We start from the raw sequence: 111,616 nt of genomic DNA on the forward strand, positions 1-111,616 counted from the left end.
GAGACAGCTCCTCATGTGTTCACGCGGGCCGCCACTCCCGCTGCTCATCGCGAGCCACGATGACGTGGCAGGGTCACTCGAACCGGCGGTGCCACTCTGCGATGGCGTCGAAGGTGTAATAGACGACGCCCTCGAAGAGGATTGCGCTCGGGGCACATCCGCTCTAGCGGAGAAGACGCAAACGCGCTCGACTGATCCCGAGATCGTCTGCGAGCATCCATTCCGTGCGGGCATTCTCCGCGAGGCGCAGACGCTGTGCCGCAGGATCACGGACGACGTAAGCGTCCGAGTGGAGCAAGTGAGGCATGGGACTCCGATCTGAGTGAACGGAAGCCCTACGCGCGAGGAGGATTCAGGATGACAGGCAGAGTGCGGCGAGCTGTTCGGTGCTCCCGGAACCCTATGAACCAGTGACCTCCGACGTCGCCCTGTGGCGCGACGCGCTCATCGAGCTCTCCGCCCTCGAGAACGTCCGACCCGAGCACGGACTGCTGCAACAGATAGACCTTGGGCCCGTTGAACTGGGCGTGACGCTGACAACCGGGCAACAATTGATGGTGCGCGCCACTGCATCACGGCAAGAGATGGCAAGCGCCATCTCGGGGATGCTTGGTGAAACAGTCGTCGCGAACGCCACCCCGGAGTGGGCGCCACCGTTCAAGACGGAGAACCTCTGAAAAGACAGAGCTCGCGGGGACTGCTCACGCTGTCGCCACGGTGGACGCGATCTACACAGCTGTCTCGACCTCTGTAACGCCGGGCCACACTTCGACCAGATCAGCGGGAACCCCGCCGGCATTCTCACCGCACTCAAGAGCAAGGTGCCCATGCCACGTCGTCGGTTCTCGAAGCCGCAATCAGCAGTCGTCGTCGCTCACCGACGGCAGACGCGTGCTAGTCGTGAGAACGCGTCTGCGGCGTGATCCACGTTTCGTGGAGCTCTGCGCCCGCCGCGACTTCGTCGAGGAGCCCGCGGATGAACCCCAGCATCTCCTGCTGAAGTGCGGCCACGGGGATCATCTGGTCGAAGACGACGACCGCCGGGGCGAGCTGGATCGACGCCGTGCGATGCACAGCGGGGTCGCCCGCGATCCGCGCTCCGAGTCCGAATCGAGCGAAAGGCGTTCCCGCGGGTTCAGTACCGTCGAGCCCAGATCCCCACATATGCATGTAGCCACCTTCAGGGAGTGGCTCACCAAGGCTCAACCCGTTCATGTCCAGCCCGATGCTCTCCTGCATCGGTAGCGCGACCACGCGACCTCGGTGCTTGTCGTCGTTGTCAAGGCGGGAGAGGATCTTCAACCAACTCTGGTTCGGCTCCGGTGACTCAACAGCCCACGGCTGCGCGAGTCGCATTCGCTCCAGCGGCCCTTCGGGCACCGTCTCCAACGACTTCACCGTGCTCTTCCACTCCCGCTCGCTCTTCGTGACAGGAAACATCACACGATGCGGTGCACCCGGAGTCGCACCCTCCGAGTGCGCGAGGTCCCAGACGAGCGCGTCCAGCGCAGAGCGAGCGTTGTGCACGGCATCTCCGACGAGGAGACCCCACTCAGCAATCGGTGGGCGGAAGCCGGCAGGAGTGAGGAACTCGAGAGCCGACCTGTCCTCCAAGATCCGAACGTCAGCAGCGAAGTCGCCAGATGTGTTCCACACCTCTACACGCCCCAGCAACTCACTGAACAGCCACCAGCTCCGCGTCAGCTTCAGACGGGACCACTGATTCACCGTCACGCCGTAGTCAACTCTCCGCGGCTCGAAGGTCAAACCGGTAGGCGACCTCATCCCCGTCCCGCTGCTGGCCGGCGATGAACCACTCCTGCCCCTCGGGAGCGGGGTTCTCCGCTGAGTAGGCCGCGAGAACCTGGTCATCAACAGACGACTGAGCCTGCCGCGCCACCCATTCATTGAGGTCGTCGGCGAAGTCAGACATCATCACGCTCAGCAATGGAAGGCATGTCGTCACTGTGACGCACGCCGCTTAGCTGCGTCAAGCAGACAGCGCGCGCGGTCGCCTCGCCCGTTCGGTGCTCATCGACGAAGCGGGCGAACAGCTGAGGGCGGAAACGAAAGAGCCGGTCAGAAACAGGCTCTGACCGGCTCTTTCAATTTACGAACAGATTGGGCTCTAAAAACGAATACAGCCCACTGTGCGCGAGGGGGTGTCTGGTTTCAGGACATCGTGGACGGGTGTCTCGGGACATCGTGAACGCGACGCTGTCGGTGTGGTGATGTCTCAGGACATCGTGAACGGGTGGCGAAGAACGAGATTCTGATCAAGGCCGTCGTCGTTCAAGGGCTGTCCTACGGAGCAGTCGCGGCGAGATACGGGGTCTCGAAATCGCTGGTCCACAAACTGCACCATGGCTGGCTCCGCGAGGGCGATGCCGCGTTCGAAGAACGCTCTCGTCGCCCCCGTTTGTCCCCGACCCGAGTCCCTGACCGCGTGCGTGACCGGATCATCACCCTTCGCGACGCCCTCGTCCGCGACGGGCTGGATGCCGGCGCCGACACCATCACCGCACACCTCGCTGCCGATGGGATCCACGTCTCCCGCACCACCACACCCGCACCGAGATCATCTGCCTCGTCCACAACGACGACGCCACCATCATCACCCTCGACACCGGCGAACTCCTCGCAGAATTCACCCTCAACCCCACCAAGAACTACCAACGCAAAAACGGCTGAACCCCCGAAACCGGGGGTTCAGCCGTTCACGATGTCCTGAGACATCACCCACTGTGTGCGCGAGGGGGGACTTGAACCCCCACGTCCTTACGGACACTGGCACCTGAAGCCAGCGCGTCTACCATTCCGCCACTCGCGCGAGTGTCTCGTTCCGAAGAACTCAACTTCCCGAGGATATCACGCGATTTCACCCCCTGTTGCACACCCCGGAAGGCGGATCGGCGGCGTTCCCCCAGGACACCTGGCTACGATGTCCCTACCGGTCGGCATGCCAGAGGAGCCCAGTGGGACTACTTGACAGCTTTGAGAAGGGTCTCGAGCGCGCAGTGAACAGCGCGTTCGCGAAGACCTTCCGCAGCGGCATTCAGCCCGTGGAGATCGCTTCTGCGCTGCGGCGCGAAGCCGATACGAAGGCGGCTGTCGTGAGCCGCGATCGCATCATCGCGCCCAACAGCTACGTCGTGCGCCTGAGCGCGGACGATGCGGAGCGGATGCGCGGGCTCGGCGGCGCCCTGACCGATGAACTGCTCGCGCTGCTGACCAAGCACGCCACCTCGCAGGGCTACAGCTTCGCCGGGCCGCTCGCGATCAACCTCGAAGCCGACGAGAAGATCGCCACCGGTACCGTGCGCGTGAACTCGGGTTCGGTCGAGGGACGCGTCAGCTGGCAGGCCGTGATCGACGTCGATGGTCGTCGGCACGCGATCACCCGCGCCCGGACGGTCATCGGTCGCGGCTCGGATGCCGACATCACCATCGCGGATGCCGGGTCGAGCCGTAAGCACGTCGAGATCCTGTGGGACGGCGAGCGCGCCATGATGCGCGATCTCGGGTCCACCAACGGCACGAAGGTCAACGGCCAGAAGCTGCGCGAGGCCGCCCTCCCCACCGACACCACCATCACGATCGGACGCACCGACCTGGTGTTCCGCATCGTCCCCGTGGCCGCCCCGTCGCGCCCTGCGCCTCGCGGTGACGACGCCACCCGAGCGTTCGGAGCCCTCGGTTGAGTGAACTGATCCTCCTTCTCCTCCGCATCGGGTTCCTGGTCCTGATGTGGTTCTTCGTGTTCGGGGTCGTGTACTCGCTCCGGGCCGACCTGTTCGGGGTGCGCGTGCGCAAGCTCCCGGCCGAGGCGACTGCGGGAGCCCCCGCCCCCGCACCGACACCAGCGCCCACGTCGAAGCCGGCATCGTCGCGGCCCTCGACCGGTCCCGCCACGGTCGCGACGGCCAAGCGCCTCGTGATCACCTCTGGCCCGAAGGCGGGGCTCGAGCTTCCGCTGAGCGCCGACTCCCTCACGATCGGTCGTTCCAGCGAATCGGCCCTGGTGATCCGCGACGATTACACGTCCAGCCACCACGCCCGGCTCATGCTCCGCGGCGACGCCTGGGCGATCCAGGACCTCGACTCCACCAACGGCACCTACGTCGCGGGCCAGCGCGTGAGCGGATCGCCCGTCGCCCTCTCGCTCGGCACACCCATCAAGGTGGGCGCCACGACCTTCGAGCTGCGAGCCTGACGCCGGCATGGTCTTCGAAGGCTCGAGCGTCGCGATCTCCCACACCGGGAAGGTCCGCTCCAACAACCAGGACTCCGGATACTCCGGGGCGAACCTGTTCGTCGTCGCCGACGGCATGGGCGGCCACGCGGGCGGAGACGTCGCCTCGAGCATCGCGATCCAACGCCTGGAGCCCCTCGACCAGCCGTACGAGTCGACCGAGGACGCCCAGGCCTCGCTGCAGGCCGCTGCGACCACCGCGGCGGGCGACCTGATCCGCGCCGCGAAGGATCGCCCGGAACTGGCCGGCCTCGGCACCACCCTCAGCGCGATCATCATGGTCGACGAGTACGCGGTCATCGGCCACATCGGCGACTCCCGCATCTATCTGTACCGCGACGACGCACTCACGCAGATCACCGCAGACCACACGTTCGTGCAGCGCCTCGTCGACTCGGGCCGCATCACCCCGGAGGAGGCGCGCTACCACCCGCGTCGCTCGGTCCTCATGCGGGTGCTCAGCGACATGGACTCCGATCCCGAGCTCGACATGTTCGTCATGCACACGCAGCCCGGTGACCGCTGGCTGCTCTGCTCCGACGGACTCTCCGGCGTGGTCGACGAACCCCACATCCTCAAGGCGATGCAGCTCGGCCTCGCGCCCGGTCGCACCGCAGACAACCTCCTCAAGCAGGCCCTCGACGGAGGCGCGCCCGACAACGTCACGATCGTGCTGGTCGACGTGGGCGGACAGCATCCGATCCACTCGGGCACGCCCACGATCGTCGGCTCGGCGTCGAACCCCGACGGCGTCTATGTGCCCCCGGTACGCCCTCCGCGCAGCAACTGGCTGCACCCGGTGCGCCAGGCCGCGAACGAGCCCAGCCACTTCGAACCTGCCCCGGAATACCTCGAGGAACTCATCGAAGAAGACCGTCGGCGCGCGAAACGTCGACGTGTCGGATGGATCGCGGCCGCGCTGCTGGTCGTCGCGATGCTCGCCTTCGCTGCGTTCGCGGCCTACAGCTGGACGCAGACGCGCTACTTCATCGGCGCCGACGAAGACAGCGTCGTGATCTTCCAGGGCGTGCAGCAGAACATCGGCCCGATCACCCTGTCGACACCGATCGAAGACACGGACATCCTCCTCGCCGACCTCCCGCCCTACCAGCGCGCCTCGGTCGAGCGCACCATCACCGCCCGCTCCCTGTCCGACGCCATGGCGATCGTCGACCGCCTCCGCACGGGCGCCGAAGCGAACGTCATCCAGCAGACCCCTCTGCCCACACCGATGCCCACACCGAGCGAGACGCCCGCCGGAGGTGAGGGATGAGCACCGACGTCCAGGCGGACACCACCGTCATCAAGGCCCTCAAGCGCCTCCGCATGCCCCAGACGCAACGCAATCGCGAGTTCTGGCTGCTGCTCTTCGCCTGCGCGATCAGCGGCGGCGCCCTGACGCTCGTGCAACTGGGCGCCCTGGGCGTGATCGACCCGATGATCCTCGCGATCGGCGGCGGCCTCGCCGCCCTCGCCTTCGCGCTCCACATCGTGCTGCGCTTCGTGGCCTCGGACGCCGACCCGTTCGTGGTCCCGATCGCCACGCTCCTCACCGGCCTCGGCATCGCGATGATCTACCGGATCGACATCGCGTTCAAGAACACCGGCTGGGACGCCTACTCCACCAAGCAGCTCGCGTGGACGGCGATCTCACTCGCCGGCGCGATCGCGGTCGTGATCCTGCTGCGCAACTACCGGATCCTGTTCCGGTACACGTACATCTTCGGTCTGGCCGGAATCCTCCTCCTGCTGCTGCCGTTCGTCCCGGGGCTGCGGATCGCCGATGCCAACGCGGCCGTGTGGGTCTCGCTCGGCGGCATCTTCGCCTTCCAGCCCGGAGAGCTCGCCAAGATCTGCCTGGCGATCTTCTTCGCCGGGTACCTGGTGCGCACTCGCGAGAGTCTGACCTCGGTCGGCAAGCGAGTCCTCGGGATCACCTGGCCCCGCATGCGCGAGCTCGGCCCGGTCCTGGTGGTCTGGCTCATCTCGCTCGGCATCATCGTCTTCCAGCGTGACCTCGGAACCGGAACCCTGATCTTCGGGATGTTCGTCGCGATGCTCTACGTCGCGACCGGCAAGACGAGCTGGGTGCTCATCGGCCTCGGCCTGGTGGTCGCAGGCGTCGCACTCGCGACGCAGATCCTCAGCTACGTCCAGGGCCGCTTCACCAACTGGCTGTTCCTCTTCGACGCCGGCCGCGTCGACCCGGACGGTGCCGGCTACCAGCCGATGCAGGGCCTGTTCGGGCTCGCGCGCGGTGGACTCATCGGCACCGGATGGGGGCAGGGACGCCCCGAGGTCACTCCGCTCGCCCACAGCGACTACATCATCACCAGCCTGGGTGAAGAGCTCGGCCTGATCGGGCTGTTCGCGATCCTCTGCCTGTACATGGTGTTCGTCAGTCGGGGCATGCGCATCGGCCTCGCCGGCCAGGACGACTTCGGCAAGCTGCTCGCCACCGGGTTGTCGTTCACGATCGCGCTGCAGGTGTTCATCATGGTCGGCGGCGTCACCCGGCTCATCCCGCTGACCGGCCTCACCACGCCGTTCCTCGCCGCGGGCGGATCCTCGCTCGTGGCCAACTGGCTCATCGTCGCGCTGTTGCTGCGCATCTCCGACGGTGTCCGCCGCCAGCCGAGGGTGGTGATCGGATGACCAAGGAACTGCGCCGACTCAGCATCCTGATGCTGTTCATGTTCGTCGCGCTGTTCGCCGCGACGAGTTGGATCCAGGTCGTCGAGGCCGACAGCCTCGCCCAGAACAGCCACAACAAGCGCACCCGGCTCGACAGCTACGAGATCCAGCGGGGCGCGATCATCGTCGACGGCGCCACCATCGCCAACTCGGTGCCCAGCGACGACCAGTACCAGTTCCAGCGGGTCTACACGGATGCGCCGATGTGGGAGCCGGTGACCGGCTACTTCAATGCGGCACTCGATTCACGCACGGGCATCGAGCAGGCGATGAACGCCGACCTCTCCGGCACCGGGGCAAACGCATTCCTCGGTGAGGTCGAGCGCATCCTCTCGGGCCAGCCGCAGCGCGGCTACAGCGTGGAACTGTCGCTGAACACGGCGGCGCAGAAGGCCGCTTTCGACGCACTGGGCGATCTCCAGGGTGCCGTCGTCGCGATCGAGCCGAAGACCGGCCGGATCCTCGCGATGGTCTCGAGCCCGGGGTTCGACACCAACCTGATGGCGACCCATGATGCAGACGCGGCGAACGCCACGTACGAGCAGCTCAAGGCGGACCCGTCGAAGCCGTTGTCGAACCGGGCCATCGCGGGCGACCTCAACCCTCCTGGCTCGACGTTCAAGGTCGTCGTCGCCGCGGCGGCCTACGCCAGCGGGGACTGGACCCCGACCTCGACCCTCCCCAACCCCGTGTCCTACACGCTCCCCGGATCCTCGAACCGGGTGTCCAACGCGTGGGGCGGAAAGTGCGGCCCGGGGGCGACGGTCACGATCGCAGAGGCGATCCGACTCAGCTGCAACATCCCGATGGCGGAACTCGCGGTCGAGCTCGGCGACGACACGATCCGCGAGATGGCGGAGAAGCTCGGGTTCAACAAGTCCTTCGAGACACCGCTGGAGTCGACGCCGTCGAGCTACCCGCGGGCACTCGACGACGCGCAGACCGCCCTGACCGGATTCGGCCAGGGCAAGGTCACCGCGACACCGCTCCAGATGGCGATGGTCTCGGCCGGCCTCGCCAACGATGGTGTCGTGATGAACCCGCGGATGGTGGATGCCGTCATCGGCAACGACCTGTCGGTCATCAGGGCTTTCGAGAACAGCGAGTTCGGCCGCGCGATGGATGCCGACGTGGCGAACGACGTCACCGCGGCGATGGTCGCGAGCGTCGCTACGGGCGCGGCCCAGGGTGCAAGAATAGACGGGATCGACGTGGCCGGTAAGACGGGCACCGCAGAGAACGGAAACAGGCCGCACACGTTGTGGTTCACCGGTTTCGCACCGGCGAACGACCCCGCGGTCGCAGTAGCGGTCGTCGTCGAAGACGGCGGCGGACAGGGACAATCAGGAAGTGGCGACACCATCGCCGCTCCGATTGCGAAGAAGGTCATAGAGGCGGTGCTGGGCAGATGAGGCCGACGCAGGGTGTGTCGTTCGGTGGTCGTTACGAGCTGCAGTCGCGTATCGCGATCGGTGGCATGGGCGAGGTGTGGGAAGCGACGGATCACGTCATCGGACGTACCGTCGCCATCAAGATCCTCAAGGACGAGTACATGGGGGACCCCGGGTTCCTCGAGCGCTTCCGCGCTGAGGCCCGGCATGCCGCCCTCGTCAACCACGAGGGCATCGCGAGCGTCTTCGACTACGGCGAGGAGAACGGCAGCGCCTACCTCGTCATGGAGCTCGTGCCCGGCGAGGCGCTCTCGACCGTGCTCGAACGCGACGGCGCGCTGAGCGCCGACAAGACGCTCGACATCGTCGCCCAGACGGCATCCGCTCTGCAGGCGGCCCACGCGGCCGGCCTCGTGCACCGTGACATCAAGCCGGGAAACCTGCTCATCACGCCCGACGGCCGCGTCAAGATCACCGACTTCGGCATCGCGCGCATCGCCGACCAGGTCCCGCTCACCGCGACGGGCCAGGTCATGGGCACCGTGCAGTACCTGTCGCCCGAGCAGGCGTCGGGTCACCCGGCCTCTCCGGCGACCGACACCTATTCACTGGGCATCGTCGCCTACGAGTGCCTGGCGGGCAAGCGTCCGTTCACGGGTGAGTCGCAGGTGGCGATCGCCATGGCGCAGATCAACGAGCAGCCTCCGCCGCTGCCGCCGACCGTTCCGATCCCGGTGCAGAACCTGGTCATGGCGATGATCGCCAAGAAGCCCAGCGACCGCCCGTCCTCTTCCGCGACGGTGGCGCGTGCCGCCCAGGCGCTGCGTCGCGGTGACCTGAACTCCGCCGCGATCGCCGTCCCGGCCATCGCGACCGGTGGCATCGCCGGAGACGACGACGCCACCCGGATGCTGACGGCTTCCGGCGACGACGGCACCACCCGCATCCTTCCCACGACCGCTCAGCTCCCCACCGAGGAAGCCGCGGAGGAGGAGAAGAAGAAGAAGCGCAGCCCCTGGACCTGGCCGCTGATCGCGCTGATCGCGCTGCTGGTGATCGTCCTCGGCGGCACGGTGTGGGCGATGCTGGCGAATCAGCAGGGCGAGGCGGATCCCACGGGATCGCCGTCGCAGAGCTCCACCCCGCCGAACACGCCGTCGGAGTCTCCGACGCCCGAGGTGACGCGCGTCAACGTGACCGCACTGAACCTCGTCGGCATGGACTGCGCGACCGCGACGTCCACGCTCACCGACGCCGGTTTCGACAGCGAGATCACCTGCCCGGAAGGCGACGCGGCTCCCACCGACGCCGAGGTCGGCAAGGTCTACGACGTCTCCCCCCGGGGGAACGTCGAAACCACGCAGCCGATCACGCTCACGATCTACGCCGGTCGCGCCGCCCTGCCGACCCCGACCGACGCTCCCACCATCACCGGTGACCCGATCGCCGGTAGCACCGTGACGATCGCCTGGGGCACCGGCTTCACCTGCCCCAGCGGCACGACGCTCTCGGGCTACGTGGTCTCCCTGCAGAACGGCACCTTCGTGTCTGGTGGGCCGAACTTCCAGCCCACGCAGCGCAACACCCAGGTGAAGGTCGCGGACGCCGTGGGCCAGCAGCTCATCGTCACGTACCAGGGGTTGTGCTCCGGCGGCGACCAGCGCACGTCGGCCGCATCGCCCCCGCTCTCGGTCCCGATCGTCGCGGCACCCGATCCGGGCGACGGTGATGAGGGCGGCGATTCCGCCGAGTAATCTGTAGTTCAGCGCAGTAGCAGTCGTTTCCAGGGGGGTAGTACGTGTCCACAGAGCCACGAGTCATCGCGGGACGTTACCGCGTCGACGAGCTCATCGGGCATGGCGGTATGGCCAAGGTCTACCGCGGCTACGACCTCACCCTCGGGCGCGAGGTCGCGATCAAGATCCTCGACGCCGAGCTCGCCCGCGACACCACGTTCCGCACACGGTTCCGCCTGGAAGCGCAGGCGGCATCGCGGATGTCCCACCCCTCCATCGTGCGCGTGTACGACGCCGGGGATCCGTCCGCGACCGACTCCTCTTCCGACGAGCCGCCGTACATCGTGATGGAACTCGTCAAGGGCACCCTCCTCAAGGACATCATCTCCGCAGGCCCCGTGCCGGTGGAGGACGCGGTCCGCTACGTCGACGGCATCCTCGAAGCTCTGGACTATTCGCACCGAGCAGGAGTCGTCCACCGCGACATCAAGCCGGGCAACGTGATGGTGACCGACAAGGGTCAGGTCAAGGTGATGGACTTCGGTATCGCCCGAGCCGTCTCCGACTCGTCGTCCACCGTGGCCGAGACCACCCAGATCATCGGGACCGCCGCCTACTTCTCGCCGGAGCAGGCCAAGGGCGAGCCCGTCGACGCGCGTGCCGACCTCTACTCGACCGGCGTCGTCCTGTACGAGTTGCTCACGGGGCGCCAGCCGTTCCGCGGAGAGTCGCCGGTGGCGGTCGCCTACCAGCACGTCAGCGAGACACCGGTCCCGCCGACCGAGGTGAACGAAGACGCCCCCGGCGCCCTCGACCCGATCGTCCTCCGTGCCCTCGCGAAGGATCCGTACCAGCGCTACCCGGATGCCGCGCACTTCCGCGCCGCCCTGGACGCCGCCGTCGCCGGAGACGCACCGACACGCAAGCAGCTCGGCGCGCTTACCAGCGAGCTGTACGGCCCGAGCCCGCGACAGGCACAGGAGACGGCTCGATCCCTGCGCCAGCTCAGCTCCGACACCACGATGACCCGTACCCAGTCCGGCCCTCCGGTGGCGTGGATCTGGGCGGGGGTCGCCCTCCTCGCGGTGCTGCTGGCGTCCGTGCTGTTCTGGGTCGTCACGATCAGCATGCGACCGCCCGAGGTGCCCAGCACTTCGCGCATCATCCCGAACCTCGAGAACGTCTCCGCGGAGCGCGCACAGGATGAGCTGGCGAAACTCGATCTGACCTCGAAGATCGTGATCGAGTCGAGTCCCGAGATCAGCGAAGGCAACGTCATCCGCACCGACCCCGAAGCCGGCGTCTCGGTGGAGGAGGGCACCACCGTGACCCTCCACGTGTCCTCCGGCGTCGAGACGGTCACCGTCCCGAAGATCGAGGGCATGGGATTGGACGACGCCACGAAGGCGTTGACGGCGGCGGGCCTCGAGCTCGGTACCGTGGTCCAGCGCAACGACAAGGCCTTGGCCGAGGGCACCGTCATCTCCGCCAGTGAGAAGGCCGAGACCGAAGTCTCTCCGGGAACAGTGGTGAACCTGGTCGTGGCGAGCGGGAAGGTCACGCTGACCGATGTCGTCGGCTGGACCGTCGACGCCGCCACGACGAACCTCACCGACCTCGGTCTCAACCCGGTGGCGGTGGAAGACGCGGAGTGTCCCGCCACCGACCCGACGACCGTGAATTCGATGTCGGCGGCTCCGGGCGATGTCCCGGTCGGCTCGACCGTCGAACTGCGGTACTGCAGCGGCAGCTGATCGGGTTCCGAGGCGTCCGCGCGCCGACCTCAGCGTGAGAGCGGGTGCAGGCGCTCCGATCGGGCGACGGCGCTCGTCGCACCGCACAGCTCCAGCCAGTTCGCCAGAAGCCGGTAGCCGCCTTCGGTCAGCACGCTCTCGGGGTGGAACTGCACGCCGTACAGCGGCCGCTCGCGGTGAGCGAGCCCCATCACGGTGCCGTCCTCGGTCCATGCGGTGACCGTGACGTCCGGAGGAAGGTCGGCCTCCGCGAGCGTCAACGAGTGATAGCGGCCGGCGGAGAACGGTGAGGGGATGCCGGCGAACAAGGCGGATCCGTCGTGCCTGACGGCCGAAACCATCCCGTGCATGAGCTCCGGCGCCTCGCTGACCGCCGTGCCGAGGGCTTCGCCGATCGTCTGGTGCCCCAGACACACGCCGAGCGTCGGTACTCCGAGCCGAGCGGCGATGCGGACCGCGGCGATCGATGCCCCGGCATCGGCCGGCGCTCCGGGTCCGGGCGAGAGCAGCAGGGCGTCGTGCGCGAGGAGCATCGACTCGAGAGCCTCGGCGTCCAGGGAATCGGACTCGACCATCAGGGTCTCCGCCCCCAGTTCGTGCAGATAGCCGACGAGGGTGTGCACGAAGCTGTCGTGGTTGTCGACCACGAGCACTCGGGTCATTCGACGTCGACCTCGCCGGGGGCGACGATCGGGCTCACCCACGGGAAGACGTACCAGAACAGGCCGTACAGGACGGCGGCGATGACGACGAGCAGGATGAGCACGCGCAGCCACCACGGGCCGGGCAGCAGGCGCCAGAGTGCGGCGTACATCAGTCTTCTCCCTCGTGGATGTCCATGATCACACCGACGGTGCGGCCGGCGGAGGCGGCGGGTCGGTCAGAGCCTGGGGAGGCCCCTCGGCACGAGGCTGGAAGCTCTCGAACACCCCGTAGGCGACGATGCGCTCGGCGAGCGAGTACAGCGGGGAACAAGCGGTGAGCGTGATGTACTGCTCTCCGGTCTGCTGCTCGGGCATCTGCGGCACGTCGGCGAGCACGTCGGTCTGCGTCGGCTTGACGTACTCCAGGGTGCGGAAGCGGTAGGTGTACCAGCCGTCGGGCGTCTCGACGACGATCGCATCGTTCAGCTGCAGCTTGTCGAGCTGATTGAAGGGCTTGCCCCATGTCGTGCGGTGCCCGGCCATCGAGAAGTTGCCGACCTCGCCCGGCATCTTGGAGTCGGTGTAGACGCCGATCCCCTTCTGATCGAGGGTGCGTGCACGGGACGTGCCCCCGTAGATTCCGAAGTTGTAGTCGGCGCCGAATCGCGGGATGTGCATCTGCCCGAACCACTCCGCGTCGGCGGGCGCGGCGGGCACCGGCGGAACGTAGTTCGTGGTGCCGTCCTCCGCCTCGACGACCGGGGGCAGCGCAGGGGCTTCGGCCTGCGCGAGCTCTTTCGAGATCGCCGCGCCCTCTTCGTTCTTCTGCGCACTGATGATGATGTCGCCGATCCACATCTGCCAGGCGACGAACAGCAGGACGATGACTCCTGCGGTCAGCAGCAGCTCGCCGAGCACACTCGCGAACGTCGCGCGAGACCGTGGTCTCGCGCGACGCGGGCGTCGCCCCCCAGGCACGACGGAAGCAGTCATGGCGCGATCATATCCGGGATCGCTGAACGCATGCCGGTGATCGAGCGATGTGGGCTCGGCAGCTCATGGGTGTCCCGGGTACAATGACGGCATGGCACGTGACCGCAAGACCGAAGAACCCGCCGTCGAGCGCGCCGAAGGCGAAGCCGCTCCCAACGCCGTCTGGTTCAAGCCGGTGATGATCGGCTTCATGCTGCTCGGTCTCGCCTGGATCCTGGTCTTCTACATCTCGGGTATGCAGTTCCCGATCCCGGGACTCGACAACTGGAACCTGGCGATCGGTCTCGGCATCGCGCTGATCGGCTTCCTGATGACCACGCGCTGGCGCTGACGCCCCCGACTTTCGACGAAGGCCCCCTCGCATCGCGAGGGGGCCTTCGTCATATCCGGAGCGAAAGGCGACCTCTGCCGCGAGGGGCGGGGTTGTTCCCGGAGCGAGCATCGGGAGGGGCCCGCGAAGCGGGAGGGCACCCGCTCTGCGAGCGAAGGGCGAGCTGTGCCGCAAGGGGCGTGGTTGTTCCCGGAGCGAGCATCGGGAGGGGCCCGCGAAGCGGGAGGGCACCCGCTCTGCGAGCGAAGGGAACAACCCCGCCCCGACCCCACAAGGTCACCGAGAGCGAAAGTTATCCACAGCCCCCTCCACAGCCTGGGGAGAATTACACCGGTGTTATTCACAGGGGTTAACAACCCTGTTAACAACTTCGGATCAGGACAAAAGGATCAGCGGTGGCACGAAAGCCACGACCACGATCAACAGCACGACCAGCGCGGACAGCAGGATGATCTGCAGGGTCCGCTGCTCTCGACGCTTCGTCTTGACGTAGATCAGAGCGACCAGCGCTCCGACGACGGCACCGCCGAGGTGCGCCTGCCAGGAGATTCCCCCGACGAAGAGACCGAACGCGAAGTTGATTCCGAGGATGACGAGGATTCCCGTCACGTTGGCGCCGATGTGGCGACCGATGATCAGCAGCGACGCCAGGAGCCCGAAGATCGCCCCGGATGCTCCGACCGTCCACGAACCGGGCGCGAGGATGGCGACCATCACCGATCCCCCGAGGCCGCTGATCAGATACAGGGCGAGGTAGCGGGTGCGGCCGAGCATGGGCTCGAGGCTCTGCCCCAGCATCCACAGCGCGAGCATGTTGAGTGCCAGGTGGATGAAGCTCCCGTGCACGAGCAGCACGGTGAGAAGACGCCAGGGCTCGAAGGGCACGGCGAAGAGATTCGGGTACAGGAAGGGGGCGAAGAACCCCAGAGCCTGGATGAGCGGGTCTTTGAACCCGGGGATCAGCTGCACCAGCCCGATGAAAGACGTGATGGCGAGCAGCGCGTAGGTGACGACGGGTCGCCCGCCGCGGGTCACGGCCAGGGCACCGCCCCGACCGCCGCGCCAACGACGTTCGGCCTTCTTCTGCGCGGGCGTCCTGTTCTTCCGCTCGGCGTTCATGCACTCCGGGCAGATGACGCCGACGGGTGCCTGGGTCTGGCACTCGGGACAGATGGTGCGCATGCACCGCTGGCAGAGCACGAAGCTCTGCCGATCCGGATGGCGATAGCAGAAGTTGTCGCGATTGCTCGTGAACTCAGGCGTGGTCATCCGGATCGGCCGCAGCTGTCGTCAGGCCGCGACGATGTCGATCGACTGCAGCACGACCGGCTCGACCGGGCGGTCGCCGGGGCCCGTCTGCACGGCGCCGATCGCGTCGACGACAGCCTTGGAGGCGTCATCGGCGACCTCGCCGAAGATCGTGTGCTTGCCCTGCAGCCACGGCGTCGGGTCGGTGGTGATGAAGAACTGCGAGCCGTTGGTGCCCTCGGGCTTGCCGGTGATGGCGTTGCGGCGGAGGCCGGCATTGGCCATCGCGAGGATGTAGGGCTCGTTGAAGTTGAGCTCCATGTTGATCTCGTCGTCGAAGTTGTAGCCGGGGCCTCCGACGCCCTGTCCGAGCGGGTCGCCGCCCTGGATCATGAAGTTCGGGATGATGCGGTGGAAGATGACGTCCTTGTAGAGAGGACCCTCGCCGGGCTTGCCGGTGGCGGGATCGGTCCACTCCTGAGTGCCGTCGGCGAGCCCGACGAAGTTCTTGACCGTCTTGGGGGCGTGGTCGCCGAAGAGGTTGATGACGATGTCACCGTGGTTGGTGTGCAGGGTTGCGACGTGGGAAGCGTGAGCCATGTCCTCATTCTCGCAGAGCTTCCGGTGAGTTCGCCCGGTGTACCGCGGATCCGATGATGGCGCAAGGGTCCGGTGATTCCCGCCCGGCATCCAGGCTCTCGTGGCAAGATGGGGAACCCGTACTCCAATGGACAGGAGAGCATCGTGAGCCTCAGCCGCAAGCGGAAGAAGGAACTGCGTCGTCTTCAGAAAGACGCGAACCAGCTCTGGGAGAACCAGCAGGTGCTCGTCGGCCACGCCGCCGAGGTCGCACGCGAAGCCGGCCGTCAGCTCGGCAGCATCAATCGCGAGCAGGTCGTGCCTGTCATCCAGGACACGTACAACCGTCGTGTCGCACCGGTCGTCGACCGTGGCGTCAAGATGGGTCGGCACGTCGTCGACGACAAGGTCGTCCCGATCGTGGGTGGAGTCGTCGGATCCGCGCTGACCGCCTGGGACGTCGCGAACGCCAAGCGCTACGGCGTCACGCCTCCCGCTCCGCGCGGCGCCTTCGGCAAGAAGCAGAAGTCGGGCCCCGGCCTCGGATCGGTCATCGCGATCGTCCTCGGTGCCGCTGCCGCCATCGGTGTCCTCTACGCCGCCTGGCAGACGCTTCGTGCCGATGACGAGCTCTGGGTCGCGGACGACCCGCTCGCAGCCCCCGACGCGTGAACACTTCGGCTCCCGCCTCCGTCGCCTCCGGTGGCGGAGGCGGTCCGCATGCGCGGGTGCGTGAGGCCGCGCAAGCCCGCGGTCTCGACATCGAGATCCGCGAGCGTCCGGCCGCCGGCAGCCTCTTCGAGGCGGCGGAGCTGCTCGGCATCCCCGCGTCCGGCATCGTGAAGACCCTCGTGGTGAAGCGCTCGGACGACACCTTCCTGTTCGCCCTCGTGCCGGGCGGACGTTCGATCTCGTGGCCGAAGCTGCGTGCGCTGGTCGGGGTCAACAAGCTACGGCTCCCGGAACCAGAACTCGCCCTCGCGGCGACCGGCTACGAACGAGGCACCATCGTGCCGATCGGCAGCACCACCGACTGGCCCGTCTACGCCGACGAGTCCATCGTCGGACAGCGCATCGCGATGGGCGCGGGGACGCACGGATTCAGCCTGTTCGTCGAAGCCGACGACCTCATCGCCGCATACGGGGCGACCGTCGCCGACATCTCCGTGCCCGAGGAGCGCTGACACCACACGCTGACGCTCGGCCTCGGCTCAGAGGAGGCCGGCCATGCGCATCGCGATGTCGACCAGCTTGACGCGCTGCAGCTCGGCGACGGAGGCCAGCGGGAACCACTCCGCCATGTCGGTCGAACCATCGGTCTCGAAGCGGAGCTTGCCGCCGGTGACCGCGCCGCGATAGACGATGCGCAGGGTGTGCAGCGGCTCGGCGGCCTTGTGCACACGCCGGCCGGCCGGGATCACACGGGAGTGGATCCCCAGGAGTTCGCCGACTTTGATGCTGTAGCCCGTCTCCTCACGGAGTTCGCGCCGCACCGCGTCTTCCGGCGACTCCCCGGGCTCGAGCCCGCCACCGGGCATGGTCCACGCCACCCGCCGTCCTTCGGTCCAGCGCGCCAGGAGCAGGCGGCCGTCGTCATCGGTGACGACCGCATACGCCGCGACACGCAGGTCCATGCGTCACACACTATCCGCCGATGAGGGCGGTCGATGACCGCGTGTCAGACGACCCGCACACCCGCCAAGTAGGTGGACGTCACCTGCGTCGCGGCGAGGTCTTCAGCGGAAACCGTGACCGGGTCCCGATCCACGACGATGAAGTCCGCGAGGAGTCCGGGGGCGAGGACGCCCACCTCCCGCTCGCTGAAGAGCTGCCAGGCGGCGTTCGCCGTGTGCGCGAGGAGCGCCTGATCCCTGGTGACCGGTGTGCCGCCGGGCATCCGATACCCGTTGCGGGTGGTGCGGGTCTCGGCGACCGCCATGTTGCGGAAAGGCTCGTTCGGGGTGACCCACCCGTCGTTGTGGAACGTCACGCGATGTCCGGCTGCGAACGCGGCGCCGGCATCCGCCCAGGCACCCCCGTGCTCCGGACCGAAGAGATCATCAACGAGCACTTCGCCCCAGTACGTGATGTGGTCGACGAACAGACTCACCGTGACCCCCAGCGATGCGGCGCGCTCGAACTGCACCGGCGTCATCGCGCCGCAGTGCTCCAGCCGGAATCGGTGATCGGTGAGCCCGTGCCGCGCGATGATCTGCGCGAAGACATCGAGGGTCGCGTCGATCGCCAGGTCGCCGTGCGCATGACACGCCAGCTGCCACCCCGCACCGGCATAGGGCTCGGCGATGGCCGACAGCTCGTCCGAGGTGTAGTTCGCCCGGCCGATGTGGTGCGGCTCGAGTCCGAGCGCACGGGTCGCCGGGGTGTCGAGGTACGGGAAGGAGGTGGCGATGTTGCCGACCCAGGGAGAGCCGTCCGACCACGTCTTCACGCCCGTCTGCCGGAAGAACGGGTCGTCGCCGCCTCGTGCGGAGGGGATCCCGCCCGGACGGGACATCTCGTACCACCGGAGGCGCACCGGCATCTCACCCTTCGCACGCAGGGCGTCGATGAGCGCACCGAGTCCGGGGTTCCACGACAGGTCGGCCACGGTGGTGATGCCCCGCGAAGCCAAATCGCGCAGGTGTGCAGGAAGGATGCGGGGGAGATGCTCCTGTGCCTTCGCGAGAATCGGAGCGACGACCATCTCGACCGCGGCAGCCTCGAGTGCGACACCGGTGAGCTCCCCGTCGGCGTCCCGTCCGAACGAGGCACCGGCGGGGTCTGGGGTGGTCCGGTCGAGGCCTGCGGCGAGCGCGGCAGCGGTGTTGAAGTAGACGGAGTGGCCGGAGTTGTGGATCACGACGAGAGGAACGCCGCCGGCCAGCTCGTCGAGGAAGTGGATGTCGGGATCGGGGAGTCCGCGCTGCAGCAGCGAGTCCCAGCCGTTCGCGAAGACGGCTTCCCCACCGGCCTCCGCGACCGCCGTGCGCAGAGCTGCCAGCACGCCCTCGGCCTGGGGAACGACCACGGGCCGGAGGTCGACGACCAGGTCGGACAGCAGGATCGCCGCGAATCCGGGATGCCCGTGCGGCTCGATCAGCCCGGGCATGACCCAACCGTCCAGCGCGACCACGTCGGCGTCGGGGTGGTCGCGGCGAATCTCTTCCGCCGAGCCGATGGCCACGATGGTGGCGTCGTCGACGGCCATGGCTTCGACCTGGATGTCGGTGCTCGGCGCGAAAGGACGTATGCGGCCGGTGAAGACTGTCGTCATGGCGTCAGTCTGTCAGGCGTCGGCGCCACGGCGGGGATCGATCAGGAATCGAGAAGCACGCCCGCGTCTCTCCTCCGTAGTGTGAAGTCCATACCGGCAGCACACCGAGAGGACCGAAGATGGCCGAGAAAGAGAAGAACTTCAGCGCCGAAGAACGCGAGGCGATGCAGGCCGCCGCGAAGGAGGCCCGCAGCCGGCGTTCCCGCGCGAAGAAGTCACCGGAAGAGCTGCGGGCAGCAGGGGAGGCCGACATCACGGAGGCCATCGAGAAGCTCACCGCCGAGGACCAGGCTCTGGCGAAGAAGCTGCATGCCCTCGTGTCGGAGGTCGCCCCGGAGCTGGTGCCGCGCACGTACTACGGGATGCCGGCGTGGGGTCGTGACGGGAAGGTGCTCTGCTTCTTCCAGCCCGCGAGCAAGTTCAAGGTGCGCTACGGCACCTTCGGCTTCGAACCGATCTCGAACCTCGACGACGGCACGGTCTGGCCGACCGCGTACGCCGTGACCGCACTCACCGACGCCGATCTGGAGTTCCTCGCGGAACGCATCCGCGTCGCGATCAGCTGACCGTCGACCCGGCGGGGACCGCGCAGTAGCGTGGATGTCGTGAGCACACTCCCGTTCCCCGCCTCCGTCTACTCCGCCCGGCTCAGCCGCGCCGCTTCCCTCGCCGCCGACGCGGGGCTCGACGCCATCGTGGTCGGTCCCGGGCCGGATCTGCAATATCTGGTGGGAGTGGAGGGCGACACGATCGAACGGCTGACGGCCCTCGTGATCGGCCCCGGCGCGACGCCGACGGTCGTGGTGCCGCGCATGGAACTCGCAAAGGTGCGCAGCACGGCCGTCGGCGAGCTGGGTCTCGCGGTCGCCGACTGGGTCGATGGAGAAGACCCGTATGCGCTGGTGACTTCGGCGGTGGGCGACGCCGCCCGTGTGGGTGTCTCCGATGCCCTCCCCGCGCTGCACGTCCTCCCGATCGGGGATCGTCTCGGGGTGCGCCTCGAGCTCGCGACTCCGGTGCTGCGCGAAGGGCGGATGATCAAGGACGCCGAGGAGATCGCCGAACTGCGCCGGGCCGGAGAAGCCATCGACGCTGTGCATCAACGGGTGCACGAGTGGCTTCGGGCAGGACGCACCGAGCGCGAAGTGGCAGCCGACATCGCCGAGGCCATCGTCACGGAGGGCCATCGCACGGTCGAGTTCGTGATCGTCGGGTCGGGTCCGAACGGCGCCGACCCGCACCACGAGGTGTCGGATCGGGTGATCGAGGAGGGCGACATCGTCGTGGTCGACATCGGCGGTGCGGTCCCGAGCGGATACAACTCGGACAGCACACGGACCTACGTGGTGGGGACTCCCGCCCCCGCAGCCGCCGAACGGATCGCGGTGCTCGTGCGGGCGCAGCAGGCAGCGGTCGACGCCGTGCGTCCCGGTGCCACCGCGGCCGAGGTGGATGCCGCCGCCCGGAGCGTGCTCACCGACGCGGGTCTGGGGGAGGCGTTCCTGCATCGCACCGGCCACGGCATCGGCGTCTCGGTGCACGAGGAGCCGTACATCGCTCCGGGCAACGACCTGGTCCTCCGCGAAGGCATGGCATTCAGCATCGAGCCCGGCATCTACTTCGCCGGCGAGTGGGGTGCCCGCATCGAGGACATCGTCGTCGTCACGGCGGACGGTGGAGAGCGGCTCAACGTCGCGCCGCACGGTCTCACCGCGGTCGGCCTCCGCTGATCTCACGCGCTGACCGAGCGCGAGCACTTCCCGCGATACGATCGGCGCATGCGTCGCCGCCGCAAGGTTTCTTCCGCCACCGCATCTCCGGCGACCCGAGCACGGTACGCGAAACGCCGCCAGAATCGACTCGCCCGCGTCGACAACGACCTCACCGACGAGCAGTGGTACGACCTCATGGAGGCCTGGGGCGGATGCGCCTACTGCGGCGGTGACGGCGCAGCTCTGCAGCGCGACTGCATCCAGCCCGTGTCGCGCGGCGGTCGCTACACCCTCGAGAACGTGGTCCCGGCGTGCGCGTCCTGCAATGCCAGCAAGCACAATGACGAGGTGACCGGGTGGCTGCGGCGGAAGAAGCTCGATGAGCGGACGTTCCTCGTCCGTCATGCCACCATCCTGCGCGCCTTGCGGCCCTCCCCGGACGGCACCGCCCTCCCCTAGTCACTAGTCTCGATTCATGACGACGATCGCGCCCCTCACCGCCGCGGACCAGCCCGAGTGGCTCGCCCTCTGGCGGGGGTACCTCGCTTTCTATGAGACCGACCTCGACGAGACGATCACCGCTTCCACCTTCGAGCGACTGGTCGACCCTGATGGCGGTATCCAGGGGGCCATCGCCCGCGACGAGACGGGTACGGCCGTGGGCATCGTGCACTGGTTGACGCATGCCGCGACGTGGACGACCACGGACTACTGCTACCTCGAAGACCTGTTCGTGGCACCCGGCGTCCGCGGTGGCGGTGTCGGGCGGGCACTGATCGCGCACGTGCGAGCGTGGGCTGAGCAGCACGGATCCGCGAAGGTCTACTGGCTCACCGCCGAGTCGAACACCACCGCACGTGGCCTCTACGATCGTGTCGCCTTCCGGTCGGGGATGATCCATTACCAGATCGATCTCGCCTGACGCGGGGATGATGGGGGCATGCGCGTCGAAAGAGTGGTCCCTGATCTCACCGTGACCGATCTCCGTTCCGCGGTCGCCGAGCATTCGGCGGTGCTCGGGCTGCGGGTGCTGATGGACCACGGCTGGATCGTGACGCTCGGCGACGAGGAGGGGCACCAGCTCAGCCTGATCACCCGCGACGCCTCGGCACCGGTGAATCCCGATGTCTCCGTCTTCGTCGACGACGTCACGGCGGCCTTCGCCCGCGCGGAAGCGGCGGGCCTGGAGATCGTGCATCCACTCACCGACGAGCCCTGGGGTGTCACGCGTTTCTTCTACCGCGACTCCGATGGTCGCGTCATCAACGTCGGGATGCACACCGATCGCGAGTGACCGCGAAAAGAGAGAAGCCCCCGGTACGCACCGAGGGCTTCATCTTCCGGTGGAGCCTAGGAGATTCGAACTCCTGACATCCTGCTTGCAAAGCAGGCGCTCTACCAACTGAGCTAAGGCCCCGTGAGGGATTTCTTGAGTTGAGGAGTGGGGCTACCAGGACTTGAACCTGGGACCTCTTCATTATCAGTGAAGCGCTCTAACCGCCTGAGCTATAGCCCCGTCAACCTCCAAGACTTTACCGGAGAAAGACGGAATTTCCGAATCGAGGGCGACGACCCGGGAGTGTCCTCGCCCTCGACCCGGTTCAGCGACCCGGGCGGATCGTCGCCGTGCCCGCGGAGAGCGATACCTCGATGGTCCGCCGCGCACTCGACGCCTCCTGCACCTTCGAGTTGAGGGTGCCGGCACTGATGTCCTGGCTCACGGCGTACTCGACATCGGGCAGGGTCAGATCGAGCGATCCGGCACTGACATCGATCGTGGTCTGCGACGGCGGTGTACCGGTCAGCTCGACCGTGAGGTCACCCGCGGACACACCCAGATCGGCCACGGTCACGCCATCGAGGAGGATGTCGGCGCGACCGGCGCTCATCTGCACGTCGAGTTCTGTGGCGGACCCGGTGACGTCGAGCGCGCCGGCGCTCACGGTGGCGTCGAGCACCCCGAAGTCGCCGTCCACGTCGAGGCTGCCGGCATCCAGTGTGAGGTCGGCATCGAGCTCCGCGTCCCGCAAGCTCTCCGGCAGCGTGAGCACGGCGATCTGCTCGTCCCCGAACCAACTGCCGAACCACCACCCGAACACGTTGTCCGGACTCCGGACGATCAGTTCGTCGCCGTCACGTTCGAACGTCCACGCGGGTCCTCGCCCGTTGGTGATCGCCAGCTCCGCCTGATCCACGTCGCCGAACTCGACGCGCATGCTGCTGGCATCCGCATCCAGGTCGATGCCCTCGATGCCTTGTGCGTTCGCGGTCTGCACGGAATCCGGCCGGCTCGCCGAGATGACGGAACCCGCCGCAGCGGCAACCGCTGTGCCGCCGGTTCCGAGAAGGGCGATCCCGCCCACCACCGCTGTCACGACCAGGACGGCCGTGGCTCCGGACGAACGCCCTCCCGTCGGGCTGGGCGGCGGAGGTGTCGGTGCACCCGGCGCCGCCGATGGCGGCGCCGGAGAGGCGGGCGGGGAAGCGGGCGGCGGGGTGAGCGGGGTGTGCTCGCCCGGGAAGCCGTTGTTGTCGGTGGTCATCGTGCCACTCCTGTCTGGCCGGTCGGCGGCGTCGGGCCGCCCGTGTTCTCGATGTGGGCAAGCGCGGCGAGCACGCGGCGATTGCCGGACTCGTCCGGGTCGAAGCCCAGTTTCTGGAAGATGGAGGTGATGTGCTTCTCGACGCTGGCCTCCGAGAGGAACAGCAGACCGGCGATCGCCTGGTTCGACTTCCCCTCGGCGATCAGCGCGAGCACGGTGCGTTCCCGCTCGGTGAGTCGCATCATCTTGTCGTCGCGATTGCGGCGCGTGAGGAGCTGAGCGACGACCTCGGGGTCGAGAACGGTCGCGCCCTCCGAGATGCGCTGCACCGAACCGAGGAACTCCTCGACATCGGCGACCCTGTCCTTGAGCAGGTATCCGAGCGGACCGCCCTGCGCCGCGATCAGATCCGAGGCGTATCGCTCCTCGACGTACTGCGAGAGGACGAGGATTGCGAGGGACGGACGCGAGGCCCGCAGACCGAGCGCGGCGCGGATGCCCTCGTCGGTGAAGGTCGGAGGCAACCGCACGTCGAGGATGCAGAGATCCGGTGCACTATCGGCCACCGTCTGCTCGAGCTCCACCGTGTCGGCGAGAGCGGCGACCACCTCATGCCCTGCGTCCTCCAACAGGCGAACGAGGCCTTCTCTCAGCAGGACCGAATCCTCGCAGATCAGGATGCGCACGGTACGTTCACCTCCAGGCTGGTCGGTCCGCCCTGCGGACTGTCGAGGCGGAAGGTCCCTCCCGCGGCGAGGATGCGGTTGGCGATGCCGTCCAGACCCCCACCGGGCTGTACCTGAGCGCCTCCGATGCCGTTGTCCTCCACGCGGGCCCAGAGGGTGTTGCCCTCACGCACGCGCACAGTCACCCGGGCTTCACTGGCCCGCGAGTGCTTGGCAGCGTTGGTCAGGGACTCCGCGATCGAGAAGTACACGGCGGCCTCGGCCTCGCGACTGCACCGGCCGTCCATCCGGACATCGAGGTGCACGGGAATGTGCGACCTCCCGGCCAGAGCAGAAAGGGCGGCGTCGAGACCACGGTCATCGAGCACCGACGCGTGAATGCCGCGAGCGAGTTGGCGGAGTTCGGTGATCGCCGCCTTGGTCGAGGTGTGAGCCTCGTTGATCAGCTCCTTGGCGGCCTCCGGATCGTTGTCGATCTTCTGCTGGGCGAGTCCAAGCGTCATCCCGACCGAGACCAGACGCGGCTGTACCCCGTCGTGCAGATCGCGCTCGATCCGGGTGCGCTCCACATCGGCGGCGCGCACCGCACCCTCACGCTGGGCGGTCGACGTGCGGACACGCTCGGTGAGCTCGGTCTCCTTGCTGCGGATCACGATCGCGAGGGAGAGGGTTCGGTGCAGCAGTGCCAGCCCGATCATCCCGACGACGCAGGCGGCGAGGCCGAGGACGCCGATCAGCGGAGCCCAGGCCACGGGGATCCCCCCGCCACCGAACGGTCCGATCACGGAGTCCGCGGCCGTGAGCGGGGCGAACGAGATGATGATCGACCACACCAGTCCCCAGAACAGTCGGAGGACGACGAAACCGAGCACGGCGGAGATGGCGAAGTTCGCCACTGCCCGCCACATCCGGCCGTCGATGGCCTGCCGTCCGAGGGACCGCAACCACCCGCCGAATCCGGGACGATCACGCGGCTGTACGCGCAGCGGCGCGATCGGCGTGCGGTAGAGGGCGCCGACACGAGCGACTTCGAACCAGCCGAGTCCGTAAAGGGCGTAGACGAGTCCGACCAAGAGGACGACGCCGATGCCGGCGGCGAAGAGGAGGCCGATGCCGGTGCCGAGAAGGCCGCCGAGCATGCCGAATATGACGCCGCCGAGGACGCCGACGCCTGCCAGATGCAGGATCGTGAGGAAGATGCGCAACGGCGGCTTCACCGCGGTTGCGGGAGCCGGGGTCGCAGTCTGAGTGGTCATGCTTCCAAGGTACGGCGGGGCCGTTGCGCGCGGCACCGAGTCACCCGGACACTCTGTTTCGGGTTTTCCGGAACGCGCGCTCCGGATCTCCTGTGTCCCGAGCCTCCTTCCTGCTTCACTGGAGGCATGACGATGCACGAAGCAGAACCGCACGGCGCCGGTCTCGGCCAGCGACTGAACTGGCTGCGCGCGGGGGTGCTGGGCGCCAACGACGGCATCGTCTCCGTCGCCTCCCTGGTCGTCGGAGTGGCCGGCGCCACGACCGACAACGCCGCGCTCCTCACCGCGGGCATCGCCGGCCTCGTCGGCGGAGCGATCTCCATGGCCCTCGGGGAGTACGTGTCGGTGAGCAGCCAGCGCGACAGTGAGCGCGCACTGATCGCGAAGGAGCGCGAAGAGCTGCGCACGATGCCTGCGGTGGAGCTCGACGAGCTCACCCAGCTCTACCGCGACCGCGGGCTCTCCGACGAGACGGCACGTCAGGTGGCGGTAGAGCTCACCGCGCACGACGCCCTCGCCGCTCACCTGGAGGTCGAGCTCGGCATCGACCAGGACGACCTCGTGAATCCGTGGCATGCGGCGATGTCCTCGGCGATCGCCTTCACTCTCGGTGCACTCCTGCCCTTGCTGGCCATCCTCCTCCCGCCCCCGGAATGGCGGGTGCCGGTGACCTTCGTCGCGGTCCTCCTTGCTCTGGCCGTGACCGGAACCGTCTCAGCCAGGATCGGAGGATCCGCGCCGGTGCGCGCATCGATCCGGCTGGTGCTCGGCGGAGCACTCGCCCTCGCCGCCACATGGCTCATCGGCACACTGCTCGGCACCACCGGCGTCGTGTAGCAACCGCTCGAGGGAACGACGAAGGGCGGATGCCGCAGCATCCGCCCTTCGTGTGTCCGTGTGAGGGATCAGTTCGACATGAACCCGACGAGCAATCCGCCCGTCACCTTCACGGCGAGGTTGTAGATGCCGGCGACCACGGCGCCGAGCACCGTGAAGACGATGAGATTCAGGATGGCGACGACCGCCGCGAAGGCCATGACCTGCGGCAGTCCGACGACCTCGGACAGCACGAAAGCGTTGTCGGTGATGCCGACCAGGAAGCTCTCGGCCGTCGTCATGACGTTCGTCGCCTGGAGCACCAGGAAGATGAGGAAGAACGACACCATCGTGACGACCGCGAGGGCCACGGCTCCGAGGAACGACAGCTTCACCGCCGACCAGAAGTCGACGTAGACCAGACGAAGCCGGACCTGCTTGCCGCCTGTCTTGCGTGTCGACTTCTTCGCCAGCTTGTCGGCCACTGTACTCATGCGTCTGTATCCTCGGGGGTTTCTGTCGTCTCAGGTGCCTGGATCTCGGCATCCTCCGCTTCGGCCTCTTCTTCGGCGAGGCCACGCTCACCGTTACGGGCGATGGCGAGGATGCGATCGGCCTCCGTCGTCCGGGCGAACACCACTCCCATGGTGTCGCGACCCTTGGCGGGGACCTCGGCCACGGCAGAGCGTACCACCTTGCCGCTGGACAGAACCACCAAGACCTCGTCGTCCTCTGCGACGATCAGACCGCCCGCGAGAGTGCCCCGATCGTCGTTCAACTTGGCGACCTTGATGCCTGTCCCGCCGCGTCCCTGGACCCGGTATTCCTCGATCGCGGTGCGCTTCGCGTAGCCGCCGTCGGTGACGACGAAGACGAACTTCCCCGGGGCGGCGACGGAGGCCGAGAGCAGGGAGTCGTCGTCGATCTTGAACTTCATGCCCCGAACACCGGCCGTCGCGCGACCCATCGGACGCAGCGCCTCATCGGTCGCCTCGAAGCGCACCGACATCCCGTGCCGGCTGATGAGGAGGATGTCGTCCTCCGCGTTCACGAGGAGCGCGCTGACCAGCTCGTCCTCCTCGTTCAGACGGATCGCGATGACGCCGCCCTGGCGGTTGGTGTCGTACGTGTCGAGCCGGGTCTTCTTGACGAGGCCCTCCCGTGTGGCGAGCACGAGGTAGTCCGCCACCCCGTAGTCACGGATGTCGAGCACCTGGGCGATGCTCTCATCGGGCTGAAGTGCGAGGAGGTTCGCGACGTGCATGCCCTTGGCGTCGCGTCCGGCCTCCGGCACCTCGTAGGTCTTCGCGCGGTAGACCCGGCCCTTGTCGGTGAAGAACAGCAGCCAGTGGTGCGTGGTCGTCACGAAGAAGTGCTCGACGATGTCGTTCGCCCGCAACTGAGCGCCCTTGACGCCCTTGCCGCCACGGTGCTGGGAGCGGTAGTTGTCACTGCGCGTGCGCTTGATGTAGCCCTCGCGCGTGACGGTCACCACCATCTCTTCTTCGGCGATGAGGTCTTCCATCGACACATCGCCGTCGAAGCCGTGCAGGATGTGCGTGCGACGCTCGTCACCGAAGCGGTCGACGATGCCGGTCAGCTCTTCGCGGATGATCACACGCTGACGACCCTCGTCGGCGAGGATCGCCTTGTAGTCCGCGATCTGGGCCTCGAGCTCGTTCGCCTGATCGATGATCCGCTGACGCTCGAGAGCTGCGAGGCGACGCAGCTGCATCTGCAGGATCGCATCGGCCTGGATCTCGTCGATGTCGAGGAGCTTCTGGAGACCCTCGTTCGCATCCGCCGTGGTCTGCGACCGTCGGATGAGCGCGATGACCTCGTCGAGCGCGTCGAGCGCCTTCAGATATCCGCGCAGGATGTGCATCCGTTTCTCGGCCTCGCGCAGCCGGAACTCTGTGCGTCGCACGATCACATCGATCTGGTGGGAGATCCAGTGCGTGATGAACCCGTCGATCGCGAGCGTGCGCGGCACACCGTCCACGATCGCGAGCATGTTCGCGCCGAAGTTCTCCTGCAGCTGCGTGTGCTTGTACAGGTTGTTGAGCACGACCTTCGCGACGGCGTCGCGCTTGAGCACGACGACCAGACGCTGACCCGTGCGGTCCGAGGACTCGTCACGGATGTCGGCGATGCCGGTGATCTTGCCGTCACGGGCCAGGTCGCCGATCTTGACCGCGACGTTGTCGGGGTTGACCTGATAAGGCAGCTCGGTGATGACGAGGCAGGTACGACCCTGGATCTCCTCGACGTTGACGACCGCGCGCATCGTGATCGAGCCGCGACCGGTCCGATACGCCTCGTGGATGCCCTTCGTCCCGAGGATCTGCGCGCCGGTCGGGAAGTCGGGGCCGGGAACGCGCTGGATCAGACCGTCGAGCAGCTCCTCGCGGGGGATGCCGGGGTTGTCCAGCGCCCACAGCGCCGCATCCGCCACCTCGCGCAGGTTGTGCGGCGGGATGTTCGTGGCCATGCCGACCGCGATACCGACGGAACCGTTGACGAGCAGGTTCGGGAACCGGGCGGGGAGAACCGTCGGCTCCTGCGTCTGACCGTCGTAGTTGTCGGTGAAGTCGACGGTCTCCTCTTCGATGTCGCGCACCATCTCGAGCGCGAGCGGAGCCATCTTCGTCTCGGTGTATCGCGGAGCCGCGGCGCCCATGTTCCCGGGGGAACCGAAGTTGCCCTGCCCGAGAGCGAGCGGGTAGCGGAGGGACCACGGCTGAACCAGTCGCACGAGGGCGTCGTAGATCGCCGAGTCGCCATGCGGGTGGTACTGGCCCATGACCTCGCCGACCACACGCGCGCACTTGGAGAACGACTTGTCCGGGCGGAACCCTCCGTCGTACATGCCGTAGATCACACGGCGGTGCACCGGCTTGAGTCCGTCGCGCACATCGGGGAGGGCGCGCCCCACGATGACGGCCATGGCGTAGTCGAGGTAGCTGCGCTGCATCTCCGACTGCAGGTCGACCTGGTCGATCTTGCCGTGATCGTGTTCCGGTTCGGTGCGTTCTTCGTCAGTCATGAATCAATCTCTCTGTCACACATCTGGTCTGAGCCCGCGGGCATCAGATGTCGAGGAAGCGGACGTCCTTGGCGTTGCGCTGGATGAAGCTGCGTCGGGACTCGACGTCCTCGCCCATCAGCACACTGAAGATCTCGTCGGCCGCGGCCGCGTCCTCGATGGTGATCTGCTGCAGGGTGCGCGTGGTGTGGTCCATCGTCGTCTCCCACAGCTCCTTGGGGTTCATCTCACCGAGACCCTTGTAGCGCTGGATGCCGGCATCCTTCGGGATCCGCTTGCCGTTCTCGAGGCCGTGTGCGAGCAGGGCGTCGCGCTCGGCGTCGCTGAACACATACTCGTGTGCGGAGTTCGACCACTTCAGGCGGTAGAGCGGCGGCATCGCGAGGTAGACGAAGCCGGCCTCGATGAGCCCGCGCATGTAGCGGAACAGCAGGGTGAGCAGCAGAGTCGTGATGTGCTGGCCGTCGACATCGGCATCCGCCATCAGGACGATCTTGTGATAGCGGGCCTTCTCGATGTCGAACTCTTCGCCGATCCCCGTGCCGAAGGCCTGGATCATCGCCTGGACTTCCTTGTTGCCCAGCGCCTTGTCGAGACGTGCACGCTCGACGTTGAGGATCTTCCCCCGGAGCGCCAGGATCGCCTGCGTGTGCGGGTCGCGACCCTGCACCGCGGAACCACCGGCCGAGTCACCCTCGACGAGGAAGATCTCGCTGATGGAGGGATCCTTGCTGGTGCAGTCCTTGAGCTTGTCCGGCATGGCCGCCGACTCGAAAACGCTCTTGCGGCGAGCGGTTTCGCGGGCCTTGCGAGCGGCGAGACGAGCGGTCGCGGCATCGATCGCCTTGCGGACGACGTTCTTGGCCTGGTTCGGGTTGCGCTCGAGCCAGTCGCCGAGCTGATCGCCGACGACCTTCTGCACGAACGCCTTCGCCTCCGTGTTGCCGAGCTTGGTCTTGGTCTGACCTTCGAACTGCGGCTCGCCGAGCTTGATCGAGATGACCGCGGTCAGTCCCTCACGCACGTCGTCACCGGAGAGGTTGTCGTCCTTCTCCTTGAGGAGGTTGTTCGCCCGGGCGTACTTGTTGACCAGTGTGGTCAGAGCTGCCCGGAAGCCCTCCTCGTGCGTCCCGCCTTCGTGGGTGTTGATCGTGTTCGCATAGGTGAAGACGTTCTCGGTGTAGGACGTCGTCCACTGCATCGCGACCTCGAGGGAGATCTTGCGCTCGGTGTCCTCCGATTCGAAGGCGATGATCTCGTCGTTCACGACTTCGGCGTGACGCACCTTGTTGAGGTACTCGACGTAGTCGACGAGTCCGCGCTCGTAGTAGAACACGTCACCGGGCTGCTTGGTGACGGTCGCGCCGTCTTCCTCGACCTCGTACGCAGACGACTCCCGCTCGTCACGCAGCTCGATGCGCAGTCCCTTGTTGAGGAACGCCATCTGCTGGAATCGTGTGCGCAGCGTGTCGTAGTCGAACTCGATCGTCTCGGTGAAGATCGAGGCGTCCGGCCAGAACGTGATGCTGGTTCCGGTCTCCTCGGTCGCCTCGCCCTTCTCGAGCTTCTGCTGCGGGATGCCGCCGTCGGCGAAGCTGTGCCGCCAGACGAAGCCCTTCTGCTTGACCTCGACGTCGAAGCGCGTCGAGAGCGCGTTCACGACCGAGGATCCGACACCGTGCAGACCACCGGAGACGGCGTAGGCGCCCCCTCCGAACTTTCCGCCGGCGTGCAGGATCGTGAGCACGACCTCGACCGTCGACTTGTTCGGGTCGGAAGAGTGCGGGTCCACCGGGATGCCTCGACCGTTGTCGACCACACGCACGCCACCGTCGGCGAGCATCGTCACGAAGATCGTGTCGGCGTATCCGGCGAGGGCCTCATCGACCGAGTTGTCGACGATCTCGTAGACGAGGTGGTGCAGACCGCGCGGTCCCGTGGAACCGATGTACATACCGGGACGCTTGCGGACGGCTTCGAGGCCTTCGAGGATCTGGATCGAGTCGGCGCCGTACTCCCCGGGCTGCTTCGCCTTGGGTGCAATGGTGCCCTGGTCCTCGGGGGTTCCCCCGATGTTCGATTCCGTCTCGTCAGCGGGGGATTCAGGCGTCATCAGAGGGCATTCTCCACATCGATATCACGAACTGCCATTCTAGCGGAGTTTCGTGGGGAAACACCGCTCTACGGCCGTGTGTGGCCCTCTGAGCGTTTCTGACCCCTTGCGTGGTGTCCTACCCGTAGGTATCGCGCGGGCCCCGCCCTGGAACGGCTCTGGGACCCCATTTCCACGAGGGGACGTCCGGTCCGATGAAGCGCAGGTTCTCCACGCCGGCCTCCGGATAGCGGCGACCGATCTCGGTGAGAATCGTCGCGCGCATGAACTGCAGGTTCTTCGCCCATGCCGTCGAGTCGCACTTCACGGTGAGCAATCCTCGCTCCAGGGAGACGGGTTCGGAGTGCTTCGCCGTGTCGGCGCCCGCGAGATCCGCCCACTGACGGACGAGGTCTTCCCTGGCCAGAGTGATCTGCCACCCCGAGTCGCGGCTCAGCTTGTCCAGGACCGCGCCGAGGGTCCCGGGGTCCCGCCCGGGTGTGAACGGCGCGTTGTCGTCATCGGTCGTGATGCGACGCTTGCGCTTCCAGCTCTTCGAGCTCGGCTGCAGACCGCGCAGACGCAGGTAGGTGCCGACCGTCTCGGGGACATCGGCAGCGGGAGTCGGTGCGGCGTCAGTCATCGGCTGCCTCCCGTTCATCGCTGATCGTCCCGGCGCTGATGCGCACCACATGCGCGTGCAGCACCTCAGGGATATCTTCCTCCACCGCCGCGGTCACCACGACCTGTTCGTACCCTGCGGTGAGGGCTGCGAGTCGTCGACGCCGGTCCGCATCGAGCTCGGCGAACACGTCGTCGAGGATCAGGACCGGATCGCCGGCGGGGGATTCGCTGCGCAACAGCTCCGCCGACGCCAGCCGGAGCGCGAGCGCGACCGACCAGGACTCCCCGTGCGAGGCGTACCCCTTCACCGGAAGGTCGCGGACACGGAGCACGAGATCGTCCCGATGCGGTCCGGTGAGTGTGAGGCCGCGGTCGAGTTCGTTGGAACGCTTCGCCGCGAGAGAGGCCCGGAAGAGGTCCGCGATGCGGTTCGGATCGCTGAGCCTGTCGGCGGGGGAGACCTCTTCGGGTCCGCCCTCATCCTCTTCGGGGTCGCCGCCACCGACCGAGAGCGCCCATTCCAACTGCGGACGATGATCTGCACCGGCGATCGCTTCATACGCATCGGCGACGGGTTGTTGGAGATCGACGGCCAACCGCTGTCGAGCCGTGATGATCTCGGACCCCAGTGAGACCAGCTTGTCGTCCCACACATCGAGGGTGCTCAGACCTTCGCCCCGGATGCCGCGGGCACGCGCCGACTTCAGCAGGGCATTGCGCTGCTTGAGCACACGGTCGTAGTCGGCGAGCACGCCCGCCATCCGTGGAGTGCGCTGGATGAGGAGCTGGTCGCTGAACCGGCGGCGGGCGGACGGGTCGCCCCGGACGATCTGCAGGTCCTCCGGCGCGAAGAGGACGACGTGCGCGTAGCGAGGCAGCTCGTTCGGCTTGGACGGAGAGCCGTTGATGCGTGCCTTGTTCGACCCCTGCCTGTTCACCTGCACTTCGGCGAGCACTCGACGCTCGCCGTGCGAGAGCCGCGCCCGGATGACCGCGAACTCCTGCCCGTCACGCACCATGGGTGCATCGGACGACACGCGATGTGAACCGAGAGTGGCCAGGAACACGACCGCTTCCGCCAGGTTCGTCTTTCCCTGCCCGTTTCGTCCGACGAGCACGTTCGGCCCCCGGTGGAGAGTGAGTTCCGCGGTCGCGTAGTTGCGGAAATCGACCAGGCTCAGGTGCTCCACAATCACGGAGTCAGCCTACCTTCGAGGTCTGACAACGAATGCGGGGCGAGGTGCGGGATCAGCGAAGGAGGAGGTTCGGCTGCAGCAGGTACTTGAAGGAGTCGAGGCCCGCCTGGTCGACCGAGGTCTGGCTCGTGATCAGCACGGGGCTGAGCTTGTTGGCGTTGTCGCTCGACGTGAACGTCACGCGGACGAACTCGCTCTTGACCGCTCCGAGAGCCTCGATCAGGTACTGGGGGTTGAGGCCGAGCGTGACCTCGTCGCCGCCGGACAGGATCGCGTCGACCGACTCGGATGCGCGCGCGTGGTCTCCACCGGAGGCATCCATGGTCACGCTGTCGCTCGAGAACGTGAATCGCAGCGGCGCCGCACGATCGAGGACGAGCGAGACACGGCGGACGGCTTCGACGAGGTCGGCCGTGTTGACGACCGCGTAGTGGTCGGTCTGCTCGGGGAAAAGGCGTCGGACCGGGGGGAAGTTGCCCTTGATGAGCAGCGAGGTCACGGTCTTGTTGCCGGCGGTGAAGGCGATGATCTCGCGATCGCCCGCGCCGGAGAAGGCCACCTGGATGTTGCCGGCGTGACCGAAGGTCTTCCCGACCTCGAGCAGGGTGCGTGCCGGCACCAGCGCTGTCGCCTCGACGGACTCGCCGTCCCACGGCACATCGCGGAGCGATACCCGATAGCGGTCCGTGGCGACCAGGCTCAGAGTGTGTCCGGAGACTTCGAGCTGCACACCGGTGAGGACGGGAGTGACGTCGTCGCGTGATGCGGCGAAGCCGACCTGTGCGATCGCCGTGCCGAATTCCTCAGCCGGAACGACACCGGAGGATCCGTTCACCTCGGGGATGGACGGATATTCCTCGACCGGCATGGCGGCGAGTGTGAATCGGGCCGAACCGCAGGTGACGGCGATCCCACCGTCTTCCTCTACGGCGATCTCGATCGGAGCGTTCGGGAGGCGGCTGGCGATGTCGGAGAGAAGACGGCCGTGGACGAGGATCGTGCCGGGGGTCTCGACCGTGGCTTCGATGGTCGTCCGAGCGGAGGCCTCGTAGTCGAAGGCGGAGAGCGTGAGGCTGGATCCGTCCGCTTCGATCAGGACTCCGGCGAGGATCGGTTGCGGATTGCGCTGCGGCAGAAGCTTGACGACGAACGAGACAGCCTCGCTGAAGACATCGCGGTTGACCTGAAACCTCACGGGTGCTCCCTTGTCGTCGAACTGTGACGCGTCGTCGTCGGCCCTGCCGGTGCAGGGCTTCCCATGCTAGCCCCACAGTCCTGCGTATCCCTACGCCGAGGTTTCCTGTCATCCGTTCGTCGGTTCTCCCCACCGTCTGGTGATCGGATCGCGCCTTGAATGACTTAACTCCTTAACGGTGTTAACAGCTGTGGATACTGTGGATAAGTCGGTGGATATCAGGAGCGAGTAGGGAACTACACGCTTGTCAGTTGTGGAAACCCTGAGGAATCCGCGGGATCCCGGTCCTGGGGACAACCGAGGTGTTGTCCGAGTTATCCACAGGTTTGGGTGTTCAGCTCACATTCGTCCCGATGGAATCCACGATCATCCACAAGTTATCCACATGTGCATAGAGGCATCTATCGAGAGATCAGAATCCCTGTCGGGCACACAAAAAAGTGGAGGACCGCATCCATTCGGGTGCGGTCCTCCACTTTTTCGGAGGTGCGGCGTGTCAGCGTCGGCCGAGCTGCGTCGTGATCTCGGTGACCTGGTTGTAGATGGAGCGACGCTCCTTCATGAGCTCACTGATCTTCTTGTAGGCGTACATGACCGTGGTGTGGTCGCGGTTGCCGAACAGCTGACCGATCTTCGGCAGGGACAGGCTCGTTCGCTCCCTGCACAGATACATGGCGATCTGTCGTGACGTGGCGATCTGCTGCGATCGGCTCGAACCGTAGAGATCGTCCACGGTGAGCTTGAAGTACTGCGCCGTGGCCGTGATGATGTCGGTCGGCGAGATGATGTTGTCCTCCGCCGTGTCGATGATGTCGCGGAGCACGGTCTGCGCGAGGGAGATGTCGAGGGCAGAGCGGTTCAGGCTCGCGAACGCGGAGACGCGGATGAGTGCACCCTCGAGCTCGCGGATGTTCGAGGAGACGACGGTCGCGATGTACTCGAGCACCTCGTCGGGGATGTGGAGGGCCTCGCTCTGCGCCTTCTTGCGGAGGATCGCGATGCGGGTTTCGAGGTCCGGTGCCTGCACATCGGTGATGAGGCCCCACTCGAAGCGGCTCCGCATCCGATCCTCGAAGCCCGTCAAGTGCTTCGGCGCGACATCACTGGTGATGACGACCTGCTTGTTGTGATCGTGCAGCGTGTTGAACGTGTGGAAGAACGCTTCCTGGGTCTCGGCGCGACCCTGCAGGAACTGGATGTCGTCGATGAGGAGGATGTCGACGTCGCGGTACCTGGCCTGGAACGCGGCACCGCGGTTGTTCGCGATCGAGTTGATGAAGTCGTTCGTGAACTCCTCGCTCGAGACATAGCGGACCTTGACTCCGGCGTAGAGCGACTGCGCGTAGTCACCGATCGCGTGGAGGAGGTGCGTCTTGCCGAGTCCGGAGTCGCCGTAGATGAACAACGGGTTGTACGCCTTGGCCGGCGCCTCGGCCACGGCGACCGCCGCAGCGTGTGCGAATCGGTTGGACTGGCCGATGACGAAGTTGTCGAAGGTGTACTTCGGGTTCAGCCGGGATTCGTGACGCAGCTGTGTGGGCTGCTCCATCGGAGACTCGACGCGGCTCTGCTCCGTGCGTCCGAAGTCTCCGACGGCGATGGGGGCCGTCTGCTGCTCCGCCAGTTCGTGGTTCACGACGACGCGGTAGGACGTGACCTCTTCGCCGATGTGCGAAAGGGCCTCCATGATCGGGAGTCGGAGACGCTTGTTGATCTGCGCTGCGGTCAGATCGTTGGGGACTTCGAGGTACAGCGTCGCGGACATGACGCCGGCCGGGACGGCGAGGCTGAGGAAGCCCTGCAGCTGGGGGGTGACGCGATCGTCGTCGGCCAGCAGCTCCTGCACCGTGGTCCAGATCGGGACGTCGGGCTGGGCAGGTGATGTCATGACGCTCCGGACGAGGAATCGAGGCGGGGTCGACGTGCCGTGCCCCCTGTGGATAACTTAGGATGCCACGGTAGTCATCCCGGCTGTGAACGGCAACCTGCCCTTGAAAACACGCGCGCGTGTTGTGCCTGCCGGGCGCGCCTCGGTTGTGGATAATGGCTGTGCGGTGCCCGCCGGGCCGCCCTCGCGGAAGCGCGCAGATTTGCTCTGCGCGCCGGTAAGACGTACCCTAAGTCGGTTGACTTATGCCATTTTTGGCAGTTCCCCATGTCTCCGGTCGAAGTGAATCCGGTGGCAGCATTCCCGGAGTGATTCCATGAGCAAGCGCACTTTCCAGCCCAACAACCGTCGTCGCGCCAAGAAGCACGGCTTCCGTGCCCGCATGCGCACGCGTGCCGGCCGCGGCATCCTCGCTGCACGCCGCGCGAAGGGCCGCACCGAGCTCTCTGCGTAGTCCGCTGTGCTCGCCCGCCCGTATCGACTGACCCGCGGGAGCGACTACCGTCTGGTCGTTCGACGTGGATCCCGTTGTGGTGGGGCGCGCGTCATCACCTCGGTGCTGGCGACGGGCGAGAACAGGGCCGCGAGGTTCGGATTCATCATCAGCAAGCAGGTGGGCACCGCTGTGGTGCGCAACACCGTGCGTCGGCGACTCAAAGCCGTGTGCGCGGAGGCGCTCCCGCGCGTCCCTGAGGGCACGGATGTCGTCATCCGTGCCCTTCCTGCGTCCTCCAGCGCGACTTTCGCGGATCTTCGCGCCGACGTCGATCGCTGCCTGAGCAGACTCGCGCCCGCCACGGTGTCGGCATGACCGCGCTACCGGCGTCTTCTGTGGGAACGGCGCGATGGCATGCGCGTGACCTGGTGCGAACCATCCCGGTGATCCCCCGGAACCTCGTGCTGGGGTTCCTCACGGCGTACCGCAAGGTGATCTCCCCGATGTATGGAGATGTCTGTGCGTACTACCCCAGCTGTTCGGCTTACGCTGTAGGTGCGGTGCAGCAGCATGGTGCAGTGAAGGGAGCGGCGCTCTCGGCGTGGCGCATCCTCCGCTGCAATCCCTGGACCAGCGGCGGCGTCGATGACGTCCGGCCGCACGACCACTTCCGTTACGACTTGACCACACACGGTTTCGTCGTCCCTTCCCGAAAGGACTGATCGGTGGGTCTTGACCTTCTGCTCGCCAGCGCGACTCCCAGCCCCGAACCTGCGGCGGGGGGATTCGACCTGCTCGGCACCATCCTCTGGCCGCTGAAGTGGGTCGTCGAGCTGATCCTCGTCGCCTGGCATTGGCTTCTGACCACCGTCGGTCTTCCGTCCGCATCGGGTCTGACCTGGGTACTGTCCATCGTCGGCCTCGTCGTCGTCGTCCGTGCTGCGCTGATCCCGCTCTTCGTGAAGCAGATCAAGAGCCAGCGAAAGATGATGGAAATCGCTCCTGAACTGCGGAAAGTTCAGGAGAAGTACAAGGGCAAGAAGGACCAGCTCTCTCGTGAGGCCATGAGCCGCGAGACGATGGCGCTCTACAAGAAGCACGGCACGACGCCGATGTCGAGCTGTCTGCCCCTTCTCGTGCAGATGCCGATCTTCTTCTCGCTGTACAGCGTGCTGAGCGATGTCAAGAAGCATGCGGAGCAAAGCCTCGGCGGTGTGGGATTGCTCAACCCCGAGCTCACCAAGGAGTTCTACGACGCCAAGCTCTTCGGGGTCGCGTCCCTGCACGAGACCCTCGGCGACGCGGTCGACGCCAACAACACCACGGCGATCATCATCCTGGTCACGCTCGTCGTGCTCATGATCGCCTCGCAGTTTTTCACGCAGTTGCAGATCATCTCGAAGAACCTGTCGCCGGAGGCCAAGACCGGCCAGGCGTACCAGATGCAGAAGATCATGCTCTACGTGCTGCCGCTGGGATTCATCTTCTCCGGTGTGTTCTTCCCGCTCGGCGTGGTCGTGTACTGGTTCATCTCCAACCTCTGGACCATGGGACAGCAGTTCCTCGTCATCCGAGAGATGCCGACTCCCGGCTCGGAAGCCGCCAAGGCCCGTGAGGAGCGACTCGCTCGCAAGGGCAAGGCGATCGATTCCTCCGGCAAGGTCGTCCCGATGGCTGCGTACGAGGCCGAGCAGCAGCGTCTGCTCGAGGAGGCGGAGAAGGCGAAGGCTCAGGCGCCCAAGCGTCAGCAGCCCGTGGGCAAGAAGCGTGCGAAGAAGAAGGGGAACGGTTCATGAGTGAAACCATGACCGAGAGCTCCGAGCCCACCGTGGCTCAGCTCGAGAACGAAGGCGACGTCGCCGCGGACTACCTCGAGGAACTCCTCGACATCGCGGATATCGACGGTGACCTGAACCTCGACGTGCGTCAGGGGCGCGCGTATGTATCGGTGGAGGCGGAGGGCGATGGCCTCGCTCTTCTCTCTGCCCCGGACACGGTGCAGGCGCTTCAGGAGCTCACCCGCCTCGCGGTGCAGAGCAAGACGGGGTCATTCTCCCGCTTGATCCTCGACATCGCCGGCTCGCGTGACACGCGCCGTCGGCAGCTCGAGACACTGGTCGATGCAGCGGCCGCGAAGCTCGATGAAGGCTCCTCGCAGGCTTCGCTGCCGTCGATGTCGAGCTATGAGCGCAAGCTGGTGCACGATATCGCGGCCGAGCGTGGCCTGGTGTCGGAGTCGTACGGTGAGGGCGCTGACCGCCACACGGTCCTTCGTCGTCGTTGATGTTTCACGTGAAACATCGTCCGGGAACTGCAGATGACTGAGATCGAAGGCGAGCCTGCGGTCGCCGCGGAACTCTTCGGGGACCGCATCGATCTCGCTCGAGCGTTCACGGCTTCGCTCGCACGTGAGGGTGAGGAGCGGGGTCTGATCGGACCGCTCGAGCTTCCGCGTCTGTGGACGCGGCACATCCTCAACAGTGTGATCGCTGCTCCGCTCTTCCACGGTTCGGTCGCTGACATCGGATCCGGGGCCGGCCTCCCGGGCATTGTGCTCGCGATCGCGCGTCCTGATGTGAAGTGGACTCTCATCGAACCGATGGAGCGTCGAGTCACGTGGCTCACCGAGCAGGTGGAGGCGCTGGGACTGACCAATGTCGTGGTGCAGCGTGCGCGTGCCGAGGATGTTCATCCTGCCGAGGGTTTCGATGTCGTCACGGCGAGGGCCGTCAGTGCCTTGCGTACGCTCATCCCTCTCACTGCCCCACTCGTGCGCGACGGTGGGGAGCTTGCGTTGCTCAAGGGAATGAACGCCGCGAACGAGATCGACGCTGCCCAGAAGCCGATCAAGAAGTTCCGTCTGTCGGACGTGCGAGTGGAAGTGCTGGGGGAGGGTGTTCTCACCGAGACGACCCGCGTGGTTCGCGCCCGCGTTCGGTAGTTCCTCCTGACATCAAGGCGGGGTGTTTCACGTGAAACACCCCGCCTTTGTCTGCGGTGGAGTTCGCCGGCACGAAGCCTTGGGGCTGCTGGTGTCGGTGGAGGCTCTCTCGGATAGAGCACCGATCGGCGCTTGAGGAATCGGCGTCGACGTGGCGTCGCGGAGGACGATGTGGGTATCGCGTTCAGCTGTCGGTGTGGACCCCGCGAGGCGTTTCACGCAGTGCATCGTCGCCACGCTCCGATCTCGATGCGTTCGAGCCGCTGGGGCGTCACCGTCGGAGTGCTTGCTTTCCAACGATGTTTCACGTGAAACGGAGACGCCCGTCCCTCGGACCGGGGTGCTGTGGTGTCGGCGCCCGTATGGGGGAGGGAATGGGAACGGAACGTGACGTCTCCGTACGGGCGTGGTCTGAACTAGGTAGTCGAAGACTGCGGCGATTCTTGCGAGGAGTCGTCGGTGCTCAGCTCCATAGAGCGGTGCTGGCCGTTGATGTTTCACGTGAAACGGCTCCTGGTAGATCGGCTCCATATTCTCGGTATCGCCGCACGGTAGGAGATCGTGCCGGCGCACATCGCTTCGTTACTCGCCTCGCTGTGGTGGGGGGTGTCTGATCCGAATTGAGCGGTCGGTCGGGGGACTCACCCCGTCATGCACTCATTGGCTTCTGCCGCATGACGACCCAAGTCTTCTTGTAGGTTTCCGTTGTCCCCGTGTGCGGTGTCCCCGGCTGGCGGAACCATGTTTCACGTGAAACGGTGCCTTACGGAGCTGAGTGCGTTTCCTTGCGGCTGGTCGGAAGTAGGGGTATCCCGCCCGCTGCATGTTGGGGCTGCGTTTCCGTGCAGCTCGGGAAGGCGTTTCGGGTATCCGCGTTCGTCGTGTGCGATCCCCGGGTCGCATCGGTGCGCACGCGGTGACGCGTGCACCGAGAATCCTCGTCGCGGGCAGGCCTCCGGCTTCCCGCCGGCGGGCGTCTTCTTCTGCCTTGCTCCGAACAACGTTTCACGTGAAACATCCACTGGTGCGACTGTCCGAATCCTGACGCTGCCGGCGCGCTCGGGCGAGAGGGGGCGAGAAGACGGAGTTCGATCGGACATAGACGGGAACTGGTCGGGTGACGGTCAGTGCGCGAAAAGCGGGTGAAGCTGAGGATCATCGCGGAGATTGCCCTTGGGGAGGGCACTCGTATGGATATGTCGACGCGCGATGTTTCACGTGAAACGACCGTCGTCACGTTCTCCGAAGAGCCGTGACGAGTGCGGGAGAGCCTCGTCGTCATCCAACGTCGCCCCGTGCGATTAGAGTGGAACGCGGCCCCGAAAGGAGTGGATGTTTCACGTGAAACAGTCCGAGAAGACATCGGCGAACGAATCGTTCGGGATGGACACACCGCTCGCGCGGGAACTCGCCGACCTCTCTGCCCGGAGGCGCGCGCTTGAGGCAGCGAAGGTGGAGTTCACGGGGGATACCCGAGTTCTGACCGTCTCCAACCAGAAGGGCGGCGTCGGCAAGACCACGTCGGCAGTGAACATCGCCTCGGCGCTTGCTGGCCTGGGGGCGAAGGTGCTCGTCATCGACCTCGACCCGCAGGGAAACGCCTCCACGGCCCTGGGAGTTCCCCATAGCGCGGACACCCCTAGTGTCTATGACGTCCTGATCGACGAGTTCCCTCTCGCGGAGATCGTGCAGCCGAGCCCGGAAGACCCCAACCTCTTCTGCGCACCCAGCACCATCCACTTGGCGGGCGCGGAGATCGAGTTGGTCGCCCAGGTGGCGAGGGAGCACCGCCTTCGTCGAGCACTGGAGGACTACCTCGTCGAGAACGCGATGGATTTCGTCATCATCGACTGCCCTCCTTCGCTCGGACTGCTCACCATCAATGCGTTCACGGCCGCATCCGAGGTCTTCATCCCGATCCAATGCGAGTACTACGCGCTGGAGGGTCTGAGCCAGCTCCTCGGGAGCATCCAGATGATCCAGAAGCACCTGAACCCGGCTCTTCACCTCTCGACGATCCTGCTGACCATGTTCGACGGACGGACGCGCCTCGCGCAGCAGGTCGCGGAAGAAGTGCGCACACACTTCCCGGATCAGGTGCTGGAGACGGTGATCCCTCGGTCCGTCCGAGTATCGGAGGCCCCGAGTTTCGGCCAGACGGTGATCGCCTACGATGGGCAGTCCGCCGGCGCGATCGCCTACCGCGAGGCTGCCGTCGAGATCGCGTCGCGCATCGCGACGCAGAGCAAGGAGAAATGATGGCGAAGCGCACAGGGCTGGGTCGGGGAATCGGGGCGCTGATCCCCACCGCAGATCAGGCGGAGCGTCCCGTCGACGTCTTCTTCCCCGGATCCAGTCTGCGACCGGCGGAGACGGAGGCGACGATCGGTCCGGATTCCGAGACTCCTGAGCTCGAAGAGGTGCCCGGAATCCACCTGATCCAGGTGGATCCGAACTCGATCGTCGCGAACCCCCGACAGCCGCGTACGCATTTCGATGCCGATGACCTGGCGGAACTCGTGCACAGCGTCCGCGAGTTCGGTGTGCTGCAGCCCGTGGTCGTCCGCAAGAACGCGACAGGCGACTACGAGCTCATCATGGGGGAGCGGCGTACCCGTGCCGCACGTGAGGCCGGTCTCGACGTCATCCCCGCGATCGTCCGCGACACCGCCGATGAAGACCTTTTGCGCGACGCCCTCCTGGAGAACCTGCACCGCTCCGAGCTGAATCCGCTGGAAGAAGCGTCGGCATACCAGCAACTGCTCGATGACTTCGGCATCACCCAGGAAGAGCTCGCCACACGGATCGGTCGCTCGCGTCCGCAGATCAGCAACACCATCCGTCTGCTCAAGCTGCCGGTCCCCGTGCAGCAGCGGGTCGCAGCCGGAGTGCTCACGGCTGGACACGCCCGCGCGATCCTCAGCCTCGAGACTCCGGAGTCGATGCAGCGCCTCGCCGATAAGGTCGTGAACGAAGATCTTTCGGTGCGCGCGACGGAGGAGGCGGCGAAGGCGCAGCCGGCCGCCGGCAAGTCGGCGAAGGCGACCCCGGGGGCGCGCCGCGCGTATCTCGACGAGGTGGCCGGCAAACTCGGCGACCGACTGAACACACGGGTCAAGATCGCCCTCGGCGCTCGTAAAGGCCAGGTCACGATTGATTTCGCTTCCATCCAGGACCTCAATCGGATCCTCGAGGAGCTCGGCGAAAGCGGCTACGGCTCGGCGCGATGACATCCCCGGGGCCGTTTCGGTCCCTTAGACTCGCGTCATCTCGACGACGAGGGGGGAATGTCATGTCCGTAGCAGAGGGTCCCGCAACCGTCCAACGCCGCGTGATCGCGGTCAGTATCGCCGCGGCGTTGGGCGGATTCCTGTTCGGTTTCGATACCGCGGTGATCAACGGCGCCGTCGACGCGCTCGCGGGTGACGTCTCGGGATTCGATCTCGGAACGGCTCTCAAGGGCTTCGCGGTGTCGTCGGCGTTGATCGGCTGTGCGGTCGGTGCATGGTTCGCCGGACCGGTGTCCAACAAGTACGGACGCATCCCGGTGATGGTGGGCGCTGCGACGCTGTTCTTCGTCTCCGCGATCGGTTCCGGGCTCGCGTTCAGTGTCGTCGACCTGATCGTCTGGCGTGTGATCGGCGGACTCGGGGTGGGTGCGGCGTCCGTCATCGCCCCGGCCTACATCGCCGAGGTATCGCCGGCCGCGATACGTGGTCGTCTGGGTTCACTGCAGCAACTCGCGATCGTGACCGGTATCTTCGCCGCGCTGCTCTCCGATGCTCTGCTCGCGGGCCTCGCCGGTGCCGCCGATCAGCCGCTGTGGGGACTCACCGCGTGGCGCTGGATGTTCATCGTCGAGGCCATCCCCGCGCTGGTCTACGGCATCATGTCGCTGCGTCTGCCGGAATCGCCGCGCTACCTGGTGCGCAAGGGCGAGTTGAAGCGTGCCGCAGAGGTGCTGGAGACCGTCACGGGGACGATCGACGTCGATGCGAAGATCACGGAGATCACCGGCACGATCGACACCGAACGCTCGGAGTCGCTGCGCGACCTGCGCGGAAGCCGACTCGGCCTCAAGCCGATCGTCTGGGTGGGGATCCTGCTCTCGGTGTTCCAGCAGTTCGTAGGCATCAACGTGATCTTCTACTACTCGACCACCCTGTGGCAGTCGGTCGGGTTCGACGAATCCAGCGCATTGCTCACGTCGGTGATCACGTCGGTGACGAACATCGTGGTGACCATCGTCGCCATCCTGCTCGTCGACAGGGTCGGCCGGCGCATCATGCTGCTCGTCGGCTCGGTCGGTATGACGGTGACGCTGGGACTCATGGCGCTCGCGTTCTCGTTCGGCACACTCGATGCGCAGGGGACGGCGACCCTTCCTGACCCCTGGGCGACCATCGCCTTGATCTGCGCGAACGGCTTCGTGGTCTTCTTCGGCGCGAGCTGGGGGCCGTTGGTGTGGGTCCTCCTCGGCGAGATCTTCCCCAATTCGATCCGCGCGGGAGCTCTCGCCGTCGCCGCCGCGGCCCAGTGGGTGGCCAACTTCTTCATCTCGACGACGTTCCCCGCGTTTGCGGAGATCGGCCTCACGTTCGCCTACGGGTTCTATGCGTTCTTCGCTCTCCTCTCGTTCTTCTTCGTGTTCTTCAAGGTGCCGGAGACGAAGGGCAAGGAGCTCGAGGAGATGAGCGATGAACTGGCCGTACGGCGCCGGAAGGTCGTACGGGAGACGTAGGCTTGACGCATGTCCGAGTCCGTACAGCGCCGCGCCAGCCTGGAAGTGCTGCGCGCCGAAGCGGCTGACGAACTCGCGGTGCTCATCCAGGAACGTCTTCTCGGTGGCGAAGACCCCTGGGAGTTCATGGAAGACCTGCCGAGCATCGACGAGCTCGTCGTGTACCTCCTCCGGGCCGACAACATCAACGCGAACGACGGCGTGCGACCCAATGCCGCCCGGCACTATCGAGTGCTGCGACAGATCGCCCTGGAGTACCCCGAGCTGACCTCTGCCGTGTGGGGCCTGCTGGACGAGACCCAGCGCCACCGTCGCTGGGACCCCACCGTCGCCGACGCTTCCTGAGCGCGCGCGTGGTCACGGGCGGGCCTTGCCTTTTCGGATTCTGCACATAATATTCATCGCCTGTGCCAGACTGGTAAAAAGATAACCGCTCGTCGACACGGGGGAGTTCCTCATGGCACAACGCACGCGTATCGGAGCCGAGCGTGCGAGCAGCGAGCCGCAACTCCTCGCCGGGTCGCGCATCGGCCTCCTCACGAACTTCACGGGAACGATGCCTGACCTCTCCCGCAACATAGACGCCCTCCAGAGTGCTGGTGTCCCCCTCCAGCATCTGTTCGGTCCTGAACACGGTCTGGACGGCTCCGTCCAAGCGGGGGAGAGCACATCCATCGAGCGAGACGCACGCTCAGGGCTTCCCTTCAGCGACACCTATCTGGCCGAGGGAGACCGTCTCGACGAGATGATCCTCGAGTCCGGCGTCGATGCGCTCGTCTTCGACATGCAGGACATCGGGGTGCGCTTCTACACCTACATCTGGACCATGTACGACGCCATGCGCAGTGCGGCGCGCCTCGGGCTCCCCTTCACCGTCCTCGACCGCCCCAATCCCCTCGGCGGTGCGGTGCTCAGCGGCCCCGGTGTGAGCGAATCCCGGTTCACGAGTTTCGTCGGACGCAGCGACATCCACCAGCGACACGGCCTGACAGCAGGCGAGCTCGCACGTCTGTTCGCGGTCCGAGACCTCGCGGAGGAGGGGTTGAGCATCGACCTGCGCGTGATCACTCTGGAGAACTGGAACCCCGCCGCCGACTGGACGGAGACGGGTTTGGCCTGGGTACCGCCGTCGCCGAACATCCCCACGCTCGATTCCGTCTATGCCTTCGCCGGCACGGGACTGGTGGAGGGGACGACCCTGAGCGAAGGACGCGGAACGACGCGCCCCTTCGAGACGATCGGGGCGCCCTTCCTCCCCGCCGAGTTCGCAGCAGCGCTTCGAGAACGGGACCTCCCCGGCGTGCAGATCCGGGAGATCGCGTTCCAGCCCGTGTTCCACAAGCACGCAGGTGAAACCGCGCGCGGCATTCAGCTGCACATCTCCGACTACCGCACCTATGACCCTGTGGGGACTGCACTCGCGATTCTCCAGTGCGCCCGGGCCGCCGCTCCAGAACACGTGCGCAGCCTGAATGCCGGCGAACGACTGGACCCCGGAGACGTCGGCTATGCGCTAGACCGACTCTGGGGCTCGTCCTCGCTTCGCGAGGCGATCAACGGGGAGCGCGCGTTCGACCGTCTCCACAGCGCGCCCCAACGCGTCGACGAGTTCTACGGTGACGACGTGCTGCTCTATCCGCGCTGAGGGTCGCCATCCAGAGGATCCGAAGCCTTGTCGGGGGACAGGAAGGCGAAGAACTCCCTCCGTACGCCGGTGACGTCCGCGTCCTCCCGCGTGGGATGCACACGGTTGAGGAGCAGCACGCCGAAGTCCCCCGTGTGCGGATTCACGGCGAATGCCGTCCCAGTGAATCCGGTATGACCGACCGCTTCGCCGTCACCCATCCACGACCGCTGGCGCACACGCAATCCCAGCGCCTGCTCGAACCCGTCGGCCCGGACCGCGGGAACCGTGAGCATCCGGGCGGACGCGGCGGAGAGCACACGTCGGCGCGGGCCGCCGCCGTCGTCACGGATCATGCGCGCCAGCGCGGCGACATCGTGCACGGTGCCGAACAGCCCGGCGTGCCCCGCGGGCCGACCAAGCGCTGAAGCGACCTCATCGTGCACCTCGGCGCGGACGAGACCACGGTGCGGCTGGATCTCGGTGGCGACACTATGGCGAGGATCCGGACTCCACGTGAGAGTGTCGGCGCCGAGCAGCGCCGCGACTTCGGCGATGAGCTGTGCGAGCGGGCGGCCCGATACACGTTCGAGAAGCGTGCCGACGGCGATGAATCCCACGTCCGAGTATCGGTGTTCGGTACCAGGTCCGCTCACGAGATCTGCTGCCACGACCGCACGCTGGAGCGCTGCGCCACGCAGTCCCGAGCGCCACATCCCGCCTTCCGCAGGTAGTCCGGAGGTGTGCAGGAGCAGCTGTCGGAGCGTGATCGCTCCGGAGCCCGGACCGGAACCGATCGACAGCACAGCGGCGCACGGCTCGTCGAGCGCGATGAGCCCGGCATCGACCAGACGCAATGCGGCGACAGAGGTGAACACCTTGGTGACCGAGGCGAGGTCGAACAGGCTCTCCTCGCTGACGGGCGTCGGATCGTCGGCGGACAGCGTGCCGAGCAGCTCGAGCGTATCGACGCCCGCCATGCTCCGCAGTGCGGCCCAGGCGGAACCCGGGGCACCGTTCACCATCGAGGGATCACTTGCTCATGCCCGAAGTGAGACCGCTGATGATCTGCTTCGTGGCCAGCAAGAACAGCACCACCAGCGGGATCGTCGCGATCGTCAGGCCGGCGAAGAGCTGCGGCCAGTCCGTCGAGTACTCGCCGAAGAATCGTGTGAGCCCCACGGGCAGGGTGTACGAGTCGCGGTCGCGCAGAAGGATCAGCGGGTAGAAGAAGTCGTTCCACACCGGCACGAAGCGGAACACGATGACCGTGGCGAGAGCGGGCCGGACGAGCGGAAGCAGAATCTGCACAAAGGTCCGGAATGGACCCGCACCGTCGATACGAGCCGCTTCCTCGAGCTCGATCGGCAGCGCGCGGAAGAACACCGTGAGGACGAACGTCGTGAACGGGATGCCGAGAGCTCCGTAGACCAGGATCAGGCTGAAGACGTTGCTGGTCATCCTGAGTGAATCGAGGAGGTAGAACAGCGGCAGGATCGCGAGGTGTACCGGAAGCATCAGACCCGACAGGAACACCGCCTCGATGCCTCGGAAGAACTTCGCGCGGGCTCGCGCGAACGCGTAGGCCGCGAGCACGGAGACGACGGTGGTCACGATGACAGAGCCCACGGTGACGGTGATCGAGTTGACGAAGTAGGTGTCGAAGGACGCCGTGATCCACGCGCTCTGGAAACTCGTGAACGTCGGAGGAACCGGGAGTCCGAGCGGCTCGGTCGCGATCTGCTGCTGTGTGCGCAGCGAGTTGTTGACCATCAGCAGCAGCGGACCAATGGCGATCAGCGCATAGCCCCACAGGAAGACGTTCGCGAACAGTCTCCCGATGAAAGGGGTGTCGGAGGTGCGTTGCGACCGACGGCGTGGAGCTGTGGGACGGCCGGAGACGATCGCCTCGGTGGTGGGCTCGGGGCGGGTATCGAGGACAGTGCTCATCAGAACAGCTTTCGTTCGGCGCGACGCATGGTCGAGGTGATCACGACCGAGATGACCATGATGAAGATGAACAGGACGGTGGCGAGCGCGGAGGAGACGCCGATCGAGTTCGGATTCCCCGACTCGAAGGCCGTGCGGTAGAAGAGCAGCATCATCACATCGGTGGATCCCGCCGGCGCGCCATTCGATCCGGCCAGGGCGAACGGGATCGCCATCGCTTCCATGCTCCCGATGAAGGTGAGCACGGTGATGATGCCGATCGTCGGAGTCAGCATCGGCAAGGTGATGTAGCGGAAGCGCTTGCCGGCGGTGGCGCCGTCGAGAGACGCCGCCTCTTCGATCTCCTCCGGAATGCCGCCCAGCGCTGCACCGTAGAGCAGGATCGGGAAACCGATCCACTGCCAGGCGCTCACGAGCACGATGACCCAGATCGCCAGTTGGGGATCACCGAGCCACGGCAGGGCGAGGCTTTCGAGTCCCACGCCCCGGAGGATGGCGTTCACCGGCCCGAACAGTGGCGACAGCATGAGCGACCACAGGTAGCCGATGACCATGGGGCTGACCAGGTAGGGCAGAGCGAAGATCGTCTGGAAGAACCGCTTGGTGCGTTTGCGCCGGTGCAGCAGCGTCGCGATGCCGAGGCCAAGGGAGTTCTGGAACACGAGGGCACCGCCGAACAGCAGCAGATTGTGGCCGAACGCGTTCCACAGCTCAGAAGCGTAGGGCTCCGTCGTGAGGAGCGTGATGTAGTTGCCGACTCCCGCGAAGCCGCCCTGCCGGGTTCCCTGCCAGTCGAAGAAGGAGTAGCTGAGGGCGGCGAGCATCGGATACAGGATCAGCACCGCGAACAACACGGCGGCAGGGAGTACGAACAGCGCCGCGGTGGGAGTGGTCAGTGCGATGCCCGTGCGGGGGCGGCGCGTAGTCTTCCGGCGCCGGAGGGAGAGGGTCAGAGCCATGGGAGTGTCCTTCGCTCTGTGGTGGGGGTGCCGGAGTGGCACCCCCACCACGTGGGGATCAGGAAGCGGGCGTGAACCAGGTGGAGACGCCGGACTGCAGGTCACTACCGAGCTGCTCGGGCGTCTTCTCTCCGAGGAACATCGCCTGGATGTCCGGTCCGAGCACCGCCGTTCCGGTGGGGTCGCCGTAGCGGAAGTCGACGAGGAGCAGGTACGGGGCCGGGTTGGCCGTGTACTGCTCGTTCATCTCCTGCATGAGCGGGTCGGAGTAGGTGACCCCCGGAAGCGCCGAGAACTGGTCGACCTCGTCGGCGACGAGCTGACCGAACTCCTCGGTGGTCATCCAGTTGAGCAACTCCGTCGCCGCCTCCTGGTTGTCGCTGGAGGCGTTGATCCCGAAGCTTCCGTCCGCGTAGCCGGGCGTCACGGCGTGATCGAGCGCGCTGTCCGGTGCCGGCGGGACTTCGTAGACGCCCCACTCGGTGTCGGGCGCCGAGTTCTGGAAGGTCGGCAGGTCGAAGGAACCACCGGGCCACTGCGCCGCCTGACCCGAGGTGAACTGCAGCACCGCATCGGCGACCGCGATCGCGTTGACATTCTTGTCGAGGTACTTCTGCATGTCCTTGACGATCTGCAGCGAAGACACGTAGGCGGGGTCGGTGAAGTCGGCCTCTCCGCTGAGCACCTTCTCCTCGAAGTCCGCTCCGCCGTAGCGGGCAGAGCCGACGATGTCGTGGAACATCGGCAGCACCCAGTCCTCCCGGGCTCCGAGAGCCATAGGGGTGATGCCCTCGTCGAGGAGCGTCTCCTGAAGGTCGATGAACTCGTCCCAGTCGGTCGGCTCCTCGAGACCCTTCTCGTCGAACAGTGTCTTGTTGTAGAACATCTGCATCGTCTGGTACGCGAAGGGGACGCCGTAGGTCTTTCCGTCGTCCTTGCCCTGGGCGGCGCGCAGGACCGTCGGATCGAACTGATCCAGCCCGTCGACGATGTCGTCGATGGGCACGATCTGCTCGGACTGGATCGCGGGCTGCACACCGCCGTAGGCGCGGAGCATGGCGATGTCGGGACCGTCGCGGCCTTCGAGACCGGTGGCCAGGATCTGGTTGTACTCGGTGGGCTGGAAGCCTTCGAACTCCACCGTCACTCCAGGGTGCGACTTCTCGTAGACGTCGAACACGGCCTCCCACTTGGGAGAGGACGATGCCTGCCAGGACCAGATCTTGAGCGTGACATCTTCGCCCCCGCCGTCCGCGCCGGAGGATGCCGGAGCACAGCCGGCCACGGCGAGGCCCGAGGCGAGAACGGCGGCGGTGAGCGCATAGCGCGTCGATTTGTGTCGCATGAGGTTCCTCTCGAATGGTGTGAGAGCCGCTCGCGATGGCGACTCCCCCTGCTGGGAACAGAGGAGACCCGGATGTGCCCGTGTGGCGGGGGCGCGGTGGACACCTCTGTCGTTCGGCGGATCGTGCACAAGCCCGACGCGCACTAGCCACTCTGGACAATAATTTTCACAAGCGCAAGCATCGTCGAAAAAATGTTTTCAACACGAAACAGTCCTGACATCATGAGGGGATGCCGAACAGCGTCGTGACAGCCATCCACCAGCGACGATCGGGCCTGACAGCGACGGAGGCCCGCATCAGCGATCACGTCCTTGCCCACCCTCAGTCGGTCGTCGATGCCTCCATCACCCAGCTCGCCGTCGCGTGCGGCACGTCTCCGGCGAGCATCGCGCGATTCGCGCAGCGCATCGGATTCGTCGGCTACCCGGAGTTGCGGCTCGCGCTCGCCGGGGAACTGACCCGCAGCGCTTCGGATCGCGAGCGCTTTCGCGTCTCGGGAGCGGATGTCGACCGCGACGATGATGCGACGACGACGGTGCGCAAAGTCGCGTTCTCCGAGGCTGCGGCGATCGAGCAGACGGCCCGACAGATCGACGTCGAGGAACTGGAGCGCTGCGTCTCCGCGATCCGCGAGGCACGGCGGATCGACATCTACGGCGCGGCCTCCAGCGGGCTCGCCGCGATGGATCTCGAACAGAAGCTGCATCGAGGGGGATTCTGGGCGCAAGCGCGCACCGATCTCCACCTGGCGCTCACGGGCGCGGCTCTCCTGGACGATCGCGACGTCGCGATCGCCATCTCCCACTCGGGGCGCACGCTCGAGATCGTGCAGTCTGTGGAGACGGCGGCGCGTGCCGGTGCGCTCACGATCGCCATCACGAACAACCCCCGCTCGCCCCTCGCCCAGGCCTCCTCGCTGGTGTTGCTGACAGCGGTCTCGGAATCGACGTTCCGCTCCGGCGCGATGGCGAGTCGCATCGCCCAGCTCACGGTGCTCGACTTCTTGTTCACGCGGATCGTGCAGGCCGAGTACGACCGCATCGCTGACAACCTGCGGCTCACCTTCGATGCCGTGACCGAGCACCGCATCGACTGACACGGCCTGAGCGCGCAGAAAACGAGAAAGGGCCGCACCTCCCCGGGAGGTGCGGCCCTTTCGGCTCAGAACGTCAGCCGATGAACGCGGCGAGGTCCTTCTCGAGCGCGGGCTTCGGCTTGGCGCCGATGATGGTCGTCTTGACCTCTCCGCCCTGGAAGACCTTCATCGCCGGGATCGACGTGATCTGGTACTTCATGGCCAGCTGGGGGTTCTCGTCGACGTTGAGCTTGAGGATGGTGATCTTGTCGGGGTTGTCCGCCTGGATCGCGTCCAGGACCGGCGCGACCATACGACACGGTCCACACCACTCGGCCCAGAAGTCCACCAGCACGGGACCGTCGGCCTGCAGAACGTCCTGCTCCCAGGTCGCCTGGCTCGTAGCCTTTGCACTCATCAGAGATCTCCTTGATTCGAGGTTCGTCTGCTACAACAGCCGACGAGGGGAAAGTGTTCCCGGACTATGCCGAGGCGGTGAGGATCTCGGCGGCCTCCGCAGCCGGGACCTCGACGGACGCGTCCTCGAGGTCCGCGAGGAAGTGCTCCGCGTCGAGGGCGGCGACCGTGCCCGTGCCGGCAGCGGTGATGGCCTGACGGTACGTGGGGTCGATGACGTCACCCGCGGCGAACACACCGGGCACGGAGGTCTTCGACGAGCGGCCGTCGACCCAGATCGTGCCCTCGGGCGTCAACTCGAGCTTGTCGTGCACGAGGTGGGTGCGCGGGTCGTTGCCGATCGCGATGAACAGACCATCGATCGGCAGGTCGCGCAGGGTGCCGTCGACCGTCGAGCGCAGCTGCACGCCGCTGACGGAGTCGCCCCCGAGGATTTCGGCGACCTCGCTGTTCCACACGAACTCGATCTTCTCGTTCGCGAACGCGCGCTCCTGCATGATCTTCGACGCACGCAGCGTGTCCTTGCGGTGGATGACGTAGACCTTCTCCGCGAAACGCGTGAGGAAGGTCGCCTCCTCCATCGCCGAGTCGCCGCCGCCGACGACCGCGATCGTCTTCTCACGGAAGAAGAACCCGTCGCACGTGGCGCACCAGGAGACGCCGTAACCGGACAGGCGCTCTTCGCCCTCGATGCCGAGCTTGCGGTACGCCGAGCCCGTCGCATAGATCACGGACTGAGCCTCGTGCTCGACACCGCTGCCGAGGATGACCTTCTTGACGGGTCCGTCGAGCTGCAGCTCGGTGACGTCGTCGTAGACGACCTCGGTGCCGAACTTCTCCGCCTGCTCCTGGAACTTCGCCATCAGCTCCGGGCCCTGGATGCCCTCGGGGAACCCGGGATAGTTCTCGACTTCGGTGGTGTTCATCAGCTCGCCGCCGACTTCGACCGAGCTCGCGATGAGCAGCGGCTTGAGGTTCGCTCGGGCCGCGTAGATGGCAGCCGTGAATCCGGCGGGGCCGGAGCCGATGATGATGACCTGACGCATGTGCTCTCCGTCTTAGAAACTGCAGTCGAATGACCTTCGAGTGCTTCAACCCATGGTAACCGCGAGGCATTCCCCCGCCAGTGCGGGAGGTTCAGCGTCCGGGGAGGAACCTGCGCACCAGACCACCGGCCGCCTTGAGCTCCGGGGCCCGCATCGCGGCGAGGATGGCGACGTAGACCACGACCACGGCGAGGCCGATGATCGCGGTGCCGACGGCTCCGAAGATCTTGTTGTCCGTGGTCCAGCCGCTCGGGCCGCCGAGAAGGAGGAACACCCCCCAGCCCGCGAACCCGGCGGGGATGGCCGCGACCGCGAACCGCAGGATGGCTGTCACCCAGGTTCCGATTCGCAGTCCACCGATCTTCCGGTGCAGGAGCCAGCTGGCGACGATTGTCTGGATCGTGCTCGCGAGAGACTGACCGAGCGCGATGGCGGCCGCCAACGCCGTGACCGGGATGATGTCGGCGACGTAGAGCCCTTGGGCGACGAGAGCCGTGATGACGATGAGAACGCTCTGAAACAGGGTGAACCAGAACGGCGTGCGTGTGTCGCCGTATGCGTAGAAGGTCCGTTGCACGATGAAGAGGACGGTGAGCGGAAGCAGACTCACCAGATAGCAGAGGAGGACGAGCGCGGCGGCTTCGGCATCGGCGGCGTTCTCGGTGAAGACGCGAGAAGCGGGAATGATGGCCGCGATGAGCGCGGCCATGGCGACAGCGATGAAGAGGAAGAGCGTCCGGATGCTGCGCGTGATGTCCGCGCGGACTTCATCATCTCGACCCGCTGCGGCGTGCTCGCTGATCTGTGTGAAATACGGCGTACCGATCGAGAGCACGATGATGGAGTACGGCAGCATGAAGATGAGCCAGGCATACTGCATCGTGGCCACCGACGCCCCGTCGCCGGCAGCGGCGAAGGCGATGCGTCCCTGGATGGTTCCCGCGGTGAGGCTCGCGATTGCCATGAGGAGAGTCCAACCCGCGAGGCGGCCGGTGGCGCCGAGACCTACACCGCGCCAGCGGAAGTCGGGCTTCAAGGAGAGTCCCGTCCGCCGCCAGAACAGGAGAAGGACTCCGGCCTGAACCACGATCCCCAGTGTCGCCGTCCCGCCCAGGGCGGCGATCATCTCCGGCGTCCAGTCAGGAACGTCCGTCAGCGGCCCCCCGAAGAAAGCGGCGATCAGGAGGAATCCGATGATGGAGATCACGTTGTTGACCACGGGTGCCCACGTGAACGGCCCGAAGATGCGGCGGGCGTTCAGCGCCTCACCGAGCAAAGCGTAGAGACCGTAGAAGAGGATCTGGGGCATGCACCAGTAGGCGAACGCGGTCGCCAGGGCCAGCTGTGCGGGATCTCCGTCCGCAGAGAGCCAGACGAGCCAGGGTGAGGCGACGGTCGCCGCACCCGCGATCACCACGAGGACGACCGTCCCGAGGGTGAACAGCTTCGAGATGTACGCGTTTCCGCCGTCGGCGTCAGCCGAAGCCTTGACGATCTGCGGCACGATCACGGCGGTGAGGATCCCCACGGAGATCAGTGAGAAGACACTGTTGGGAAGCTGATTGGCGACCGCGAAGGCGTCAGCCGCTTCGGAGTTGACCGAGCCGATCACGCCGACCAGCACGATGCTGCGCAGCAGCCCCGTGACGCGGGAGACCATGGTGCCGGCTCCGATGATGGCGCTCGCGCGTCCGAGACTAGTCACGCTTCTCCTCGGGCTCCGTGGCCACGGCTTCCTCGTCTTCCTCCGCTGTCTCACGGCGCTTGCGGCGGATGGTGCGGATCACGCCGAGGGCGATCAGGAGGACCGCGAGACCTCCGAAGATCACGAGGCCGATCGTCTCCCACTCGGCACGGACCGCGACCCGGACGGTCTGATCCCCTTGGATCTGCACACCCGTGGGGCTGTAGAGACTGAGGCGCAGATCGACCTCGCCGCTGCCCACCCGTGCCGACACCGGAACCTTCACCCGCGTCGACGAGTTGGGCTGCACGACCGTCTCGGTCATGGGTTTGACGTCGAGACGGGGGTCAGTGGGCGAGACGAAGAGCTGCACGGTCACCGGCCACGGCAGGTCGTTACGGACCGCGATCGGGAGGTCGGCGTTGGCCGCGAGCAGCTGGATGGTGCTGGACGGCGGGATGTTCACGGCGTTCAGCGTCGCCCGTGTCTGTGCCTGATGATCGGCGAGGTCCTCCGTGAACGCGTTCGCCGAGGTCCCGACGGCGAGTGTGCGGAGGATCCTGATGCGCTCGGGACTCAGCAGCACCTGCGGGTCCTCGAGGATGGACGAGAAGGCGGTGAGCTTGCCCTCGTCGGCCAGGAGCGTCGTCACGGCGGCCGAGCGCGCGGTGTCGGGTTCTGCGGTCAGAGTCGCCGCGACGGGTGTCGTCGCCCGGAGCGCGGAGAACTCGAATCCGATCGAGTCCGCCGCGGAGATCGCGTCGCGGAGAGCGTCCGCGCGGCGATTCTCATCGCGGTCCAAGCCGATGAGCAGGGGAGCGCCGGCGGAACGGGCTTGAGCGAACTGGAGCCGCGCCGTCGCTTCGGCGAGCAGACGCTGGCGGTCGACACTGTCACCCTCGGCGGCCACTTCTGACAGCACCTCGGAGGTGGTGGCATCGGTGACGAGGAGATCATGGCCCGACGCGGTCGCGTGGGCAGCGCTCTGTCCACCGACCGCCGACGAGGGAACGATCGTGGTCGTCCCCTCTCCGAGGTACCCGGTGAACGCGGCCAGGTCGGTCTCGGTCAGCGCATCGTGCGGCCAGAGGATTCGCGGCAGCGCACCCTCGACCGCGGTGAGCTCCTCATCCGTCGGGAGCGCGGTGGAGTCCGTGGGACGGGGAGTCGGGCCGGGTGTTGCGCCCGTGCTGTCCGTGGGGGCGACCGTCTCCGGCGTCTGCGGGAAGTCCGCGGCGTTCAAGAAGGGGGCGAACGTCGTCGGCTGGAGCAGCTCGGGCAACCCCGCCTGTGCCTGCGCCGTGGCATCCGCATCCCCGAACTGCACGGCGAACCGTGCGTTCGGAAGCCCGTCGAGCCGCGTGAGCCACTCCCGTGCGCTGTCAGGAGCGGCCGTGCCGAGCACCCGGATCGCCGTGAGGATCGATGGGTCGATCGCGATCACGGCCGTCGTCCCCGCGATCCCGTCGAGCTGGGCGGTCAGTGCGCCGTCGGCGGCGGTGAGCTCTGCGAGCTCTTCGGCGGTCAGCAGCGCACCGCCTTCCGGCGTCGCCGTGAGGGGAACGATGACGCCGATCTGCGTAGTCTGCGAGTCCGCCACGATCAGGACGGTCGTCGCGGTCGTGTCCGCTTCGGCCGCCGCGTCGTCGCCGGTCTTCGCTCCGGTGAGCTCCGCGCGCAGCGGGTACACGCCGGGGGCGAGGTCGCCGAGGGTGTCTTCGGGCACGAAGATCGTGGTCGTCGCGGAGGCGCCCGCATCGATCGGCTCGGTGTCGTCGGCCCCGATCGCAGCGAACTCGCCGGGAGCCTCACCGTCGTCGAGCCAGCTCGTCACCGCCGCATCGTCGGGCAGGGGCGTGCGGTTGAGCTCGACCTCGACCTGTCCACCGCTGAGCCTCGTGTCCGTGCCGTTGTCGAGAGTGAGCGTCGCCGAGGTCGACGACCCCGGAGCGATGAGTCCGCGCATGCCGGCGGAGACGTGCAGCTCGACGGTCTGATCGTCGTCCTTCGGGGCCTGGTCCGCGGCGAAAGCGGCGCCCGGCGCACCCAGGGCACAGGTGCCCGCTGCGATCGCGAAAACCGCGGCCCTGCCTGCGAGCCGATGCAGGCGCGCACGGAGGCCGGTTTCGGGGGTGATCGCGGTCATGGAGGTCTTCCTCGAGCGCCGGAGAGAGCTGCCCGTGAGTACTGACCTCCTGATTCTAGGAGGCCATATGAAGGAGAAGCCTGAAGACGCGTAGAGTGACGGCCGTGTCCGACACCCTCGCACCCGTTCCCGACCCGCTCCACAGCGCCGCTCTCGCAGCGGATCTCGATGCTGCGGACCTCCGTTCCGAGCCGCTTCGGCGACTCTGGGGAGAAGAGGCGGACGATGCCCTGGCGCGAGGGATGAGGGAGCCGATCCTGCGCGCGATCGCCGGCGACACCGGTGCGCTCGCCACTCTCGGACGCCTCTTCGTGCTCGGGATGGCTCAGCCGCGGGAGCCCGTGGCCGCCGCGCTCCCGCACCTCGGGGTGGATGGGCTCGTCGCCCTCCGCCTCGCGACCGTCGATGCCGACACCGTGACGCCCACGGCACTGCTGCGACCGCAGTCGTTCGTCGATGCGGACGGTGTCGGGGAGTGGTGGATCGCGAGCGACCTCGACGAGGTGGCACTCGACGGAGCGCTGCCCGACGATCACGTCCTCGGTGTCGGCGGCGCGTCGCGCACCCTCGCCGAGACCATCGTCCCGATCGAGGTGGACCGCGCGCTCGATCTCGGGACCGGGTGCGGTATCCAGGCGCTCCTGGTCGCGCGTCGGGCGGGCAGGGTCATCGCGACCGACATCTCCGCGCGCGCCCTCGCCTTCGCCGAGCTCAACGCGCACCTCAACGGAGTCGCCAACATCGAGTTCCGCCAGGGGAGCATGTTCGAGCCGGTCGCGGGGGAGGCGTTCGACCTGATCGTCTCGAATCCGCCGTTCGTGATCACCCCGCGCGTCGACGGTGTTCCCGCGTACGAATACCGCGACGGCGGACTGGTCGGAGACGCGCTGGTCGAGCAGTTCGTGCGCACGGCCCCGACATTCCTCACGGAGAACGGCATCGTCCAGCTGCTGGGGAACTGGGAGTCCAAGGCGGGAGTCGGGGGCCTCGCCCGCCTGGAGGCATGGGTACCGGCCGAGCTCGACCTGTGGGTGATCGAACGCGAAGAGCTCTCGCCCCTCGGGTACGCCGAGCTGTGGATCCGTGACGGTGGCACGACCCCGCGCGATCCCGGGTTCACCCCGCTGCTCACCGCGTGGCTCGATGACTTCGCCGCCCGCGGTGTGACCTCCATCGGCTTCGGCTACGTCCTGATGCGCCGGGGGTCATCGGGCGACCCGCTGCGACGGACCGAGAAGATCGGCCAGCATGTCTCGAACGTCGGTGCGGCACTGGCGACGGGGCTCGCCGCCCACGACGTGCTCACCCAGGGGATGCCGGCGACTCTGATGGTCGCCGCCGACGTCACCGAGGCGCGGCACCTGCTGCCCGGCAACGACGACCCGAGCGTGATCGAGCTGCGTCAGGGCGGGGGATTCAGTCGCACCATCGCGGTCGACCCCGCGCTCGCCGGATTCGTCGGGGCCTGTGACGGTGAACTCACCGTGGGACAGATCGTGGCGGCGCTGGCGGACCTGTTCGACGTGCCTTTGGCCGAGCTGTGGGCGGACCTCGAACCCCGCATCCGTGCCCTGATCCTCGACGGCATCCTGCTGCCGGGGGAATAGACCCCGAATACATGCGTTGGAATAGATCATGAAGGCTTTCGGATTCCTCTCTTTCGGTCACTACGCCGATGTCCCCGGATCGGCGACCCGCACAGCGGGCGACATGCTCAAGCAGACGATCGAGATCGCCGAAGGCGCCGACGAGATCGGAGTGAACGGTGCCTCGGTGCGCGTGCACCACTGGGCGCGCCAGGCCGCGTCCCCCATGCCGCTGCTCTCCGCGATGGCGGCGCGCACGAAGCGCATCGAGGTCGGCACCGGTGTGATCGACATGCGCTACGAGAACCCGTTCCAGTTCGCCGAGGAAGCGGCAGCGCTCGACCTGATCGCCGATGGACGGATCGCGCTCGGAGTGAGCCGAGGTTCACCCGAGACCGCGCTTCGCGGCTACGAGACGTTCGGCTACGTCGACGAGGAGGACACGGAGCGCGGCAGCGTGCTGGCGCGGGAGAAGTTCGACCTCTTCCTGCGGGCGATCGACGGCGAGGGTCTCGCCCCCGGTGACCCGAGGATGGTGGGAGCGGGTCGGTATCTGCAGATCGAACCGCAGTCGCCGACGCTCCGTGACCACATCTGGTGGGGATCGGGCTCTCGTTCGACCGCCGTGGAGACGGGTCGCAAGGGGCTCAACATGATGAGTTCGACCCTCGTGACCGAAGCGACGGGCCAACCCTTCCACGAACTGCAGCGCGAACAGATCGAGCTGTTCCGTTCGGCCTACAAGGAAGCCGGTCACACCGGGCGACCGCGGGTCTCCGTGAGCCGCAGCGTGTTCCCGCTCGTGTCCGACATGGATCGGGCCTACTTCGGGCTGCGCAGCGAGGAGAACGCCGACCAGATCGGTGTGATCGACGGATTCCGCTCGACCTTCGGGAAGACGTATGCCGCCGAGCCGGACGTGCTGATCGCCCAGCTGAAGCAGGACGAGGCCGTGATGGCCGCCGACACCCTGCTGCTCACGATCCCCAACCAGCTCGGCCCGGAGTACAACCTGCACGTGCTGGAAGCTTTCGCGACACACGTTGCACCGGCGCTCGGCTGGAGGCCGAACACCGACGGGCCGGTGCAGGGCGACCCGGTCTGACAGTCGGCTTCGCGGCGGATGTCCGTCGTGCGAGGGATGCGGATGAGAGCTTGCGGGGGCAAGCTCTCATCCATGAGCGAATCCATTTTCTCAGCGGGAACCGATGTGATCGTCGGCCGCGAACGCGGCACCGTCATCGACGTCCGGGCAACTCCCTCCGGTAAGTGGGTGTTCGGGGTCGAGACCGCCGAGGGCGAGGTGAGGTACTTCACCGAGAAGGCGCTACGGCTCCCCGCGGGCTAGTGTCGTGTCTCCCAAAGTCGGCGGTGACTGCAGCGCTAACCTCGAGGCATGGGGAAGAAGCTCGGACTCACGGTCAGCGGCATCGTTCTAATCGGAATCTTCCTGGCCTGGATGCTTCTGAAGGGGACCAGCGCGGTCCAAGCCTGGATCGATCCGAACCCCTTGGTTGGCTTCGTTGCCTGGGGAGTCGCGTGGCTCTGCGTACTTGGCGGAGCCGCGCTCCTCGCGCGAGTTGTCTTCCGTCAGGACTCGAATCCAGCGGGCGAGCCTGACTAGGGCGCGTCGCCGAAGGGACGGGCCGATCCGGCGATGCTGGAGTTGTGTCGCGATTTCTATCGCTGTCGGATGCCCGGTGGGATCTGATTGGCGGGTTCTTATCAGGTCCAGGGGTCGCCCGTTCTCGGACGCGCGGACAATGGTCGAGGTAATCGCCTATCGCTATCGGACAGGGATCGCATGGCGCGATCTGCCGGAGGTGTTCGGCCCGCGGCAGACGGTTTGGAAGTGGCATCGGCGGATGGCGGCCGACGGAACCTGGGATCATCGACTGGGCCGTGTTGGTCGACTCCACCATCGCTCGCGCTCATCAACACAGACCGTGACTATCGACGAGCTGGTGCAGCTCGGTCGAGAGGCCGCCGCGGGAGCGGCCGAAGCGTGATCAGTCGGCTCGATCCGCGGATTCCTCGAACCCGGCCCGATCGAGTCCGCGGCGACAAGGCGTACTCGTCACGAGCCATCCGTCAGCACCTGCGCGACCGCGGCATCCAAGCCGTCATTCCGCAACCATCCGACCAGATCGGCCGTCGCCTCCGACGGGGCCCAAAGGCGGACGACCTGTCGATTGCAACCGTGACGACTACCGGGCCAGAAACGTCGTCGAACGCCGCTTTGCCGCCCTCAAGCAATGGCGCGGCATCGCTATCCGCTACGACGAACTGGCCACCGTCTACCGCGTAGCAGCCGTCCTTAGCAGTGTCATCGCCTGGACCGCCCGTCCTAGTGCCGTGATCGTTCCCCCACCCGTGGTCGACTACATACGGTTTCGCGGAGCTGGCCAGCGGCGAGTCACACTTCATGCGAGTGCCTGGCGGGCGACGGCATCGGGGTCGGGGCGTCCGGCGACGAGCTTGACGATCGGGCCCAGCACGGCTCGCACGCTCAGGCGCCGGAGCGTGGTCTCACGCAGCCACGCGAGCACACGCCCGCGGCGGAACATGAGCCGCGCGAGCATCCGTGAGTTCGACTGCGCTGCCTCGACGCGAGGGCGCTCGACCCGCTCCCATGCCTCAAGCAGTACCGGCAGTGTTTGCCGGTCGGCGTGCGCGAGCATGCGTCCCAGCATCCAGGCCGATTCGATCGCCATTCCCGCCCCGATCCCTGCGGTCGGCAGGAACCCCGCGGCGGCGTCCCCGAGCAGTACGCCGCCGGGTAGCACCCATCGCGGAGCACGGGCGTCGTCGAGTCGCCACAGGTACGGATCCGGTGCCGTCTCGATCGCGCGCAACGATGCCTCCAGGCGAGGCCCGAGGGAATCGACCCGGTCGCGGACGGATGCGGCGAACGCGACGGGACCGTCCGCAAGGTCGGCGTCCGGACCGCCGAGGAACACACCCAGCCGGTTCTTCACGGGGTAGGCCCCGAGGAAGAACCCGTTGCCCCAGATCTCCTCGCCGAGCGTCGGATCGCTGAGATCATCCGCCCACCCCACCCAGCCCGACCACCCCGTCTCGACGACCTGCGGTGCGGCCGAACCCAGCACGGAGCGCATGCGTGAGTTCATGCCGTCGGCGCCGACGATCAGATCGAACCGACCTTCGCCGGCGGGCGACCCGTCACGGTCGACGAACAGCGCGGTGCGATCGGTCACCTGTTGCACGGTGGTGCCGAACGTCACCGGGCACCCGCTCTCGGTGAGCACCTCGATCAGAGCGCCACGCGAGATGCCGTTGTAGTCGCCGTAGACGCGCAGCAGATCGCTCATCGACTCGGAGCGCAGCATCTTGCCGCGGTGGGATCGGAACGCATAGCGCTGCATGGGTGTGCCCGCGGCGAGGTAGTCCTCGTGCACGCCGAGATCGACCAGAGCCTGGTCGACGGTCGGCATGAGCGCGAGCATGTAGCCCGGGTGGTCCATCGCGGGCATCCGATCGACGAGAACCGGATGCAGTCCGTCGCGACGCAGCAGTTGCGTGAGAGTGATGCCGGCGATGCCGGCACCGACGATGAGCACTCTCAGACGATCGTCGTGTTGTGCGGCGATCTGGGAGTCGAGTGGTGTGTCGGTGAGCATGTTCCTCCTCTGGACCACCTGGTCCAATCCCCACACTAACCCTATTGGACCGACTGGTCCAGTAGGGTGGACGCATGGCAGCGCTCACGGGGAATCACCGCGACCGACTCATCGAGGCGACGGTGGCGGAGTTCGCCTCGGTCGGATATGAGCGCGCGTCGCTGAACCGCATCATCCAGGCGGCCGGCATCAGCAAGAGCTCCTTCTATCACGCGGTCGGTTCCAAGGCGGAGCTGCTGGACGCGGTGGTCGAGACCCTGATCGCCGACGTGCGCGCGCACTGGGTCGCCCCGGAACCCGCACAGTTCGCCGGTGATGACTTCTGGCCGCGCCTCGACGGAGTGCTCACGGATCTCGGCCGACTGGCCGCGGTCGATTCCGCTCTCGGTCTGCTCGGGCGCATCTTCTACCTGCCCGTAGCGGGAGGCGTCGACGCGAGGACCACTCTGCTCGATGCCGTGCACGCGTGGGTCGCCGAGGTGCTGCAGGTGGGTGTGCGCACCGGAGCCGTGCGCGATGACGTGCCCGTGGAGGCGCTCGCCGCGGCGACGTTCGGCATGCTCCGCGGCTTGGACGAGTGGGCTCTCGACGCGACCGCTGCGGAGGCGTCGCGACGCGCTCGGGATCAGGCCGCGTTTCCGGGGATGCTCCTGCGCGGCCTGCTGGGGCGTCCCTCCTCCGCGGCGTGACACCACCGCCACCCGCCACGGGATCGTCGCAAGGTCGGCGTCCGGACCGACGAGGAACACGCAGAGCCGGTTCTTCACGGGGTAGCCCCCGAGGAAGACCCGTTGACACAGATCTCCTCGCCGAGCGCCGGATCGCGGAGATCATCCGCCCAATTTCACCTACCACGCACACGGGCTCACGCGAGCGACGGCCATTTGGGGGACAGACAGGTGGCTCGCGGGACCTCTACGGTGAACATGCCTGGTCGAGAACGGCGGCCGACGCTGATGATGACGTGAGTGAGGTTGTAGCGGTGTTCCAGGCGCAGGCGCCGAATGAGATCGCATCGGCCGTAGTTATGGATTCCGAGGTCACCGTAAGCGACAACGCGACAGCACGCGTTGACAGCGAGAGTGCTCACGTTTCGACCCCTGAAGGCACCGTGTCCCTCGGCGTGACCGCGTCGACGGACTCTGTGCTTTCTGAACCGATTCTCATGGAAGACGGCAGCGCGCTTGTCGCGATCGTCATCAACGAGCCGGTCGCTGACACGGCGTTCCGGATGCCCCTTGAGCTGCCGGACGCCGCGGCCGCGACGCTGGAGGACGACGGATCGGTCCTGATTATGAACCCCGAGGGCGAGTTCATCGCGGGCATCGCGCGACCGTGGGTGCGCGATGTGAACGGATCGGATGTTCCCACCTCGTTCGAGCTCGATGGTGACACGCTCATCCAGCATGTCGACCTGACCAGTGTCCCGGTGGACGCTTACCCCGTCGTCGCGGACCCGTGGGCTGGCCATGACCTTGTGGCGGCAGCGTGGGTGACCAGCCAGGGCGGTTCGAAGTACGTGATCAACGCGGTGCCCACCTCTTGGGGCGAGTTCTACCGTGGCATCGCGACGCTTGAGTCGCATCTCGCTGATCTCAAGGCAGATCTGGGAACCAACAAGTCGAAGGTCACATCCACGATCATCAACCAGTTCTATTGCCACGTTGCGTACGGCTGGCTCGGAGGCGGCGCCACCTACAACATGGAATCCTGGCGAAAGGACGTCCTCTGGTCCGTACAGGGAAACCCGATCACGAAGTGCAATCCGTGATGGAGCTCACGATGAATGAACCACGCAACCTCCCGACGTCGAAGCGAAACCGCACTGTTTGGGCAATCGCCGCGCTGGCAGCGATCGTCGGCATTGCCGCCGGCTACCTCGGCGGCACCGTGGACGGTGATATCCCCTGGCCTGCCACGGTGCAGGAGACGGCCACCTACAACACGTCCACGGCCCTCACCGCGATCGCAGGGGTGCTCGTGCTCGCTGCGCTGATCATCTGGGGCGTGAGGACACGTCCCAAGGCTGGGAAGGCCGTCCTGGTGATCACGGGGGCGCTCGTAGCCACCGCTGTTGTGTTCGGTGCCAGCTTCGCGGTGGGTGCCCTGTGAGCGCGCGGACCGGCATGCTCGGAGTGATCAGCGCGCTTCTGCTTCGTGACGTGCCTCATGTTGACAGGGGCACCCGGCGTGGCCGCGGAGATATCCCCCGCACCCGACTCCCTCACGTCAACGGTGGTCGGGGATCTGGACCAACTGACGCAGGATGAGATCGAAGCGCTGCGCTCCGGCTCCCCCAAGATCGTCACCGTCGACCCGTACTCGGGCGACGTCACAGACGTCGAGGTCATAACCGAGGCAGAGCTCGAAGCGACGCTCGAGGCACTGAGCCCTTCTGGACCCTCCGCACGTTCCTGGTCTACCGGGTGCGCATCCGGCAAGCCGTGCTGGCACGACAACCCGCCCGGGAACGTGCACTACCAATTCACCTTGGGCGTTACCAACGGGACATGGGACACTGTGCGCGACTTCTATACAGGCGACTACTACGCCAAGCTGTGCTGGATCCCGTGGAACTCGACTACCAAGTTCTGCATGCCTGAGCGCAACGGAACGAAGGCGCTCATCCAGATCGGGATGCAGGTCACCGGCAAGCGGGTCGACCTGAGCAAGACCCGCGCCTAGTACCTGTCGCGCTCGAAGATCGGCCCCACGGTGGAGCTTCCGGCGTGGGGCCGATCTTCGCTCTGGGACCTCTCGGCGACTTCGCCAGAGCCCGGTGCGCGCGTCGCGCGTCCCGCGAACCGACTCTCAGCTGACTCTTCATTCATCCGTACCGCCTCGAACCGGGCGCAGCCTCCGTCAGCCACGTCGGGGTGGACCGAACAACTCCTCGCCGTGCTCGTGGAGCAGCCTGTACGCATCCGCGAACGTCTCCGGCTCGGGCTCTCCCGGCTTGCCGTAGCGCGCGATCAGCAGGCCGAGAAGCCCGCGAGCAGGCGGGGTCAACGGCCTCAGCTGATCCTTCTCACCGGGTCGCGGCGCCGACTCCTCGGGGTTCGGCGGCGTGTACGCGGGGGTCGTCACCGGCCAGTCGGCGGGGTGGCGGGGTTTGTCGAGGTTGACGACGTTCAGCAGGGTGTTGGCGGACTGGTCGCGATCGTTGAGCGGCTTCAACCCGTGCAGACGGGAGAGTGTGGCGATGACCGAGCCGTGGTGCATCTCGTCATGGATGATCGAGCCGCGCTTCGTGTACGCCGAGACCGCGATCGCCGGGACGCGGCATCCGAGCCGGTCGAACGTGAAGCCCATCTCGCCGGCCTCGGTGTCGGGCGTCGGCGTGGTGGCGGCGGGCGGGGGCACGTGGTCGTAGCAGCCGCCGTGCTCGTCGAAGGTGATGAGCAGCAGGGTGTTGACCGCGTTCGAACCCGTCGCGGACGCACTCGTGCGCACGGCCTCGTAGATGTCATGGATGAGTCGGTCTCCGGCGCGCACGTCCGAAATCGCGCTGTCGAAGACGGCTTCACCCTCGACCTCGCCCTCGCGGGGGCGGCCGAACGGCGGATGGAAGTCATTGTGGTCGTAGACCATGCGGGGCTCGATGAACGCGTAGGCGGGGAGCTTCCCGTCCTTCGCCTCGGCGTAGAAGTCCTCCATGGTGCCGAAGTGCTCGGTGCGCCAGTACTTCTCGAGCACCTGGGCATGCAGCATCCCGGTGAACGACACGAGCTGGAGCTTGTCGATGTAGATCTTCCAGCTCACCTTCTCGTCTTCGAGCCGATTGAACACCGTCGGGGCTGCCGGAGCATCGAGCCACTTCTTGTATCCGCCGCCGGCCTGGTTGGTCACGAAGCCGTATGACGTCGAGGCGTGGAAGAAGGAACGGTTGCAGAAGGTCTGCGACGGGACCCCGGCGTACCAGTGGTCGAACACGGCGAACTCCGAGGCGAGCGTCGACAGCACCGGGAGCATCTCCGGAGAGAAGGAACCCATGATGTGTCTCGCCTCGTCGGGCTTCGGGTCGGCTCCCTTGCGCAATCGCCGGAAGTTGATGATGTAGTCCTCCAGGAACCCTGACATCGTGGGCTTCTCGCCGTGCGTCGGGGCGTTGAAGGGCGCGGTCATCTCGTCGACGAAGAGTTTGGCGTTGCTCGCGGGATCCACGGTGCCGAAGATCTGCGTGTTGACGTGCGGGTACTCCTCGCCGGGGTCCGGGTCGGGAAGGCTCATGATCCGGTCGGTGTCGCCCTCGTACACGTGCGCATCGACGACCGTGCCGTCGGAGGAGGTGTTGCTGTACGAGCCGAAGTCCAGGCCCTCGAACGTCTCGCCTGCCGGCAGATTCTCCCGGGAGTACAGGTATCCGAGCAGGTTGTCGAAGGAGCGGTTCTCACCCATCACGACGACGAGGTGATCGAACCCCGGCTCACTGCGCGGAGTGAGGGCCGCGAACGGATCCGGGTCGTCTGCGAAGCCGTCGCGAGGGTTGCCGGCCATCGACGCGCCGATCGCCGCGCCGCCCGCACCCCCGACCGCCGCGCCCGCGAGCGCGGCGCCCCCGATCTTGAAGAAACCGCGGCGCGAGGTGGCACGGGCGGAGGAGTCGTCTGTCACGCCCCGATCCTATGACCGTGCCCGTGTCGAGCGCAGGGGCGAAAACAGAGACGGAATGCGCGCGACCCGGCGTGTCGGGGTGGGACACGCCGGGCGTGCGAGGGGTCGTCTGGGTTTCAGCCCCGGGGCGAGGGAGGGGCGAGGGAGGGGGAGGTCAGGCAGCGGCGATCCAGAGCACCGCGCCGTCGCGCCAGCCGAGGCCGGCTGCGCCTTCCGGGATGGGCGCTTCGTGCCGCGGGCGCACGACGCGCATCCGCTTCCCCGCGAGCTCGACGATGTACACGATGTCGGCCCCGCGGTAGACGTGGGCGACGACGTCGACGTTCACCGGAGTGTCCGCGCCGACCGTCGGCGAGAGCCGCAGGTCCTCCTGGCGGAGCACGACCTCACCGGTGCCATCGGGGCCCGCCCCCGTCAGCGGCACCTGGATCGCGGTGCCGTCGAGCGTCGCGACCGCTCCGGAACGTGTGGCCGGGAGCAGGTTGGCCGCGCCGATGAAGTCTGCCGCGAACGGGGTGCGCGGTGCACCGTAGAGTTCGGCCGGCGCACCTTCCTGTTCGATCACTCCCGCATTCATCAGGACGATGCGGTCGGAGAGGCTCATCGCCTCCTCCTGGTCGTGCGTGACGAACACGGTGGTGAGTCCGAGAGTGCGGTGCAGCTCCTTGAGCTCCACCTGCATGTCGTCCCGCAGCCGGGCATCGAGGTTCGACAGCGGCTCGTCCAGCAGGAGCACACGCGGCTCGAACGCGATCGCGCGGGCCAGGGCGACACGCTGCTGTTGTCCGCCCGACAGCTGCGCCGGCATCCGGTCGGCGAGGTGACCCATCTGCACGCGTTCCAGAGCCCGCACGGCGAGTTCCTTCTGCTCGGTCTTGGACTTCTCGCCCGACATCCGCAGCCCGAAGCGCACGTTCTCGACCACGCTCATGTGCGGGAAGAGGGCATAGCTCTGGAACATCATGCCGAGGTGACGCTTCTCGGGCGGGAGCTTCGTCACATCCTGGCCGGCGATCTCGATGGTGCCGCTGCTCGGCGACTCGAGCCCCGCGATGCAGCGCAGGAGCGTCGTCTTGCCGCACCCCGACGGGCCGAGCAGGGAGACGAACTCCCCGGACCGCATCGAGAGATCGATGCCCTTGAGCACCGATGTCCCCTTGAAGTCCTTGGTGAGAGCAGTGATGGTGAGTGTTGTCATCAGACGAACAACCTTCCCAGGCCGATGATGCGTTCGAGCACGATCATGAGGACGACGGTGAGCAGGACCATGAGAGTCGATACCGCCGCCACGGTGGGCGAGGTGCTGAACTCCAGCTGGCCGTAGATGGCGATGGGGAGCGTCTCGAGCTGCGGTGTGCGCAGGAAGAGGGCGATCACCGCATCGTCGAAGGAGATGTTGAAGGCGAAGAACGCACCCGCCGCGATGCCGGGGCGGGCGATGGGCAGCACGACGAGGCGGTAGCGGTTCCAGGCGCTCGCGCCGAGGGTGCGCGCGGCTTCTTCCGTGAAGTGGTCTGCCCGCGCCATCACTCCGGTGACGGTGCGCATCACGTACGGGATCGCGATCACGACGTGCACGGCGATCAGGACACCGACGTTCGGGGCGCCGATCGTGAGCGACGAGATCGACAGGGCACCGATCGCCAGGATGATCGTCGGGATCGTCAGCGGCGACATCAGCAGGGCTTGGATGGCGGCGCCGCCGGGGATGGTGAAGCGGGTCAGCGCGAGGGCGGCAGCGGTGCCGATCGACGCGGCCACGACGGCCACGGTGACGCCGACCACGAGGCTCAGACGGAACGGTTCGAGGTAGGTGTCCGAGGTGAGCGCCTCGACGTACCAGTCGAGGGTGAACCCCTGACCGGGGAACGTGAGGAAGCGGTTCTCGCCGACGGACGCACCGGCGACGACCAGGAGCGGGACGAGCATGTAGAGCGTCACGATGACGCCGAGGACGATGGCGAGGACCCTGCCGAGGATCGGAACGGAACGGACCATGGTCACACCTTCTGCTTCCCGAGTCGGGACGTCGCTGCGAGCACGAGCATGACCCCGGCGAAGAGCAGCACCGCCTGCGCGGCCGCGAACGACCAGTCGAGGTTGGTGGTCGCATCGACGTAGATGGTCTGCGCGAACACAGGGATCTGCGCCCCGCCGATGAAGCGCGGCGTGATGAACGAGCTCACCGAGAGGACGAAGACGAGCGAGGCACCGGCGACGATGCCGGGGATCGCGAGCGGGAGGACGACGTGCCACAGCGTGCGCCAGAATCCGGCGCCGAGCGTGCGCGACGCCTCTTCGAGCTGAGGCTTGATGCCGGAGATCACACCCAGGATGCTGAGCACCGCGAACGGCAGGAGCACCTGCACCATCGCGATCACGACCCCGGTCTCGGTGCCGAGGAAGCCCTGCGTGCCGCCGACGAGGAACTCCACGCCGGGAATCTGCATCATCAGCCCGGCAGGTCCCATCAGGACGACCCAGCCGAAGGTGCGGACCACGACGCTCGTCATGAGGGGGAGGATCACCACGATGAGCAGGAAGGAGCGCACCAGGGAGCCGGCGCGAGCCATCACGTACGACAGCGGGATCGCGATGACGAGCGTGATGATCGTCTGGATCACCCCCAGGCGGAGCGAACGCAGCGCCGCCTGGAGGTGATACTCACTCGTGAACAACCGGGTGAAGTTGTCGAGGGTGAACCCGCCTGCCGACGATTGCACGCTCATGAGGAGCATGCCAGCCACCGGGGTGATGAAGGCGAGCGCGAGCAGCACGATCGCCGGCAGGAGCAGGAGCCAGGGCTCCCTACGGGTTCGGACACTCATTTGGTGATCAGCGCATTCCACTCATCGGTCCAGGACTGCCGCGAAGCTGCGACATCGCCCGGAGCGTAGACGACGACCGTCTCCAGCTCGTCGCCGGTGAGCACGGCTTCCGCGGCGTCGCCGGAGAGTTCGGTCTGGGTGTTGACCGGCGAGTACCGCATGTTCTCCGCGAAGACGGCCTGCGCTTCGGGGCGCAGTTCGAAATCGATGAAGAGCTTCGCGAGGTCGGGGTTGTCCCGGCCCTCGACCACGTTCGCCGTGATGAGGGAGGCGGTGACGCCCTCCTTCGGGACGATGAACTCTACCGGAAGGCCCGCGTCCTGCAGCGTGCCGGCGTAGTCCATCGCGTACGGGGCGAGCCAGGTGTCGCGCTGTGCGAAGGCGGTCTGCAGGTCGGGCGAGGTGGGTACGACGATCGCGTCGCCCGACGAAGCCAGCTCCCCGAGGTCGGTGATCGCCTGCGAGGGGTCCTCGATGCCGCCGCCGAGCGCATCGGAGACACGGAGCATCGAGAGCACGCCGTACGTGTTCGAGAAGTCCGTGAGGGCGATGTGGCCGGCGTAGGCCTCGTCGAACAGGTCGAGCCACGAGGTCGGTGCCGGAGCATCGGCCTCGGTGTTGTAGACGAGTCCGATCGGTGCGAGCTGGATCACGGGGCCCTCCCCGCGCTCGAGGCCCGCCGTGGCGAGGTCGATCAGGTCACCGGATTCGGACAGCTCGTCGGCGGTGATCGGCGCGATGAGACCGTCCGCGGCGGCGGTGAACTCCTGCCCGCCGGAGAAGTGCACGACATCGATCTGCGGGCTGGCCTTCTGGGCGGTGACCTGGGCGAGGGCGTCGGCGCTGTACAGCGTGATCAACTCGACCTTGGCGCCGGTCTCCTCCTCGAAAGGATCGACGACGGCCTCGATGAAGGCCTTCTCCCAATCGCCGCCGAACGACGTGACGACGAGGGTCTCGCCGGCGAACTCCTTGTCGCCGGACGATGCGGTGTCATCGCCGGCCGCACAGCCGGCGAGGACGAGGGCGCCGGTGGCGACGAGCGCTCCGGTGGTGAGGATTCTTCGGGTATTCATGCACTGCTCCTTCGGGATGGGTCCAGCACTGAGTAGACGCCTTAGACCAGGCGTCCGATGGTGAGCTGCTTCGCTCCGTCGATGCGGATCGCCGCGCTTTCCTTGGCGAACTCCGCGAGTCCTTCGGTGATGCCGCCCCAGATGTTGACGGGTGTCCATCCGAGCGGGCCGAGAGTACGGGCACCACGATCGTAGAAGACGCCGATCTCGTACCACTCGAACGGCAGACCGCCCATCTGCATGGGACGCTGCCAGTACCACTGCAGATCACCCGGTGCGGGTACGACCTGCTGGTTCTCGAACGGCACCTTCTCCGGGTCGAAGTTCTGCGCCTCTTCGGGGAGGCCGACCATGACCTCGGGGCCGGCGTACATCGCGTGCATCGCCTGCATGGTGACCGGCTTCTCCAGTGCACCCCACATGGCCTCGCAGGTGCGAGGGGCGAGGTCCTCGAACAGGGTGGCGACGGCGCGGACGCCGTTCTCGTACTCGAGGAAGACCTGCTTGGTCATCGTGTTCCTTTCTCCGCAGCGGGTTGTTCCGCTGCTCGTTCGCGGGCGGCCGAGACGAACGCCGCGAACAGCGGCATCTCCTCCGCGGCCTCATCGGGGTCGATCATCTTCTCGGGGTGCCACTGCACCGCCCAGAAGGGCCAGTCGCCGCCTGCTTCGACGGCTTCGACGATCCCGTCCGGGGCCCACGCGACCGGGTGCAGGTCGGGGGCGGGGACGGCGATGGACTGGTGGTGGATGGTGTTCACGATCCGGTGCCGCGTGCCGTAGAGGTCGGCGAGACGGCTGCCGTCGGCGAGTCTGATCGGATGCCGGGCGGCGAGCTGCTGGTCTGCTCCGCGCACGGGCTGGTGATCCTCGGTGTGCGGGATGTCGACGAGGAGGGTGCCACCGAAGGCGACGTTGGACACCTGCAGCCCGCGACAGACGGCGAGGACCGGGATGCCGCGTCGGCGGGCGCCCCGGGCGAGGGCGATCTCGAACCCGTCGCGCGACGGATCGTAGGACTTGCCCTCCTGCGGTTCCGCGCCGTAGCGGGACGGGTGCACGTCTTCTCCCCCCGAGAGGAGCAGTCCGTCGAGGCGGTCGAGAACGTCGTCGACGCCCGCCGTCGGGGGCAGCAGGACGACGGCGCCACCGGCGGCTTCGACGGGTGCGGCGTACTCGGCACCCAGGGTGTGTGCGGGGCGGCCTGCCCCGAGATCGGTGTCGATGAAGCGACGCCAGGTCGTGATGCCGATGAGCGGACGGGTCATGACAGCTCGATCCAGGTGGTCTTGAGATCGGTGAACTTGTCGATCGCATGCAGGCTCTTGTCGCGGCCGAAGCCGGACCCCTTGACCCCGCCGAAGGGGATCGTCATGTCGCCCTCCTCGAAGCAGTTCACCCAGACGACGCCGGCACGCAGACGTCGCGACAGGGTGTGCACCGCGTTGAGGTCGGTGCTCCACAGCGCGGCCGCGAGTCCGTACTCGGTGCCGTTGGCGATCTCGAGGGCGTCCTCCACGTCGTCATAGGCGATGACCGAGAGGACGGGGCCGAAGACCTCGCGCTGGGCGACTTCGTGCTGCGGTGTGACTCCGAGCACCACGGGGGCGAAGTAACTGCCGCCGTCGACGGCCTCGAAACGCTCCGGGGTTCCGGCCGCGAGCTCTCCGCCTTCCGCCTGGGCGCGCTCCACGAAACCGGCGATGCCGGCGAGCTGCTTCTCGCTGACGATCGCTCCCATCGAGGTGGTGACGTCGAACGGGTCGGCGGGCAGACTCGTCCGCGCGACCTCGGCGGCGATCTCCAGCGCACGATCATGCTGCGCTCGGGGTACGAGCAGGCGGGACGACGCCGTGCACATCTGTCCCTGGTTGTAGAAGCATCCGTCGGCCGTGGCACGCACCGCGCGCTCCAGGTCGGCGTCGGGCAGCACCAGGCTCGCGGTCTTCCCGCCGAGCTCGGGCCAGACCCGCTTGCCGTTGGACGCCGCCGAGTAGCCGAGGAAGCGCCGTCCGACCTCCGGGGACCCCGTGAAGGTGACGATGTCGACGTCGGGGTGCTCGCCGAGAGCGCGACCGGCGACGTGTCCGGCGCCGGGGAGGACGTTGAGCACGCCGGAGGGGATGCCGGCCTCGTGCGCGAGCTCGGCCAGTCGCAGCGCCGAGTAGGTCGTGTGCTCGGCGGGCTTGAGCACCACGCTGTTGCCGACCGCGAGGGCCGGGGCGAGCTTCCAGGCGGTCATGGTCAGCGGGAAGTTCCACGGCACCACGGCCGCGACGACGCCTGCGGGCTCGCGGGTGACGAGCGCGAGACTGTTCGGCGCGGTGACGGGAGCCTCGTCGAGGATCTTGTCGGCGGCCTCCCCGTACCAGCGGAAGCAGGTGACGACGGCGCGAAGCTCGGTCTGCAGAGCCTCACGGACGGGCTTTCCCATCTCGAGCGAGATCGTGAGGGCGAGCTCTTCGGCGTTGTCGTGGATCTTCTGCGCGAAGGCGATCAGCCGCTGTCCGCGCTCACGAGGGGCGATCCGCGACCAGGCCCCGGAATCGAAGGCGGTGCGCGCGGAGCGGACGGCCCGGTCCACATCGGCCGGCGAGGCGGCGCTGATCTGCGGAAGTGCGCGACCGTCGCGGGGGCTCACGGGAGACAGGGGCTCGGCCGAGCCCTCCTCCCACGCGCCGTCGATGAACATGCGCGTGTGCAGGGGCAGCGTCGCCGCGCGATCCGCCCAGTCGTCTCCAGTAGCCGTGAACACGGTCGTCCTCTCCAGGGGTGATGGCCCTGGAGAGGATACTCGCCCTATTTCGCCACGAGGTCAAGCTATAGAGACCGATCTCGCCATTTCGTTACATGCCAGTAACAGAATCGGCCTATAGGCGAATCGCGCCCGTGGGCATGTCGTTGGCCAGCGCGGCGGGAGCCTCGTCGACGATCAGAGACCCGCGCAGCACCGGAGTGATCACCACCAGCGACTCGACGACCTCGAGTCCGTCGTGCCCCGCCACGGCGGGACCGGTGAGGAACTCGTAGAACGCATCCGCATCCTTGACGAGCACATTGGCGAGCAGCTGCGAGGTCCCCGTGGTGGCGGCGATGAACTTCACCTCCGGTGCGGCGGCGAGAGCCGCTCCCACCTTCTCGAGGCGCGCCATCGGGACGCGGAGCCACACCAGAGCCTCCAAACCGAGGCCGAACAGGCTCGGCACCACCTCGGTGCGGGGATGCATGAGGCCGCGACGGCTCAGGGACTCCATCCGTCTCCGGGTGGTGGTGACGTTCAGTCCCAGTGACCGGGCGAGCTGCGCGACCGGCATCCGACCGTCTTTCAGCAGCAGGCGGATCAGTGCCTCCTCGTCCGCGCTGAGGGAATCGGCGGGGTCGACCTCGGAGCCGGACGACTCGTCGAGCATGCGGGCCTGTTCGTCGGTGAGCACTCCCGCGCGCCAATCGTGCCCCGAGCGGAAGAACTTCAGCACCGTCGTCACGTTGATCGAGTCGATGCCCTCGAGCTCGGGGAAGTCGGTGAAGAGCAGCTCGCGGATCGAGGCGTCGTCGTGGGGGAGCAGCATTCCGGCGATGTCGCTGCTGCCTTCGAGCACCGAGACGGAGGAGGCGTCCGGCCGTCGTGCCAGCGTGCGTGCCACATGCCAGAGCGCGTGCGGCTCGGTCGTGATGCGGAACAGCACCGCGCGGGCGTGGAGCACTCTGGCGGGGTCGACATAGGTGGAGACCCGCACCAGTCCGCGGTCGAGCAGTCGCTGCCCACGGCGGGCGACGGTGCGTTCCGGCAGATCGACCACGCGGCCGATCTCCCCCCACGACGCACGGCCGTTCACCTGCAGGGCCGCGGCGACGATCCGATCGGTTTCGTCGGCCATCACATCGTTCGTGGGCACGGGCTCTCCTTCACCGGGGACGGACTCGGGTGAAGGTTATCCCAGTGCGCCGAGCCGCCGGGACCAAAACGGAGACCGGACGCGGTCATCGCGGCCTGTCTCGAGCCGACCTGCCGCCGGAGTGCGAGACGGTCCCGGTTTCGGCATCCGCGGCGATGGCGTCAGATGTCGGAGAAGTCGTTGCCGCCGCTGCTGATGCGCGTCACGACGTCGTCGGTGACCTTCAGGGTGATGTACTCGACACCGACCTCTCCGGGATTCACGAGAGACGAGGTGCCGGGAACCTCTCGCATGCCGATCTTGAGGTAGTCGGAGACGCCGTCGCCGTCTTCATCCCACTCATCCTCTGCGCCGGCGGCGATCGCCTCGGCGCGGGTGGAACCGAGGCCGAGCCCCTCCGTGGTGCGGAAGATCACGCCGGGGGCATCCGCCGACACGACCAGGGTTATGCGGGTCTCGTAGGCCGTCGCCTTCGTCCCGTTCCACTCGAACCCGTCGTACACCGAGTCGTACGGGCCTTCGACCGGTCCCTCCGTCGGCGCGGATCCGAAGGCGTCGGTGAGGGCGGCGACGACGCCATTCGGGTCGTCGTATCCGATCACGGGCCCCTCGTCGATCGAGAGGCCGTCGACGGAGATCTCGACGATACGGTCTGCGGGCGTGGCGGAGGCCGAGGTGCTCGGTGTGGATGACGATGTCGAGGTCGCGGAGCCGTCCGGTGACTGCCCGGGAGCGCAGGCGGTGAGCGAGAGGCCCAGGAGCGCGGCGGTGACGGAGGCGAGGACGAGGTGACGACGGCTTGGCATGACCCGAGCCTAGGGCGGTCGCATGGACGTTCTTCGGTCAGACCCGTGACCGAAACGAATCGTTATGTGCGGAGGCCTGTACCACGAACGAGGACGCCGTCCAGGCCGAAGCCCGAACGGCGTCCTGTGATGACGATCGCGGATCAGTCCGCTTCGGTCGTATCCGCCGGGGTGTGCTGCCGACGACGGCGCATTGCGAACAGGCCGACGCCTGCTGCCAGGAGCACGACGGCTGCGACGATGTACGGCGTGCTGTCGGCGCCGGTCGCGGCCAGGTCGTCCGCGGTCGAGCTCCCCGCGCCCGGGGTCACTGCCCCTCCGCCGGAGACCGCAGCGACGGTGAGTGCCGCGGTGACCTCCGTGCCATCGGGCAGGATGACGGCGAGGGTGTGTGCGCCGGCCGGAGTGTTCGCGGGGATCGTGACCGTCCGCTGGAACGAGCCGTTCGCACCGGCGGTCGCGGTGCCCAGCTGCACCGGGTCAGAGCGGAGCTCGAGGCGAAGCTCGGCGCCCTCCGCGAAGCCGCTGCCCGCGACCGTGACGGTGCCCCCGGCCTTCACCGCGGCCGCGCCGAGCTCGATCTTGGCCGGAACCTCGGGCTCCGGCGTGACCGGGGGTGTGACGCCCTCCTCGGTGACCCACTTCTCGCCGGCGTCCGACTTCGTCACGGTGAACGTGTCGTAGACGGCGCCGACGGGGAGGTCGGTCGTGGCTCCCGGCTGCTTCTCCGCGAGGTAGGAGCGGTAGACGAGCTGGTTCTTCGAGACGTCGATCACCTGGTACGTCGTCACGTCCTGACCACGCAGCACCTGGGTGGCGCCGTTGTTGGTCCAGACGTTCTTCTCGGCGGATTCCAGGTCGTAGTGCTTCGCGCCCGAGTTCGACACGACGTAGACGGGACCCGTGGTGAGGCCGGGGGTCTCGGTCGCGTCCGTGTTCACAAAGCCGCGGGCGTAGGTGTGGTCGTGGCCCATGAGTACCAGGTCGATGTCGTTGCGCTGGAAGACCGGCAGCCACTCCGCGCGCAGCACCGGCTCGTCACGGCCCGCCGATGCGGAGAACACCGGCTGGTGGAAGGTGACGACGTTCCACTTCGACGGGCTGTTCTGCAGCAGCAGGTCGAGCCATGCGCCCTGGAAGCGGGTCCAGAGCACGCCGATCTGCGTGGATGGGCACTCCGCGCCGCTGCAGGAGGGGAGTCCGGCCGGCGTGAGGAAAGTGGTGTCGCGTGTCGCGTTCAGCGTGATGAAGCGCACGCCCTGGTAGTCGGTGTAGTACGCGGTCTCGGCAGCGAATGAGCTCCAGTGGTCGAAGAACGCGCGGTACTGCTGCGCGACCTCCGAGTCGCCCTTCGCGAGGTCTGCCAGCTCACCGATCGAGCTGGTCGACGGGTTGTTGTGCGGGTATTCGAAGGCTGCCTTCCAGGCGGTGAGGAGCTTGTCGCCGGAGTACTCGTGGTTGCCGGGGGCTGCCATCACGTTGGTGCGGACCGCCGAGTCCTTCATGCCCTTGAACCAGTTGACCCACTCGTTCTCGTTGCTCGAGGTGTTGATCAGGTCGCCTGCGTGCACCGAGCCGATCGACCGGGGAGCGTTGGCCTCGGCCTGCTTCACGACACTCGGCCACGTGGTGTCGAGGCCGATCTGGGCGTCGCCGTAGTAGATGAACTGGAAGTCGGTCGCGGAAGGATCCGCGGTGCGGAAGGTGAACCACTCGCTCCAGCTGCCGGGAAGACCGACGCGGTAGCGGTACTCGGTGGCGGCGGTGAGGCCGGTCACGGTCGCCGAGAAGTGCTTGTTCGGGTTGCCGTTCACGACGCCGGCGTCGTACGCGTCGATCGTGCGGGTCTCGCCGCCGGCGGCCGGGGCGATCTCGACCTGTCCGACCGTGTGCGAGGCGTTGCCGGCCAGCCACGAGAAGGCCTGGGAGACCTCGGGCTGCTCGGTCGGTGTCAGGATGACGCGGGTCGGCGGGGCGAGCACGGGCGTGCCGGGGTCGGACGCCTCCACCAGGGTCAACGAAGACATGTCGAAGAAGATGTCCGAGCTGGTCTCGCGATCCTGGAAGAGGGAGACGGCGATGGTGTTGGTGCCGTCGTGGAGCAGGTCGCCTTCGGCGCTGAACGTGCTCGTCAGCGGGTCGCCGTTGCTGTCGCCGGCGTACTCGACGTTGGTCGTGTCGGTGATGCGGCCGTCGACGTAGCGGGCGACCTCCTCGCCGTTGATCCAGACGATGATCGCATCGTCGTAGGTGATCGTGCTCTGCAGGACGGCGACCTTCTCCGCCACACCCGCCTCGAGCTCGAAGGTCGTGCGGAAGAAGTACGTCGGCACGGTCGGAGCCTGGGTGCCGTCGAGGTAGTGGTTCAGGAGTGTTCGGGGCGTCTGCGGGCCGACCGGGGCGAGCTCTCCGCGTTTTGCGCCGAAGGAGCCGGGGGCCGTCTTCCACGCGCTGTCGTCATAGGCGGGCAGCGTCCAGTCGCGGAGCGCCGCGGGAGCGGGCGAGGGATCGGAGCCGTCGTCGAGATAGTGCCAGGCGGTGTCGCCGGTGATCAGCGAGCCGGTCGGAACCTCGGGGTCGGGTGCGGCGAGGGCCGCGGGGGCGACGACGGCGCCGCCGAGCAGGGCGAGGAGCGCGACGGATGTGAGTCCGTGACGTCGCCACCGCACCGCAGGGGTGGGGGAGGTCATGTCAGTCCTTCGTGGAGGGGGGGTCCGTGCTCAGCCGCACGGGGCTCATCCACTCCACCGAAGACGGATGGCCGGAGCCTGACCCCGCGGGGACCGGGAGGTGAACGATGTGATGCGGGCCACGTCACCGGGGCCATAGCGGAGACCGATCGGTCGCGGGCCCGCGTGTCGAGGGGCGGCGCGCCGTGGGGCGAGCGGATGGTCTGCTTTTCGGCAGATGAGGGGGCGCAGAGCCCAGGCGGAGTCGGCTCACCCCGGTACGCTGGAACCCATGCTCAACATGGCTGACGGCCTCGCTCGTCTCGGTGCGCTCGCCGAGAATCCGGTCGTCGGCACCCTCGCGAGGGCGTTCGAGAGCGCGGGCTACGAATTGGCCGTGGTCGGTGGTCCGGTGCGCGATGCGCTGCTCGGTCGGGAGACGCACGATCTCGACTTCACCACGAACGCGTCGCCCGACGACATCCTGGCGATCGTCACTCCGATCTCGACCGCCCGCTGGGACATCGGCCGCGAGTTCGGCACGATCGGCGCGCGCGTGCAGGGCGAGCAGGTCGAGATCACGACGTATCGCGCCGACAGCTACGACGGCGTGACCCGCAAGCCCACGGTCGAGTTCGGCGACACGATCGACGGCGACCTCGTGCGCCGCGACTTCACGGTCAACTCGATGGCGCTCCAGGTGCCGGCTGTGAAGCTCGTCGACCCGACCGGCGGAGTGGAAGACCTCATCGCCGGTGTTCTGCGCACCCCCGCCGACCCGAAGATCTCGTTCGGCGACGACCCGTTGCGGATGCTGCGGGCGGCTCGTTTCAGCGCCCAGCTCGGCTTCCGCGTCGACGAGGCCACCACCGCGGCGATCGCCGCGCTGCGCGAGACCCTGACGATCGTGAGCCCCGAGCGCATCCAGTCCGAGCTCGTGCGCCTCATGCAGACGGACGATCCGGTGCGCGGCATCCGCGTGCTGGTCGACACCGGCCTGATCGACGAGTTCCTCCCCGAGGTCACCGCGCTGCGCCTCGAGGTCGATGAGCACCATCATCACAAGGACGTCTACGAGCACTCGCTCACCGTGCTCCGTCAGGCGATCGAGCTCGAGCACTCCCGGCACCCCGGTGCCGCCCCCGATGTGCCGCTGCGCATCGCCGCCCTGCTGCACGACATCGGCAAGCCTCGCACCCGCAAGCTCGAGGCCGGGGGAGTGGTGACCTTCCATCACCACGACGTGGTCGGGGCGCGCATGGCTCGCAAGCGGCTGCAGGCTCTGCGCTTCGACACCGCCACGACCGACGCCGTCGCCACCCTCATCGAGTTGCACCTGCGCTTCTTCGGCTATGCCGAGGGGACCTGGACGGATGCCGCGGTGCGACGCTACGTGCGCGACGCGGGCGACCTGCTGGAGCGGTTGCACATCCTGACCCGGGCCGATGTGACCACGCGCAACAAACGCAAGGCCGGTCGCCTGGCGGCTGCGTACGACGACATCGAATCGCGCATCGTCGCCCTCCGTGAGCAGGAGGAGCTCGACTCGATCCGTCCGGAACTCGACGGAAACCGCATCCAGGAGGTGCTCGGCATCTCACCGGGGCGTGAGGTGGGCGAGGCGTACCGGTTCCTGCTCGACCTGCGCCTGGACGAGGGTGTGCTCGGTCCCGACGTCGCGGAGCAGCGCCTCCGCGAGTGGTGGGCCTCGCGCGGCTGACTCCGGCCCGCCTATTCCGCGCGTGGCCCCACGCTCGTACACTGAATCCACGAAGCCTCTTCGATGATCGGAGATCGCTGTGTCTGCGCCGTGGCAGGTATCCCGCGAGTCCCTTCCGGCGACATCGCGCCTTCTCGTCGAGCGCGCGCACGAGGAACTGCTCGCCGGCAATCTCGACGACCGGCGGCTGCAGGGGGTGCGTCCGCTCGTCCGCGAGTCGTGGGAACGCTCGTGGCGCCGCCGTGTCGCCCCCGAAGACACACCGCGGCTGGAGTTGATCAGCGACGAACTGGAGGAGTATCGGCTCGCCCACCCGCTCGCCTCCGCGATGGACATGATCCGCGCCCTGCTGTTGCCGGGCTCGAGCGAGGACACCGGGGTGATCATCGCCGTCGGTGACCAGGCGGGTCGGTTGCTGTGGATCGAAGGCGACGAACAGCTGCGCTCGCTCACGGACGACATGGGCTTCGTCGCCGGTGCGAACTGGTCGGAGGATGCGGTCGGGACGAGTGCGCCCGGCACGGCCCTCGCCTTGGAACAGTCGGTGCAGATCCGCGGTGCCGAGCACTACAACAGGCTCGTGCATCCGTGGTCGTGCACGGCCGCACCTGTGCGCGACCCGGAGACGAAGCGTGTGCTCGGGGTGATCGACATCACCGGCGGACCCGAGGTCGTGTCCCCGCAGGCACGGTTGCTGGTCGATGCGACGGCTCGGGCCGTGGAGTCCGAGCTGATGGTCGCGCGCCTCCGGGCGAGGAGCGAGACGCCGCGTTCGCGGTCGACCCCCTCGAAGGCGCGTATCCCGGCGACCGCCCGGGCGACGCTGCACGTTCTCGGACGCGACCGTGCGCGCTTGGAGACCGAGTCGGCGCACGGCGAGGCCATGATCGACCTGAGCGCGCGACATGCCGCCATCCTCCTGATGCTCGCGGTCCACCGTCAGGGGCTCTCGGCCGAGCGTCTGTGCGAGCTGGTCTACGGCGAAGGGGTCTCGCCCGACACGCTGCGCCCGGAGATGGTGCGTCTGCGCAAGGTGCTCGAGCGCACGGCCCCCGACCTCGTGCCGGAGTCCCGTCCCTATCGGCTGCCCGTCGCCCTCGACACCGACGCGCATGACGTGCTCTCGCTGCTCGACCGCGGTGCTCACCGTGTCGCACTGACGGCGTACCGCGGGCCCGTGCTGCCCGAGTCGACCTCGCCCGGGGTGGAGGAGTTCCGCGAGACGGTGCGCGGGGCGTTGCGTGAGGTGATGCTCTCGGAGGCCAGCCTCGACGTTCTGCTCTCCTACGCCGAGATCCCCGAGGGGCAGGGCGACGCCGAGGTGCTGCGCCTGGCCCTGGAGATGCTCCCCGCACGGTCGCCGAAGCGCGCGGCACTGGTCACCCGGATCGAGCGCCTCGGCAGCTGATCCCCCCCCGTTTGCGGGATCGAAAACGCCCCTCCCGGGCCCCTCTCCGGTGCGTTTCTGATCCCGCACGGGGGTCGATCCCGCGACTGCAACCCGCTGCAACGTTGCGCATCGGGGTGCAACCTCCCGCGACCTACCTTCGGAACACAGCCGCGCACGGAGCGCGGCCCGTCGAAGGAGACTCCATGAGCATCGTCGAAGAAGACGTGTCCCTCGCCTACGCGGCCCCGGGCCGGCCGGGCGCCCTCGCGAACTATCGTCCCCGATACGGCCACTACATCGGGGGAGAGTTCGTCGAACCCGTGAAGGGTCAGTACTTCGAGAACATCAGCCCCGTCAACGGCAAGCCGTTCACCGAGGTCGGCCGCGGCACGAGCGAAGACATCGACCGCGCCGTGGACGTGGCCTGGAAGGCGTTCACCGGATGGGGGAAGACGAGTCCGGCCGAGCGCTCGGTCATCCTGAATCGCATCGCGGATCGCATCGAGCAGCACCTCGAGGAGATCGCTGTCGCGGAGACGTGGGAGAACGGCAAGCCCGTGCGCGAGACCCTCGCCGCCGACATCCCTCTCGCCGTCGATCACTTCCGCTACTTCGCCGGTGTGCTGCGGGCACAGGAGGGCGGGATCAGTCAACTCGACGAGAACACCGTCGCGTACCACTTCCATGAGCCGCTCGGCGTGGTCGGGCAGATCATCCCCTGGAACTTTCCGATCCTGATGGCCGTGTGGAAGCTCGCGCCCGCGCTCGCCGCAGGCAACTGCGTCGTGATCAAGCCGGCCGAGCAGACGCCGGCATCCCTGCTGTTCCTGTTCGACATCATCGGTGACCTGCTCCCGGCGGGTGTCGTGAACATCGTCAACGGGTTCGGCATCGAGGCGGGCGCTCCGCTCGCGCAACACAAGCGCATCCGCAAGGTCGCCTTCACGGGAGAGACCACGACCGGTCGTCTGATCATGCAGTACGCCTCGCAGAACCTGATCCCGGTCACGCTGGAGCTCGGAGGCAAGAGCCCGAACGTGTTCTTCGACGACGTCGCCCGCTCGACCAGTGACCCGTTCTACGACAAGGCACTCGAGGGCTTCACGATGTTCGCGCTGAACCAGGGCGAGGTCTGCACCTGTCCCTCGCGTGCACTCATCCAGCGGTCGATCTACGACGGATTCCTCGCCGACGGACTCCAGCGCGTCGGCAAGGTCGTACAGGGCAACCCGCTCGATCCCGCCACGATGATCGGTGCGCAGGCGTCGAACGACCAACTGGAGAAGATCCTCAGCTACATCGACATCGGCACGCAGGGCGGTGCGCGACTGCTGGCCGGAGGGGAGCGGGTCGACCTCGGCGGTGATCTCAGCGAGGGGTTCTACGTCGCCCCGACCGTGTTCGAGGGCACGAACGACATGCGCATCTTCCAGGAGGAGATCTTCGGTCCGGTGCTCTCGGTCACGTCGTTCGATGACTTCGACGACGCGATCTCCATCGCGAACGACACGCTCTACGGACTGGGTGCGGGTGTGTGGAGCCGCAGTGGCGACACGGCCTATCGCGCGGGCCGGGCGATCGAGGCCGGACGTGTATGGACGAACACCTACCACCAGTACCCGGCCCACGCCGCGTTCGGCGGATACAAGCAGTCGGGTGTGGGGCGCGAGAACCACAAGATGATGCTCGACCACTACCAGCAGACGAAGAACCTCCTCGTCTCGTACGCGGAAGGGCCCATGGGCTTCTTCTGAGCTCGACCCCGGGCGGGCGCTGCTCCCTCAGCGCCCGCCCGGACCATCTCTGGAAGGGGGAACCGTGGCCATCAGCGGCACACAGCAGCGGGTCGATGTGACGGAGGCTGCGGCCTCTCTCGTGCGCGAGCTCACCGTGCAGCACGGTCCGCTCATGTTCCATCAGTCGGGCGGATGCTGCGACGGCTCCGCGCCCATGTGCTTCCCCGTCGGCATGTTCCTCATCGGCGAGGGCGACGTGCTGCTCGGCAATCTCGATGTCGGACTCGTAGACCCCGTCGAGGTCTACATGTCGCAGTCGCAGTTCGAGTACTGGAAGTACACGCACCTGACCATCGACGTCGTCCCCGGTCGCGGCGCCGGGTTCAGCGTCGAAGGACCGACGGGTATGCGATTCCTCATCCGCTCCCGGATGCTGGACGACACGGAGCTTGCGTACTTCGGACTGGCGACGCCGGCAGGCTGAGTCGCCCGCCTCAGCGCGGCAGCCGCGGAACCGCGTCGACGAGCGCTCGCGTGTACGGGTCCTGCGGGTCGTGCAGGACGGCCGAAGTGGCACCCTGCTCGACGACGCGACCGTTCTGCAGCACGAGCGTGCGGTCGCACGCCGAGGCGATCGCGGTGAGGTCGTGCGACACCATCACGAGCGACAGGCCGTTCTCGCGGCGCAAGCGATCGAGCAGCTCGAGCACCTGCACGCGCGTCGTCACGTCGAGCGCGCTGACGGGCTCATCGGCGAGAAGCACGCGCGGGCGGGAGACCACGGCGCGGGCGATCGCGATGCGCTGACGCTGCCCGCCGGAGAACTCGTGCGGATAGCGGCGGGCGGTGTCAGCGGGAAGTCCGACGGAGTCCAGGGCCTCGGCGATGCGGCGTTGCGCGTCGGCGCCGGCGCCGGATGCCAGGCCGAGCGAGCGGAGTGGTTCGCCGACGATCCGGTCGATGCGCTGGCGAGGGTCGAGCGACGAGTACGGGTCTTGGAACACCGGCTGCACACTCGCGCGGAACCGTCGCATCTGTGCGCGGTCGCGCAGGGCGAGCGGGGCGCCCTCGAACAGCACCCGTCCGTCGCGCGGAGCATCGAGCCCGAGCATCAGCCGCAGGATCGTGGACTTGCCCGCCCCCGACTCGCCGACGAGGCCCAACGAGTCGCCCTCGTCGATGCGCAGCGACACGTCGTGGAGAACGCGGCGCGATCCATAGGCGAAGCCGGCTCCGCGCACTTCGAGCAGCGTCATCGTCCGACCTCCCCGGCATCGAGGAAGGCATCGAGCGCGCGGGCGCTGTCGACCAGCATCCGCGTGTACGGCTCGGCCGGCTCCTGCAGCACCTGCGCCACCGCGCCCGCTTCCACGACGAGTCCGTCGCGCAGCACCACGATCCGGTCCACCATGCGCGAGACCACGGCCAGGTCATGGCTGATGAACAGCAGCGCCATGCCCCGCTCGTCGACCAGGCGTTCGAGCAACGTGAGCACGCCGTCCTGCACGGTCACGTCGAGTGCGGTGGTCGGCTCGTCGGCGATGAGCAGTTGCGGGCGGGCCGCGAGGGCGATGGCGATGGCGACGCGCTGACGCTGACCACCCGAGAGCTCATGCGGGTAGGCGCGCGCGATGCGGGCGTCGGAGAGGGAGACCTCGTCGAGGGCCGTGGCGACGGCGCTGTTCAGCTCCGCCCCGCGCAGACCGAGGTGGCGCCGCAGCGGTTCGGCGATCTGTCGTCCCACCCGCATCAGGGGGTCGAGCGCGGTGAGCGGTTCCTGGAACACGATCTGCGCGACGGGTCCGCGCAGCGGGCGGAGGTCGGCGTCGCGAGCGTCGATCACCTGGTGGCCGTCGAGCAGCACCGAGCCCGACGCGCGGAGGGCATCCGGCAGCAGCCCGGTCACGGCCATCGAGGTCAGCGACTTGCCCGAGCCGGACTCGCCGATCAGCCCCAGGCGCTCCCCCGCCCCGAGGGAGAAAGAGACATCGCGCACGAGCGTGCCGGCGCCGGAGCGGACCGTGAGGCCGGAGACGTCGAGGAGGCTCATCGGCTCCTCCTTCGGGCCGGGTCGGCGAGGTCGCGCAGACCATCGGCGAGGAAGTTCACACCGAGCACGAGTGCGATGATCGCGACTCCGGGAGCGATGGCACCGACGGGTGCGGTGAGCACGGTGCCCTGCGCCTCCTGCAGCATCCGTCCCCACGAAGCGTTGGGCGGCGGTGCGCCGAGCCCGAGGTACGACAGGCTCGCCTCGGCCAGCACGGCGGCACCGAACTGCAGCGCCAGGCTCACGGCGAGGGTGGGTGCGATGTTCGGCAGCACGTGTTGGAACACGATCCCGAGCACGCCGGTGCCGCTCGTGCGCGCGGCGGTGATGTACTGCTCCTGCAGCACGCGGCGCGCGAGGATACGCGTGAGTCGCGCCACGATCGCCGACATCGCCAGACCGATCGCGAGCACCGCAGACCACAGCGATGCTCCCTGCACCGCGACGACCAGCATCGCCAGCAGCAGCACGGGGAACGCGATCACCACGTCGAGACCTGCGGAGAGGGTGTCGTCGACCCAGGGGCGGGCGAACGCGGCGAGAAGGCCGATGATCGTCCCGAGGACCGCGGCGATCGCGACCGCGCCCGTGCCGACGATGAGCGCGATCCGTGCGCCCCACATCAACTGCGAGAACAGGTCGCGGCCGAGTCGATCGGTGCCGAGGAGGTGCTGTGCGCTCGGGCCCTCGAGCCGGCCTCCACTGGTGTCGGCGAGCGGATAGGGCAGCCAGAACAGGGAGACCAGCGCGATCAGCACGATGACGCCGGTGAGGACGATCCCGATCACCAGGGTCGCCTTCGGTCGCCGGCGCACGGGTACGGAGGCGGTGATCAGCTGTTCGGCGACGCGGCTCATCGGTTCCCCGAAACGCTCGTGCGCAGGCGCGGATCGATCAGACGCTGCACGATGTCGGCGGCGAACCCGACCAGCAGCACGAAGAGCGTGCTGACGACGAGGACGCCCTGGATCACCTGGAAGTCGTGCTGCTCGATGGCCGAGAGCAGCAGGCTGCCGAGCCCGGGAAGTGTGAAGACGCTCTCGACGACCACCGCCCCGAGGAGCGTCGTCGACAGCTCGATGCCGAGGACCGCGACCACGGGCACCGCCCCGTTGCGCACGCCGTGCCGGAGCAGCGCTTCCCCCATGCGGGAACCGCCGGCGCGCGCCGTGCGCAGGTAGTCGCTTCCGAGCACGTCGAGTGTCGCCGAGCGGACGTAGCGGCTGAGAGAGGCGCTCATGACGATCACGATGGTGAGAATAGGCAGCGCGAGCGAACGGAGCGCATCCGCCGGATCCTCCCAGTCCTTCCGGGGGAACCCGCCGGAAGGCAGCACGCCGAGACCGAGCGCGAACACCCAGACGAGCACGACGCCGACCCAGAACACGGGGACGGCGACGCCGAGCTGCGCGAACCCCGACAGCGCGATCCCGTACCAGCGGTCGGACTTGACGGCCGCGGTGATACCGATCACGAGTGAGACGAGGAGCGCGATGGTGAAGGCGATGAGCGTGAGCGGGAGCGTCACGGCGAGGCGATCGGCGATGTCAGGTCCGACCGGACGGGAGCTCAGGAACGATTCACCGAGATCGAAGCGGAGCAGCTGACCCGCCCAGGTGGTGAACTGCTGCAGCAGGGGCTGGTCCGAGCCGACCTGGGCGCGCGCGGCGGCGATCTGCTCGGGGGTGGCGTTCACCGAGAGCAGCGCGTTGGCCGGGTCGCCGGGGAGAAGGCGCAGCAGCACGAAGATCGCGACCATCGCGACGACGAGCGACACCGCGAGGAACGCGAGGCGGCGCAGGAGGTAGGCGAGCATGGCTTCTCAGGATGACGTGGGGGATGCCGACGCGCGGCATCCCCCACGCACGTCAGGACTTGACGATGTCGTAGGCGAAGAACTGCGAGTTCAGGCCGTTGACCGGGTACCCGCTGAGGTCGCTCGAGGCGACCACGATCTGCGGGTACAGGTACAACCATACGCTCGCGGCATCGGCGGCGATCTTCTCGTTGACCTTCTTGAGAAGAGCGGTCTGTTCGTCGGTCGTCGCGGCCTGCTCGGCGTCGGCGACCCACTGCTGCACGTCGGCGTCGTCGTAGCCCCAGTAGAAGTCGGGGTTGCCGTACCAGACCACGTCGCGGTCGTTCACGTGCTCCTGCAGCGTGGCCTCGAAGTCCTGCTCCTTGAAGACCTTCGTGTACCACTCGTCGGCGCTGATCGTGTTGATCTCGACCGTGATGCCGACCTCGGCGAGCTGCGACTGCAGGAACTCCGCCACCGCGGGGTGAGGGTCGTAGCTCGGGGTGTCGAGCGTGAACGTGAAACCGTCGGCGTAGCCCGCCTCCGCGAGCAGCTTCTTCGAGAGGTCGACGTCGTAGGGGTTGACCTGCGTGAGGTCCTCGTACCAGGGATCGGTGGGTGGCACCATCGAACCGATCAGCGTGCCGTAGTCACCCCAGATCGATTCGAGCAGCTTCTTCGTGTCGATCGCGGAGTAGACCGCCTTGCGCACGCGTGTGTCGTCGAAGGGCGCGACGCGGTCGTTGAAGGCGAGCAGCTCCTTCGTGGTGGAGGTGCCCTCGCTCACGACATAGTCGTCGGAGTCGAACTGCGTCAGCGAGTCCGGGTTCTGCACGCTGGTGATGACGTCGATCTCACCCGTGAGGAGCGCGTTGTTCTCGGCCGTCGCGTCGGTGAAGTACGTGTAGACGACCTCGCCGTTCTTGGCGGGCTCGCCCCAGTAGTCGTCCCAGCGCTGGAGGGTGAGGGTCGAACCCTTCTTCCACTCGTCGAGCGTGTAGGGGCCGGTGCCGTCCTCCGTGCTCGTGATGTCGCCGGCCTCGTCGTTCACGATCCAGACGTAGCTGAGGTTGTAGAGGAACGAGATCGACCGCTGCGACAGCGTGAACACGACGGTGCTGTCGTCGGGGGTGGCGATGTCGGCGATCGTCGTGAAGCTCGACTTGCGGGCCGACACGGAATCTTCGGCGGTGACGGCCTCGATGCTCGACTTCACGTCGGCGGAGGTGAGCGGGTCGCCCGAGTGGAAGGTCACGTCGTCGCGGAGCGTGATCGTGTAGGTCAGGCCGTCGTCGGACACCTGGGCGTCCTCGGCGAGAAGAGGTTCGACCTCACCGTCATCCGTCAGCCGGTACAGCCCCTCGTACACGTTGCCGGTCAGCGCCTCGGTCACGCCTTGCCCGCCGCCCTGCGTGTTGCTCAGGTTGGTCGGCTCGTACAGCGACCCGATGAAGATCGTGGCGTCTTCGCTCGCGGTGGCGTCGCTCGTGCCCGACGCGCAGCCGGCCACGAGCGCGAGCGTGGCGACGGCGCCGAGCGCGCCGAGGATGCGGGTTCTTCTCATGAGTGCTCCAGGGTGAGAGTGTGCGGCGTCACGCCGCGTAGATGTCGAAGCCGTCGCGGAACACGACGTTCTTCTCGCCTGCTCGGATGGGCAGGGGGAAGCGGTTGGATGCCGGCGGCAGCGGGCAGTTGTACTGGGCGCTGAAACCGCACGGCGGCACGAACGCGCGGTTGAAGTCGAGGACCACCGAGCCCTCGTCATCCCGCAGCTGCACGAACAGGAAGCGTCCGGATCCGTAGGTCTCCGCGCCGTTCGTCTCGTCGCCGAAGACGAGCAGCAGCGTGCCGCCGTCGTCGAACGCGGCCAGGGTGTACTCCTGGCCCGCGAGCTCGAGGCGGATGTCGCCCGGCACGACCAGGTCGCGGGTGCCACCATTGTCGCGGATGTGCTCGAACGACACGCGGCGGTCGCCGGAGACCGGGGTGAAGTGCCCTTCGAGCACCCAGGCCGGGTCGTACTCGTAGGTGTCGATGCGGTCGAAGGCGCGGATGGCGGGGGCATCGGCGTCCCAGACGCGCAGCCCATGCTCGGCCTCACCGGTCTCGATGTTCGTGCGCTCGATCGGTGTCACCGTGACCGTGTCGGCCGCGGCGCGCAGTTCGGCCTCGAGGTCGGGGCGTTCGCCGGTCCAACGGGTCTCGATCAGGGCGAGGTTGCCGGTCGCCGAGGTGACGGCGGCGCGGCGCTCGGCCTGCCAGTGGGTGTGTTCTTCGCGTTCAGGCATCACTTTCAATTCTCTTGCATGGAGAAGGCGGCGGGGTCGGCCTCGTCACCCGGGGTAACGCTGGGGGACGCACTCTCCATTCCGAGGACCCCTGTACGGGTATCTGCCGTACACTCTCCTCATGAGTACTTCCACCACGCCGCTGAAGAGCGCCCGCCTGGAATTCCGAGTCACGGCCGACCAGAAGGAGACGATCGAAGAGGCAGCCGCTATCGAGGGCCGCACCGTGACGGACTTCTCGGCATCGGTGCTGGTGGAGCGGGCGCAGGAGGTCATCGAACGCGAACGTCGATTGCGCGTCGATGCTGTCCGGTTCGATGCCTTCATCGAGGTCATGGAACGCCCGCCTCGCACCGTCGAGGGTCTGCGAGAGCTGCTGAGACGGGAATCCGTCTTCGTTGACTGAGTTCCGCACACCCCGGCCTCTCGCGGCCGGCGACAAGCTGTCCGATTTCCGCTGTGGGGAGGAGAGTCTCGACAGCTGGTTGCGAGGACGGGCCCGCTCGAACGAGAAGAGCGGTGCTTCCCGCACGATGGTCTCGGTGACGCGGGAGGGGAGGGTCGCGGGGTACTACTGCCTCTCGTCGAGTGCGCTGGACCGTGGCGACGGACCTCCGCCCCTCGCGGTCGGAATGCCCGTCTCCGTTCCCATCGTGCTGCTCGGTCGCCTCGCCGTCGACCGCGAGTACGCAGGACGCGGCCTCGGCGTCTCCCTCCTGCAGCACGCGACCATGCGTGCGCTCGAAGCCGCAGACGCCATCGGAGTGCGTGCCATCCTGGTGCACGCGATCAACGATGAGGTCGTGCCGTTCTACGAGCGCTTCGGTTTCGAACGGTTCCCCGGAGCGCAGCGCTCGCTGTTCCTCCTCGCCCAGGATGCCAGGGCGACGCTGTCGGCGTGACCGACCTCAGCCGCTCACGCCGTCGAGCATCGCCTTCGACGCGCGCGTCTGGGCGCGCAGCGCTGCGGCGAGGGCGGAGACGGCGGGCAGACGCAACGACTCCGGACGGGCGACCAGGTAGTACGGAAGCTTCTCGGCGAAGACCGTGGGCAGCAGTCGCACGAGGTCGGCATGGCGGTCGGCCGCGAAACAGGGGAGGAGCCCGACGCCGGCACCTGCGCGCGTCGCCTCCACGTGCACGAAGACATTGGTCGAGGTGAGGCCGTCCTGCATGCGGGGGACGAGTCGACGGGGCAGATCGAGGGCATCGACCTGCAGCATCGAGTCGACGAAGTAGACCAGGTGGTGCTGCTCCAAATCGGCGGCGGTGCTCGGTGTTCCGGCCCGAGCGAGGTAGTCGCGGGATGCGTACATGCCCAGCGTGTACGTGCCGAGCTTCACCGCGTGTGCGCGACGCGTCTGCGGAGCTCCCACCACCACTTCGAGATCGAGTCCGGCGCGATGCTCGGCAGCGCGCCGGGTCGCCGCGACGATCTCGACCGTGAGCCGCGGATGCGCGATGCGGAGGGCGGCGACCGCGGGAGCCGCGATGTAGGCGCTGAAGCCATCGGTGGCCGACATGCGGACGACTCCCGAGACCGGATCGGGGGTCTCGGCGCCGCTGTCGAGCTGAGACAGCGCGGCTTCGATACGGCCTCCCGTCTCCGCGGCGGATCGGCCGAGGTCGGTCAGCTCCCATCCCGTCGCGGACTGCGCGACCACGCGACCGCCGAGCACGTCCTCGAGGGCCGCGATGCGCCGGGCGACCGTCGTGTGGTCGAGGCCCAGATGCGTGGCGGCACTGGTGTAACGCCCGGTGCGCGCGACCGCGAGGAGCACGAGCAGATCGTCGGCACGGGGGCGCTTGGCGGCATCCATTCTGCAATTATGCACATGCGATGTGCAGCACTGGGCGTTGTTGCAAAGCCGCAGGTGCCTGACACTGGGACGCGGGTGTCACCGGCGACACCCGAAGGAGACAGACATGACATCCTCAGTGAGCGCGGCCCCCGCCGCCCCCTCGGCCCCGACCTCGAAGCTCAAGCGCGTCGTCGCGGCCTCGATGGCCGGCACGGTCGTGGAGTGGTACGAGTTCTTCCTCTACGCCACGGCCGCGAGCCTGGTCTTCGGCACCTACTTCTTCCCGGCCACCGGCTCCCCGCTCGACGGCATCATCGCCGCCTTCGTCACCTACGCGGTCGGTTTCATCGCCCGCCCGCTCGGTGGCATCGTCTTCGGGCAGATCGGTGACCGGTTCGGCCGCAAGCCCACGCTGCAGGCGACGATCATCATCGTGGGCGCGGCGACGTTCCTGATGGGGTGCCTGCCCGGGTTCCAGAGCATCGGCTACTGGGCCCCGGCGCTACTGGTCGCGCTGCGCTTCCTCCAGGGGTTCGCGGTCGGCGGTGAGTGGGGCGGCGCGGTGCTGCTCGTCGCCGAGCAGAGCCCTGACCGCTCCCGTTCCTTCTGGTCGAGCTGGCCGCAGGCCGCCGTGCCGGTGGGCAATCTGCTCGCCACGCTCGTGCTCCTCGTGAGCTCCTGGGTGATGACCTCCGACGCCTTCCTCGAGTGGGGGTGGCGCATCGCCTTCTGGCTGTCGGCCGTGATCGTCCTGGTCGGCTTCTACATCCGTCGTCACGTCGAGGAGGCGCCGATCTTCCTCGAAGCGAAGGCACAGGTCGAGGCGGAGAAGGCCACGTCCTACGGCGTCGTCGAGGTGCTGCGCCGCTACCCGAAGGGTCTCCTCCAGGCGATGGGACTCCGCTTCGCCGAGAACATCGTCTACTACATCGTGGTGAGCTTCACGATCGTGTATCTGAAGACGGTGCACGAGTACGACACGAGTCAGCTTCTGCTCGCTCTGCTCATCGCGCACGTGGTGCATTTCGCGATCATCCCGCAGCTCGGGCGTCTCGCCGATCGCTGGGGACGCAAGCCGGTATACCTGACCGGTGCGATCCTCAGCGCGACCTGGGCGTTCTTCGCCTTCCCGCTGTTCGACACCCTCAACCCGGTGCTGATCGTGCTCGCGGTGACGGTCGGGCTCTGCTTCCACGCGTTCATGTACGCGCCGCAGCCCGCGGTGATGGCCGAGCTCTTCCCGACCCGCATGCGCTATTCCGGCGTCTCGCTCGGATCCCAGGTCACGGCGATCCTCGCCGGATCGCTCGCACCGATCCTCGCGATCCAGTGGCTGCGCGACTTCGGCTCCTGGCTGCCGATCGCGATCTACATCGTCATCGCGTGCGTCGTCACCGCCGTCGCCGTGCTGTCGTTGCGGGAGACCAAGGGCATCTCGCTGCAGTCGATCGACGACGCGGACGCGGCGCGCACCGCCGCGGCCTGAACCACGGAGGAGCACGACATGACCGATCTGCACGGACGCAGGGCTCTCGTCACCGGCGGCGCGAGCGGGATCGGCGCGGCGTGCGCCCGAGCCTTCGCCACGGCGGGCGCGCGGGTCATCGTGGCCGATATCGATCGCACGGCGGCGGAGGCGCTCGCCGCGGAGATCGGGGGAGAGGCGTGGCACATCGATCTGTCGGATGTCGCAGCGCTGGCCGACGCGCACCTCGACGTCGACATCCTCGTCAACAACGCCGGCGTCCAGCACGTGAGCCCGATCGAGGACTTCGCGCCGGAGCGGTTCTCGTTCATCCTGCGCCTCATGCTCGAAGCGCCGTTCCTCCTCATCCGGGCCGCTCTGCCCGGGATGTACGAGCGGGGGTTCGGGCGGGTGATCAACGTGTCGAGCGTGCACGGCGTGCGCGCTTCCGCCTACAAGTCGGCCTATGTCGCGGCGAAGCACGGCCTGGAGGGCCTGTCGAAGGTGACGGCGCTGGAAGGCGGCACCCGCGGGGTGACGAGCAACTGCATCGATCCCGGCTACGTGCGCACGCCGCTCGTCGAGAAGCAGATCGCCGACCAGGCCCGGGTGCACGGCATCCCGGAGAGTGAGGTGCTCGAGACCGTGATGCTCACCGAGTCGGCGATCAAGCGGCTCGTCGAACCGCATGAGGTCGCGTCACTCGCACTCTGGCTCGCCGGCGATACCGCGGGCATGGTGACGGGCGCGAGCTACACGATGGACGGTGGCTGGTCGGCGCGGTGAGGTACGAGACGACCAACCCTGCGTGCGACCGCTCACCACGTGGTCGAGCGAGGGCTGCGACCGGTTGGCTCACCTGGATCAGGAATCAACCGGAGCCAGGATCCTCGCGGACGTTCCGGCGAAGCTCATACCAGAGCAGACTCGATGCGTCCGAGCCGCCCCAGGTGATCGGTGTGCGCGAGCGAAGAGACCAGCCGCGTTCGCGGTAGAGGCGTTGGGCGTGGTGGCCGTTATCCGCCACTGCGAGGAGCGCCAGTTCCGCATCACCATGGGCCGTGGCCACATCAAGCAATAGCGCTCCGATCCCGCGGCCATTGACCGAAGGTGCGACAAAGAGCCGTTCGACGGTCACCACCCTCGCGTCGTCGTCCGATATCGTCGCGGCGACGTGCCCAACCACCCGACCGTCGATCTCCGCAACCCACGCGGACTCAACTTCCGCGAGCCAGCTCTCGGCATCCGCGGGCCAGTTGACCGGGTACGAATCCCGCAGGTGAACTGCGCGGAGGACCTCGGCGCATTCGGCCATGTCACTCGAAACACGCGGACGGATGATCGGTCCACGGGCGTCGGCTTGCAGATTCATCGATCTTTCTGACACGCTGACAACCCTCTTCGCAACATGTATAGCAGCGTACGACGATCGAGCTTCCTCCTCGAAGAAGGGGGTGGGTCCTCGAGGAAACCTCTACACGATGGACGGCGGCTGGTCAGCTCCTGGCGGCGATCTCGGCGTGCACCGCGCGGCGGAGCCACTCGGCGTAGCGCTCACTCGTCCACCCCGACTGCGTGACCAGCTGCTGGTAGCTTTCGGGGGAGAGCAGGAACGACAGGGCATCGGCGACTGCGGAGTCGTCGATGTCCGGTGAGGCGAGGTCGCGGCGGCGCAGTTCCGAAACCAGCCCCCGGTAGTCCGCGCTGCGGTGCTCGAGGATCCGGCGGAGCGCTTCGTCGACGACGGGATCCGACAGCGCAGCCCCCAGCAGCACCGTCCACAAGCCGTGTCCGCGCGCGTTCGCGGTCGTGATCTGCGTCAGCACGGTATCGAGGAAGACGTCGTCCGGCAGGTCCAAGAGTCCGTTCGCGACTTCGGTGTCGGCGAGCGTCTCCGCTCCTTCCGAGCCGGAGAAGGTGACCTCGAAAGCGGCGATGAGCAGCTCGGCTTTCGATGCCGTCGTCTTCACGGTCTCGGCCGAGACCCCTGCCTCGCGTGCGATCGCGGCGATCGTGGTCGCCTGGTAGCCCTGCGTGGCGAACAGGCGGGCGGATGCGGAGACGATGCGCTCGCGGGTCTCCAGCGCCTGGCGTGCACGCAACTCGGATCGATAGGCGCGGGGAGCGATCTCAACCATTGACTTTCCTGTCGGTGTTATGAATACTACGACGGTACATTCAATCTTAGCGAAAGGGCTCGGCATGTCCAGCTACCTCCTCACCTGCACACCGGCTCACGGTCATGTCCTGTCGCTGTTGCAGGTCGCGCGCCACCTCCTCTCCCGCGGCCACGAGGTGAGCTTCCTCACGAGCAGCCGCTACGCCGAGCGGGTGGCCGATGCAGGCGCACGCTTCCTCGCTCTGCCTGCCGAGGCGGACGTCGACCTCGACGACGCCGACGGCTCGTTCCCGGAGCGCGCGGGACTCACCGGCCCCGCCGCGCTGCGGTTCGACATGAGCACTCTCTTCGTGCGTCCTGGCGCGGCGCAGCTCGCTGCCGTCCAGGCCGAGCTCGACGCCCACCCGGTCGATGCCGTCCTCACGGAGCCGCTCTTCGTCGGGGGTGCTCTCCTGCAGCTGATGCCCGTCCACGAACGGCCGCCGGTCGTCGTCCTCGGCATCTTCCCGCTCGGAGTGCGCAGCAGGGACACGGCGCCGTTCGGCCTCGGGGCCGCGCCCATCCCGGGGCCGTTCGGTCGCCTCCGCAACGCCGCCCTGCGTGTGATCGCCGAGAGAGCGATCTTCGGGGGCGTGCAGAAGGAGGCCGACGAGATGGCGCGCCGCACGGTCGGCCGTGAGCTCGGCGGTTTCGTGCTCGACTGGGCCGGCCGCGCAGACGCCTACGTGCAGTTCACCGTGCCCGAGTTCGAGTACCCGCGCACCGACCTGCCCGCGACCGTGCACTTCGCGGGACCGTTGCCGGCCGTGACGTCGACGGCGGGCGTGCCGGAGTGGTGGCCCGATCTCGGTGGATCCCGTCCCGTGGTGCATGTCACCCAGGGCACGATCGCCAACTCCGACTTCGGGCAGCTCGTCCTCCCGACGATCACGGCGCTCGCGGGCTCCGATGTCCTCGTGGTGGTGACCACGGGCGGACGACCGGTCGACGCCCTGGGGATCACGCTGCCGGACAACGTGCGCGTGGCGGAGTATCTGCCCTACGACCGCCTGCTCCCGCTGGTCGACGTGCTGGTCACCAACGGTGGCTACGGCGGCGTCCAGCAGGCGCTCGCCCACGGGATCCCGCTCGTGGTCGCGGGCCAGACCGAAGACAAGGTCGAGGTGTCGGCGCGCGTCGGGTGGTCGGGTGCCGGGGTGAACCTGCGCACGACCAACGCGACGCCGGTTCAGGTCTCCCGTGCCGTGGAGCGTGTCCTGTCGGAGCCCGCTTTCCGTGCGAACGCGGAACGCATCGGCGCCGCCATGCGCGATGCCGATGCAGGACGCGCGCTCGATCGCGTCCTGGCCGAAGTCTCGGCGGGGAGGGGGCAGTCGCGTCGAGACGTGCGACGGTGAGGGGCGCGCCGACGCGGACGGTGTCAGCCGTTGAGACGCTCAGTAAGGTGCACGGTCACGTCATCGCCGTCGGTCTTGCCGATGCGCTTGCGGATGGCGGCCGAGACGGGGAGCTTGTGCGTCCCGTCACCGAGAGCCATGAACGCCCCGCGAAAGGGCTCGCCGTCGACGGTGCCGACGACCTTGACGAGACCGCGGGTGCCGAAGATCGTCGCCGAGCCGTCGAGCTGGACGCAGGTCCAGGTGTCTCCCTCGCGCACCTTGCCGAGCGTGGCCGTGAAGGTGATGTCGAGTGGGGTGGTGGTCATGTCTCTCTCCGTTCTGGATCAGAGGAACGATCCGACGATCGCGCCGATGATGGTGAGTTTGAGGATCCAGTCGAGCAGGTGGATTCCAGCCGCGGGCAGTGCGGTGTTCTCGTGTACGACGCCACCCATCAGCAGCACCAGGGGGAGGGCGCACAGCGACAGACCCAGGAGGGCTCCGCTTCCGGCGCCGTGCCACTCGGCTGCGAGCATCAGGCCTGCCACGAGGCACGAGACGATGAGGCTCCGCAGGACGACGGAGGCCATCTGCGCGGCCATCGGGAGGCCGGGGCGAGGAGTGCTCGTCCTCGAGATGACTGCGGCCACCGGGGGCATGGCGTAGAGCACGGCACTGGCGATGAACGAGGCCACCGTGGCGAGGGAGATTGCGAGGACGATCATGTCCGGCTCCTTTAGTACTTGATGGTACTCAATGTAGGTCGACCCGACGGTACTGTCAAGTACTAAACTTGACTCATGACTGCGACGACTCGTGCACCCGGACGCCCGGCCGGTCGCACCGGGGACGCCTTGCTCGACACCGCCCGCGAGGTCTTCCTCGAGTACGGCTACGCCGGAGCCTCGATGGATGAGGTGGCGAAACGGGCGCGCATCTCCAAGGCCTCGCTCTATCGGGAGCACTCCTCCAAGTCCGCGCTGTACGCCGCTGCCGTTCGGCAGTGGGCGCGCGCCGGCAGGGATGCCATGACGCCCGCACTCGAGGAGCTCACGGCGAGCCAGGACCTGAGGCAGGGTCTCGTGTCCCTCGGGGAGACCATGCGGGCGGGGATCCTGAGTCCTCCCGTGGTCGCGATGCGCCGCCTGGTGATCGCCGAGGCGGCCGCGCAGCCCGACGTGGCGCGGGACTATCTGGCACAGAGCTGGGACACGAACATCCATGACCTCGCGAAGGCGCTGGCGCACCTGGCGGACGTCCACGGGCTGCGGGTCGACGATGCCGACGCGCTCGCGAGCGAGTTCACCTGGCTGGTGGTGGGGGCACCGCTGAACGCGGCGCTTCTGGGCGTCGAGCGCGACCCGCCGCCGGTCGCGAGAGCCGTCGATCTCTTCCTCACCGGTTCGCTGCGCTGACGCCTCGAAGAAAGCGCATTCCGACGCATGGATGCAACGTGTTGCAACCTCTCGCGGTATACCATTTCGGTATACGCCCAGCAGCGTCAGTCCCCAGCTGACCGTGGGCGGGGCGGCTCAGCCGCCATGCGGAGGGAGAGTCGATCTTCTTTCGATCCCGAGGGGGGATGGGGTGGGAGTTCGGTCCCCAGCCGGCACCCACCCCCACACTCGGTTCTGCGTCAGATGATCCGGCTCACGATCCAGAACGCGATGAACCCGATCACGATGATGATCGGCACCCAGGTTCCGCCGCGCTTCAGACGCCGCCCCTGCGGTGCGACGCCCGGCGGCGGTGTGAGCAGGCCCGCGGGTGGTGCGAAGGGGAGTGCGTGGTTCGGCGGAGCGGCGGATGCCGTGGCCCCCGGATTCTCCGCGATCAGCCGGTCATCACGCCACCGCGCCCACTGATCGAACTTGGTCAGCAGCGCGCCGACCACGCCGAACAGCCAGGCCCAGGTGGCGGGATCGAGGGTCGATACCTTGCGCTGCGTGTAGAGGAACAGCCAGTCGTCGACGATCTCGACGTCGAGCTGGGCGGCGTTGTCGATGAACCGCGCCATGATGTCGGGCGTGAACAGGTACAGGGCATCGCGCTCGTACCCGGCGGGACAGTACAGGGTGAAGTGCTGGTCGAAGTCGCCCTCGAGCGACAAGCGTTGCGCCTTCTGGAACGACGCGGGCAGGTTCGACCCGAAACCGTTGTTCCCCTTGGCGTCGAGGACGATGTTCGGCAGTGGCACGTCGAGCTTCACGGCGACGTAGCCCCAGCGGTAGGTCGTCGAGTTCTTCCCCGACTGCACCGTGTACTGGTAGTTGCCGAACTCGACGAAACGTGGCCGGGTGCCCCGGATCAGATCGGTCGACTGGCGCGCGCGGCCGAGACTGAAGATCATGCCGGGAAGAGGCGGATCGACGATCTTCGGCTCGTACGACATGCCGTTCGCCCGGGCGAAGCGATCGAGTCGGTACCGCGTCGCCTGGGCGTTGCGCACGCTCAGCCAGATCATGACCCCCACTGCCGCGAGCAGGAGCAGGATGAGCACCAGCGGGATGGCGGCGGTAGCGGGAGAGCCGCCGAAGGACGCGAGCGCCAGCACCACGCTCACGAAGATCGGGATCATCACGACCGCGGCGATCACCGCCACCGCGGTGCCGATGACGGTGGACGCCGACATGCCTGCAGTGCGGCGGGAACGGAGCTCCGCGGCGAACGCGCGCACCGATGCTGCGTCGACCGGCTCGGTGAGCGGCCGCGGGTCGAAGCTCAGCTGCGGCGGGGTCACCGGTTCACCGTGTCGGCATCCCACGTGAGCGCGGCACCCTCGGGGATCGGCAGGGCCTCCAGGCGTTCGTCCGCGCAGATCGCGTCGATCAGGGCGGACGAGCCGGCGACGATCGTCGAATCGAAGTCGACCTCGCTCACCAGGACCCACGAGCGGTCTTCCGGCCACAGCATGCTCGGGCTCTGGGCCGACAGCAGGAATCCGTGCTCCTCGGCCGCGTGATCGCGCCAGGGTACATGCAGGATCCAGTCCGGGTCGGCGAAGGCGCGCGGGGCGGCGGAGAACAGCACGTGGCCCCGGTCGGTCAGCTGAAGGCGTGGCCCCTCGGAGATCTCGCGAGACAGGATGCCCTCCTGCCACGTGGGCTTGCGGAAGACGTTGTTGAACGGATCGTTCGTGCTGCGATCGAGCATCGCCTGATGGTTCGGGTCGTCCGAGAAGGTCAGGAACGTCCGAGAAGGCGACATGCCGACGAACCCGAGCAGGCCGCCTCGTCCCTCCCAGAGCGCTGCGACCCCGGCGTCAGGGGTCTGCGTGTGATCGGCGAGATGTTCGGCGACGGCCGCCACGAGATCCGGGTCGAGCTCCCCCTCGATCGGGGCCGAGAACTCGCGGCCGTCGGGGGCGATCCTGACGCCCCAGTCGCCATCCGCGGGCGTGCGCACGATCCGTTGCCACTGCGCGAGCGGATGCAGGACCGTGCCGAACGCGGCCGCCGTCTGCGCCCAGGTGACGGGCTCATCCACGAACCGGGCGACGAGGGCCTGATGCTCCGCCTCGGGCATCCGCACCAGTTCCTCGGCCGTCGGCACCGCGCGATCCGGCAGGGTCCGGGCGATGGCGGGATGCAGCACCCGGGCGTAGGCGGCATAGCCGCGGGGGACCACCCCGTGCATCGTCTCGTGACCTGCGTCGAGCCGCTCGCGCAGCCATGCCCCCGCCGAGGGATCGGAAATCCACTCCATGCCACCACGCTACCCGGGGGCAGTGCCTCCGATGCTCGCACGGACGACTCGTGGCGGGATCCCCCATAATCGAGGGTGTGACTGCGACTGCAACCCTCCCCTCCCTCGACGGCCGCCGCTTCCGGATGATCTCGTCCACCACCTCGGCGGTCGACCCGGAATCTCCGAGCATCTTCGAGTACTTCGAGCGCGACGGCGCGATCTGGGGCGGGTACGAGGGTGACACGGTCACGTTCGGCAAGTTCGTGGGCACCCGCACCGGTGACACGATCTGGGTGTCGTTCGTGCACGTGCTCAAGGCCGACGGCACGGTCGTGACCGGAGACGGCGAGAGCGAGCTCGAGCTCACCGACGACGGTGGCATCCGTCTGGTCGAGCACTACGAGATGCACGGACTCCCGCAGCTGAGCGTGTGCGAGGAGATCGCAGCCTGACGTCGAGCCGGCCTCAGCGCGGCGGCAACGTGTCGCGTCCGGGTGAGGCCGGTGTCCAGCGCGTCATCCCGAGCGGGATCTCGGTGTCGCGCTCGGGCAGGTCTCCCGGCAGCAGATAGGGCCGGCGGATCACCTCGTCGAGCACGACGACGCTGACGACCGTTCGCACCTCGGGAAGCTGCGCGATCACCCCGGTCGAGAATTCGTGCACGCCGCTGACGTCGACCGCGCGGATCAGCAGCATGGCATCGTGCTCGCCGGTCGTGATGGCGCACCACTCCACGTCGGGCATCTCAAGTACCCGCTCGCGGAACGACGCCCAGGCCTGGGGCATCACGGTGACGAACACCAGCGCTCCGATCGAGAGCCCCGCCTTCGCCTGATCGACACGCGCCGTGAATCCCGTGATGACGCCGTCGTGCACCAGCGACTCGACCCGGGTGTAGGCGTTCGCGCGCGATATTCCGATCTTCTCGGCGAGCGCCGCGATCGAGACGCGACCGTTATCCCGGAGGACTTCGAGGATTCTGTATGCCGTCTCGTCCAAAGGGGCAGCACTTCGTCCAGAATGCTTCGAGTGTTCCGCATCCTTGCTGGACATATTGTTCCTCACGGTCGAGGTTCTGGACAGAGCGTGTCGAGGTGACCCACTCTTGCTGGACACATCGTCGCATATGATGCGAATCTGATCCACGGTCGTCCACATCGGTGGCGACTCACCCGAATGTACTCCTCGCCTCTGGAGGCCCTCATGTCGTCACGCCGTATCACGCCGGTCATCGCGCTCGGAGCCGTCGCGCTCCTCGCGCTCGCAGGATGCTCGGGAGGGAACTCCGCCAACAACGGCGACAACTCCTCCGGCTCCGACTCCCTCGTCATCGACACCGCGTTCTCGATCGAGACCACCGACCCGGGTCACACCTACGACCCGACCGGCAACATGATCGCGAAGGCACTGTACGAGACCCTCGTCGACTTCGAGGGCTCCGATGTCTCGACCCCCGTTCCCGGGCTCGCCTCGTGGGAGCAGAACGACGAGGCCACCGAGTTCACGTTCACGCTCGAGGGCGACCGCGTCTTCTCCGACGGCTCGCCGATCGAGGCCAAGGACGTCGTCTTCTCGCTGCAGCGCATCCAGGGCATGGAAGACGCCAAGCCGAACTTCCTCCTCGGCGGCCTGACCATCACCGAGGTCGACGACAAGACGATCCGCTTCACCTCCGAGACCCCGCTGTTGCAGCTGCCCGCGATCCTCGCGAACCCCGCCCTGGGCATCGTCAACTCCGATGTCGTGCTCGAGAACGGCGGCGCCACCGACGGCACCGACTCGGCGCAGAAGTTCCTCGACGGTGCCTCCGCGGGCTCCGGGCCCTTCGTGCTCGACACCCTCGACCTCAGCTCGCAGGTCGTGCTGACGAAGAACGACGAGTACAACGGCGACGAGGCATCGGACTACAAGCGCGTGGTCGTGCGCAACGTGTCGGAGAGCGCCACCCAGCTCGCCAACCTCAAGGGCGGCGACTCCATGGTCGCGATGGACCTGAACGGCGACCAGGTGGCCGGTCTCGGCGACGGCATCACGGTCGACTCGGTCCCCTCCGGCCAGACGATCTTCCTGTTGCTGAACCAGTCCGAAGCGGTCGCCGGTGACCTGGCGAACGTCAAGATCGCCGAGGCCATCCGCTACGCACTCGACTACGACGCGCTGCTGGAGCTGGCCGGCGCCGGATCCGTGCAGGCGACCGGTGTCATCCCGCCCGGATTCGAGGGCGCACTCGACAGCGGCGTGGAGCAGGACCTCGACAAGAGCGCGGCCGCACTCGAAGAAGCCGGCTACACCGGGCAGACGCTGAAGCTGCAGTTCCCGAACGACTACCCGGTCGGCGGCGTGGAGTTCACGCCGCTCGCCGAGCGCATCCAGGCGCAGCTCAAGGACGCCGGCATCACGGTCGACCTCGCCCCCGCGCCGTTCGCGACCGAGCTCGACGCCTACGTCAACGGCACCGAGGGCTTCGGCCTCTGGTTCTGGGGCCCCGACTACGCGGACTCCGCGAACTTCCTGCCGTTCGGTCCGGGGCTGAAGGTCGGCCTGCGTGCCGGCTGGGCCGCAGAGGCCAACCCGGAGATCGCCGGGATCGCCGCCGGTGCCGCTGCCGCGACCGACGCCGACCAGCGCACGGCCGCCTTCACGGAGTTCGCCGAGGCCATGCAGGCCGAGGGTCCGTTCGTCCCGATGATCGTCCCCGGTCGCAACATCTCCTCCGCCGACAGCGTGAAGGGCGCCGTGTACAACTCCGTGTGGGAGATGGACATCGCCGAGATCACGCCGGCCGGCTGAGCGGACATCTCATGACGACAGTGGCGGTGCAGAGGCAGGCGCAGCGGCGTCGATCGCCTCTGGTCGGATACCTGCTGCGGCGGGCCGGCACCTCCCTGCTCCTGTTGGTGGGTGTGACGATCGTCACGTTCGCGCTCACCAACCTGGTGCCGGGGGACCCGGTCTCGGCCGCGCTCGGTGAGGGCGCGTCGCAGAACCCCGCGACGCGCGAAGCGTTCATCAAGGAGCAGGGTCTCGACCAGCCACTGTTCGTGCAGTACTTCATCTACATGGGGAATCTGCTCCGCGGAGACCTCGGCACGTCGCTGGTGACCGGACGCCCGGTCACCAGCGACCTCGCCACCGCGGTGCCGGCGACCATCGAGATCGCGATCGGTGCGATCATCGTCAGTCTCGCTGTGAGCATCGTGCTCGGCACGCTCGCCGCTTACCGTCGCGGACTGGTCACCGACCAGGTCATCCGCGTGGTCACACTGGTGGGCCTGAGCGTGCCGACGTTCTGGCTGGCGCTGGTCAGCTTCTACGTCTTCTTCCTGGAGCTGCGGATCGCTCCGGGCTCCGGGCGCATCTCGCCGTCGATCACCCCGCCGCCGCGCGTGACCGGGCTCTACACGGTCGACTATCTCCTGAACGGAGACGCGGTCGGGTTCTTCGACGCCCTCGCGCACCTCGCCCTCCCCGTCATGGTGCTCTCGCTCGTGACGATCGGCCTGCTGACCCGCTTCATCCGCACCTCGGTGCTCGAGGTCCTGGGCAGCGACTACGTGCGCGCCGCCCGGGCCAAGGGACTCCCGGCCATGCGGGTGATCCTCGGCTACGTCCTGCGGGGCGCCTCGCTGCCGATCCTCACGGTCGTGGGTGTCGCGTTCGGAGCCCTGCTCTCGGGCACGGTGCTCGTCGAGTCCGTGTTCGCGTGGCCCGGACTGGGTACCTACGCGTACAACTCGGCGGCGAACCTCGATCTGCCCGGCATCATGGGGGTCGGTCTCGTGGTCGGCATCATCTACCTCCTCATCAACTTCATCGTCGACATCCTCTACGGCGTGCTCGACCCGAGAGTGAGGATCGCATGAGTCGCATCGCCGCCGCCACCCCGGCCGGTCGCTTCCGCTTCCGCTGGCCCCGAGCCTGGCGCACCCCGCTCGGCATCATCGGCACCGTGATCGCGGGCGCCTGGGTCATCGTGGCCTTCACCGCCCAGTGGTGGGTGCCGTATCCGCCGAACGCGCAGGTGCTGCCCCGTCTGCAGGCGCCGGGGATCGACACGCTCCTCGGCACCGACGGCAACGGCCGCGACATCTTCTCCCGGCTGATGACGGGCGCGACGGTGAGCCTTCCGCTCGCGCTCATGCTCGTGATCGCCGCCATGATCATCGGCACGGTCATCGGCGCCGTCGCCGGGTACTTCGGCGGCTGGGTCGACGAGACCCTGATGCGCATCACCGATCTGTTCATGGCGTTCCCGACCGTGATCCTGGCCATGGTGGTCGCGGCTTCGCTCGGACCTTCCCTCTTCAACGCGGTGATCGCCGCGATCGTCGTGTCCTGGCCGCAGTACTCGCGTGTCACACGGAGCATCGTGCTGGGGCTGCGCGGGCAGAACTACGTGATCGCGGGCCGGCTCCTCGGACACTCGCCGGTGCGCACGCTGGTCGTCGACATCCTGCCGAACATCGCCGGCCCGATCCTGGTCCTGGCCACGCTCGACATCGGCGCGGCCATCCTCCTCCTCTCCGGACTCTCCTTCCTCGGTCTCGGTGCACAGCCGCCGACGGCGGAGTGGGGGTCGATGATCTCCGCAGCGATGCAGAACTTCGACGCCTGGTGGCTCGGGGTGTTCCCGGGCCTCGCGATCCTCACGGTCGTGCTGGCGTTCAACTTCCTCGGTGACGCGATGCGCGACGTGCTCGACCCGACCGCGGAGATCACGCACGAGAAAGCCGACGAGCACGCGGCATCGGCGACGGGGGCGACGGCATGAGCGCCCAGGGAGCCACGGTCCTGCGCATCCGCGACCTCACGATCGACATCGGCCGTCCGCTGGTGAAGGGCGTCTCGCTCGACCTCGAGGCGGGTCGTGTCCAGGGGCTCGCGGGGGAATCCGGATCCGGCAAGACCCTCACCTCGCTCGCCGTGCTGGGGCTGCTGCCGCGGCAGGCGCGCACCGGGGGATCGATCCTGCTCGGGGACGAAGAGCTCGTCGGCCTGCGTCGCCGCGCGCTCAACCGCGTGCGGGGCAAGCGGATCGCCATGGTGTTCCAGGATCCGTCCGCCTCGCTGCACCCGCAGCTTCCGGTCGGCCGTCAGCTCACCGATCACATGCGCGTGCACCTCGGGCTCACGGGCGCCGCCGCACGGGCGCGGGCGGTGGAGCTGCTCGAGACCGTGCAGGTGCCGAACCCCGACGAGGCGCTGAAACGCTATCCGCATCAGTTCTCCGGCGGACAGCGCCAGCGCATCGCGATCGCGTGCGCCCTCGCGTGCGACCCCGAGGTGCTGCTGGCCGACGAGCCCACGACGGCCCTCGACGTCACGGTGCAGGCCGGCATCCTGAAGCTGCTGCGCGACCTCGCGGTCGAGCGGAACCTCGCGGTGCTGCTCGTGACGCATGACCTGGGCGTGATGAGCGCGATCGCCGACAGGGTGGCCGTCATGAAGGACGGGCGGATCGTCGAGCTCGCCGACCGGGAGACGCTCTTCCTCGATCCTCAGCACGACTACACGCGCATGCTGCTCGCGGCCCTGCCGGGCTCGCGGGTCGACGAGGCACCGGAACAGGAGTCCGCAGATGAGTGAGGTCGCCGTCCTCGACGCGCAGGACGTGGTCGTGCGCTACCCGGGAAATCCGCCCGTCGTCGCCGTGAACGGCGTGTCGATCAGCGTGGCCGCGGGGGAGACCGTGGCTCTCGTCGGCGAGTCCGGAAGCGGGAAGTCGAGCCTCGCCCGCGCCGTCGTCGGCATCGAGAAGATCGCGGGCGGTGCCGTCCGTTTCCGCGATGTGCCCGTCGCACCGCTCGGCATCCGTCGCCGACCGACCGCGATGACCGGTATCCAGATGGTGTTCCAGGACCCGTCCACGTCGCTGAACCCCCGACGGCGTGTGGGCGACCAGATCGCGGACGGCATCGCGACGGCACGGGCCCGCGGCGAGGCCGGATCGACGGTCGATGAATGGCTCGACCGCGTGGGGCTGCCGACCGAGGTCAGCACGCGCTTCCCCCACCAGTTCTCGGGCGGGCAGAAGCAGCGCCTCGCGATCGCGCGGGCGTTGGCTGCGCGGCCGTCGCTCCTCGTGGCCGACGAGCCGATCTCCGCCCTCGACGCCTCGACGCAGACGAGCGTCGCCCGGCTCATGCGCGACCTGGTCGCGGAGTCGGGAGCGGGGATGCTGTTCATCTCGCACGACCTCGCGGTGGTGCGACGCATCGCCGACCGGACCCACGTGATGTTCGGTGGTCGCGTGCTGGAATCGGGGCCGACGGCGCCACTGTGGGCCGCACCGCAGCATCCCTACACGCAGGCGCTGCTGGCGGCGATCCCGGAACCGGACGGGGCCGGACGCATCCCCGCAGCGCCCTCGGTCGACGACCGCACCGTGTGGGCGGAAGTACCGCCGGTCACGTACTGATCCTTTGAGGACGGGGCGGCCGAAACGGAGACGAACCGCGGGCGGCGTGCGTCCACGGCGGCAGGTACGAGCCGAGGACGTCTGATGTGATGGCTAAGGTAGGGCGCCATGAGTGAACTTCAAGATCTCGTAGGTCGACAGCAGATGGTGTCCGCGATGATCTACGCCGCGGAAAACGCTGCACGGGTGATCGAGATCTGCTCCGCACCTTCGAGAGCAGGGGACGACATTGCCCGGCGATTGGCTTCCGCGTGTGGCCTGACCGAGTTCCAGACGGAGGTGATCCTCGACATGCAGGTCAAGCGCTTCTCGCCGCTCGCCGTCGAGGGAATGCGTGCTCAGCTCGAAGAGGATGAACGCACAATCACGCGGCTGCGTGCCAACGGCGAATCATAGCCGAACATCTTCACGCGGGATGAGCACGAATCGATCGTGCTCATCCCGCATGATTGCTCGAGGTGGCGAGGCGCTGTCACGCGTCGGGGGTGTCCGCCTTCACATCCCCGTACAACCGTCATTGATGGTGGCGATGCCGGTCGGGGCAGTGACCGACCAGCTGGCGGTTCTTTCTTGAGCGTGATGAAGAAGTCAGTCCCCTTCTGCCCGATCGGCTGGCTACCGCCGGCCACGATCACGGTGCCGTAGCTGTCGAGGGGAATCCGCACATATACCTGTTCGCCCGAGCGGCACGAGTGACTTCCCGATGCATAAGTCGTGGCGGCGTGCGCAGATGCAGGGAACCCACCGATGAGAATCATCGAGGCAACTGCGCCAGCGACCAGCTTTTTCTTGGGAGACGAACCGCGGGCGGGGCGGCGTGCCTCGCCCGGACACGCCGCTCCACGCGCGGATGCTCTCCGTTTTCGCACAGCGGCCGCCGTTCAGCAGCCCGGGGCGCAATCCGCTAGACTGTCCAGGTTGTCTGCCTTCCGGACTCCAATCGGGAATCCTGGGGCAGACACGTGCACACACCCTCCTGCTCCCGGGAAAGTCCCGAGAGCCGTTCTAGTCCGAAGGAGGTGGGTAAGTGACGCACCAGTACGAACTCATGGTCATTCTGACCCCCGAGATCGACGAGCGCCAGGTCGCCCCGACGCTCGACAAGTTCCTGAAGGTCATCACCAACGATGGTGGCTCTATCGAGAACGTCGACATCTGGGGCAAGCGCCGTCTCGCATACGAGATCCAGAAGAAGAACGAGGGCATCTACGCCGTCGTCAACTTCACCGCGACCAGCGCCGCCACGCAGGAGCTCGACCGTCAGCTGAAGCTGAACGAGCAGATCATGCGCACCAAGGTCCTCCGCGCTGAAGAGGCTCAGGCGATGATCGCCTCCGAGGCCAAGCGCAGCGAAGAGAAGGCTGCTCGCAAGGCCGCCAAGGCTGCGAAGGCCTGACGTCCATGGCTGGCGAAACCGTCATCACCGTGGTGGGAAACCTCACGGCCGACCCCGAGCTGCGCTACACGCAGAACGGGCTGCCGGTGGCGAACTTCACCATCGCTTCGACGCCTCGGAACTTCGACCGCGCTGCGAATGAGTGGAAGGACGGCGATGCGCTGTTCCTCCGTGCATCCGTGTGGCGCGAGTTCGCCGAGCACGTGGCGGGCTCGCTGACGAAGGGCATGCGCGTCATCGCGCAGGGCCGTCTGCGTCAGCGCTCCTACCAGGACCGCGAGGGCAACCAGCGCACCGCGATCGAGCTGGAGGTCGACGAGATCGGCCCCTCGCTCCGGTACGCGACCGCTCAGGTCACGCGCGCGGCCTCGACCGGCGGTGCCGGTGGTGGCGGCGGCGGACAGTCTCGCCCCGCGCAGCAGCAGGTGTCGGAGGAGCCGTGGTCCACGCCCGGCTCGTCGACCAGCGCGGATGCCTGGAGCACTCCGGGCAGCTTCGGCGACGACACTCCGTTCTGAACAACTTCTGGATCCGGTCCGCAGGGCCGGCATCCGCTCATCACTAAGGAAAAACAATGGCTGGAAAGTCGAGCGGCGACCGCCGCAAGCCGCGGAAGGGCGCGAAGAACGCTGCTCCCGCGAAGTCCATCCGGGTCGGTGTCATCGATTACAAGGATGTCGCCACCCTTCGCAAGTTCGTCTCGGAGCGCGGCAAGATCCGCGCCCGTCGTATCACCGGTGTCTCGGTGCAGGAGCAGCGTCTGATCGCCACGGCGATCAAGAACGCGCGCGAAATGGCGCTCCTGCCCTACGCTGGCGCCGGCCGGTAAGGGGTATCGAGATGGCAAAGCTGATTCTCACGAATGAGGTCGCCGGGCTCGGTAGCGCCGGTGACGTGGTCGAGGTCAAGAACGGGTACGCCCGGAACTTCCTCATCCCCCAGGGTTTCGCTACGGCGTGGACCCGTGGTGGCGAAAAGCAGGTCGCATCGATCCAGGCCGCGCGTCAGGCACGCGCGATCCACGATCGTGACGACGCTGTCGCGCTGAAGAACGCTCTCGAGGGCACCAAGGTGCGCCTCACGGTCAAGGCCGGCAAGGAGGGTCGTCTCTTCGGCTCGGTCAAGACCGACCACGTCGCGGATGCTGTCGCAGCCGCCGGCCTGGGGTCGATCGACAAGCGCAAGGTGCACATCACCTCGCCGATCAAGTCGACCGGCGACCACGAGGCGACCGTGCGTCTGCACGAAGACGTCACTGCAGTCATCACGCTGCAGGTCATCGCCGCGAAGTAACGCTGTTCTCGAACGCCCCCTCTCCTTCGGGAGAGGGGGCGTTCGGCGTCTCCGGGGCGTGAGGGCACGGCCGCACGAGGACACGGACGTGATTTTGGATCCAGAATGCAGAGTTCGGTGCGATCATCCGATACTGTCGCTCCATGGTGCAATCAGGAAACGTCGCGTCGGCGAAGGATCGGGCCGACGCGCTGCAGAGACTCGCTCAGAGGCACGGAGCCGGATACCGGTCGGTGGGCGCGATGGCGTACGACATCATCCGCGATGCGATCCTCGACGGCACGCTCCCGCCCGGGATGAAGCTGCGGCAGGAGACGCTGGCCGAGTCGATCGGCATCTCGCGCCTGCCGATCCGATCCGCGCTGATCCAGTTGGAGGCGGACGGCCTCGTGATCTTCCACGCCCGCCGCGGGGCGATGGTGCGCGCGTTGTCGGTCGAGGAAGCCACTGAGGTGTACCACCTGCGCACCCTGCTCGAGAAGGAGGCGCTGCGGCTGGCGATGGCCGAGATGACTCCGGAACGGGTCGCAGCTCTGCGTGAGCTCGCCCGGACCGCCGACGACATCTCCGAAGGCGGAGAGTTCGTGGAGGCGCGCACCGAGTTCTACGCGACGCTCTACGATGCGCAGTCGCGTCCGCTGATGTGGGAGATGATCGAGCAGCTCCGTCTGAAGCTCGGCCGCTACGTGCTGGGCTGGCGTCTGGTCTCACCCGGCAGCCATGACCACTCGCACGGCGAGTTGATCGACGTGGTCGCCGCAGGCGATGCGGACGAGGCGCTGCGCGTGCTCGAGTCGCACCTGAACCACGTGCGCGACGGCGTGATCGCGCTCCTGGACGCCGCCGCCACGGAGGCCGCAGCAGACGGATCCTGACACGCACAGTTCCGCGCCGCCTTCCGCGCCGCCTTCCGGGCCCACGTGCATGACTCCCGCACGGATGCATGGCGGGATCGCCGGGCACGATCATGCAGGTGTCCCCGGGTCATGCAGGTGTCCCCGGTTCATGCAGGTGAGGCGAGGGCGCGGGTCATGCAGATGAGGCAGGGCCCGGGGTTCAGGTGACGGTGCCGCGGCGCGCGAAACGGGGCTCGCGCCAGATCTCACTGTGCAGCACGTCCTCCAGGGCCTCCACGGCATCCCACACGTCGGTGTAGGAGGTGTAGAGGGGGGTGAAGCCGAAGCGGATGAGGTCGGGAGCGCGGAAGTCGCCGATCACGCCGCGCTCGATCAATGCCTGCATCACCGCGTAGCCGTCTTCATGGCGCAGGGAGACCTGGCTGCCACGGCGGGCGGATTCGCGAGGAGTGACCGGCTCGATGCCCCAGCGCGGGATCAGGCGCGTGTCGACGAGGGACAGGAAGAGCTCGGTGAGGCGCAGGCTCTTCTCCCGCACGAGGGTCAGATCCACGTCGTCCCAGATGTCGAGACTCGCTTCGAGCCCGGCCACCGAAAGCAGCTGCGGGGTGCCGACGCGGAAGCGTTCGATCCCCGCGGCGGGGGCGTAGTCGACCGTGAAGTCGAACGGTCGTGCGTGGCCGTGCCAGCCGGTCAGAGCCGGCCGAGCGGTGCCGTGGTGTCGGGCGGCGGCCCAGATGAACGAGGGTGAGCCCGGTCCGCCGTTGAGGTATTTGTAGGTGCAGCCCACCGCGAAGTCCGCCTCCGCAGCGTTCAGGTCGATCGGCACCGCGCCGACACTGTGGCAGAGGTCCCAGATGACGAGCGCGCCCGCGGCGTGCACCTTGCGCGTGACCTCGGCGATGTCGTGCATCCGCCCGGTGCGGTAGTCGACCTGGGTGAGCACGACGACCGCGACATGGTCGTCGAGCACCTCGTCGAGGGTCGGTCCGTCGTCGGCGATCAGTCGACGCTCCAGCGGAACCCCGCCGCCCAGGAGCTCCTGCACGGCCTCGAGCATGTAGAGGTCGGTGGGGAAGTTCCCTCGCTCCGCGACGATCACGCGGCGACCGGGGCGGAGGCGGACCGCCGCGACCGCCGCTTGGAACAGACTCGCCGACGTGGAGTCGCCGAGCACGACCTCGCCGGCGTCGGCGCCGATCAGCGGTGCGATCCGGTCACCGATCGTGCGCGGCTTGGCGAACCACCCGGCCTCGTTCCAACTGCGGATGAGCCCCGTGCCCCATTCCTCGGTGATGACCTGTTCCAGGCGTGCCGCGGTGTGGCGGGGGAGCGCACCGAGCGAGTTCCCGTCGAGGTAGATCACATCGTCCGGCAGCACGAACCGTTCCCGCATCGGTGCGAGCGGGTCGGCGTCGTCGAGGGCCAGGCACGTGGCGCGGTCGATGGCGGTGCGGGTCGGGGTGATGCTCATGGAACAGTCCGTTCGAAGTCGATGCGGGGTCAGCGCCCCAGGAACCGCAGCGCGTTGTCGCGGCGGATGGCGCGCTTCTGCGCCTCGTCGAGGAAGTCGGCCCGGTCGACGACGCTGCCGACCGGACGCTCGCCCAGCGGGTACGGGTAGTCGCTGCCCACCATCACCTGACTCGTGCCGAGCGTCTCCACCAGCGCCCGCAACGCGATCGGGTCGAAGACGACGCTGTCGACGCTGAAGCGGTCGAGGTACGCCGACGGCGGCCGTTCGCTGACCCCGATGAGGTCAGGGCGCTGCAGCCACGCGTTCTCGAAGCGTCCGAGCCAGAATGCGAAGGAGCCTCCTCCGTGCGCGAACGCGAGACGGAGAGTCGGTGGTACGCGATCGAAGACACCGCCCAGGATCATGGCGATGATCGACAGGTGCGTCTCGGCGGGCATGCCGGTGAGCCAGCGTGCCATCCATCGGTCGAGCCGCGGCGAACCCGGCATGTCCCAGGGATGCACGAACACCGGGATGCCGTTGTCGGCGCAGTGCTGAAGGAACATCACCATGCCCTCGTCGTCGAGGTCGCGGTCACCCACGTGGTTGCCGATCTCGACGCCCGCGTGGCCGGAGGCGAGCGCACGGTCGGCCTCGGCGCACGCGGCATCTGGATCCTGCAGCGGCACCTGGGCGAACGGGATCAGCCGCTCCGGTGCCGGGGCGCAGATCTCGAGAGCGAGATCGTTGAAGATGCGTGCGACCTTGACCGCTTCATCCCCCGACTTGTCGTAGGAGAAGAACAGCGGGGTGGGGGAGACGACCTGCATCTCGACGCCGTCGGCATCCATGTCGGCCAGGCGCACCGAGGCATCCCAGCAGTCGTCGCCGATGCGGCGGAACTCGGTCTCGCCGAGCATGATCATCGCGTCGCGTTCGGAGTCCACGCGAAGGGTCGGCCAGAGACCTGGCCCGACCTGTGTCGACAGGTCGGGCCAGGCGCTCGGCACGAAGTGCGTGTGGACGTCGATCGTGCCCAAGGGGCTTCAGCCCTTGCCGGGGTGGACGGTTCCGCACTGCGGGCAGGTACGCCCCTCTTCGCTCTCGTAGAAGTCACGGAACACCGGCGGCAGGTCCTCGACGATGTCGCGCACCTGCAGCTCGACCTCGTGTACCTTGGCGTTGCAGTTCGGGCAGAACCAGGCGAACTTCTCGAGCGTGCCCTCTTCGCGGATGCGCTCGATCACGATGCCGATGGAGCCCTCTTCGGGGCGCTGCGGAGAGTGGAAGACGTTGCCCGGCAGCAGCCACATCTCGCCCTCGCGGATGTCG

116 protein-coding genes, 3 tRNA genes and 1 pseudogene (1 of these 120 cut by a window edge) are annotated in these 111,616 nt (G+C 67.3%); 60 read left to right on the forward strand and 60 right to left on the reverse strand.

Features of this window, described 5'->3' with window-relative positions; all coding sequences use genetic code 11:
• Positions 1–410: 410 nt before the first annotated feature.
• Complete coding sequence (locus E0W80_RS05485; protein ID WP_131491625.1) at positions 411–677, forward strand: hypothetical protein; 267 nt, start codon at positions 411–413, stop codon at positions 675–677.
• A 217-nt stretch (positions 678–894) separates the two neighbouring features.
• Here E0W80_RS05485 and E0W80_RS05490 read toward each other — a convergent pair whose 3' ends face one another.
• The 4 genes from E0W80_RS05490 to E0W80_RS05505 all read right to left on the reverse strand — a co-directional run bounded on the left by E0W80_RS05490 (position 895) and on the right by E0W80_RS05505 (position 2,830).
• On the reverse strand, positions 895–1,728 hold the full coding sequence (locus E0W80_RS05490; RefSeq protein ID WP_205802307.1) for a hypothetical protein: 834 nt from the start codon (positions 1,726–1,728) through the stop codon (positions 895–897).
• A gap of 13 nt (positions 1,729–1,741) precedes the next feature.
• On the reverse strand, positions 1,742–1,936 hold the full coding sequence (locus E0W80_RS05495) for a hypothetical protein (protein WP_205802308.1): 195 nt from the start codon (positions 1,934–1,936) through the stop codon (positions 1,742–1,744).
• Between the two features lie 300 nt (positions 1,937–2,236).
• Entirely contained in the window at positions 2,237–2,548 is a 312-nt protein-coding gene (locus E0W80_RS05500; RefSeq protein WP_131491628.1) for a hypothetical protein, read from the reverse strand.
• Between the two features lie 199 nt (positions 2,549–2,747).
• Positions 2,748–2,830, reverse strand: a tRNA-Leu gene (locus E0W80_RS05505).
• Between the two features lie 145 nt (positions 2,831–2,975).
• On the opposite strand from E0W80_RS05505, the gene E0W80_RS05510 reads away from it, so the two are divergent.
• Genes E0W80_RS05510 through pknB form a run of 7 tightly spaced genes read left to right on the forward strand, consistent with a single transcriptional unit; the run spans position 2,976 to position 11,827 of the window.
• Positions 2,976–3,701, forward strand: a complete 726-nt coding sequence (locus E0W80_RS05510; RefSeq protein ID WP_131491629.1) for a DUF3662 and FHA domain-containing protein — start codon at positions 2,976–2,978, stop codon at positions 3,699–3,701.
• On the forward strand, positions 3,698–4,213 hold the full coding sequence (locus tag E0W80_RS05515; protein ID WP_047522054.1) for an FHA domain-containing protein: 516 nt from the start codon (positions 3,698–3,700) through the stop codon (positions 4,211–4,213). The genes E0W80_RS05510 and E0W80_RS05515 overlap by 4 nt, the downstream gene beginning before the upstream one ends.
• A gap of 7 nt (positions 4,214–4,220) precedes the next feature.
• A complete protein-coding gene (locus E0W80_RS05520) occupies positions 4,221–5,525 on the forward strand; it encodes a PP2C family serine/threonine-protein phosphatase (protein ID WP_131491630.1) in 1,305 nt (434 codons plus the stop codon).
• Entirely contained in the window at positions 5,522–6,907 is a 1,386-nt protein-coding gene (locus E0W80_RS05525; RefSeq protein WP_047522058.1) for an FtsW/RodA/SpoVE family cell cycle protein, read from the forward strand. Before E0W80_RS05520 ends, E0W80_RS05525 begins: the two co-directional genes overlap by 4 nt.
• Complete coding sequence (locus tag E0W80_RS05530; RefSeq protein WP_131491631.1) at positions 6,904–8,358, forward strand: penicillin-binding transpeptidase domain-containing protein; 1,455 nt, start codon at positions 6,904–6,906, stop codon at positions 8,356–8,358. The genes E0W80_RS05525 and E0W80_RS05530 overlap by 4 nt, the downstream gene beginning before the upstream one ends.
• Positions 8,355–10,091, forward strand: a complete 1,737-nt coding sequence (locus tag E0W80_RS05535; protein ID WP_131491632.1) for a protein kinase — start codon at positions 8,355–8,357, stop codon at positions 10,089–10,091. Before E0W80_RS05530 ends, E0W80_RS05535 begins: the two co-directional genes overlap by 4 nt.
• Before the next feature lie 44 nt (positions 10,092–10,135).
• Positions 10,136–11,827 carry a Stk1 family PASTA domain-containing Ser/Thr kinase gene (pknB, locus tag E0W80_RS05540; RefSeq protein ID WP_131491633.1) on the forward strand — a complete coding sequence of 564 codons (1,692 nt, stop codon included), beginning with the start codon at positions 10,136–10,138 and terminating at the stop codon, positions 11,825–11,827.
• A 29-nt stretch (positions 11,828–11,856) separates the two neighbouring features.
• Here pknB and E0W80_RS05545 read toward each other — a convergent pair whose 3' ends face one another.
• Genes E0W80_RS05545 through E0W80_RS05550 form a run of 3 tightly spaced genes read right to left on the reverse strand, consistent with a single transcriptional unit; the run spans position 11,857 to position 13,464 of the window.
• Positions 11,857–12,489, reverse strand: coding sequence for an aminodeoxychorismate/anthranilate synthase component II (locus tag E0W80_RS05545; protein ID WP_131491634.1), 633 nt, complete (start codon positions 12,487–12,489; stop codon positions 11,857–11,859).
• Complete coding sequence (locus E0W80_RS19105; protein ID WP_165875400.1) at positions 12,486–12,641, reverse strand: hypothetical protein; 156 nt, start codon at positions 12,639–12,641, stop codon at positions 12,486–12,488. Before E0W80_RS19105 ends, E0W80_RS05545 begins: the two co-directional genes overlap by 4 nt.
• Before the next feature lie 28 nt (positions 12,642–12,669).
• A complete protein-coding gene (locus tag E0W80_RS05550; RefSeq protein WP_131491635.1) occupies positions 12,670–13,464 on the reverse strand; it encodes a class E sortase in 795 nt (264 codons plus the stop codon).
• 91 nt (positions 13,465–13,555) lie between these two features.
• Between E0W80_RS05550 and E0W80_RS05555 the strand changes: the two genes are divergently transcribed.
• A complete protein-coding gene (locus E0W80_RS05555; RefSeq protein ID WP_047522075.1) occupies positions 13,556–13,795 on the forward strand; it encodes a cell division protein CrgA in 240 nt (79 codons plus the stop codon).
• 375 nt (positions 13,796–14,170) lie between these two features.
• Here the strand turns inward: E0W80_RS05555 and E0W80_RS05560 are convergent, their stop codons facing one another.
• Complete coding sequence (locus tag E0W80_RS05560; protein WP_131491636.1) at positions 14,171–15,064, reverse strand: rhomboid family intramembrane serine protease; 894 nt, start codon at positions 15,062–15,064, stop codon at positions 14,171–14,173.
• A gap of 21 nt (positions 15,065–15,085) precedes the next feature.
• Positions 15,086–15,643: a peptidylprolyl isomerase gene (locus E0W80_RS05565; RefSeq protein ID WP_047519733.1), complete on the reverse strand. Its 558-nt coding sequence runs from the start codon at positions 15,641–15,643 to the stop codon at positions 15,086–15,088.
• Between the two features lie 144 nt (positions 15,644–15,787).
• Here E0W80_RS05565 and E0W80_RS05570 point away from each other — a divergent pair, with 144 nt between their 5' ends.
• A complete protein-coding gene (locus tag E0W80_RS05570; protein WP_047519770.1) occupies positions 15,788–16,294 on the forward strand; it encodes a hypothetical protein in 507 nt (168 codons plus the stop codon).
• Positions 16,295–16,350: 56 nt separating this feature from the next.
• A complete protein-coding gene (locus E0W80_RS05575) occupies positions 16,351–16,806 on the forward strand; it encodes a YbaK/EbsC family protein (RefSeq protein WP_194239360.1) in 456 nt (151 codons plus the stop codon).
• Between the two features lie 27 nt (positions 16,807–16,833).
• On the opposite strand, the gene E0W80_RS05580 is transcribed toward E0W80_RS05575, so the two are convergent.
• Both E0W80_RS05580 and E0W80_RS05585 read right to left on the reverse strand, forming a co-directional pair.
• Positions 16,834–17,256, reverse strand: a complete 423-nt coding sequence (locus E0W80_RS05580) for an NUDIX hydrolase (protein WP_131491637.1) — start codon at positions 17,254–17,256, stop codon at positions 16,834–16,836.
• Between the two features lie 44 nt (positions 17,257–17,300).
• Entirely contained in the window at positions 17,301–18,896 is a 1,596-nt protein-coding gene (locus tag E0W80_RS05585; RefSeq protein ID WP_131491638.1) for an amidohydrolase, read from the reverse strand.
• Positions 18,897–19,015: 119 nt separating this feature from the next.
• On the opposite strand from E0W80_RS05585, the gene E0W80_RS05590 reads away from it, so the two are divergent.
• Genes E0W80_RS05590 through E0W80_RS05610 form a run of 5 tightly spaced genes read left to right on the forward strand, consistent with a single transcriptional unit; the run spans position 19,016 to position 21,902 of the window.
• Entirely contained in the window at positions 19,016–19,462 is a 447-nt protein-coding gene (locus tag E0W80_RS05590; RefSeq protein WP_131491639.1) for a DUF1801 domain-containing protein, read from the forward strand.
• A 39-nt stretch (positions 19,463–19,501) separates the two neighbouring features.
• Entirely contained in the window at positions 19,502–20,626 is a 1,125-nt protein-coding gene (locus E0W80_RS05595) for a Xaa-Pro peptidase family protein (RefSeq protein WP_131491640.1), read from the forward strand.
• A 48-nt stretch (positions 20,627–20,674) separates the two neighbouring features.
• Complete coding sequence (locus E0W80_RS05600) at positions 20,675–21,067, forward strand: HNH endonuclease signature motif containing protein (RefSeq protein ID WP_047519740.1); 393 nt, start codon at positions 20,675–20,677, stop codon at positions 21,065–21,067.
• A 16-nt stretch (positions 21,068–21,083) separates the two neighbouring features.
• Complete coding sequence (locus E0W80_RS05605; protein ID WP_131491641.1) at positions 21,084–21,530, forward strand: GNAT family N-acetyltransferase; 447 nt, start codon at positions 21,084–21,086, stop codon at positions 21,528–21,530.
• An 18-nt stretch (positions 21,531–21,548) separates the two neighbouring features.
• Positions 21,549–21,902: a VOC family protein gene (locus tag E0W80_RS05610; protein WP_131491642.1), complete on the forward strand. Its 354-nt coding sequence runs from the start codon at positions 21,549–21,551 to the stop codon at positions 21,900–21,902.
• Positions 21,903–21,952: 50 nt separating this feature from the next.
• Here E0W80_RS05610 and E0W80_RS05615 read toward each other — a convergent pair.
• The 5 genes from E0W80_RS05615 to E0W80_RS05635 all read right to left on the reverse strand — a co-directional run bounded on the left by E0W80_RS05615 (position 21,953) and on the right by E0W80_RS05635 (position 25,093).
• Positions 21,953–22,025, reverse strand: a tRNA-Ala gene (locus tag E0W80_RS05615).
• 25 nt (positions 22,026–22,050) lie between these two features.
• Positions 22,051–22,124: transfer RNA gene (locus tag E0W80_RS05620), tRNA-Ile, on the reverse strand.
• An 85-nt stretch (positions 22,125–22,209) separates the two neighbouring features.
• Entirely contained in the window at positions 22,210–23,151 is a 942-nt protein-coding gene (locus E0W80_RS05625) for a DUF4097 family beta strand repeat-containing protein (RefSeq protein ID WP_131491643.1), read from the reverse strand.
• Positions 23,148–23,837: a response regulator transcription factor gene (locus E0W80_RS05630; protein WP_131491644.1), complete on the reverse strand. Its 690-nt coding sequence runs from the start codon at positions 23,835–23,837 to the stop codon at positions 23,148–23,150. The genes E0W80_RS05625 and E0W80_RS05630 overlap by 4 nt, the downstream gene beginning before the upstream one ends.
• Positions 23,825–25,093 carry a sensor histidine kinase gene (locus E0W80_RS05635; protein WP_131491645.1) on the reverse strand — a complete coding sequence of 423 codons (1,269 nt, stop codon included), beginning with the start codon at positions 25,091–25,093 and terminating at the stop codon, positions 23,825–23,827. Before E0W80_RS05635 ends, E0W80_RS05630 begins: the two co-directional genes overlap by 13 nt.
• Positions 25,094–25,219: 126 nt before the next feature.
• Here E0W80_RS05635 and E0W80_RS05640 point away from each other — a divergent pair, with 126 nt between their 5' ends.
• Positions 25,220–25,930, forward strand: a complete 711-nt coding sequence (locus tag E0W80_RS05640; RefSeq protein ID WP_131491646.1) for a VIT family protein — start codon at positions 25,220–25,222, stop codon at positions 25,928–25,930.
• Between the two features lie 68 nt (positions 25,931–25,998).
• Here the strand turns inward: E0W80_RS05640 and E0W80_RS05645 are convergent, their stop codons facing one another.
• The 7 genes from E0W80_RS05645 to dnaA form a co-directional block, all read right to left on the reverse strand.
• Positions 25,999–26,403 carry a DUF3566 domain-containing protein gene (locus E0W80_RS05645; RefSeq protein WP_047519752.1) on the reverse strand — a complete coding sequence of 135 codons (405 nt, stop codon included), beginning with the start codon at positions 26,401–26,403 and terminating at the stop codon, positions 25,999–26,001.
• A complete protein-coding gene (gene gyrA, locus E0W80_RS05650; RefSeq protein ID WP_131491647.1) occupies positions 26,400–28,955 on the reverse strand; it encodes a DNA gyrase subunit A in 2,556 nt (851 codons plus the stop codon). Before gyrA ends, E0W80_RS05645 begins: the two co-directional genes overlap by 4 nt.
• 43 nt (positions 28,956–28,998) lie before the next feature.
• Entirely contained in the window at positions 28,999–31,068 is a 2,070-nt protein-coding gene (gene gyrB / locus E0W80_RS05655) for a DNA topoisomerase (ATP-hydrolyzing) subunit B (RefSeq protein WP_052193261.1), read from the reverse strand.
• A 118-nt stretch (positions 31,069–31,186) separates the two neighbouring features.
• On the reverse strand, positions 31,187–31,690 hold the full coding sequence (locus E0W80_RS05660) for a DciA family protein (protein ID WP_131491648.1): 504 nt from the start codon (positions 31,688–31,690) through the stop codon (positions 31,187–31,189).
• Entirely contained in the window at positions 31,683–32,867 is a 1,185-nt protein-coding gene (recF, locus tag E0W80_RS05665; RefSeq protein ID WP_131491649.1) for a DNA replication/repair protein RecF, read from the reverse strand. Before recF ends, E0W80_RS05660 begins: the two co-directional genes overlap by 8 nt.
• 52 nt (positions 32,868–32,919) lie before the next feature.
• Positions 32,920–34,062 carry a DNA polymerase III subunit beta gene (gene dnaN / locus E0W80_RS05670; RefSeq protein ID WP_047519758.1) on the reverse strand — a complete coding sequence of 381 codons (1,143 nt, stop codon included), beginning with the start codon at positions 34,060–34,062 and terminating at the stop codon, positions 32,920–32,922.
• 496 nt (positions 34,063–34,558) lie between these two features.
• On the reverse strand, positions 34,559–35,950 hold the full coding sequence (dnaA, locus tag E0W80_RS05675; RefSeq protein WP_131491650.1) for a chromosomal replication initiator protein DnaA: 1,392 nt from the start codon (positions 35,948–35,950) through the stop codon (positions 34,559–34,561).
• Between the two features lie 316 nt (positions 35,951–36,266).
• Here dnaA and rpmH point away from each other — a divergent pair, with 316 nt between their 5' ends.
• From rpmH to E0W80_RS05730, 11 genes are all read left to right on the forward strand, one after another.
• The gene (gene rpmH, locus E0W80_RS05680; protein WP_013584598.1) at positions 36,267–36,404 is read left to right on the forward strand and encodes a 50S ribosomal protein L34; all 138 of its coding nucleotides are present in this window, start codon (positions 36,267–36,269) and stop codon (positions 36,402–36,404) included.
• Between the two features lie 6 nt (positions 36,405–36,410).
• Positions 36,411–36,761 (forward strand): ribonuclease P protein component, encoded by a 351-nt coding sequence (gene rnpA, locus E0W80_RS05685; protein ID WP_131491651.1) that lies wholly within the window; start codon positions 36,411–36,413, stop codon positions 36,759–36,761.
• Positions 36,758–37,108 (forward strand): membrane protein insertion efficiency factor YidD, encoded by a 351-nt coding sequence (gene yidD, locus E0W80_RS05690; RefSeq protein ID WP_081996891.1) that lies wholly within the window; start codon positions 36,758–36,760, stop codon positions 37,106–37,108. Before rnpA ends, yidD begins: the two co-directional genes overlap by 4 nt.
• A gap of 3 nt (positions 37,109–37,111) precedes the next feature.
• The gene (yidC, locus tag E0W80_RS05695; RefSeq protein ID WP_047519766.1) at positions 37,112–38,182 is read left to right on the forward strand and encodes a membrane protein insertase YidC; all 1,071 of its coding nucleotides are present in this window, start codon (positions 37,112–37,114) and stop codon (positions 38,180–38,182) included.
• Entirely contained in the window at positions 38,179–38,670 is a 492-nt protein-coding gene (locus E0W80_RS05700) for a R3H domain-containing nucleic acid-binding protein (RefSeq protein ID WP_131491652.1), read from the forward strand. The genes yidC and E0W80_RS05700 overlap by 4 nt, the downstream gene beginning before the upstream one ends.
• Before the next feature lie 33 nt (positions 38,671–38,703).
• A complete protein-coding gene (rsmG, locus tag E0W80_RS05705; protein ID WP_131491653.1) occupies positions 38,704–39,327 on the forward strand; it encodes a 16S rRNA (guanine(527)-N(7))-methyltransferase RsmG in 624 nt (207 codons plus the stop codon).
• A 1,332-nt stretch (positions 39,328–40,659) separates the two neighbouring features.
• The gene (locus E0W80_RS05710; protein WP_131491654.1) at positions 40,660–41,586 is read left to right on the forward strand and encodes a ParA family protein; all 927 of its coding nucleotides are present in this window, start codon (positions 40,660–40,662) and stop codon (positions 41,584–41,586) included.
• Positions 41,586–42,557 carry a ParB/RepB/Spo0J family partition protein gene (locus tag E0W80_RS05715; RefSeq protein WP_131491655.1) on the forward strand — a complete coding sequence of 324 codons (972 nt, stop codon included), beginning with the start codon at positions 41,586–41,588 and terminating at the stop codon, positions 42,555–42,557. Before E0W80_RS05710 ends, E0W80_RS05715 begins: the two co-directional genes overlap by 1 nt.
• A gap of 62 nt (positions 42,558–42,619) precedes the next feature.
• Positions 42,620–44,068 (forward strand): sugar porter family MFS transporter, encoded by a 1,449-nt coding sequence (locus E0W80_RS05720; protein ID WP_205802309.1) that lies wholly within the window; start codon positions 42,620–42,622, stop codon positions 44,066–44,068.
• A gap of 9 nt (positions 44,069–44,077) precedes the next feature.
• On the forward strand, positions 44,078–44,413 hold the full coding sequence (locus E0W80_RS05725; RefSeq protein WP_131491656.1) for a tryptophan synthase subunit alpha: 336 nt from the start codon (positions 44,078–44,080) through the stop codon (positions 44,411–44,413).
• A gap of 112 nt (positions 44,414–44,525) precedes the next feature.
• Positions 44,526–45,713 carry a DUF1343 domain-containing protein gene (locus tag E0W80_RS05730; RefSeq protein WP_131491657.1) on the forward strand — a complete coding sequence of 396 codons (1,188 nt, stop codon included), beginning with the start codon at positions 44,526–44,528 and terminating at the stop codon, positions 45,711–45,713.
• On the opposite strand, the gene E0W80_RS05735 is transcribed toward E0W80_RS05730, so the two are convergent.
• The 4 genes from E0W80_RS05735 to E0W80_RS05750 are packed head-to-tail and all read right to left on the reverse strand — an operon-like array spanning position 45,701 to position 49,946.
• A complete protein-coding gene (locus tag E0W80_RS05735; RefSeq protein WP_131491658.1) occupies positions 45,701–46,717 on the reverse strand; it encodes a serine hydrolase domain-containing protein in 1,017 nt (338 codons plus the stop codon). The genes E0W80_RS05730 and E0W80_RS05735 overlap by 13 nt on opposite strands.
• Before the next feature lie 7 nt (positions 46,718–46,724).
• Entirely contained in the window at positions 46,725–47,642 is a 918-nt protein-coding gene (locus E0W80_RS05740; protein ID WP_047522327.1) for a carbohydrate ABC transporter permease, read from the reverse strand.
• On the reverse strand, positions 47,642–48,601 hold the full coding sequence (locus tag E0W80_RS05745) for a sugar ABC transporter permease (RefSeq protein WP_047522325.1): 960 nt from the start codon (positions 48,599–48,601) through the stop codon (positions 47,642–47,644). Before E0W80_RS05745 ends, E0W80_RS05740 begins: the two co-directional genes overlap by 1 nt.
• Positions 48,602–48,659: 58 nt before the next feature.
• Positions 48,660–49,946 carry an extracellular solute-binding protein gene (locus E0W80_RS05750; RefSeq protein ID WP_131491659.1) on the reverse strand — a complete coding sequence of 429 codons (1,287 nt, stop codon included), beginning with the start codon at positions 49,944–49,946 and terminating at the stop codon, positions 48,660–48,662.
• Between the two features lie 230 nt (positions 49,947–50,176).
• Between E0W80_RS05750 and E0W80_RS05755 the strand changes: the two genes are divergently transcribed.
• Positions 50,177–51,043 (forward strand): MurR/RpiR family transcriptional regulator, encoded by an 867-nt coding sequence (locus E0W80_RS05755; protein WP_047522321.1) that lies wholly within the window; start codon positions 50,177–50,179, stop codon positions 51,041–51,043.
• 73 nt (positions 51,044–51,116) lie between these two features.
• Here E0W80_RS05755 and trxA read toward each other — a convergent pair whose 3' ends face one another.
• The 4 genes from trxA to E0W80_RS05775 form a co-directional block, all read right to left on the reverse strand.
• Positions 51,117–51,440, reverse strand: a complete 324-nt coding sequence (trxA, locus tag E0W80_RS05760; RefSeq protein WP_047522319.1) for a thioredoxin — start codon at positions 51,438–51,440, stop codon at positions 51,117–51,119.
• A gap of 64 nt (positions 51,441–51,504) precedes the next feature.
• Entirely contained in the window at positions 51,505–52,485 is a 981-nt protein-coding gene (gene trxB / locus E0W80_RS05765) for a thioredoxin-disulfide reductase (protein ID WP_131491660.1), read from the reverse strand.
• A gap of 91 nt (positions 52,486–52,576) precedes the next feature.
• Positions 52,577–54,190: a murein biosynthesis integral membrane protein MurJ gene (gene murJ / locus E0W80_RS05770; protein ID WP_047522315.1), complete on the reverse strand. Its 1,614-nt coding sequence runs from the start codon at positions 54,188–54,190 to the stop codon at positions 52,577–52,579.
• Positions 54,183–56,315, reverse strand: coding sequence for a DUF6049 family protein (locus tag E0W80_RS05775; protein ID WP_131491661.1), 2,133 nt, complete (start codon positions 56,313–56,315; stop codon positions 54,183–54,185). Before E0W80_RS05775 ends, murJ begins: the two co-directional genes overlap by 8 nt.
• A 104-nt stretch (positions 56,316–56,419) precedes the next feature.
• Here E0W80_RS05775 and E0W80_RS05780 point away from each other — a divergent pair, with 104 nt between their 5' ends.
• From E0W80_RS05780 to E0W80_RS19355, 5 genes and pseudogenes are all read left to right on the forward strand, one after another.
• Positions 56,420–57,922 carry a methyltransferase gene (locus tag E0W80_RS05780; protein WP_346559213.1) on the forward strand — a complete coding sequence of 501 codons (1,503 nt, stop codon included), beginning with the start codon at positions 56,420–56,422 and terminating at the stop codon, positions 57,920–57,922.
• A gap of 28 nt (positions 57,923–57,950) precedes the next feature.
• On the forward strand, positions 57,951–59,006 hold the full coding sequence (locus E0W80_RS05785) for an LLM class flavin-dependent oxidoreductase (RefSeq protein WP_131491663.1): 1,056 nt from the start codon (positions 57,951–57,953) through the stop codon (positions 59,004–59,006).
• Positions 59,007–59,078: 72 nt separating this feature from the next.
• Complete coding sequence (locus tag E0W80_RS19110; protein WP_165875403.1) at positions 59,079–59,249, forward strand: hypothetical protein; 171 nt, start codon at positions 59,079–59,081, stop codon at positions 59,247–59,249.
• 48 nt (positions 59,250–59,297) lie between these two features.
• Complete coding sequence (locus E0W80_RS05790) at positions 59,298–59,525, forward strand: hypothetical protein (RefSeq protein ID WP_131491664.1); 228 nt, start codon at positions 59,298–59,300, stop codon at positions 59,523–59,525.
• 62 nt (positions 59,526–59,587) lie between these two features.
• Positions 59,588–59,842 (forward strand): annotated as a pseudogene (locus E0W80_RS19355) (transposase); the annotation flags it as partial.
• A 482-nt stretch (positions 59,843–60,324) separates the two neighbouring features.
• Here E0W80_RS19355 and E0W80_RS05800 read toward each other — a convergent pair.
• A complete protein-coding gene (locus tag E0W80_RS05800) occupies positions 60,325–61,542 on the reverse strand; it encodes an NAD(P)/FAD-dependent oxidoreductase (protein WP_131491665.1) in 1,218 nt (405 codons plus the stop codon).
• 74 nt (positions 61,543–61,616) lie between these two features.
• On the opposite strand from E0W80_RS05800, the gene E0W80_RS05805 reads away from it, so the two are divergent.
• From E0W80_RS05805 to E0W80_RS05820, 4 genes are all read left to right on the forward strand, one after another.
• Positions 61,617–62,231, forward strand: a complete 615-nt coding sequence (locus E0W80_RS05805; RefSeq protein ID WP_131491666.1) for a TetR/AcrR family transcriptional regulator — start codon at positions 61,617–61,619, stop codon at positions 62,229–62,231.
• A gap of 293 nt (positions 62,232–62,524) precedes the next feature.
• Entirely contained in the window at positions 62,525–63,313 is a 789-nt protein-coding gene (locus E0W80_RS05810; RefSeq protein WP_131491667.1) for a DUF2599 domain-containing protein, read from the forward strand.
• Positions 63,314–63,324: 11 nt separating this feature from the next.
• Positions 63,325–63,654 carry a hypothetical protein gene (locus tag E0W80_RS05815; protein ID WP_131491668.1) on the forward strand — a complete coding sequence of 110 codons (330 nt, stop codon included), beginning with the start codon at positions 63,325–63,327 and terminating at the stop codon, positions 63,652–63,654.
• Between the two features lie 78 nt (positions 63,655–63,732).
• Positions 63,733–64,227: a hypothetical protein gene (locus E0W80_RS05820; RefSeq protein WP_131491669.1), complete on the forward strand. Its 495-nt coding sequence runs from the start codon at positions 63,733–63,735 to the stop codon at positions 64,225–64,227.
• A 177-nt stretch (positions 64,228–64,404) separates the two neighbouring features.
• Here the strand turns inward: E0W80_RS05820 and E0W80_RS05825 are convergent, their stop codons facing one another.
• The 11 genes from E0W80_RS05825 to E0W80_RS05875 all read right to left on the reverse strand — a co-directional run bounded on the left by E0W80_RS05825 (position 64,405) and on the right by E0W80_RS05875 (position 77,451).
• Positions 64,405–66,156 (reverse strand): alkaline phosphatase family protein, encoded by a 1,752-nt coding sequence (locus E0W80_RS05825; RefSeq protein ID WP_131491670.1) that lies wholly within the window; start codon positions 66,154–66,156, stop codon positions 64,405–64,407.
• A 154-nt stretch (positions 66,157–66,310) separates the two neighbouring features.
• The gene (locus tag E0W80_RS05830) at positions 66,311–67,354 is read right to left on the reverse strand and encodes an ABC transporter ATP-binding protein (protein ID WP_131491671.1); all 1,044 of its coding nucleotides are present in this window, start codon (positions 67,352–67,354) and stop codon (positions 66,311–66,313) included.
• Positions 67,354–68,154, reverse strand: coding sequence for an ABC transporter permease (locus E0W80_RS05835; RefSeq protein ID WP_240740466.1), 801 nt, complete (start codon positions 68,152–68,154; stop codon positions 67,354–67,356). Before E0W80_RS05835 ends, E0W80_RS05830 begins: the two co-directional genes overlap by 1 nt.
• A gap of 2 nt (positions 68,155–68,156) precedes the next feature.
• Positions 68,157–68,984 (reverse strand): ABC transporter permease, encoded by an 828-nt coding sequence (locus E0W80_RS05840; protein ID WP_047521401.1) that lies wholly within the window; start codon positions 68,982–68,984, stop codon positions 68,157–68,159.
• A complete protein-coding gene (locus tag E0W80_RS05845) occupies positions 68,981–70,060 on the reverse strand; it encodes an ABC transporter substrate-binding protein (RefSeq protein ID WP_131491673.1) in 1,080 nt (359 codons plus the stop codon). The genes E0W80_RS05840 and E0W80_RS05845 overlap by 4 nt, the downstream gene beginning before the upstream one ends.
• Positions 70,061–70,101: 41 nt before the next feature.
• On the reverse strand, positions 70,102–70,572 hold the full coding sequence (locus E0W80_RS05850) for a DUF3830 family protein (protein WP_017829890.1): 471 nt from the start codon (positions 70,570–70,572) through the stop codon (positions 70,102–70,104).
• Positions 70,569–71,327: a gamma-glutamyl-gamma-aminobutyrate hydrolase family protein gene (locus E0W80_RS05855; RefSeq protein ID WP_131491674.1), complete on the reverse strand. Its 759-nt coding sequence runs from the start codon at positions 71,325–71,327 to the stop codon at positions 70,569–70,571. The genes E0W80_RS05850 and E0W80_RS05855 overlap by 4 nt, the downstream gene beginning before the upstream one ends.
• Positions 71,324–72,814 (reverse strand): aldehyde dehydrogenase family protein, encoded by a 1,491-nt coding sequence (locus tag E0W80_RS05860; RefSeq protein ID WP_131491675.1) that lies wholly within the window; start codon positions 72,812–72,814, stop codon positions 71,324–71,326. Before E0W80_RS05860 ends, E0W80_RS05855 begins: the two co-directional genes overlap by 4 nt.
• Positions 72,815–72,929: 115 nt before the next feature.
• Positions 72,930–73,955, reverse strand: a complete 1,026-nt coding sequence (locus tag E0W80_RS05865) for an Lrp/AsnC family transcriptional regulator (RefSeq protein WP_131491676.1) — start codon at positions 73,953–73,955, stop codon at positions 72,930–72,932.
• Positions 73,956–74,116: 161 nt separating this feature from the next.
• Complete coding sequence (locus tag E0W80_RS05870; RefSeq protein ID WP_131491677.1) at positions 74,117–74,761, reverse strand: hypothetical protein; 645 nt, start codon at positions 74,759–74,761, stop codon at positions 74,117–74,119.
• 143 nt (positions 74,762–74,904) lie between these two features.
• On the reverse strand, positions 74,905–77,451 hold the full coding sequence (locus E0W80_RS05875; RefSeq protein ID WP_131491678.1) for a fibronectin type III domain-containing protein: 2,547 nt from the start codon (positions 77,449–77,451) through the stop codon (positions 74,905–74,907).
• Between the two features lie 271 nt (positions 77,452–77,722).
• Between E0W80_RS05875 and E0W80_RS05880 the strand changes: the two genes are divergently transcribed.
• From E0W80_RS05880 to E0W80_RS05895, 4 genes are all read left to right on the forward strand, one after another.
• Entirely contained in the window at positions 77,723–79,150 is a 1,428-nt protein-coding gene (locus tag E0W80_RS05880; protein ID WP_131491679.1) for a CCA tRNA nucleotidyltransferase, read from the forward strand.
• A gap of 79 nt (positions 79,151–79,229) precedes the next feature.
• Positions 79,230–80,558, forward strand: a complete 1,329-nt coding sequence (locus E0W80_RS05885; protein WP_131491680.1) for a GAF domain-containing protein — start codon at positions 79,230–79,232, stop codon at positions 80,556–80,558.
• A 185-nt stretch (positions 80,559–80,743) separates the two neighbouring features.
• Positions 80,744–82,294 (forward strand): aldehyde dehydrogenase family protein, encoded by a 1,551-nt coding sequence (locus E0W80_RS05890; protein ID WP_131491681.1) that lies wholly within the window; start codon positions 80,744–80,746, stop codon positions 82,292–82,294.
• 64 nt (positions 82,295–82,358) lie between these two features.
• Positions 82,359–82,760 (forward strand): DUF779 domain-containing protein, encoded by a 402-nt coding sequence (locus E0W80_RS05895; protein WP_205802310.1) that lies wholly within the window; start codon positions 82,359–82,361, stop codon positions 82,758–82,760.
• Between the two features lie 10 nt (positions 82,761–82,770).
• Here the strand turns inward: E0W80_RS05895 and E0W80_RS05900 are convergent, their stop codons facing one another.
• Genes E0W80_RS05900 through E0W80_RS05925 form a run of 6 tightly spaced genes read right to left on the reverse strand, consistent with a single transcriptional unit; the run spans position 82,771 to position 88,412 of the window.
• On the reverse strand, positions 82,771–83,532 hold the full coding sequence (locus tag E0W80_RS05900) for an ATP-binding cassette domain-containing protein (protein ID WP_131491682.1): 762 nt from the start codon (positions 83,530–83,532) through the stop codon (positions 82,771–82,773).
• Positions 83,529–84,326: an ABC transporter ATP-binding protein gene (locus E0W80_RS05905; protein ID WP_131491683.1), complete on the reverse strand. Its 798-nt coding sequence runs from the start codon at positions 84,324–84,326 to the stop codon at positions 83,529–83,531. Before E0W80_RS05905 ends, E0W80_RS05900 begins: the two co-directional genes overlap by 4 nt.
• A complete protein-coding gene (locus tag E0W80_RS05910) occupies positions 84,323–85,183 on the reverse strand; it encodes an ABC transporter permease (RefSeq protein WP_131491684.1) in 861 nt (286 codons plus the stop codon). The genes E0W80_RS05905 and E0W80_RS05910 overlap by 4 nt, the downstream gene beginning before the upstream one ends.
• A complete protein-coding gene (locus E0W80_RS05915; protein WP_131491685.1) occupies positions 85,180–86,142 on the reverse strand; it encodes an ABC transporter permease in 963 nt (320 codons plus the stop codon). Before E0W80_RS05915 ends, E0W80_RS05910 begins: the two co-directional genes overlap by 4 nt.
• 52 nt (positions 86,143–86,194) lie before the next feature.
• Positions 86,195–87,688 (reverse strand): ABC transporter substrate-binding protein, encoded by a 1,494-nt coding sequence (locus E0W80_RS05920; RefSeq protein ID WP_131491686.1) that lies wholly within the window; start codon positions 87,686–87,688, stop codon positions 86,195–86,197.
• Between the two features lie 28 nt (positions 87,689–87,716).
• Entirely contained in the window at positions 87,717–88,412 is a 696-nt protein-coding gene (locus tag E0W80_RS05925) for a DUF1684 domain-containing protein (protein ID WP_131491687.1), read from the reverse strand.
• A gap of 121 nt (positions 88,413–88,533) precedes the next feature.
• Between E0W80_RS05925 and E0W80_RS05930 the strand changes: the two genes are divergently transcribed.
• A complete protein-coding gene (locus tag E0W80_RS05930; protein WP_047521454.1) occupies positions 88,534–88,818 on the forward strand; it encodes a DUF1778 domain-containing protein in 285 nt (94 codons plus the stop codon).
• Positions 88,811–89,314: a GNAT family N-acetyltransferase gene (locus E0W80_RS05935; RefSeq protein WP_131491688.1), complete on the forward strand. Its 504-nt coding sequence runs from the start codon at positions 88,811–88,813 to the stop codon at positions 89,312–89,314. Before E0W80_RS05930 ends, E0W80_RS05935 begins: the two co-directional genes overlap by 8 nt.
• A gap of 6 nt (positions 89,315–89,320) precedes the next feature.
• Here E0W80_RS05935 and E0W80_RS05940 read toward each other — a convergent pair whose 3' ends face one another.
• Complete coding sequence (locus E0W80_RS05940) at positions 89,321–90,232, reverse strand: LysR family transcriptional regulator (protein WP_131491689.1); 912 nt, start codon at positions 90,230–90,232, stop codon at positions 89,321–89,323.
• Positions 90,233–90,338: 106 nt separating this feature from the next.
• Here E0W80_RS05940 and E0W80_RS05945 point away from each other — a divergent pair, with 106 nt between their 5' ends.
• Together E0W80_RS05945 and E0W80_RS05950 are read left to right on the forward strand one after the other, a co-directional pair.
• The gene (locus E0W80_RS05945) at positions 90,339–91,700 is read left to right on the forward strand and encodes an MFS transporter (RefSeq protein WP_131491690.1); all 1,362 of its coding nucleotides are present in this window, start codon (positions 90,339–90,341) and stop codon (positions 91,698–91,700) included.
• A gap of 18 nt (positions 91,701–91,718) precedes the next feature.
• Complete coding sequence (locus E0W80_RS05950; RefSeq protein WP_131491691.1) at positions 91,719–92,465, forward strand: 3-hydroxybutyrate dehydrogenase; 747 nt, start codon at positions 91,719–91,721, stop codon at positions 92,463–92,465.
• Between the two features lie 85 nt (positions 92,466–92,550).
• Here E0W80_RS05950 and E0W80_RS05955 read toward each other — a convergent pair whose 3' ends face one another.
• The gene (locus E0W80_RS05955) at positions 92,551–93,051 is read right to left on the reverse strand and encodes a GNAT family N-acetyltransferase (RefSeq protein ID WP_131491692.1); all 501 of its coding nucleotides are present in this window, start codon (positions 93,049–93,051) and stop codon (positions 92,551–92,553) included.
• A 124-nt stretch (positions 93,052–93,175) separates the two neighbouring features.
• Positions 93,176–93,817 carry a TetR/AcrR family transcriptional regulator gene (locus E0W80_RS05960; protein ID WP_131491693.1) on the reverse strand — a complete coding sequence of 214 codons (642 nt, stop codon included), beginning with the start codon at positions 93,815–93,817 and terminating at the stop codon, positions 93,176–93,178.
• Between the two features lie 64 nt (positions 93,818–93,881).
• On the opposite strand from E0W80_RS05960, the gene E0W80_RS05965 reads away from it, so the two are divergent.
• A complete protein-coding gene (locus tag E0W80_RS05965; protein WP_131491694.1) occupies positions 93,882–95,195 on the forward strand; it encodes a glycosyltransferase in 1,314 nt (437 codons plus the stop codon).
• Positions 95,196–95,218: 23 nt separating this feature from the next.
• Here E0W80_RS05965 and E0W80_RS05970 read toward each other — a convergent pair whose 3' ends face one another.
• Entirely contained in the window at positions 95,219–95,503 is a 285-nt protein-coding gene (locus E0W80_RS05970) for a DUF1905 domain-containing protein (RefSeq protein WP_131491695.1), read from the reverse strand.
• 18 nt (positions 95,504–95,521) lie between these two features.
• Positions 95,522–95,902 carry a DUF1761 domain-containing protein gene (locus E0W80_RS05975; RefSeq protein ID WP_131491696.1) on the reverse strand — a complete coding sequence of 127 codons (381 nt, stop codon included), beginning with the start codon at positions 95,900–95,902 and terminating at the stop codon, positions 95,522–95,524.
• A gap of 75 nt (positions 95,903–95,977) precedes the next feature.
• On the opposite strand from E0W80_RS05975, the gene E0W80_RS05980 reads away from it, so the two are divergent.
• On the forward strand, positions 95,978–96,592 hold the full coding sequence (locus E0W80_RS05980) for a TetR/AcrR family transcriptional regulator (protein WP_131491697.1): 615 nt from the start codon (positions 95,978–95,980) through the stop codon (positions 96,590–96,592).
• A 221-nt stretch (positions 96,593–96,813) separates the two neighbouring features.
• Here the strand turns inward: E0W80_RS05980 and E0W80_RS05985 are convergent, their stop codons facing one another.
• The gene (locus E0W80_RS05985; RefSeq protein WP_131491698.1) at positions 96,814–97,917 is read right to left on the reverse strand and encodes a hypothetical protein; all 1,104 of its coding nucleotides are present in this window, start codon (positions 97,915–97,917) and stop codon (positions 96,814–96,816) included.
• A complete protein-coding gene (locus E0W80_RS05990; RefSeq protein ID WP_131491699.1) occupies positions 97,914–98,882 on the reverse strand; it encodes a hypothetical protein in 969 nt (322 codons plus the stop codon). Before E0W80_RS05990 ends, E0W80_RS05985 begins: the two co-directional genes overlap by 4 nt.
• 77 nt (positions 98,883–98,959) lie before the next feature.
• Between E0W80_RS05990 and E0W80_RS05995 the strand changes: the two genes are divergently transcribed.
• On the forward strand, positions 98,960–99,316 hold the full coding sequence (locus tag E0W80_RS05995) for a hypothetical protein (RefSeq protein ID WP_226533924.1): 357 nt from the start codon (positions 98,960–98,962) through the stop codon (positions 99,314–99,316).
• 13 nt (positions 99,317–99,329) lie between these two features.
• Here the strand turns inward: E0W80_RS05995 and E0W80_RS06000 are convergent, their stop codons facing one another.
• Entirely contained in the window at positions 99,330–99,863 is a 534-nt protein-coding gene (locus E0W80_RS06000; RefSeq protein ID WP_047523975.1) for an Lrp/AsnC family transcriptional regulator, read from the reverse strand.
• A gap of 204 nt (positions 99,864–100,067) precedes the next feature.
• On the opposite strand from E0W80_RS06000, the gene E0W80_RS06005 reads away from it, so the two are divergent.
• From E0W80_RS06005 to E0W80_RS06055, 11 genes are all read left to right on the forward strand, one after another.
• Positions 100,068–101,654 (forward strand): ABC transporter substrate-binding protein, encoded by a 1,587-nt coding sequence (locus E0W80_RS06005; protein ID WP_131491700.1) that lies wholly within the window; start codon positions 100,068–100,070, stop codon positions 101,652–101,654.
• Between the two features lie 11 nt (positions 101,655–101,665).
• Positions 101,666–102,727, forward strand: a complete 1,062-nt coding sequence (locus E0W80_RS06010; protein WP_047523973.1) for an ABC transporter permease — start codon at positions 101,666–101,668, stop codon at positions 102,725–102,727.
• Complete coding sequence (locus tag E0W80_RS06015) at positions 102,724–103,635, forward strand: ABC transporter permease (RefSeq protein ID WP_131491701.1); 912 nt, start codon at positions 102,724–102,726, stop codon at positions 103,633–103,635. Before E0W80_RS06010 ends, E0W80_RS06015 begins: the two co-directional genes overlap by 4 nt.
• Positions 103,632–104,450, forward strand: a complete 819-nt coding sequence (locus E0W80_RS06020) for an ABC transporter ATP-binding protein (protein WP_131491702.1) — start codon at positions 103,632–103,634, stop codon at positions 104,448–104,450. Before E0W80_RS06015 ends, E0W80_RS06020 begins: the two co-directional genes overlap by 4 nt.
• Positions 104,443–105,282, forward strand: coding sequence for an ABC transporter ATP-binding protein (locus tag E0W80_RS06025; protein ID WP_047523970.1), 840 nt, complete (start codon positions 104,443–104,445; stop codon positions 105,280–105,282). Before E0W80_RS06020 ends, E0W80_RS06025 begins: the two co-directional genes overlap by 8 nt.
• A 156-nt stretch (positions 105,283–105,438) precedes the next feature.
• Complete coding sequence (locus E0W80_RS06030; RefSeq protein ID WP_165875404.1) at positions 105,439–105,678, forward strand: hypothetical protein; 240 nt, start codon at positions 105,439–105,441, stop codon at positions 105,676–105,678.
• 631 nt (positions 105,679–106,309) lie between these two features.
• Entirely contained in the window at positions 106,310–106,678 is a 369-nt protein-coding gene (gene rpsF / locus E0W80_RS06035) for a 30S ribosomal protein S6 (RefSeq protein ID WP_047523969.1), read from the forward strand.
• Between the two features lie 5 nt (positions 106,679–106,683).
• A complete protein-coding gene (locus E0W80_RS06040) occupies positions 106,684–107,196 on the forward strand; it encodes a single-stranded DNA-binding protein (RefSeq protein WP_045262453.1) in 513 nt (170 codons plus the stop codon).
• A gap of 56 nt (positions 107,197–107,252) precedes the next feature.
• Positions 107,253–107,507, forward strand: coding sequence for a 30S ribosomal protein S18 (gene rpsR, locus E0W80_RS06045; RefSeq protein WP_017203799.1), 255 nt, complete (start codon positions 107,253–107,255; stop codon positions 107,505–107,507).
• Positions 107,508–107,518: 11 nt separating this feature from the next.
• The gene (gene rplI, locus E0W80_RS06050) at positions 107,519–107,971 is read left to right on the forward strand and encodes a 50S ribosomal protein L9 (protein WP_047523968.1); all 453 of its coding nucleotides are present in this window, start codon (positions 107,519–107,521) and stop codon (positions 107,969–107,971) included.
• Positions 107,972–108,114: 143 nt separating this feature from the next.
• Positions 108,115–108,846 carry a GntR family transcriptional regulator gene (locus E0W80_RS06055; protein ID WP_131491704.1) on the forward strand — a complete coding sequence of 244 codons (732 nt, stop codon included), beginning with the start codon at positions 108,115–108,117 and terminating at the stop codon, positions 108,844–108,846.
• 181 nt (positions 108,847–109,027) lie between these two features.
• Here the strand turns inward: E0W80_RS06055 and kynU are convergent, their stop codons facing one another.
• The 3 genes in view from kynU to E0W80_RS06070 are tightly spaced (at most 29 nt apart) and all read right to left on the reverse strand, a layout consistent with a single transcriptional unit that may run on beyond the window.
• Positions 109,028–110,302, reverse strand: a complete 1,275-nt coding sequence (gene kynU, locus E0W80_RS06060; protein ID WP_131491705.1) for a kynureninase — start codon at positions 110,300–110,302, stop codon at positions 109,028–109,030.
• A gap of 29 nt (positions 110,303–110,331) precedes the next feature.
• A complete protein-coding gene (locus tag E0W80_RS06065) occupies positions 110,332–111,324 on the reverse strand; it encodes an amidohydrolase family protein (protein WP_131491706.1) in 993 nt (330 codons plus the stop codon).
• 6 nt (positions 111,325–111,330) lie between these two features.
• Positions 111,331–111,616 carry the 3' portion of a 3-hydroxyanthranilate 3,4-dioxygenase gene (locus tag E0W80_RS06070; RefSeq protein WP_131491707.1) on the reverse strand. 239 nt of this gene lie beyond the right edge of the window, so only the last 286 of its 525 coding nucleotides appear in the window; its start codon lies beyond the right edge, outside the window — the gene reads right to left on this strand; the stop codon is at positions 111,331–111,333.

Origin of the sequence: Microbacterium sp. PI-1, from assembly GCF_004337555.1 — a bacterium.
Taxonomy (GTDB): Bacteria; Actinomycetota; Actinomycetes; order Actinomycetales; family Microbacteriaceae; genus Microbacterium; species Microbacterium aurugineum.

Bases quoted from the DNA above. Each gene is read 5' to 3' on its own strand.
- E0W80_RS05845 (WP_131491673.1), bottom strand. From the start codon at position 70,060: ATGAATACCCGAAGAATCCTCACCACCGGAGCGCTCGTCGCCACCGGC.
- kynU (WP_131491705.1), bottom strand. From the start codon at position 110,302: ATGAGCATCACCCCGACCCGCACCGCCATCGACCGCGCCACGTGCCTG.
- E0W80_RS05915 (WP_131491685.1), bottom strand. From the start codon at position 86,142: ATGCTCGCCTACCTCCTGCGCCGCCTCGCGTTCCTCGCGGTGTCGCTC.
- E0W80_RS06025 (WP_047523970.1), top strand. From the start codon at position 104,443: ATGAGTGAGGTCGCCGTCCTCGACGCGCAGGACGTGGTCGTGCGCTAC.
- E0W80_RS05635 (WP_131491645.1), bottom strand. From the start codon at position 25,093: ATGACCACTCAGACTGCGACCCCGGCTCCCGCAACCGCGGTGAAGCCG.
- E0W80_RS05720 (WP_205802309.1), top strand. From the start codon at position 42,620: ATGTCCGTAGCAGAGGGTCCCGCAACCGTCCAACGCCGCGTGATCGCG.
- E0W80_RS05940 (WP_131491689.1), bottom strand. From the start codon at position 90,232: ATGGATGCCGCCAAGCGCCCCCGTGCCGACGATCTGCTCGTGCTCCTC.
- E0W80_RS05645 (WP_047519752.1), bottom strand. From the start codon at position 26,403: ATGAGTACAGTGGCCGACAAGCTGGCGAAGAAGTCGACACGCAAGACA.
- E0W80_RS05880 (WP_131491679.1), top strand. From the start codon at position 77,723: ATGCTCAACATGGCTGACGGCCTCGCTCGTCTCGGTGCGCTCGCCGAG.
- E0W80_RS05830 (WP_131491671.1), bottom strand. From the start codon at position 67,354: ATGACAACACTCACCATCACTGCTCTCACCAAGGACTTCAAGGGGACA.
- E0W80_RS05910 (WP_131491684.1), bottom strand. From the start codon at position 85,183: ATGAGCCGCGTCGCCGAACAGCTGATCACCGCCTCCGTACCCGTGCGC.
- E0W80_RS05790 (WP_131491664.1), top strand. From the start codon at position 59,298: ATGGGGAAGAAGCTCGGACTCACGGTCAGCGGCATCGTTCTAATCGGA.
- E0W80_RS06030 (WP_165875404.1), top strand. From the start codon at position 105,439: ATGATCTACGCCGCGGAAAACGCTGCACGGGTGATCGAGATCTGCTCC.
- E0W80_RS05700 (WP_131491652.1), top strand. From the start codon at position 38,179: ATGAGTGAAACCATGACCGAGAGCTCCGAGCCCACCGTGGCTCAGCTC.
- E0W80_RS05535 (WP_131491632.1), top strand. From the start codon at position 8,355: ATGAGGCCGACGCAGGGTGTGTCGTTCGGTGGTCGTTACGAGCTGCAG.
- rsmG (WP_131491653.1), top strand. From the start codon at position 38,704: ATGACTGAGATCGAAGGCGAGCCTGCGGTCGCCGCGGAACTCTTCGGG.
- E0W80_RS05775 (WP_131491661.1), bottom strand. From the start codon at position 56,315: ATGACCGCGATCACCCCCGAAACCGGCCTCCGTGCGCGCCTGCATCGG.
- E0W80_RS05975 (WP_131491696.1), bottom strand. From the start codon at position 95,902: ATGATCGTCCTCGCAATCTCCCTCGCCACGGTGGCCTCGTTCATCGCC.
- E0W80_RS06040 (WP_045262453.1), top strand. From the start codon at position 106,684: ATGGCTGGCGAAACCGTCATCACCGTGGTGGGAAACCTCACGGCCGAC.
- rplI (WP_047523968.1), top strand. From the start codon at position 107,519: ATGGCAAAGCTGATTCTCACGAATGAGGTCGCCGGGCTCGGTAGCGCC.
- dnaA (WP_131491650.1), bottom strand. From the start codon at position 35,950: ATGACATCACCTGCCCAGCCCGACGTCCCGATCTGGACCACGGTGCAG.
- E0W80_RS05610 (WP_131491642.1), top strand. From the start codon at position 21,549: ATGCGCGTCGAAAGAGTGGTCCCTGATCTCACCGTGACCGATCTCCGT.
- E0W80_RS05710 (WP_131491654.1), top strand. From the start codon at position 40,660: ATGTTTCACGTGAAACAGTCCGAGAAGACATCGGCGAACGAATCGTTC.
- E0W80_RS05545 (WP_131491634.1), bottom strand. From the start codon at position 12,489: ATGACCCGAGTGCTCGTGGTCGACAACCACGACAGCTTCGTGCACACC.
- E0W80_RS05890 (WP_131491681.1), top strand. From the start codon at position 80,744: ATGAGCATCGTCGAAGAAGACGTGTCCCTCGCCTACGCGGCCCCGGGC.
- E0W80_RS05945 (WP_131491690.1), top strand. From the start codon at position 90,339: ATGACATCCTCAGTGAGCGCGGCCCCCGCCGCCCCCTCGGCCCCGACC.
- E0W80_RS05800 (WP_131491665.1), bottom strand. From the start codon at position 61,542: ATGCTCACCGACACACCACTCGACTCCCAGATCGCCGCACAACACGAC.
- E0W80_RS05955 (WP_131491692.1), bottom strand. From the start codon at position 93,051: ATGAATCTGCAAGCCGACGCCCGTGGACCGATCATCCGTCCGCGTGTT.
- rpmH (WP_013584598.1), top strand. From the start codon at position 36,267: ATGAGCAAGCGCACTTTCCAGCCCAACAACCGTCGTCGCGCCAAGAAG.
- E0W80_RS05600 (WP_047519740.1), top strand. From the start codon at position 20,675: ATGCGTCGCCGCCGCAAGGTTTCTTCCGCCACCGCATCTCCGGCGACC.
- E0W80_RS05870 (WP_131491677.1), bottom strand. From the start codon at position 74,761: ATGCCAAGCCGTCGTCACCTCGTCCTCGCCTCCGTCACCGCCGCGCTC.
- E0W80_RS05805 (WP_131491666.1), top strand. From the start codon at position 61,617: ATGGCAGCGCTCACGGGGAATCACCGCGACCGACTCATCGAGGCGACG.
- E0W80_RS05520 (WP_131491630.1), top strand. From the start codon at position 4,221: ATGGTCTTCGAAGGCTCGAGCGTCGCGATCTCCCACACCGGGAAGGTC.
- E0W80_RS05530 (WP_131491631.1), top strand. From the start codon at position 6,904: ATGACCAAGGAACTGCGCCGACTCAGCATCCTGATGCTGTTCATGTTC.
- trxA (WP_047522319.1), bottom strand. From the start codon at position 51,440: ATGAGTGCAAAGGCTACGAGCCAGGCGACCTGGGAGCAGGACGTTCTG.
- E0W80_RS05850 (WP_017829890.1), bottom strand. From the start codon at position 70,572: ATGACCAAGCAGGTCTTCCTCGAGTACGAGAACGGCGTCCGCGCCGTC.
- E0W80_RS05875 (WP_131491678.1), bottom strand. From the start codon at position 77,451: ATGACCTCCCCCACCCCTGCGGTGCGGTGGCGACGTCACGGACTCACA.
- yidD (WP_081996891.1), top strand. From the start codon at position 36,758: ATGACCGCGCTACCGGCGTCTTCTGTGGGAACGGCGCGATGGCATGCG.
- E0W80_RS05625 (WP_131491643.1), bottom strand. From the start codon at position 23,151: ATGACCACCGACAACAACGGCTTCCCGGGCGAGCACACCCCGCTCACC.
- E0W80_RS05815 (WP_131491668.1), top strand. From the start codon at position 63,325: ATGAATGAACCACGCAACCTCCCGACGTCGAAGCGAAACCGCACTGTT.
- E0W80_RS05970 (WP_131491695.1), bottom strand. From the start codon at position 95,503: ATGACCACCACCCCACTCGACATCACCTTCACGGCCACGCTCGGCAAG.
- E0W80_RS05960 (WP_131491693.1), bottom strand. From the start codon at position 93,817: ATGGTTGAGATCGCTCCCCGCGCCTATCGATCCGAGTTGCGTGCACGC.
- E0W80_RS05745 (WP_047522325.1), bottom strand. From the start codon at position 48,601: ATGGCTCTGACCCTCTCCCTCCGGCGCCGGAAGACTACGCGCCGCCCC.
- E0W80_RS05715 (WP_131491655.1), top strand. From the start codon at position 41,586: ATGGCGAAGCGCACAGGGCTGGGTCGGGGAATCGGGGCGCTGATCCCC.
- E0W80_RS06020 (WP_131491702.1), top strand. From the start codon at position 103,632: ATGAGCGCCCAGGGAGCCACGGTCCTGCGCATCCGCGACCTCACGATC.
- E0W80_RS19105 (WP_165875400.1), bottom strand. From the start codon at position 12,641: ATGTACGCCGCACTCTGGCGCCTGCTGCCCGGCCCGTGGTGGCTGCGC.
- E0W80_RS05855 (WP_131491674.1), bottom strand. From the start codon at position 71,327: ATGACCCGTCCGCTCATCGGCATCACGACCTGGCGTCGCTTCATCGAC.
- E0W80_RS06015 (WP_131491701.1), top strand. From the start codon at position 102,724: ATGAGTCGCATCGCCGCCGCCACCCCGGCCGGTCGCTTCCGCTTCCGC.
- E0W80_RS05950 (WP_131491691.1), top strand. From the start codon at position 91,719: ATGACCGATCTGCACGGACGCAGGGCTCTCGTCACCGGCGGCGCGAGC.
- E0W80_RS06005 (WP_131491700.1), top strand. From the start codon at position 100,068: ATGTCGTCACGCCGTATCACGCCGGTCATCGCGCTCGGAGCCGTCGCG.
- E0W80_RS06055 (WP_131491704.1), top strand. From the start codon at position 108,115: ATGGTGCAATCAGGAAACGTCGCGTCGGCGAAGGATCGGGCCGACGCG.
- gyrB (WP_052193261.1), bottom strand. From the start codon at position 31,068: ATGACGCCTGAATCCCCCGCTGACGAGACGGAATCGAACATCGGGGGA.
- gyrA (WP_131491647.1), bottom strand. From the start codon at position 28,955: ATGACTGACGAAGAACGCACCGAACCGGAACACGATCACGGCAAGATC.
- E0W80_RS05580 (WP_131491637.1), bottom strand. From the start codon at position 17,256: ATGGACCTGCGTGTCGCGGCGTATGCGGTCGTCACCGATGACGACGGC.
- E0W80_RS05920 (WP_131491686.1), bottom strand. From the start codon at position 87,688: ATGAGAAGAACCCGCATCCTCGGCGCGCTCGGCGCCGTCGCCACGCTC.
- rpsR (WP_017203799.1), top strand. From the start codon at position 107,253: ATGGCTGGAAAGTCGAGCGGCGACCGCCGCAAGCCGCGGAAGGGCGCG.
- E0W80_RS05740 (WP_047522327.1), bottom strand. From the start codon at position 47,642: ATGAGCACTGTCCTCGATACCCGCCCCGAGCCCACCACCGAGGCGATC.
- E0W80_RS05925 (WP_131491687.1), bottom strand. From the start codon at position 88,412: ATGCCTGAACGCGAAGAACACACCCACTGGCAGGCCGAGCGCCGCGCC.
- E0W80_RS05495 (WP_205802308.1), bottom strand. From the start codon at position 1,936: ATGATGTCTGACTTCGCCGACGACCTCAATGAATGGGTGGCGCGGCAG.
- trxB (WP_131491660.1), bottom strand. From the start codon at position 52,485: ATGCGTCAGGTCATCATCATCGGCTCCGGCCCCGCCGGATTCACGGCT.
- E0W80_RS05525 (WP_047522058.1), top strand. From the start codon at position 5,522: ATGAGCACCGACGTCCAGGCGGACACCACCGTCATCAAGGCCCTCAAG.
- E0W80_RS05640 (WP_131491646.1), top strand. From the start codon at position 25,220: ATGACGATGCACGAAGCAGAACCGCACGGCGCCGGTCTCGGCCAGCGA.
- E0W80_RS05550 (WP_131491635.1), bottom strand. From the start codon at position 13,464: ATGACTGCTTCCGTCGTGCCTGGGGGGCGACGCCCGCGTCGCGCGAGA.
- E0W80_RS05965 (WP_131491694.1), top strand. From the start codon at position 93,882: ATGTCCAGCTACCTCCTCACCTGCACACCGGCTCACGGTCATGTCCTG.
- E0W80_RS05660 (WP_131491648.1), bottom strand. From the start codon at position 31,690: ATGACTGACGCCGCACCGACTCCCGCTGCCGATGTCCCCGAGACGGTC.
- E0W80_RS05980 (WP_131491697.1), top strand. From the start codon at position 95,978: ATGACTGCGACGACTCGTGCACCCGGACGCCCGGCCGGTCGCACCGGG.
- E0W80_RS05725 (WP_131491656.1), top strand. From the start codon at position 44,078: ATGTCCGAGTCCGTACAGCGCCGCGCCAGCCTGGAAGTGCTGCGCGCC.
- E0W80_RS05605 (WP_131491641.1), top strand. From the start codon at position 21,084: ATGACGACGATCGCGCCCCTCACCGCCGCGGACCAGCCCGAGTGGCTC.
- E0W80_RS06010 (WP_047523973.1), top strand. From the start codon at position 101,666: ATGACGACAGTGGCGGTGCAGAGGCAGGCGCAGCGGCGTCGATCGCCT.
- E0W80_RS05590 (WP_131491639.1), top strand. From the start codon at position 19,016: ATGGCCGAGAAAGAGAAGAACTTCAGCGCCGAAGAACGCGAGGCGATG.
- E0W80_RS05750 (WP_131491659.1), bottom strand. From the start codon at position 49,946: ATGCGACACAAATCGACGCGCTATGCGCTCACCGCCGCCGTTCTCGCC.
- E0W80_RS05560 (WP_131491636.1), bottom strand. From the start codon at position 15,064: ATGACCACGCCTGAGTTCACGAGCAATCGCGACAACTTCTGCTATCGC.
- E0W80_RS05555 (WP_047522075.1), top strand. From the start codon at position 13,556: ATGGCACGTGACCGCAAGACCGAAGAACCCGCCGTCGAGCGCGCCGAA.
- E0W80_RS05785 (WP_131491663.1), top strand. From the start codon at position 57,951: ATGAAGGCTTTCGGATTCCTCTCTTTCGGTCACTACGCCGATGTCCCC.
- E0W80_RS05565 (WP_047519733.1), bottom strand. From the start codon at position 15,643: ATGGCTCACGCTTCCCACGTCGCAACCCTGCACACCAACCACGGTGAC.
- E0W80_RS05990 (WP_131491699.1), bottom strand. From the start codon at position 98,882: ATGGAGTGGATTTCCGATCCCTCGGCGGGGGCATGGCTGCGCGAGCGG.
- E0W80_RS05730 (WP_131491657.1), top strand. From the start codon at position 44,526: ATGGCACAACGCACGCGTATCGGAGCCGAGCGTGCGAGCAGCGAGCCG.
- E0W80_RS05735 (WP_131491658.1), bottom strand. From the start codon at position 46,717: ATGGTGAACGGTGCCCCGGGTTCCGCCTGGGCCGCACTGCGGAGCATG.
- E0W80_RS05900 (WP_131491682.1), bottom strand. From the start codon at position 83,532: ATGACGCTGCTCGAAGTGCGCGGAGCCGGCTTCGCCTATGGATCGCGC.
- E0W80_RS05840 (WP_047521401.1), bottom strand. From the start codon at position 68,984: ATGAGTGTCCGAACCCGTAGGGAGCCCTGGCTCCTGCTCCTGCCGGCG.
- E0W80_RS05755 (WP_047522321.1), top strand. From the start codon at position 50,177: ATGCCGAACAGCGTCGTGACAGCCATCCACCAGCGACGATCGGGCCTG.
- E0W80_RS05905 (WP_131491683.1), bottom strand. From the start codon at position 84,326: ATGAGCCTCCTCGACGTCTCCGGCCTCACGGTCCGCTCCGGCGCCGGC.
- E0W80_RS19110 (WP_165875403.1), top strand. From the start codon at position 59,079: ATGAGCGAATCCATTTTCTCAGCGGGAACCGATGTGATCGTCGGCCGC.
- E0W80_RS05930 (WP_047521454.1), top strand. From the start codon at position 88,534: ATGAGTACTTCCACCACGCCGCTGAAGAGCGCCCGCCTGGAATTCCGA.
- E0W80_RS05835 (WP_240740466.1), bottom strand. From the start codon at position 68,154: ATGGTCCGTTCCGTTCCGATCCTCGGCAGGGTCCTCGCCATCGTCCTC.
- E0W80_RS05585 (WP_131491638.1), bottom strand. From the start codon at position 18,896: ATGACGACAGTCTTCACCGGCCGCATACGTCCTTTCGCGCCGAGCACC.